At 72.5% G+C, this 114867-nt stretch carries 103 protein-coding genes, 1 tRNA gene and 2 pseudogenes (1 of these 106 running past the window's edge); 46 read left to right on the forward strand and 60 right to left on the reverse strand.

The features are described 5' to 3' along the window. Window positions 1–68: 68 nt before the first annotated feature. Entirely contained in the window at window positions 69–1478 is a 1410-nt protein-coding gene (gene lpdA, locus RM590_RS03995; protein ID WP_311702950.1) for a dihydrolipoyl dehydrogenase, read from the forward strand. A gap of 66 nt (window positions 1479–1544) precedes the next feature. On the opposite strand, the gene RM590_RS04000 is transcribed toward lpdA, so the two are convergent. The 6 genes from RM590_RS04000 to RM590_RS04025 form a co-directional block, all read right to left on the reverse strand. Next, window positions 1545–2357, reverse strand: coding sequence for a tyrosine-type recombinase/integrase (locus tag RM590_RS04000; protein WP_311702951.1), 813 nt, complete (start codon window positions 2355–2357; stop codon window positions 1545–1547). Window positions 2358–2793: 436 nt separating this feature from the next. Continuing rightward, window positions 2794–3279 carry an MSMEG_6728 family protein gene (locus RM590_RS04005; RefSeq protein WP_311702952.1) on the reverse strand — a complete coding sequence of 162 codons (486 nt, stop codon included), beginning with the start codon at window positions 3277–3279 and terminating at the stop codon, window positions 2794–2796. A 76-nt stretch (window positions 3280–3355) separates the two neighbouring features. Next, on the reverse strand, window positions 3356–3802 hold the full coding sequence (locus tag RM590_RS04010; protein ID WP_311702953.1) for a DUF4383 domain-containing protein: 447 nt from the start codon (window positions 3800–3802) through the stop codon (window positions 3356–3358). 34 nt (window positions 3803–3836) lie between these two features. Continuing rightward, the gene (locus tag RM590_RS04015) at window positions 3837–4034 is read right to left on the reverse strand and encodes a hypothetical protein (RefSeq protein ID WP_311703400.1); all 198 of its coding nucleotides are present in this window, start codon (window positions 4032–4034) and stop codon (window positions 3837–3839) included. A 417-nt stretch (window positions 4035–4451) separates the two neighbouring features. Continuing rightward, entirely contained in the window at window positions 4452–5009 is a 558-nt protein-coding gene (locus tag RM590_RS04020) for a hypothetical protein (protein ID WP_311702954.1), read from the reverse strand. Continuing rightward, complete coding sequence (locus RM590_RS04025; protein ID WP_311702955.1) at window positions 4928–5263, reverse strand: hypothetical protein; 336 nt, start codon at window positions 5261–5263, stop codon at window positions 4928–4930. Before RM590_RS04025 ends, RM590_RS04020 begins: the two co-directional genes overlap by 82 nt. A 536-nt stretch (window positions 5264–5799) precedes the next feature. Here RM590_RS04025 and RM590_RS04030 point away from each other — a divergent pair. The 5 genes from RM590_RS04030 to RM590_RS04050 all read left to right on the forward strand — a co-directional run bounded on the left by RM590_RS04030 (window position 5800) and on the right by RM590_RS04050 (window position 11710). Then, window positions 5800–7032, forward strand: a complete 1233-nt coding sequence (locus RM590_RS04030) for a Tat pathway signal protein (RefSeq protein ID WP_311702956.1) — start codon at window positions 5800–5802, stop codon at window positions 7030–7032. A gap of 38 nt (window positions 7033–7070) precedes the next feature. After that, a complete protein-coding gene (locus RM590_RS04035; RefSeq protein WP_311702957.1) occupies window positions 7071–7550 on the forward strand; it encodes an SAM-dependent methyltransferase in 480 nt (159 codons plus the stop codon). A gap of 389 nt (window positions 7551–7939) precedes the next feature. Then, window positions 7940–9883 carry a serine/threonine-protein kinase gene (locus RM590_RS04040; protein WP_311702958.1) on the forward strand — a complete coding sequence of 648 codons (1944 nt, stop codon included), beginning with the start codon at window positions 7940–7942 and terminating at the stop codon, window positions 9881–9883. 64 nt (window positions 9884–9947) lie between these two features. Then, on the forward strand, window positions 9948–11039 hold the full coding sequence (locus RM590_RS04045; RefSeq protein ID WP_311702959.1) for a sensor histidine kinase: 1092 nt from the start codon (window positions 9948–9950) through the stop codon (window positions 11037–11039). After that, window positions 11036–11710: a response regulator transcription factor gene (locus RM590_RS04050; RefSeq protein ID WP_311702960.1), complete on the forward strand. Its 675-nt coding sequence runs from the start codon at window positions 11036–11038 to the stop codon at window positions 11708–11710. Before RM590_RS04045 ends, RM590_RS04050 begins: the two co-directional genes overlap by 4 nt. Before the next feature lie 6 nt (window positions 11711–11716). Here RM590_RS04050 and RM590_RS04055 read toward each other — a convergent pair whose 3' ends face one another. Further along, a complete protein-coding gene (locus tag RM590_RS04055) occupies window positions 11717–12088 on the reverse strand; it encodes a hypothetical protein (protein WP_311702961.1) in 372 nt (123 codons plus the stop codon). A 62-nt stretch (window positions 12089–12150) separates the two neighbouring features. Here RM590_RS04055 and RM590_RS04060 point away from each other — a divergent pair, with 62 nt between their 5' ends. The 3 genes from RM590_RS04060 to RM590_RS04070 all read left to right on the forward strand — a co-directional run bounded on the left by RM590_RS04060 (window position 12151) and on the right by RM590_RS04070 (window position 14245). Further along, the gene (locus RM590_RS04060; RefSeq protein WP_311702962.1) at window positions 12151–12501 is read left to right on the forward strand and encodes an alpha/beta fold hydrolase; all 351 of its coding nucleotides are present in this window, start codon (window positions 12151–12153) and stop codon (window positions 12499–12501) included. A gap of 86 nt (window positions 12502–12587) precedes the next feature. Continuing rightward, entirely contained in the window at window positions 12588–13502 is a 915-nt protein-coding gene (locus RM590_RS04065; protein WP_311702963.1) for an ATP-binding cassette domain-containing protein, read from the forward strand. Further along, a complete protein-coding gene (locus RM590_RS04070) occupies window positions 13499–14245 on the forward strand; it encodes an ABC transporter permease subunit (protein ID WP_311702964.1) in 747 nt (248 codons plus the stop codon). The genes RM590_RS04065 and RM590_RS04070 overlap by 4 nt, the downstream gene beginning before the upstream one ends. Before the next feature lie 16 nt (window positions 14246–14261). Here the strand turns inward: RM590_RS04070 and RM590_RS04075 are convergent, their stop codons facing one another. After that, window positions 14262–16460: a bifunctional serine/threonine-protein kinase/ABC transporter substrate-binding protein gene (locus tag RM590_RS04075; protein WP_311702965.1), complete on the reverse strand. Its 2199-nt coding sequence runs from the start codon at window positions 16458–16460 to the stop codon at window positions 14262–14264. Window positions 16461–16600: 140 nt separating this feature from the next. Between RM590_RS04075 and RM590_RS04080 the strand changes: the two genes are divergently transcribed. The 3 genes from RM590_RS04080 to RM590_RS04090 all read left to right on the forward strand — a co-directional run bounded on the left by RM590_RS04080 (window position 16601) and on the right by RM590_RS04090 (window position 18152). Next, complete coding sequence (locus tag RM590_RS04080; protein WP_311702966.1) at window positions 16601–17086, forward strand: RrF2 family transcriptional regulator; 486 nt, start codon at window positions 16601–16603, stop codon at window positions 17084–17086. A gap of 82 nt (window positions 17087–17168) precedes the next feature. Next, window positions 17169–17624 (forward strand): carboxymuconolactone decarboxylase family protein, encoded by a 456-nt coding sequence (locus tag RM590_RS04085; protein ID WP_311702967.1) that lies wholly within the window; start codon window positions 17169–17171, stop codon window positions 17622–17624. Between the two features lie 21 nt (window positions 17625–17645). Further along, on the forward strand, window positions 17646–18152 hold the full coding sequence (locus tag RM590_RS04090) for a cupin domain-containing protein (protein ID WP_311702968.1): 507 nt from the start codon (window positions 17646–17648) through the stop codon (window positions 18150–18152). On the opposite strand, the gene RM590_RS04095 is transcribed toward RM590_RS04090, so the two are convergent. Then, window positions 18124–18723: a DUF4232 domain-containing protein gene (locus tag RM590_RS04095; RefSeq protein ID WP_311702969.1), complete on the reverse strand. Its 600-nt coding sequence runs from the start codon at window positions 18721–18723 to the stop codon at window positions 18124–18126. The two genes, RM590_RS04090 and RM590_RS04095, sit on opposite strands and share 29 nt — an antisense overlap. 198 nt (window positions 18724–18921) lie before the next feature. On the opposite strand from RM590_RS04095, the gene RM590_RS04100 reads away from it, so the two are divergent. Together RM590_RS04100 and RM590_RS04105 are read left to right on the forward strand one after the other, a co-directional pair. Next, a complete protein-coding gene (locus RM590_RS04100; RefSeq protein ID WP_311702970.1) occupies window positions 18922–19341 on the forward strand; it encodes a DoxX family protein in 420 nt (139 codons plus the stop codon). 81 nt (window positions 19342–19422) lie between these two features. After that, on the forward strand, window positions 19423–20565 hold the full coding sequence (locus RM590_RS04105; protein ID WP_311702971.1) for a MarP family serine protease: 1143 nt from the start codon (window positions 19423–19425) through the stop codon (window positions 20563–20565). Between the two features lie 5 nt (window positions 20566–20570). Here RM590_RS04105 and RM590_RS04110 read toward each other — a convergent pair whose 3' ends face one another. Next, entirely contained in the window at window positions 20571–20915 is a 345-nt protein-coding gene (locus RM590_RS04110; RefSeq protein ID WP_311702972.1) for a hypothetical protein, read from the reverse strand. Window positions 20916–21144: 229 nt separating this feature from the next. Here RM590_RS04110 and RM590_RS04115 point away from each other — a divergent pair, with 229 nt between their 5' ends. Then, window positions 21145–22011, forward strand: a complete 867-nt coding sequence (locus RM590_RS04115; RefSeq protein ID WP_311702973.1) for a phosphatidylinositol-specific phospholipase C/glycerophosphodiester phosphodiesterase family protein — start codon at window positions 21145–21147, stop codon at window positions 22009–22011. Window positions 22012–22023: 12 nt separating this feature from the next. Here RM590_RS04115 and RM590_RS04120 read toward each other — a convergent pair whose 3' ends face one another. The 3 genes from RM590_RS04120 to RM590_RS04130 all read right to left on the reverse strand — a co-directional run bounded on the left by RM590_RS04120 (window position 22024) and on the right by RM590_RS04130 (window position 24087). Continuing rightward, window positions 22024–22224, reverse strand: coding sequence for a hypothetical protein (locus RM590_RS04120; protein ID WP_311702974.1), 201 nt, complete (start codon window positions 22222–22224; stop codon window positions 22024–22026). A gap of 111 nt (window positions 22225–22335) precedes the next feature. Next, complete coding sequence (locus tag RM590_RS04125; RefSeq protein WP_311702975.1) at window positions 22336–23190, reverse strand: fumarylacetoacetate hydrolase family protein; 855 nt, start codon at window positions 23188–23190, stop codon at window positions 22336–22338. A 105-nt stretch (window positions 23191–23295) separates the two neighbouring features. Then, a complete protein-coding gene (locus RM590_RS04130) occupies window positions 23296–24087 on the reverse strand; it encodes a VOC family protein (RefSeq protein WP_311702976.1) in 792 nt (263 codons plus the stop codon). A 68-nt stretch (window positions 24088–24155) separates the two neighbouring features. On the opposite strand from RM590_RS04130, the gene RM590_RS04135 reads away from it, so the two are divergent. Continuing rightward, on the forward strand, window positions 24156–24692 hold the full coding sequence (locus RM590_RS04135; RefSeq protein ID WP_311702977.1) for a hypothetical protein: 537 nt from the start codon (window positions 24156–24158) through the stop codon (window positions 24690–24692). On the opposite strand, the gene RM590_RS04140 is transcribed toward RM590_RS04135, so the two are convergent. Beyond that, a complete protein-coding gene (locus tag RM590_RS04140) occupies window positions 24686–25690 on the reverse strand; it encodes an arabinan endo-1,5-alpha-L-arabinosidase (protein WP_394813780.1) in 1005 nt (334 codons plus the stop codon). The two genes, RM590_RS04135 and RM590_RS04140, sit on opposite strands and share 7 nt — an antisense overlap. Before the next feature lie 170 nt (window positions 25691–25860). Between RM590_RS04140 and RM590_RS04145 the strand changes: the two genes are divergently transcribed. Both RM590_RS04145 and RM590_RS04150 read left to right on the forward strand, forming a co-directional pair. Next, window positions 25861–27402 carry an alkaline phosphatase D family protein gene (locus tag RM590_RS04145; protein ID WP_311702978.1) on the forward strand — a complete coding sequence of 514 codons (1542 nt, stop codon included), beginning with the start codon at window positions 25861–25863 and terminating at the stop codon, window positions 27400–27402. A gap of 2 nt (window positions 27403–27404) precedes the next feature. Beyond that, the gene (locus tag RM590_RS04150) at window positions 27405–28232 is read left to right on the forward strand and encodes a polysaccharide lyase family protein (RefSeq protein ID WP_311702979.1); all 828 of its coding nucleotides are present in this window, start codon (window positions 27405–27407) and stop codon (window positions 28230–28232) included. A 17-nt stretch (window positions 28233–28249) separates the two neighbouring features. Here the strand turns inward: RM590_RS04150 and RM590_RS04155 are convergent, their stop codons facing one another. The 4 genes from RM590_RS04155 to RM590_RS04170 form a co-directional block, all read right to left on the reverse strand. Continuing rightward, window positions 28250–28576, reverse strand: coding sequence for a hypothetical protein (locus tag RM590_RS04155; RefSeq protein WP_311702980.1), 327 nt, complete (start codon window positions 28574–28576; stop codon window positions 28250–28252). Window positions 28577–28683: 107 nt separating this feature from the next. After that, window positions 28684–29202 carry a hypothetical protein gene (locus tag RM590_RS04160; protein WP_311702981.1) on the reverse strand — a complete coding sequence of 173 codons (519 nt, stop codon included), beginning with the start codon at window positions 29200–29202 and terminating at the stop codon, window positions 28684–28686. Window positions 29203–29249: 47 nt separating this feature from the next. Continuing rightward, window positions 29250–30293 (reverse strand): LacI family DNA-binding transcriptional regulator, encoded by a 1044-nt coding sequence (locus RM590_RS04165; RefSeq protein WP_311702982.1) that lies wholly within the window; start codon window positions 30291–30293, stop codon window positions 29250–29252. Window positions 30294–30338: 45 nt separating this feature from the next. After that, window positions 30339–31184, reverse strand: a complete 846-nt coding sequence (locus tag RM590_RS04170; RefSeq protein ID WP_311702983.1) for an NAD(P)H-binding protein — start codon at window positions 31182–31184, stop codon at window positions 30339–30341. 108 nt (window positions 31185–31292) lie between these two features. Here RM590_RS04170 and RM590_RS04175 point away from each other — a divergent pair, with 108 nt between their 5' ends. Together RM590_RS04175 and RM590_RS04180 are read left to right on the forward strand one after the other, a co-directional pair. Continuing rightward, window positions 31293–31664 carry a winged helix-turn-helix transcriptional regulator gene (locus tag RM590_RS04175; RefSeq protein WP_311702984.1) on the forward strand — a complete coding sequence of 124 codons (372 nt, stop codon included), beginning with the start codon at window positions 31293–31295 and terminating at the stop codon, window positions 31662–31664. A gap of 85 nt (window positions 31665–31749) precedes the next feature. Then, entirely contained in the window at window positions 31750–32691 is a 942-nt protein-coding gene (locus tag RM590_RS04180) for a DUF5996 family protein (protein ID WP_311702985.1), read from the forward strand. 29 nt (window positions 32692–32720) lie between these two features. Here the strand turns inward: RM590_RS04180 and RM590_RS04185 are convergent, their stop codons facing one another. Further along, window positions 32721–34196 (reverse strand): MFS transporter, encoded by a 1476-nt coding sequence (locus RM590_RS04185; RefSeq protein WP_311702986.1) that lies wholly within the window; start codon window positions 34194–34196, stop codon window positions 32721–32723. Between the two features lie 63 nt (window positions 34197–34259). Between RM590_RS04185 and RM590_RS04190 the strand changes: the two genes are divergently transcribed. Further along, on the forward strand, window positions 34260–35222 hold the full coding sequence (locus tag RM590_RS04190) for a helix-turn-helix transcriptional regulator (protein WP_311702987.1): 963 nt from the start codon (window positions 34260–34262) through the stop codon (window positions 35220–35222). Between the two features lie 97 nt (window positions 35223–35319). Next, window positions 35320–37674, forward strand: a complete 2355-nt coding sequence (locus RM590_RS04195) for a serine/threonine-protein kinase (RefSeq protein WP_311702988.1) — start codon at window positions 35320–35322, stop codon at window positions 37672–37674. On the opposite strand, the gene RM590_RS04200 is transcribed toward RM590_RS04195, so the two are convergent. Together RM590_RS04200 and RM590_RS04205 are read right to left on the reverse strand one after the other, a co-directional pair. Then, window positions 37635–38339: a hypothetical protein gene (locus RM590_RS04200; RefSeq protein ID WP_311702989.1), complete on the reverse strand. Its 705-nt coding sequence runs from the start codon at window positions 38337–38339 to the stop codon at window positions 37635–37637. The genes RM590_RS04195 and RM590_RS04200 overlap by 40 nt on opposite strands. 31 nt (window positions 38340–38370) lie before the next feature. Beyond that, a complete protein-coding gene (locus tag RM590_RS04205) occupies window positions 38371–39252 on the reverse strand; it encodes an alpha/beta fold hydrolase (RefSeq protein ID WP_311702990.1) in 882 nt (293 codons plus the stop codon). Window positions 39253–39449: 197 nt separating this feature from the next. Here RM590_RS04205 and RM590_RS04210 point away from each other — a divergent pair, with 197 nt between their 5' ends. Then, entirely contained in the window at window positions 39450–39710 is a 261-nt protein-coding gene (locus RM590_RS04210; protein WP_311702991.1) for a plasmid stabilization protein, read from the forward strand. Window positions 39711–39767: 57 nt separating this feature from the next. Here RM590_RS04210 and RM590_RS04215 read toward each other — a convergent pair whose 3' ends face one another. After that, complete coding sequence (locus tag RM590_RS04215) at window positions 39768–40427, reverse strand: flavin reductase family protein (RefSeq protein WP_311702992.1); 660 nt, start codon at window positions 40425–40427, stop codon at window positions 39768–39770. Between the two features lie 58 nt (window positions 40428–40485). Here RM590_RS04215 and RM590_RS04220 point away from each other — a divergent pair, with 58 nt between their 5' ends. Beyond that, window positions 40486–41232: an ArsR/SmtB family transcription factor gene (locus RM590_RS04220; RefSeq protein WP_394813781.1), complete on the forward strand. Its 747-nt coding sequence runs from the start codon at window positions 40486–40488 to the stop codon at window positions 41230–41232. A gap of 15 nt (window positions 41233–41247) precedes the next feature. On the opposite strand, the gene RM590_RS04225 is transcribed toward RM590_RS04220, so the two are convergent. Beyond that, window positions 41248–42390 carry a substrate-binding domain-containing protein gene (locus tag RM590_RS04225; protein ID WP_311702994.1) on the reverse strand — a complete coding sequence of 381 codons (1143 nt, stop codon included), beginning with the start codon at window positions 42388–42390 and terminating at the stop codon, window positions 41248–41250. A 277-nt stretch (window positions 42391–42667) separates the two neighbouring features. Between RM590_RS04225 and RM590_RS04230 the strand changes: the two genes are divergently transcribed. The 6 genes from RM590_RS04230 (at window position 42668) to RM590_RS04255 (ending at window position 48170) form a co-directional block, all read left to right on the forward strand. Then, on the forward strand, window positions 42668–45022 hold the full coding sequence (locus RM590_RS04230; RefSeq protein WP_394813782.1) for a sensor histidine kinase: 2355 nt from the start codon (window positions 42668–42670) through the stop codon (window positions 45020–45022). Continuing rightward, entirely contained in the window at window positions 45003–45479 is a 477-nt protein-coding gene (locus RM590_RS04235; RefSeq protein ID WP_311702995.1) for a roadblock/LC7 domain-containing protein, read from the forward strand. The genes RM590_RS04230 and RM590_RS04235 overlap by 20 nt, the downstream gene beginning before the upstream one ends. Then, window positions 45479–45859, forward strand: coding sequence for a DUF742 domain-containing protein (locus RM590_RS04240; protein ID WP_311702996.1), 381 nt, complete (start codon window positions 45479–45481; stop codon window positions 45857–45859). The genes RM590_RS04235 and RM590_RS04240 overlap by 1 nt, the downstream gene beginning before the upstream one ends. Next, complete coding sequence (locus tag RM590_RS04245; protein WP_311702997.1) at window positions 45822–46421, forward strand: GTP-binding protein; 600 nt, start codon at window positions 45822–45824, stop codon at window positions 46419–46421. Before RM590_RS04240 ends, RM590_RS04245 begins: the two co-directional genes overlap by 38 nt. 58 nt (window positions 46422–46479) lie before the next feature. Then, window positions 46480–47730 (forward strand): GNAT family N-acetyltransferase, encoded by a 1251-nt coding sequence (locus tag RM590_RS04250; protein WP_311702998.1) that lies wholly within the window; start codon window positions 46480–46482, stop codon window positions 47728–47730. Window positions 47731–47804: 74 nt separating this feature from the next. Further along, window positions 47805–48170 (forward strand): type I restriction enzyme endonuclease domain-containing protein, encoded by a 366-nt coding sequence (locus tag RM590_RS04255; RefSeq protein WP_311703403.1) that lies wholly within the window; start codon window positions 47805–47807, stop codon window positions 48168–48170. A gap of 28 nt (window positions 48171–48198) precedes the next feature. Here the strand turns inward: RM590_RS04255 and RM590_RS04260 are convergent, their stop codons facing one another. The 4 genes from RM590_RS04260 to RM590_RS04275 are packed head-to-tail and all read right to left on the reverse strand — an operon-like array spanning window position 48199 to window position 56399. After that, the gene (locus RM590_RS04260) at window positions 48199–49482 is read right to left on the reverse strand and encodes a TIGR02679 family protein (RefSeq protein ID WP_311702999.1); all 1284 of its coding nucleotides are present in this window, start codon (window positions 49480–49482) and stop codon (window positions 48199–48201) included. 4 nt (window positions 49483–49486) lie between these two features. After that, window positions 49487–53599, reverse strand: a complete 4113-nt coding sequence (locus RM590_RS04265; RefSeq protein WP_311703000.1) for a TIGR02680 family protein — start codon at window positions 53597–53599, stop codon at window positions 49487–49489. A 5-nt stretch (window positions 53600–53604) separates the two neighbouring features. Further along, on the reverse strand, window positions 53605–54795 hold the full coding sequence (locus tag RM590_RS04270) for a TIGR02678 family protein (protein ID WP_311703001.1): 1191 nt from the start codon (window positions 54793–54795) through the stop codon (window positions 53605–53607). Continuing rightward, a complete protein-coding gene (locus RM590_RS04275; RefSeq protein WP_311703002.1) occupies window positions 54795–56399 on the reverse strand; it encodes a TIGR02677 family protein in 1605 nt (534 codons plus the stop codon). The genes RM590_RS04270 and RM590_RS04275 overlap by 1 nt, the downstream gene beginning before the upstream one ends. Window positions 56400–56699: 300 nt before the next feature. Between RM590_RS04275 and RM590_RS04280 the strand changes: the two genes are divergently transcribed. The 5 genes from RM590_RS04280 (at window position 56700) to RM590_RS04300 (ending at window position 63309) form a co-directional block, all read left to right on the forward strand. Next, a complete protein-coding gene (locus RM590_RS04280) occupies window positions 56700–56924 on the forward strand; it encodes a hypothetical protein (RefSeq protein ID WP_311703003.1) in 225 nt (74 codons plus the stop codon). A 95-nt stretch (window positions 56925–57019) separates the two neighbouring features. Continuing rightward, complete coding sequence (locus RM590_RS04285; protein ID WP_311703004.1) at window positions 57020–58552, forward strand: AAA family ATPase; 1533 nt, start codon at window positions 57020–57022, stop codon at window positions 58550–58552. 735 nt (window positions 58553–59287) lie between these two features. Continuing rightward, on the forward strand, window positions 59288–60931 hold the full coding sequence (locus RM590_RS04290) for a plasmid pRiA4b ORF-3 family protein (protein WP_311703005.1): 1644 nt from the start codon (window positions 59288–59290) through the stop codon (window positions 60929–60931). Between the two features lie 579 nt (window positions 60932–61510). Next, entirely contained in the window at window positions 61511–62746 is a 1236-nt protein-coding gene (locus tag RM590_RS04295; RefSeq protein ID WP_311703006.1) for a helix-turn-helix domain-containing protein, read from the forward strand. Next, complete coding sequence (locus RM590_RS04300; protein ID WP_311703007.1) at window positions 62743–63309, forward strand: flavoprotein; 567 nt, start codon at window positions 62743–62745, stop codon at window positions 63307–63309. The genes RM590_RS04295 and RM590_RS04300 overlap by 4 nt, the downstream gene beginning before the upstream one ends. Window positions 63310–63503: 194 nt before the next feature. Here the strand turns inward: RM590_RS04300 and RM590_RS04305 are convergent, their stop codons facing one another. From RM590_RS04305 to RM590_RS04365, 13 genes are all read right to left on the reverse strand, one after another. Next, window positions 63504–63692, reverse strand: a complete 189-nt coding sequence (locus RM590_RS04305) for a hypothetical protein (RefSeq protein ID WP_311703008.1) — start codon at window positions 63690–63692, stop codon at window positions 63504–63506. A 219-nt stretch (window positions 63693–63911) separates the two neighbouring features. After that, window positions 63912–63985 (reverse strand) — tRNA-Thr (locus RM590_RS04310). A 265-nt stretch (window positions 63986–64250) separates the two neighbouring features. Beyond that, a complete protein-coding gene (locus tag RM590_RS04315; RefSeq protein WP_311703009.1) occupies window positions 64251–65840 on the reverse strand; it encodes an alpha/beta hydrolase in 1590 nt (529 codons plus the stop codon). Between the two features lie 48 nt (window positions 65841–65888). Then, window positions 65889–67091, reverse strand: a complete 1203-nt coding sequence (locus RM590_RS04320) for a DNA polymerase III subunit delta' (RefSeq protein ID WP_311703010.1) — start codon at window positions 67089–67091, stop codon at window positions 65889–65891. Between the two features lie 190 nt (window positions 67092–67281). Then, entirely contained in the window at window positions 67282–70191 is a 2910-nt protein-coding gene (gene tmk, locus RM590_RS04325) for a dTMP kinase (RefSeq protein WP_311703011.1), read from the reverse strand. Window positions 70192–70275: 84 nt separating this feature from the next. Then, window positions 70276–73203, reverse strand: a complete 2928-nt coding sequence (gene topA / locus RM590_RS04330; protein ID WP_311703012.1) for a type I DNA topoisomerase — start codon at window positions 73201–73203, stop codon at window positions 70276–70278. Between the two features lie 209 nt (window positions 73204–73412). Next, on the reverse strand, window positions 73413–74957 hold the full coding sequence (locus RM590_RS04335) for a DUF7059 domain-containing protein (protein ID WP_311703013.1): 1545 nt from the start codon (window positions 74955–74957) through the stop codon (window positions 73413–73415). Between the two features lie 13 nt (window positions 74958–74970). Next, window positions 74971–75549 carry a small secreted protein gene (locus RM590_RS04340; protein WP_311703014.1) on the reverse strand — a complete coding sequence of 193 codons (579 nt, stop codon included), beginning with the start codon at window positions 75547–75549 and terminating at the stop codon, window positions 74971–74973. 46 nt (window positions 75550–75595) lie between these two features. After that, the gene (locus tag RM590_RS04345; RefSeq protein ID WP_311703015.1) at window positions 75596–76282 is read right to left on the reverse strand and encodes an HAD family hydrolase; all 687 of its coding nucleotides are present in this window, start codon (window positions 76280–76282) and stop codon (window positions 75596–75598) included. Window positions 76283–76301: 19 nt separating this feature from the next. Then, the gene (locus tag RM590_RS04350) at window positions 76302–77231 is read right to left on the reverse strand and encodes a phosphorothioated DNA-binding restriction endonuclease (protein ID WP_394813798.1); all 930 of its coding nucleotides are present in this window, start codon (window positions 77229–77231) and stop codon (window positions 76302–76304) included. Window positions 77232–77302: 71 nt separating this feature from the next. Next, window positions 77303–79651 carry a sodium-translocating pyrophosphatase gene (locus tag RM590_RS04355; RefSeq protein ID WP_311703017.1) on the reverse strand — a complete coding sequence of 783 codons (2349 nt, stop codon included), beginning with the start codon at window positions 79649–79651 and terminating at the stop codon, window positions 77303–77305. Window positions 79652–79818: 167 nt separating this feature from the next. Then, window positions 79819–80238 (reverse strand): ATP-binding protein, encoded by a 420-nt coding sequence (locus tag RM590_RS04360; RefSeq protein ID WP_311703404.1) that lies wholly within the window; start codon window positions 80236–80238, stop codon window positions 79819–79821. 132 nt (window positions 80239–80370) lie between these two features. Continuing rightward, entirely contained in the window at window positions 80371–80712 is a 342-nt protein-coding gene (locus tag RM590_RS04365) for an STAS domain-containing protein (RefSeq protein WP_049577173.1), read from the reverse strand. 136 nt (window positions 80713–80848) lie between these two features. On the opposite strand from RM590_RS04365, the gene RM590_RS04370 reads away from it, so the two are divergent. Continuing rightward, the gene (locus tag RM590_RS04370; protein ID WP_394813783.1) at window positions 80849–83224 is read left to right on the forward strand and encodes a DEAD/DEAH box helicase; all 2376 of its coding nucleotides are present in this window, start codon (window positions 80849–80851) and stop codon (window positions 83222–83224) included. Here RM590_RS04370 and RM590_RS04375 read toward each other — a convergent pair. From RM590_RS04375 to ssd, 7 genes are all read right to left on the reverse strand, one after another. Continuing rightward, window positions 83202–83558 carry an Rv3654c family TadE-like protein gene (locus tag RM590_RS04375; RefSeq protein WP_311703019.1) on the reverse strand — a complete coding sequence of 119 codons (357 nt, stop codon included), beginning with the start codon at window positions 83556–83558 and terminating at the stop codon, window positions 83202–83204. The genes RM590_RS04370 and RM590_RS04375 overlap by 23 nt on opposite strands. Further along, window positions 83542–83928, reverse strand: a complete 387-nt coding sequence (locus tag RM590_RS04380; protein ID WP_311703020.1) for a TadE family type IV pilus minor pilin — start codon at window positions 83926–83928, stop codon at window positions 83542–83544. Before RM590_RS04380 ends, RM590_RS04375 begins: the two co-directional genes overlap by 17 nt. Further along, window positions 83882–84076 (reverse strand): DUF4244 domain-containing protein, encoded by a 195-nt coding sequence (locus tag RM590_RS04385; protein ID WP_311703021.1) that lies wholly within the window; start codon window positions 84074–84076, stop codon window positions 83882–83884. Before RM590_RS04385 ends, RM590_RS04380 begins: the two co-directional genes overlap by 47 nt. A 131-nt stretch (window positions 84077–84207) precedes the next feature. Further along, window positions 84208–84822, reverse strand: coding sequence for a type II secretion system F family protein (locus tag RM590_RS04390; RefSeq protein WP_311703022.1), 615 nt, complete (start codon window positions 84820–84822; stop codon window positions 84208–84210). Then, window positions 84819–85661 (reverse strand): type II secretion system F family protein, encoded by an 843-nt coding sequence (locus tag RM590_RS04395; RefSeq protein ID WP_394813799.1) that lies wholly within the window; start codon window positions 85659–85661, stop codon window positions 84819–84821. The genes RM590_RS04390 and RM590_RS04395 overlap by 4 nt, the downstream gene beginning before the upstream one ends. An 11-nt stretch (window positions 85662–85672) precedes the next feature. Next, window positions 85673–86881 carry a TadA family conjugal transfer-associated ATPase gene (locus tag RM590_RS04400; RefSeq protein ID WP_311703024.1) on the reverse strand — a complete coding sequence of 403 codons (1209 nt, stop codon included), beginning with the start codon at window positions 86879–86881 and terminating at the stop codon, window positions 85673–85675. Then, window positions 86878–87951 carry a septum site-determining protein Ssd gene (gene ssd / locus RM590_RS04405; protein WP_311703025.1) on the reverse strand — a complete coding sequence of 358 codons (1074 nt, stop codon included), beginning with the start codon at window positions 87949–87951 and terminating at the stop codon, window positions 86878–86880. Before ssd ends, RM590_RS04400 begins: the two co-directional genes overlap by 4 nt. A gap of 476 nt (window positions 87952–88427) precedes the next feature. On the opposite strand from ssd, the gene RM590_RS04410 reads away from it, so the two are divergent. Then, entirely contained in the window at window positions 88428–89270 is an 843-nt protein-coding gene (locus tag RM590_RS04410; protein ID WP_394813784.1) for an HAD family hydrolase, read from the forward strand. 280 nt (window positions 89271–89550) lie between these two features. Here RM590_RS04410 and RM590_RS04415 read toward each other — a convergent pair whose 3' ends face one another. Next, a complete protein-coding gene (locus RM590_RS04415) occupies window positions 89551–90387 on the reverse strand; it encodes a Fic family protein (RefSeq protein ID WP_311703027.1) in 837 nt (278 codons plus the stop codon). A 128-nt stretch (window positions 90388–90515) separates the two neighbouring features. Here RM590_RS04415 and RM590_RS04420 point away from each other — a divergent pair, with 128 nt between their 5' ends. After that, window positions 90516–91502, forward strand: a complete 987-nt coding sequence (locus RM590_RS04420; RefSeq protein ID WP_311703028.1) for an ATP-binding protein — start codon at window positions 90516–90518, stop codon at window positions 91500–91502. 39 nt (window positions 91503–91541) lie between these two features. Here RM590_RS04420 and RM590_RS04425 read toward each other — a convergent pair whose 3' ends face one another. Then, complete coding sequence (locus RM590_RS04425; RefSeq protein WP_311703029.1) at window positions 91542–92756, reverse strand: polysaccharide deacetylase family protein; 1215 nt, start codon at window positions 92754–92756, stop codon at window positions 91542–91544. Window positions 92757–92990: 234 nt separating this feature from the next. Between RM590_RS04425 and RM590_RS04430 the strand changes: the two genes are divergently transcribed. From RM590_RS04430 to RM590_RS04445, 4 genes are all read left to right on the forward strand, one after another. Further along, window positions 92991–95255: a SulP family inorganic anion transporter gene (locus RM590_RS04430; protein WP_311703030.1), complete on the forward strand. Its 2265-nt coding sequence runs from the start codon at window positions 92991–92993 to the stop codon at window positions 95253–95255. A gap of 165 nt (window positions 95256–95420) precedes the next feature. Beyond that, window positions 95421–97382, forward strand: a complete 1962-nt coding sequence (acs, locus tag RM590_RS04435; protein ID WP_311703031.1) for an acetate--CoA ligase — start codon at window positions 95421–95423, stop codon at window positions 97380–97382. Window positions 97383–97560: 178 nt separating this feature from the next. After that, entirely contained in the window at window positions 97561–97998 is a 438-nt protein-coding gene (locus tag RM590_RS04440; RefSeq protein WP_311703032.1) for a phage holin family protein, read from the forward strand. Further along, complete coding sequence (locus RM590_RS04445) at window positions 97995–98930, forward strand: alpha/beta fold hydrolase (protein ID WP_311703033.1); 936 nt, start codon at window positions 97995–97997, stop codon at window positions 98928–98930. The genes RM590_RS04440 and RM590_RS04445 overlap by 4 nt, the downstream gene beginning before the upstream one ends. 305 nt (window positions 98931–99235) lie before the next feature. Here the strand turns inward: RM590_RS04445 and RM590_RS04450 are convergent, their stop codons facing one another. From RM590_RS04450 to nth, 3 genes are read right to left on the reverse strand one after another with little or no spacing between them, the layout of a single operon-like run. After that, a complete protein-coding gene (locus RM590_RS04450; protein WP_311703034.1) occupies window positions 99236–100435 on the reverse strand; it encodes a MarP family serine protease in 1200 nt (399 codons plus the stop codon). 13 nt (window positions 100436–100448) lie between these two features. Further along, entirely contained in the window at window positions 100449–101135 is a 687-nt protein-coding gene (locus RM590_RS04455) for an NUDIX hydrolase (RefSeq protein ID WP_311703035.1), read from the reverse strand. Next, on the reverse strand, window positions 101132–102034 hold the full coding sequence (nth, locus tag RM590_RS04460) for an endonuclease III (protein ID WP_311703036.1): 903 nt from the start codon (window positions 102032–102034) through the stop codon (window positions 101132–101134). Before nth ends, RM590_RS04455 begins: the two co-directional genes overlap by 4 nt. A gap of 250 nt (window positions 102035–102284) precedes the next feature. Here nth and RM590_RS04465 point away from each other — a divergent pair, with 250 nt between their 5' ends. Next, a complete protein-coding gene (locus RM590_RS04465; protein WP_077060348.1) occupies window positions 102285–102959 on the forward strand; it encodes a Crp/Fnr family transcriptional regulator in 675 nt (224 codons plus the stop codon). 80 nt (window positions 102960–103039) lie between these two features. Here RM590_RS04465 and RM590_RS04470 read toward each other — a convergent pair whose 3' ends face one another. From RM590_RS04470 to RM590_RS04490, 6 genes are all read right to left on the reverse strand, one after another. Further along, the gene (locus RM590_RS04470) at window positions 103040–103870 is read right to left on the reverse strand and encodes an MBL fold metallo-hydrolase (RefSeq protein ID WP_311703037.1); all 831 of its coding nucleotides are present in this window, start codon (window positions 103868–103870) and stop codon (window positions 103040–103042) included. Beyond that, window positions 103867–104679 carry an NUDIX hydrolase gene (locus RM590_RS04475; RefSeq protein ID WP_311703038.1) on the reverse strand — a complete coding sequence of 271 codons (813 nt, stop codon included), beginning with the start codon at window positions 104677–104679 and terminating at the stop codon, window positions 103867–103869. The genes RM590_RS04470 and RM590_RS04475 overlap by 4 nt, the downstream gene beginning before the upstream one ends. A gap of 221 nt (window positions 104680–104900) precedes the next feature. After that, the gene (locus RM590_RS04480) at window positions 104901–105995 is read right to left on the reverse strand and encodes a DNA polymerase III subunit beta family protein (RefSeq protein WP_311703039.1); all 1095 of its coding nucleotides are present in this window, start codon (window positions 105993–105995) and stop codon (window positions 104901–104903) included. A 70-nt stretch (window positions 105996–106065) separates the two neighbouring features. Next, the gene (locus tag RM590_RS04485) at window positions 106066–106581 is read right to left on the reverse strand and encodes a DUF4396 domain-containing protein (protein WP_311703040.1); all 516 of its coding nucleotides are present in this window, start codon (window positions 106579–106581) and stop codon (window positions 106066–106068) included. Between the two features lie 31 nt (window positions 106582–106612). Next, window positions 106613–107020: a DUF742 domain-containing protein gene (locus tag RM590_RS35955; RefSeq protein ID WP_394813785.1), complete on the reverse strand. Its 408-nt coding sequence runs from the start codon at window positions 107018–107020 to the stop codon at window positions 106613–106615. A gap of 108 nt (window positions 107021–107128) precedes the next feature. Next, window positions 107129–110287 (reverse strand): amidohydrolase family protein, encoded by a 3159-nt coding sequence (locus RM590_RS04490; RefSeq protein ID WP_311703041.1) that lies wholly within the window; start codon window positions 110285–110287, stop codon window positions 107129–107131. A gap of 156 nt (window positions 110288–110443) precedes the next feature. Between RM590_RS04490 and RM590_RS04495 the strand changes: the two are divergent. From RM590_RS04495 to RM590_RS36200, 3 genes and pseudogenes are all read left to right on the forward strand, one after another. After that, window positions 110444–110702: pseudogene (locus RM590_RS04495) on the forward strand (LacI family transcriptional regulator); the annotation flags it as partial. 635 nt (window positions 110703–111337) lie between these two features. Next, window positions 111338–112825 (forward strand): hypothetical protein, encoded by a 1488-nt coding sequence (locus tag RM590_RS04500; RefSeq protein ID WP_311703042.1) that lies wholly within the window; start codon window positions 111338–111340, stop codon window positions 112823–112825. 24 nt (window positions 112826–112849) lie between these two features. Beyond that, window positions 112850–113159: pseudogene (locus tag RM590_RS36200) on the forward strand (tyrosine-type recombinase/integrase); the annotation flags it as partial. A 151-nt stretch (window positions 113160–113310) separates the two neighbouring features. Here RM590_RS36200 and RM590_RS04505 read toward each other — a convergent pair. Beyond that, complete coding sequence (locus tag RM590_RS04505; RefSeq protein WP_311703043.1) at window positions 113311–114390, reverse strand: HNH endonuclease; 1080 nt, start codon at window positions 114388–114390, stop codon at window positions 113311–113313. A gap of 424 nt (window positions 114391–114814) precedes the next feature. Further along, window positions 114815–114867: the 3' portion of a DUF3644 domain-containing protein gene (locus RM590_RS04510; protein WP_311703044.1), read on the reverse strand. The gene runs 940 nt beyond the window's last position; 53 of the gene's 993 nt are visible here — the last part of the coding sequence; the start codon falls outside the window, past its right edge — the gene reads right to left on this strand; its stop codon occupies window positions 114815–114817.

Raw genomic sequence — 114867 nt, forward strand, 5'->3', positions numbered from 1 at the left:
TGTCATGGGGCGGGCAGGGAAGAATGTCACCGACCACCGTGAGAGCGCGAAAGAAGGCGTGAGGGTTCATGAGCACGCACTACGACGTCGTCGTCCTGGGCGCGGGCCCGGGGGGCTACACCGCGGCGGTCCGCGCCAGCCAGTTGGGGCTGCGGACCGCGGTCGTCGAGGAGAAGTACTGGGGCGGTGTCTGCCTGAACGTCGGCTGCATCCCCTCCAAGGCACTGCTGCGCAACGCCGAGCTGGCACACCTGTTCACCCAGGAGGCGGCGGCCTTCGGGATCCAGGTGTCGGGCGAGGTCACCGTCGACTACGGCGCCGCGTTCCAGCGCAGCCGCAAGGTGGCCGAGGGCCGGGTCAACGGCGTGCACTACCTGATGAAGAAGAACAACATCACGGAGTACGACGGGCGCGGCTCGTTCACCGACGACCACACCCTTCAGGTCGCGCTCACCGCGGGCGGCACCGAGACGGTGACGTTCGACCACTGCATCATCGCGGCGGGCGCCACCACCCGGCTGCTGCCCGGGACTTCGCTCAGCGACCGGGTGGTCACCTATGAGGAGCAGATCCTCACCGAGTCGCTGCCGGGCAGCATCGTCATCGCGGGGGCCGGCGCCATCGGCGTCGAGTTCGCGTACATTCTGCACAACTACGGCGTCAAGGTGACCATCGTCGAGTTCCTGGACCGGATGGTGCCGCTGGAGGACGCCGAGGTCTCCAAGGAGCTGGCCCGCCAGTACCGCAAGCTCGGCATCCAGGTCCTCACCTCCACCCGCGTGGACGCGATCGACGACTCCAACCCGAACGCGCCGGTCCGGGTGATGGTGACGAACGGCAAGGGCGAGCAGCAGGTGCTGGAGGCCGACAAGGTCCTCCAGGCCATCGGCTTCGCGCCGCGGGTGACGGGCTACGGCCTGGAGAACACGGGCGTGGCGCTCACCGAGCGGAACGCGATCGCCGTGGACGGCCGCTGCCGCACCAACGTTCCGCACATCTTCGCCATCGGCGACGTGACGGCCAAGCTGATGCTGGCGCACGCGGCCGAGTCCATGGGCATCGTGGCGGCCGAGACGATCGGCGGCGCGGAGACCATGGAGCTGGACTACACGATGATCCCGCGCGCCACCTACTGCCAGCCGCAGATCGCCAGCTTCGGCTTCACCGAGGAGCAGGCCAAGCAGCGCGGCTTCGACGTGAAGACGGTCAAGTTCCCCTACACGGCCAACGGCAAGGCGCACGGCCTCGGCCAGCCCTCGGGCTTCGTCAAGATCATCAGCGACGGCAAGTACGGCGAGCTGCTGGGCGCGCACCTGATCGGCCCCGAGGTGACCGAGCTGCTGCCGGAGCTGACCCTGGCCCAGCAGTGGGACCTCACCGTGCACGAGGTCGCGCGGAACGTCCACGCGCACCCGACGCTGGGCGAGGCGGTCAAGGAGGCGATCCACGGCCTGGCCGGGCACATGATCAACATGTGATGCCGTACCGCCTCTGACCTGGTCAGATGGGCTGGCGAGTCGGGGCGAGGGCACTCGGCTTGGCGATCATGGACGTGATGGCCGGGCCGAGGGCCGCATCCACTGCGTTCCGTGTCCGGCCGAGGGAGCGCGGGAGCATGTGCGTGTAGGTCCGCAGGGTGAACGCCGGGTCCTGGTGGCCGAGTGTTCGGACAGGGCCCGGATGCTCTCCCCCGCGTCGAGGAGAACGCTCGCGTAGTGGTGCCGTAGGGCGTGGCATCCGTCATCCTCGGCCGCCGCGTACTTCTCTCCCTTGCCCGGCATCGGGATGATGCCCGCCCGCGCGATGGCCGGCTTCCAATGCGTCGAGTTGAACCGGTCGCGTATCAGGACCGTGCCCGTGTCCCTGGTGAACACCAGCCGGTGTGTCCGTAACGAGCCGTCCAGCGATTCCCAGGGCAGCGTGACCTCGCGGGCGGGGAAGGCTCGGACGTGCGCGCGTAGTGCCTCGGCCACCTGATCGGGCAGGGGAACCTCGCGCGTCTTCTCGTGCTTCGGCAGGGCGAAGAACGGCCGCGAGTTCTTGAGCTTGACCTGCCGGTCAACGCGCACGATCCCCGCCTCGTAATCGATGTCCTCCTCGGCCACGCCGAACAGCTCACCCTGTCGCAGGCTGCACCCGGTGCCAAGGACGACCAGCCCCTTGAACCGGTCCGCCATCGCGTCGAGTACGGCGGCGACCTGGTCCGAGTCCCACGCCTTGACTTTCCGCTGCGTCCGCCTCGGCACTCTGACGGACTGCGAGCGCATCGGGTTGCGGGGAATCCGCCCGTCGTCGACGGCGGCGTTCAGGATGGCCGACAGGGTGTCGCAGATCTGCCCGGCGTAGGTGTCTCCCACCCGGCCGCGCAGCTCCTGTATCCAGGCGCGAAGCGTTGACGGCAGGATCGCCCGCAGCTCCCGCCCGCCGAGGATGGGAACGATGTGCAGCCGTACGTGCCGCTCGAAGAGGGCGACCGACGTCTCACCGGCTCCGATGCCCCGCTAGGGACTTAGGGCCGGTATCGAGTTCCCGGTCGGATCAGCCCGCGGCGTCAGACGCGGTGCATCGCAAGGCACCGGATCGCAGCTCATACCCGGCCGTATTCGCGCGATTCGGCTGGGGGCACCTCCCAGACGGAGTCTGGGGGAGCGGCGAGGTGCCGTGACTGGCGTCGCGGGCCCGGGCGGGAACTCGATACAGGCCCTAAGGTGGGCGGAGCGGCGCAGCTTGCGGTTCGTTAGCTTGGCGAACCCGCGCTCGACGGGTTGAGCCAGAAGGCCGAGGTGGGCCGCCTCACCCGGGGGCCGTGGCGCCGCCGGTCCGGTCAGAGGTCGGCCAGACATAGGGCAGGTCGTCCCGCACACCGGGGAACACCTGTGAATAGTGCTCCGCATCCTTGCGGAGCAAGGCCGATTGATGACTTCGGTGGAAGGCCGAGTCGCCGAGCCAGGGCGGCAGTTCACCGGCCACGGCGAGCTCCGGCTGCGAGCGCGGCCCGGCGATGCCGGTGCCCGTCCGGAGTTCGCGGCGCAACAGGGACCGGCAGGTGTCCGAGTGGCCGGCCGCGCACCACACTTCGCAGATGTCAAGTCCGTACCGCGTCAGCGCTTCCTCGTACCCCGCCCACATGCGGGCCGCGGGGTGCTGGCGCCAGCCGTATCCGGGAACGGTGAGGGCCCTCAGTACTTGAAGCGCCTCCACCCGCTGCTTGCCCAGCCGTCGCGTGTCCAGCGCCCGCGCGGTCGCTGTGAAGTCGGGGAACGGGAGGAACGTCTGCATACCGCCTGTCCCGGCCGGGCCTCCGGTGTGTGTGTCGGTCCCCCGCCGCCGGGCGCGGTGGGCGCTGGTCGTGGCGTTACCGCCTGGATCGGTCGCGGTGGAGGAGGAGCCCAAGAGCGATCATGCCCACTCCCAAGCAGAGGTGAAGCCAGTCATCGGCGTGATTGAGCGGAACGAAGTTGGCATCTTCGTCGTTGTCCACGATCAGGCCGTACAGCCACAGGACGAGGTACACCGCGCCGCCTGCGATGAGGTAGAAGCGGGCCAGTGCCGAGGTCGTGGCCATGAGAACACCGAGCACGCCGAAGGCGAGATGGACGAGGTTGTGGAGGACCGACACCTGGAAGAGGCCCAGCAGTTGGGCCTCGGAGTCGTGTCCCGCAAACTCCAGCTCGTCGAAATCCGTGGTGATGCCCGGGATAAACCCGAGGACTCCCACGACGAGAAAGAGGACTCCCACGATCAGCGCGGCTGTCCTGATAGGACTGCGCTTGGCAATATCTGTGCCGTCGGTTCTGCTCATGGTTGCAACCCCGCGGGAATGTCGGGCAGGGACGTCAGTCCTTTTCGTACTGTGACAGAGCGATGCCGAGCCCGAAGAAGGTCGGGGCCCACTCTCCGATGAAGATCCCCCAGCGGTCAGCCCGGTCCAATCCCTGCCCCGGCTCCTTTGTCAGTGAGCCCAGCCAGACGGAGAACGACAGGCCGACGGATCCGACGGCAGCGAAGTAGGCGTGCTCACTGCGCAAACCCATTTCGTGGAGTTTCTTGACTATCACGGCAGCCTCCTGAACTCTTCGTCATCGTGTCTCGCAGTATCCAGAACCACTTTTCCGAGATTAAGCATGGATCGGTGCGCCCGCCATTCCAATCCGGTTGCGACCGGCGCGGCCCTCGTACGCCCCGTAAAGTAGCTTGGTTGTCTCCCGCCGTGCGATGATCCGGGCACGCCGCCGCAGGAGGCTTCAGGTTGAGTCAGGGAGCGGAGGTGGGGGTGACGTGCGATGAAACCGAGGGTGACGCAGCAGCCACTGGAGTTGCCCACCGACAACGGGCAGGCGTGCACGACGCCGTTACCGCGTGCCAGGAAAACGCGACGCTGCCCCGTCCCAGCAACGTCGGGGCGGGGCAACGCAGTTCCTTCTGGACGGGGTCAGCCGGGCTCGGCTGTGTCAGCCCGTGACCTTGCTCAGTAGCTCGGCGTTGGCGGGCACATCGTGCCCGAGTAGCACGCCGTGGCGGGGGAGGCGGTTGAGGCGCTCGGCAACGGTGGCGCGCACCTCGCTCGGCCCGCCGGGGTTCACACCGCCCGTCAGGCCGAAGATGTCGGGGTAGCGGTCTTCCGTCTTCCCGGCCATGAAGTCCGCTTCGGCCAGCGTCCGGGGTGCCTCGGTGAGCTGCGGCGCGCCGTCGGCGGTCACCTGCGGAAACAGCAGCGCGGCGGCCTGGCCGTGGGGGGCGAGTTCCGAGCCGAACCAGGTAGCGAACTGGACGGGCCAGACCTGCGCTTTCAGCTCCCGGGCACCGCCCCACAGCGGTTCGCGCCGCCCGGCCAGCAGTGCGTCCGTCACACGCTGGTCCTGCGTGGGGTGCAGCGACTCCCCCGTGCGCAGGCGCGCCTGCGCGATGTCGTACCAGCCCAGCGCGTTCAGCAGCCCGAGCCCGACGGCGGCGGCGGCTGGCCACGGCAGCACCTCGACGCCGCCGGCCACGTCGGGGCGGACGAACACCCGATCGTTGGCCAGCAGCCGCAGGCGCCCGAGTGCCGCCCGAGTGCCGCCCGAGTGAGCGCCGTGGTCGTCTTGCCGACGCCCTTGCCGCCGAAGGTGAGGACGGTTCGCCCGTCCTCGGCGGCGACCGCCGAGGCGTGCAGCACCGCCCACCCGTCGCCCAGGGGGAGGCTGCGCATCATCTCCCGCGCCAGCCGCGCGGCGGCGACCGCGACCGGGAGCGTGGCGGCGCCCACGATCTCCAGGCGCGCCACGGAAGGGGTACCGATAGGCCAGATGCTCGCCCGGCGTCACGGTTCAGCACCCACAGGGCGCCGCCGATGTCGTCGGGGTTGAGAGGGGGTGCGGCGCCATGGGGCACGACGGCGGCCACGGCCGAGGCGGAGACGGCGAATCATCGGCCGCCCTCCTCGGCGTAGGCGACCCCGGCGTTCTCCGGGCACGGCCGCACGTCGTCAATGGCGCACTGCCATTCGAGGCCGCCGCCCAGTGGCCGGAGGTAGACCACAGTCGGCGGTTCGTTCTGGACGTAGGGGTGAACCGATGCCGGACACGGTGCCGACCTCACCGCACACCGTGTCGAGTACGCGCGTCCGCAGCGTCAGCCACTCGCGCCAAGGGAGCACGATGAACGAGCCGCGAGCAGAACGCCGGCCACCCAACGCCGAGCTGCGCGCCCTGATCAAGGCCACAGGGGTGACGTACGAAGCCTTAGCCCGGTCAGTGCGCTCTGTCGCCGCCGAGGCGGGCGCCACGCTGCGCACGAAACCGCTCCGCCATCGCTCACTGGGTGGCCGGCGCCGGGCCGGCCGACGACACGGCGCCCTACCTCGCCGAGGCGTTGACGCGCCACCTCGGCCGGCCGGTCAGCCTGACGGAGATCGGCCTGGCAGAGCCCTTCCCCGTCCCCGCGCCGGACTGGCGTGCGGATACGCTGGCGGCGCTGGCCGACTTGGGGAGAGGTGACCTGGACGTGGAGCGCAGGCGTGCCCTGTCCCCCGCCGCCTACTCCGCCGCCGCGCTGGCCGTGCCAGGCTCGGAGTGGTGGACACAGCGGGCCGAACAGTCCGCGATACGGCCGGCGACCGGCCGCCGCAGGGTCGGCCGTGGCGACCTCGACGCCGTGCGCGACATGGTGGCCATGTTCTCCCGCATCGACCAGCGCCACGGCGGCGGCCACGCGCGAGCCGCCGTCGTGCAGTACCTCACCACCGACGTCAGCACCTATCTCGGTGGCCGCTTCACCGACGACCAGGTGCGCCGAGAGATGTTCGCCGCCGCCAGCGAACTGGCCTACCTCTCCGGGGGGATGGCCTTCGACAACGCCGAGCACGCCATCGCTCAGCGGTACTTCACGCTCTCGGTCAGCCTGGCCGCCGAGGCCGACGACGCGCCCATGGCCGGTCACGTACTGCGCGCCATGGCCCATCAGGCCGCCGACCTCGGCCACGGCCGCCAGGCCGTGAACCTCGCGAACGCCTCGATGGACGGCCCGCGCTACGCCTCGGCCGCGCCCCGGGAGCGAGCTCTCCTCGGCGTCGTACGCGCCCGCGCGTTGGCCGCCAACGGACAGCCCAAGGCCGCCGCCGCTGCGCTGCTCCGTGCGGGGGACGACCTGGCCGCCGCCACCCCGGGCCACGACGAACCCGGGCGCGTCTTCTTCTTCGGCGAGGCCAGCCTCGCCCATGAAACGGCCTGCACGCTCCGGGACACGGGAGACCTCGGCGGCGCCCTGCGGGAGTTCCGGCACAGCGTCCGCACCCGCAAGGCGGCCACCTTCACCCGCACGCACGCCGTGACCCTCGGCTACCTCGGCTCGGTCCAGGCACGGCAGGGCGCCATAGAGGAAGCCTGCGCCACGTGGTCGCGTGCCCTGGACGCCATGGACGGCATCCACTCCGCTCGCGCCCGCCGCACCACCGCCGACATGCGCCGCGCCCTCTCCCCCGTGCGCGGGCGCGGCATCCCCGCCGTGGCCGAGCTGGACGCGCGGGCCGCCGCGTACCTGACCGAGTCCGCCTGACCACCCGCAGACCACGATCCCGAGGAGAGCAGCGCCCCATGGCAGAAGAGTTCACCGTCGTGCCCGTGGCCCACGTCGTCGGCGGGCGCGCCGAACCGACAGACGACTACTGGGGCGGCACCCGCTCCATCGTCCGCATCACCCCCGACTTCCCGACCGACTCCACCGAGAGGCTGGCCGAGTTCTCCCACCTGGAGATCGTCTTTCGCTTCCATCTGACCGACCCCACCGACCTCCACCCCGGCGCGCGCCGCCCACGCGACACCCCAGCATGGCCGCCCGTGGGCATCTTCGGCCGCCGGAACATGCGGCGCCAGAACTGGCTCGGCGTCTCCCGATGCCGCCTGATCAAGGTCGACGGCCTTGACCTCCACGTGGAAGACCTCGACGCCGTAGACGGCACGCCCGTACTCGACATCAAACCGTGGTTCGCCGAGATGGGCCCGCGCGGCAGCATCCGGCAACCGGCGTGGCCTACCGAGATGCTGGCGGACTACTACGCTCCCTCGAAGGACTGACCGCCGCGAGGTGCAACGCCCGGGCGTGGGGGTCCACGGCTTGCGGCGTTGCACCTCGCTCCGGCTCGTTCGGCTGTGCCCCGAGGGCACACGCAGGGCACACGGCACCTAAAAACGACCCGAAACAACGGGAAACACTGAGAGTAGTTTTCCCAGGTCAGGCGCCACATTTCGGCGTTCCCGCAGGTCACCGAACCGGGGTCGGCTAAGGATCAACATGTGACCGTCGGCTCCGGCGACATCGAACAGCCCGTCCGGCGCGCGTGTGCCGGACGGGCCGTTCGATGTTCCGGCCTGCCGGGACCCCTCCCGGGCGAACATGGTGCAATGAGACCGCGGTTGTGCTCGTGACCGCTCAAATGACACTCGACGCGGGGGAGTCGGCACGCATGGAAGCGCTGACACCACAGGATCCACCCCGGATCGGCCCCTACCGGCTGATCGGCAGGCTCGGCGAGGGCGGGATGGGCGTGGTGTACCTGGCCCGTTCCGACCGGGGCCGGATGGTCGCGGTGAAGACGATCATCGGCGAGCTGGCCCGGGAGCCGGACTTCCGGCGGCGTTTCGACCGGGAGATCACGGCGGCCCGGCGGGTCGGCGGCCAGTGGACCGCGCCCGTGTTCGACGCCGACCCCGAGGCCGAGCCGCCGTGGGTCGCCACCCGTTACATACCGGGCTTCTCGCTGTTCGAGCTGGTCAACCGGTACGGCCCGCTGCCCGAGCGCAGCCTGCTGCTGCTCGCCGGCGGCATGGCGCAGGCGCTGAAGGCCATTCACGAGGCGGGCGTGCTGCACCGGGACCTCAAGCCGTCCAACGTGCTGGTCACCTTCGACGGCCCGCGCGTCATCGACTTCGGCATCGCCCGCGCGCTGGACCCGGCGCCCGGCGAGGGCATCACCCGGACCGGCACCACCATCGGCTCGCCGGGCTTCATGTCGCCCGAGCAGGTGCGCGGGGAGCGGCTGACCCCGGCCAGCGACGTGTTCGGGCTCGGCTCGCTGCTCGCCTACGCCGCCACCGGCCGCACCCCGTTCGGCGCCGTGGACTCCGCGCCGCACCTCCTGACGTACCGCATCGTGGAGGAGCCGCCCGACCTCGACGGCGTGCCCGAGAAGCTGCGCACGCTCATATCCGGCTGCCTGGCCAAGGACCCGGCCCGGCGGACGCCGGTGGCCGAGCTGCTGAACCACCCGGCGCCGGGCGACGCCGGGGTGGGGGACGGCGGGCCCTGGCTGCCCGCCGCGATCGTGGAACGGCTGGGGCGCGTCGCCGCCACGCTGCTGGAGTCGGAGAACCCCCGGACGCTGGTGGGCGAGCCGGAGACGGTGCGGATGGAGGAGCCGCCGATCCCGGCGCCCGCTCCCGCACCCGCGCCCTACGCGCCGCCGGCCCCCGCCGCGCCGGCTCCCGCCCCGGCCCCGGCGTCGTTCGGCCCCCCGGCGTACGGCGGTTCGCCGCCACACGCTCCCCAGCCGGCGCCGGCGGCCCCGCGGCGCGGGCTGTTCCTCGGGCTGGCGGGCGTCGCCGTCGCGGCGGTGCTGGGCATCGTCGCGGTGGTGGCGCTGACCGGAGGCGACGGCGACGGTGACGACCCCGGCGGTGGCGGGACCACCCCGCCCCCGGACCTCCAGCCCGTTGCCGAGGGCCATCTCGGCGCCTGGCAGGGCGAGTTCGGCACGGAGGGCGAGCCGGGCTGGCGCGGCCTGTGGTTCGAGATCCGGGAGGGCACGGAGGGCGAGAGCGTGGGCACCGCCTTCACCACCTACATGGGCTCGATGTGCGTGTACGACATGCGGCTGGAGTCGTTCCAGGACAACCGGCTCAGCTACACCGAGGTGGCCGAGCGCAGCGTTCCGGAGGGCGAGATCCACGAGAACTGCCGGGCCGACGGCACCGTCAAGACGCTGGAGTTGCAGGACAACGGCGACATGCGGTGGACCGACGGGGACCGGCAGACGACGCTGGAGGCCGCCACCGCCGACGGCGGGAACGCCGTGCCCGCGTCGCTGGTGGGCTCCTGGCGCGACGAGTACCGCACCGGCGAGGGTGAGGAGGGCCTGGACGAGGTCACGGTCGAGCAGGGCGCGGTCGGCGACACCGTGGTGCGCTGGTCATGGACCCTGGACGGCGAGACCTGCGTCTGGGACTACCAGTTGGCGGGGGTGAGCGGCGACCGGGTGCTGCTCTCGCCCGAGATCCTGATCGCCGAGCGGAGCGACGACACCTGCGACGAGGACGACAGCTCCTGGGCGTGGGCCGGCGCCGACGGCACCCTCTACTTCCGCTGGACCAGCCGCCCCGACGACTCGCCCTACGCCGTCTACACGGAGTGATCCCAGGGACCGGCTACTCCCGTCGGCGTACGTGGCCGCCGCCCGCCGCGCCTACCGTGGTCGCATGGGCGTGGAACTGCTGCTCACCGTTGCCATCGGCGGGGTCACCGCCGCCGATCTGGCCTCCAACGTGCCCGGCTCGCGCGAGGACGACTGGCTGAGCTGGGCCGTGCTGGCCGTCTCGGCCGCCGGGCTCCTCGCGCACCGCCGGGCGCCCCTGGTCTCGGCGGCGGTGACCGGGGCTGGCTGTCTGACGTGGACGCTGATGGGCCACATCGGCGAGCTGCTGAACCTGCCCGCGATGGTCTCGCTCTACTGGGTCGCGGTGCGCGGCGACCGCCGCCGCACGCTCCGGATCGCCGTCCTGGCCTCGCTGTTGGCCGGCGCCGCCGCGGTGATCTCCGGACAGGAGGAGGGCCGCCCGGTGCCCTCCCCCGTGCTGGAGATGGCGATCCCGCTGGTCCCGCTGCTGCTGGGCGAGGTGGTCCGCGGCCGGCAGGAGCTCGCCCGCCGCGCCGAGCGCGAGCACCGGCGGGAGACCGCGCGCCGGGTCCGGGAGGAACGAGTGCGCATCGCCCGGGAGTTGCACGACATCGTGGCGCACACCGTGTCCGCGATGACCGTGCAGGCGGGCGTGGCCCTGGACGCCCTGGACAAGCGCCCCGACCTGGCGCGGACGGCGCTGCGGCAGGTCCGCGCGTCGGGCCGGGAGGCGGTGCGCGAGCTGCGCACGACGGTCACCATCCTCCGCGAGGACGGCACGGACGCGCCGGTCGCCCCGGCACCGCGCCTCGACCAGCTCCCCGAACTGATCGACCGCACGCCGCTGGCCGTCACGCTGCACCACACCTCCGAGGGCCCGGTGCCGCCCGTGGTCGAACTGGCCGCGTACCGCATCGTCCAGGAGGCCCTGACCAACGTGGTCAAGCACTCCGTGTCCCGGCACGCCGCCGTGTCGGTGCGCCCCGGCGCGGGCCGGCTGCTGGTGGAGGTGACCAACGACGGACCCGCCCGGCCGCGGCCCGGCACCGGCTTCGGCCTGCTCGGGATGCGCGAACGGGCGGCGGCCGTCGGCGGCACCCTGGAGTACGGCACGCTGCCCGCCGGCGGCTTCCGGGTCACCGCCTCGCTGCCCACGGCCGGAGCGGACGCGTGAGGCCGGTCCGCGTCGTGCTCGCCGACGACCAGACGGTGGTGCGGGCCGGGTTCCGCGCGCTGCTCGACCTGACCGACGACCTGGTGGTCGTCGCCGAGGCGGCGGATGGCGCCCAGGCGGTGGAGGCGGTCACCACCACCCGCCCGGACGTGGTGCTGATGGACATCCGGATGCCGCGGGTGGACGGGCTGGAGGCCACCCGCCGGATCGCCGCCGACCCGGCGCTGAACGCGGTGCGGGTCCTGATCCTGACGACGTTCGGGGCCGACGCCTATGTCTTCGAGGCGCTGCGGGCAGGCGCGGCGGGCTTCCTGCTGAAGGACGTCGAGCCCGACGACCTGCGCGACGCGATCCGCACGGTGGCCACCGGCCAGGGCCTGCTGTCCCCCACCGTCACCCGCCGGGTGATCGAGGAATTCGCCCGGCTCCAGACCCCGTTGGCCAACGCGGCCACCCGCCTCGTCCCCCTCACGGCCCGCGAACGCGAGGTCCTGGCGCTGGTCGCCACGGGCCTGTCGAACGAGGAGATCGGCCGCCGCCTCATGATGTCGCCCCTGACCGCCAAGACCCATGTCAGCCGCGCCATGACCAAACTCGGCGCCCGCGACCGCGCCCAACTGGTCGTCCTGGCCTACGAAACGGGCCTGGTCCGCCCGGGCGAGCAGCGGTAGGCGGCGTCAGGCCGCGCCGTCGACCAGGGCCGTCGCCGTCCGCGCCAGCGTTTCCCGGGCGGGGAGGCCGCCGTCGAGGTAGTCGCCGACCATCGCGCCGTCGCGCAGCAGGACGAGGGCGTCGGCGGTGGACTCCGGGGCGGGGTGGCCGAGTTCGCGCAGGAGGCCGGAGACGGCGGCGCGGAACCAGGCGCGGTGCTCGGTGACCACGCGGCGCACCGGGTGGCCGGGGTCCGGGAACTCGGCCGCGGCGATGAGGCGGTCGACGAGCCGCTCGACCACGACCGGGCACCGGCGGACCTCTGTGTCGCCGAACTCGTCGGCCACTACGAGGCGTTCGTCCGCGCCCTGCCCGAGCCGCCGGTCGTCATCGGGCACTCCTTCGGCGGCCTCGTCACGCAGATCCTGCTGGACCAGGGCTCGGCCGGGCCGGTGTCGCGGTGCACCCGGCGCCACCGCGGGGCGTGCTGCGCCTGCCGCTGTCCGCGCCGCGGTCGGCCTGGCCGGTCCTGCGGAATCCGGCGGACCGGCGCCGGGCCGCCACCCTCGTCGACTTCCGCAACAGCGACCGGGCACCGCTGCTGCTTGTCGCGGGCGACGCCGACCACGGCATCCCGGCCGCGGTGGTCCGGGAGAACCACCGGCGCTACCGCCGGTCCACGGCGATCACCGAGTACAAGGAGTACCCCGGGCGCGACCACCTCACCGCCCTCCACGAGGGCTGGGAGGACGTCGCCGACTACGCCCTGGCCGGGGCCAGCACGGCCGCGCCGGCGCCGCTCGCCCCCTGACGGCGCGCCGGCGTACTCCCGGCGGCGTAGGCGGCGACTCCCCGCGGCAGATGTCCGGTCACCGGCGCGCACCTAGCGTCGCGGACATGATCGATGTGCATGAGCTCACCAAACGGTATGGGCCGAAAACGGCCGTGGACGGGCTCTCGTTCACCGTGCGGCCGGGGCGGGTCACCGGCTTCCTCGGCCCGAACGGGGCGGGCAAGTCCACCACCATGCGGCTGATCCTCGGCCTGGACAGCCCCACCTCCGGCAGCGTGCTGATCGGCGGCCGGACGTACCGGGAGCTGGCCGCGCCGCTGCGCGTGGTCGGATCGCTGCTGGACGCGAAGGGGGTGCACGGCGGCCGGTCCGCGTATCACCACGTGGCCGGACTGGCCGCCGGGAACGGCATTCCGCGCCGCCGGGTGGACGAGGTGCTGGCCCTCGTCGGGCTCGATCCCGGCACCGCGCGGAAGCGGACCCGGGGCTTCTCGCTGGGCATGGGCCAGCGGCTGGGGATCGCCGCCGCGCTGCTGGGCGACCCGGCGGTGCTGATCCTCGACGAGCCGGTCAACGGCCTGGACACCGAGGGCATCCGCTGGATCCGGGAGCTGATGAAGTCGCTGGCGGCGCAGGGGCGGACGGTGTTCCTCTCCAGCCACCTGATGAGCGAGATGGAGCTGACCGCCGATCATCTGATCGTGGTCGGACGTGGCAGGCTGCTGGCGGACGCGCCGATGCGGGAGTTCATCGAGTCGCACTCCGGGGGCCGGACGCTGGTGCGCGCGGCGGACGCCGCGCGGCTGCGGGAGCCGCTGGAACGCGCCGGGGCCCGGGTCACGCCGGATACGGGCGGCGGCTGGCTGGTGGACGGCCTCGACGCCGGGGCGATAGGCGAGCTGGCCCGCGCGCACGACGTGGCGCTGCGCGAACTGACGCCGCTGCGCTCCTCGTTGGAGGAGGTCTACACGGCCATGGCGGGGGCGTCGGCCGAGTACCGGGCGGAGGCGGTCCGATGACACCGCGGTTCCGGCAGGCGCTGGCGTTCGAGTGGATCAAGTTCCGCAGCGTCCGTTCCACGGTGTGGACCACGGCGGTGATGGCCGTCCTGCCCGTGCCGGGCGCGGTGTTCGTGGCGGCGACCGAGAGCCTTCAGCCCGACGACACGGTGCTGGGCGGCAGCCTGACCATCGCCGTGCCCGCGCTGATGCTGGCCGCCGTGGTCGGCGCGCTGGTGATGTGCGGGGAGTACGGCAGCGGCACGATCCGCACCACGTTCGCGGCGGTGCCGCGCCGGGGCACCGTGCTGGCGGCGAAGGCGGTGCTGGTCGCCGTGCTGCTCTCGGCCCTGGCGCTGCCGTCGGTGACGGCCGCCTATCTGGTGGGCGACGCGCTGCTGGACGACTCCTACGCGCAGGGCGATCCGATGCCGGCGCTGCTGGGGGTGGCGGGCGCGTTCGCGGTCGCCGGGCTGCTGGGGCTGGCCCTGGGCACGCTGATCCGGCACGCGGCGGGCGCGGTGACGGCCGTGGTCGCGGGGCTGGTGCTGCCGTCGATGCTCGGGCCGCTGTTCGGCGATGCCGAGAGGTGGGTGGCCGGGATCTCGCCGACGGCCGCGCTGGAGAAGCTCGTGCAGAGCTCGGACGCGACGGCGGAGGCGGTCGGCTCGCTCGGTGCCTGGCCCTCGTTGCTGCTGGTAACGGGCTACACGGCGCTGGCGCTGCTGGCCGCGGCCGCCCTGCTGCGCCGCCGCGACGTCTGACTGGTGGCCCGTGTCGTCAGCCCTCGTAGTCCTCGGCCGGTCCCAGGGGCGTGAACCTGCCGTCCTCGACCCGGAAGAGATGCGGGCCGGTGCCGGCGAACTCGCCGTCGCCGCCGAAGCTGACGACGCCGGTCACGCCCTCGTGGGTGGCGCCCGTCAACTGGTCGAAGACCCGGCCGCGCTCGGCCTCCGCGCCGAGCCCGCGCACGGCCTCGATGATCATCCGGGTCACGTCGTACGCCTGGGCGGCGAACCTGCCCGGTTCCTGGGCGAATTCCGCCCGATAGCGTTCGGCGAAGGCCGTGCGCTCCTGGGTCAGGGACAGATCCCGGGCGGGGGTGACCACGTACCAGCCCTCGGCCTCGGCCGCGAACTCCTCGTCCATGACGCCGTGGGAGGCGACCCGGACGCCGTCGAAGCCCGCGTGGTCGAGGTCCCGGGACAGGCCCAGGCCGCCCTGGGAGAAGCCGGCGAACACCACGGCGTCCCGCTCCAGCGCCTGGGCCGCGACCTCGGACCAGTCGACGTCGCCGGCGACGACGCCCCAGCCCCCGCCCGGCACCTCGATGCCCCGGTCACCCATGGCCTGCTCCGCGCTGGAGGCGATGTGGTCGCCGTGGGAGGAGTCGATCTTGGCCAGCGTCACCGTCTCCACCGGCATCCCGTCCAGGAAGGCGGCCATCGCCACGCCCGTCTGCCGGTCGTTGGGGATGCCGCGCAGGAGGGTGCCGAAGCTCGGCACGTCGAGCGCCATGTCGCTGACCGAGGGGGTGACCGCCGTGAGCCCGCCGGACTCGTAGACGCCGGCGGCGCGGTCCGCGCCGTCGGCGGCCACGGGGCCGACCACGGCGAGGACGTCCGGCTCGTCGACGGCGAGACGGGCCGCCGACTCCACGGAGCCCGAACTGTCGGGGTGCGCCTCGAAGACCTCGAAGGAAACGGCGCTCTCCCCGGAGTCGTTGGCCTCGCGGACGGCCAGCAGCACCGCGTTCAGCAGGCTGGCCCGGCCGGTCGTCGGACCCTGATAGGCGATCTTCACGGTCCGGGGCGGCGCATCCGACGTGCCGTCGCCGGAGCCGTTGGAGCCGTTGGAACCGTCGGAGTCGCCCGAGTCGCCGGACCCGACGAGGTTCCAGCCGAGCCAGCCGACGGCGGCCACGCCCGCCGCGCCGCCAGCGCCCGCGAGCAGGCGGCGCCGCGACGGGCCGCGGGCGGGCGGCGGCTGCGTGGTGCCCATGGTCGGCGGAAGCGGCGGCTGGGGCGGCGTGGCTCCCACGGTGGGCGAAAGCGGCGCCGGGGGCCCCGGCCGGGGGAGGCTCATGTCGGTGCGCTCCCGCACCGTGCGGGCGACCGACGCGGGCAGCCAGTCGGCGGCGGCGAGAAGCTGCTCCCCGAGCGGCCCGTTCCCCCTCGCCCGCTCCAGCCAGTCCACCAGCACGGCCAGGGTGGGGCGGGCCTGAGGGGCCTTGGCCAGGCACTGTTCGACCAGCCCGCGCAGCCCGGGGGCCAGCGCGTCGAGCGTCGGATCCTCGTACACCGCGCGGAAGTTGAGGATGTGCGGCGAACCGGAACCGAACGGCCCGACGCCGGTGGCGGCGTAGGTGAGCACCGCGCCCAGGGCGAAGACGTCGCTGGGCGGGCCCACCGTCCCGCCCGTGAGCTGCTCGGGCGACATGAAGCCGGGGGTGCCCGCCATCATCATGGTCTGGGTCAGCGCGGTGCCCTCGGCCGCGATGGAGATCCCGAAGTCGATCACGCGCGGCCCGTCCGGCGCCAGCAGCACATTGGACGGCTTCAGGTCGCGGTGCACCACCCCGGCGGCGTGGATCGCCTCCAGCGCCTCGACCAGGCCGGCGCCCAGCGAGCGCACGGAGCCCTCGGACCACGGCCCGTGCTCGGTCATGGCCTCCGCCAGCGACATGCCGGGGACATACGCCGTGGCCAGCCAGGGCGGAGTCCCGTCGGGATCGGCGTCGATCAGGCCCGCGGTGAAGAAGCCGTTGACCCGGCGGGCGGCGGCCACCTCCCGGGCGAAACGCCGCGCGAACCCGGCGTCGCCCGCGAGATCCGGCCGGATCACCTTCACCGCCACCGGCCGCCCGCCGGGCGACCAGCCCAGGTAGACCCGGCCCATGCCGCCCGAACCCAGCCGGGCCGCGATCCGGTACCGGCCAATGCGCGCCGGATCCCCCGCCTCCAGTGCCTGAAACGCCATCGCTCCCCCACCCCTCCTCCGCGTCCGGGCCCCACCGCACCGACGCACACACCAGCCGGGTTGCGCCCCAAGTAGCCTACTGGTGGCCAGGATTGGCGCGGGGGTTGCGCCAATAATTCAGGACGTCTAATATCCAGATTATGCGAATGAGCGAGGGCGTCGAGTGGGCTCTGCACAGTTGCCTCAACCTCACCTGGACCGAGTCCGGCGAGGCGATGACGGCGGCCCGGCTGGCCGCGTTCTACGACCTGCCCGCCGCCTACCTGAACAAGCAGCTTCAAGCACTCGCCCGGGCCGGCATCCTCACCTCCACCCCCGGGCCGCGCGGCGGCTTCCGGCTGGCGCGCCCGCCGGAGCGGATCAGCCTGCTGGACGTGGTCACCGCCATCGAGGGCGGGGTCGAGGCGTTCCGCTGCGACGAGGTACTGCGGAAGGGGCCCGGCGGCCGCGAGGACGTGGACTACCGGACGCTGTGCGTGATTTCGCAGTCCATGCGGCGGGCCGAGCTGGCCTGGCGCCGGGAGCTGGCCGGCACGACGCTGGCCGACATCAGGGCCACGGTCGAGGAGCGCCACCCGGGCACCCCCGAGTCCACGCGGAGCTGGTTCGCCTCCCGGCGGCCGTGAGGCGGCGGCGCGCTCCCCGACGCCTCTCGCTGCGCTCTCGATTCTGGACACTATCTATCCAAGAAAGATGGAAAGGCTCACCATGACTCAGCACGCGCCCCGCGTCAGCATCCGCCGGCACGCCGCCGACGGCTATCGGGCCCTGCTCGCCCTGGAGACCTCGCTGGCCGCCGGGCCGGTGCCCAAGAGCACGCTGGAGCTGATCCGGCTGCGCGTCAGCCAGATCAACGGCTGCGGCTTCTGCGTGGACATGCACGCCCGGGACGCCAGGCGGGACGGCGAGACGGACGAACGGCTCGCCACCGTGGCGGCCTGGCGCGAGACGCCCTACTTCACCGACGCCGAGCGCGCCGCGCTCGCCCTCGCCGAGGCGGCCACCCGCATAGCGGACCGCGCGGAGGGCGTGCCGCAGGACGTGTGGGACGAGGCCGCCCGCCACTACGATGAGCCGGCTCTGGCCACGCTCGTCATGGCCATCGCCGCGATCAACGCCTGGAACCGCATCAACGTCACCGTCCGCAACCTGGCCGGCTCCTGATCCGAGAGAGGGAGAACTCCCATGAACCGCAGCCTTCTTGTCCGCGCCGCCACGGCCGAGACACTGACCGACGGCCCGGCCAGCCTGATCACCCTGCTCGCCGACTCCGGCACCACCGGGGGCGCGCTGACGGCCAACCGCGCCACGCTGCGCGCCGATTCACCCGGCGCACCGCCGCACTACCACTCCGGCGCGACGGAGATGTTCTTCGTGCTGGACGGGCAACTCCAGGCGCTGGACGGGGACTCGGTGGTGACGCTGGACACGGGCGACCTGCTGGTCGTCCCGCCCGGGCGGCCGCACGCGTTCGCGCCGGCGCCCGGTGCCGCGGCCGACGTGCTCATTGCGTTCAGCCCGGGCATGAACCGGTTCGACTACTACCGGCTGCTGGAGCGGGTGCACCTGGGCACGGCGGACATCGCCGAAGTGCGCGCCTCCTCGGAGCGTTTCGACAACCACTACGTCGACAGCCCCGCCTGGCGCGCGGCCCGAGCTGCCGCTACTGCGCCGAAGGACCCCACGCGCTGACACCCAGCATGCCCGTGGTCCCCAGATCGATGGCGCCGTCCAGCGCCACGGTCCGGGTGGGCTCGCCCTCCGCCACGGCGATGTCCAGGAACGGGGCGTTGACCGGCGGCTCCCAGCCCGTCACCGTGTTGCGCCAGACCAGGCCAGCCGACGCCTGCTCACCCGGCTGAAGGGTCAGCGGCACCGGCCCGTCGTCGAAGCCCTCGATCATCGCGATGGGCTCCGAGCCGTGCACAATCTCGATGTCCAGCGGCTGCCGCTCCTCGTCGAGGAGCGTGAGGACGGGGTAGCCGTTCACCTCCACCGGAGCGGTGCCGCAGTTGGTCAGCGACAGACTGAGGACGCGCAGCCCCATGGCCGCCTCCCGGGCAGTCTCCGTGATCCGCACGCCCGACTCCGGACAGGCCGGCCCGGGCACCGGGGCGGGCACGGCGACGCCCTTGCCCTGGGCCGCGGGACCGGAGCTTTCCGCGGCGGCCGACTCGGTGCCGCAGGAGGCGGCCAGCATCCCGAGGGCGGCGAGCGCCAGCGGGGGCGCGAGGTGGCGGGCACGTGTGCGCGAGCTGGTCATCACGCAGTGATCGTCGCACGGCGCGCGCGGCCGGGGAACGGGGCCTCCGGTTGCCGGACCCACCGCGGCCCAGCACAGTGAAGGAAACGACCGCGTGCGCGGCGGGGCGTTGCGCCAGGTGGCGACTGGCCGGCTTCCGGTGGGGGTACAAACCGCATACTTCCCGAGAATCCCCATCCGCCGCCTCTGGAGGCGTCCATGGACATTCTGGTACTCATCGGGCGGATCCTCTTCATCCCCCTCTTCCTGAACTCCGCGATCGGCCATCTCACCCAGACCAAGATGATGGCCGGCTACGCCGGTTCCAAAGGCCTCCCCGCGCCTCAGGCATCGGTCCTCGGCTCCGGTGTCGTCATGCTCCTCGGCGCGCTGAGCGTGCTGCTCGGCGTGTGGGCCGACCTCGGCGCGCTGCTGCTGGCGATCTTCCTGATCCCGACGGCCGTGCTGATGCACCCGTTCTGGAAGGAGAGCGACGCGACCGCCCGGCAGAATGAAATGATCCAGTTCTTCAAGGACATCTCGCTGGCCGGGGCGTCCCTCATGTTGTTCGCGCTGTTCTCGTTCGCCGACGACGACCTCGGACTCACTCTCACCGGGCCGCTCTTCGGCATCGACTGACACCGGCGGGCCCCGGGCGGGAACCCCGCGGCCGGCCGCCGCGTTCCAATTGCGAACGAACCGGCCCAAGGGGGACCCCGGGTGAATCTGCTGGATGTGCTGCTGCTGATCGCCGTGGTCCTCGCGGCCGTCTCCGGGTTCCAGCGCGGCCTGATCGCCGGTGTCGTCTCGCTGATCGGCTTTGTCGGCGGGGCGGCGCTGGGCGTCTGGCTGCTGCCGTTCGCCGTGGACCGCCTGACGCCCGGTTCGGCCGAGGCGATGGTGGTCGCGCTGCTGGTGGTGCTGGTCCCCGCCGCCATCGGGCAGGCCGTGGCCTGGCCGACGGCGGTGCGGCTGCGGGACGCGGTGCGGCACGCCCCCACCCGATGGCTGGACGGCGTCGGCGGCGCCGTCTTCAACGGCGTGGCCGTGCTGATCGTCGCCTGGATGGCCGCCAGCGCGCTGACCCCCACGCCCTCCCCGGGGCTCAACCGCGCCGTTCAGGACTCCTCGGTGCTGGGCGCCGTCCAGGACCGGATGCCGGCCCAGGCGCCCACCTGGTTCAACCGGGCCACCGACGTGCTCAACGACGCCGGCTTCCCCCAGGTGTTCAACCCCTTCGAGAACGACCCCACCGCCCAGGTCCCCGAGCCCTCCGGGGACAGCGTGACCGAGGCCGCGGTCGCCGCCGCGCAGAGCAGCACCGTCAAGGTCACCGCCACCGCGGGCTTCTCCGGACAGGAGGGCAGCGGCTTCGTCTACGCCGACGAGCGCGTCATGACCAACGCCCATGTGGTGGACGGCGCCGACGTCACCGCGGTGCAGGTCGGCGGCGTCGGGCGGCGGCTGGAGGCCACCGTGATCCTGCTCGACCCGGACGTGGACGTGGCGGTGCTCGCCGTGCCGGGGCTCGACGCGCCCGCGCTGTCGTTCGCCGACGACGCGAGCCGGGGCGACCCGGCGGTGGTCGCGGGCTACCCGGAGGACGGGCCCCTCGACCTGCGGGCGGCCACGGTCGCGGGCCGCACCTCCGCCCAGGGCCAGGACATCCACGGCGACAGCCTGGTCACCCGCGACATCTACTCGGTGCGCTCCCTGGTCCGCCCGGGGAACTCCGGCGGTCCCCTGCTCACCACGGACGGCCAGGTCTACGGCATGGTCTTCGCCCGTTCCGTGACCGACTCCGAGACCGGATACGTGCTGACGGCGGACCAAATACGAGGCCACGCCGAGCAGGCCGGGTAGCGGCCTCAGCCGGTCTCCACCAGGCGGAGCAGTTCGCCGGTCGCGCGCTCCGCCCGCGCCGGCTCCCCGGGCCCGGGCCGCAGCACCAGCCCCGGGCGCTCGCCCCACTTGGGGGAGACGTTGTAGCGCGTGCCGTTGATCGTCATGGTGAGCGTCTTGCCTCCGGAGAAGCGGACCCGGGCGGCCCGCACATCGGCCAGGGGCGCGCTGTCGATCACGTGCCGGTCCGAGCCCAGGAGGCGCAGCACCCCGTCCGCGACGGTCACGAATCCGTGCCGGGCGACCGGCCGGATCCCCTTGCCGATGTGCACCTCGTCGAAGACGCGCTCGGGCTCTCCGTTGGGAACCATGTCTGCCTCCGTTTGCTTGCGGCATACGGAAGTTGACGGGTACCCGGCTCGCCCGCCCCAAACCGGGCCGACCCCCTCAATGCGCATTTGCCGCATATGCCGCGATATCGCATGTGCATGGGGGAACGCGTCGATGACCGGTCGGAGAACTCTTCGATCACGTCTGCCAATTGCCGCGCCCTCCCCGGATACTCACTCGCGTCCGGCCACACCGTCCCGGGGAGGAATCGTGGCGTACCTCAGTCGTCGTCGTGCCATCGGGGGAGCCGCCGCGCTCTCCGCCGCCCTCGCCGGGGGTCTGGCCGGAACGGCCACCGCCGCCGGCCGCGGATCCGGCCGGGGCACCGTGCCGCTGCGCCAGGCGCACGCCCACAACGACTACGAGCACGACCGGCCGCTGCACGACGCCCTGGCACACGGGTTCACCAGTGTGGAGGCCGACATCTGGCTGGTGGACGGGCAGTTGCTCGTCGCCCACGACGCGGTGGACCTCGACCCGGCGCGCACCCTGGAGTCGCTGTACCTCGACCCGCTGGCCGACCGGGTCCGCGCGAACGGCGGCCGGGTCCACCGCGGGCACCAGGTGTCGCTCCAGCTCCTGATCGACATCAAGAACACCGGCGAGGCCACCTACCTGGAGCTGTCCCGCCGGCTGCGCGAGTACGACCGGATCTTCTCCTCGGCCCGCGGCGGCCGCGTGCGCACCAGGGCGGTCACCGCCGTCATATCCGGGGACCGCGCCGCCCGGGCGCCCATGGAGCGGGAGGGCCTGCGGTACGCGTTCTACGACGGCCGGCTGGACGACCTCGGCACGGCCGCGCCCGCCTCGTTCATCCCGCTGATCAGCAGCAACTGGAACAGCAGCTTCCGCTGGCTGGGCGAGGGCCCCATGCCCGCCGCCGAGCGCGAGCTGCTGCACCGCATCACGGGCGCGGCGCACGCGGCCGGGCAGCGGGTGCGCTTCTGGGCGACGCCGGACGTTCCCGGCGCGGCCCGCGAGGCGGTGTGGCGGGAGCTGCTGGCCGCCGGGGTCGATCACCTCAACACCGACGACCTGGCCGGTCTTGAGGCGTTCCTCCGGGCGGCGGGCCGGTAGCTCCTCGCCCGCCTACGCGCGGGCCAGGGGGTCGTCGATCCAGGCGTACCGCGTGCCGCGCCCCTCGGTACACCGCAGTTCGTACAGTCCTCCGGACTGCCGGGCCGCCAGCATCAGCGGCAGCGGCACGCGGTCGGTGATGACGACGTCCACGGCCCGGCCGTCGCGTGGGCCGCCGTCGAATCTGACGCGGATCACATGGTGCTCAGCCATGGCGCCAACCTATCCGGGCGGCGCGGCGCGGCGCGCCGCCCGGAAGAGTGGCTCGGCGAACGCGAGTTGGAGCCGGAGTTTCGCCGGCCGGGGCGTGCGCCGGCGCACCGGTCAGGGCGCGTCGCGGCACACCGAGCGCTGCCGGCCCAGCCCGCTGATCTCCAGCTCCACCACGTCCCCGGCCTTCAGATAGGGGAAGCGGCCGGAGAGCGCGACGCCCTGCGGGGTGCCGGTGTTGATGATGTCGCCCGGTTCCAGCACGAGGTACTGGGACAGGTGGTGCACCAGCTCGGCCACGCCGAAGATCATGTCGGCGGTGCTGGAGTCCTGCCGGGGCTCGCCGTTGACCCAGGACCGCAGGCGAAGCGCCTGCGGGTCGCCGACCTCGTCGGCGGTGACCAGCACCGGGCCCAGCGGGTTGAACGTCTCGCAGCTCTTGCCCTTGGACCACTGGCCGCCCGACTCGTCGAGCTGATAGGTGCGTTCGGAGACGTCGTCGCTGACGGCGTACCCGGCGACGTGCGCGAGCGCGTCGGCGGGCGAGTCCAGGTAGCGGGCGCGGCGGCCGATGACGACGGCCAGTTCGACCTCCCAGTCGGTCTTGACCGAGCCGCGCGGGATGAGCACGTCGTCGGCCGGGCCGACCACGGTGTTGGGCGACTTGTAGAAGAGGATCGGCCGCTCGGGCGGCTCGGCGCCGGACTCGGCGGCGTGCGCGGCGTAGTTCTGGCCTATGCACAGCACGGCGGAGGGGCGGGCGACGGGCGCGCCGACGCGTTCCCCCGCGATGTCGGTCTCCGGCAGCCGCACCGGGTCGGGCACCAGCCCGGGGTCCTCGGCGAGCGCCGCCAGGAACGCGCCGTCGATGTCGGCGGTGACCGGCCGCAGATCGTAGTGGCGTTCGCCGTCGCCGGAGGCGAGCACGGGCCGCTCCCGGCCCGCCTCGCCGATGCGCATGAGACGCATGTGGGGTGACTCCTCGTGTTCCGTTCCGCCGTTCGGGCGCGTGATCGCGCTGAGCGCACTCTCTCCCAACAGGCCCGGGGACTCAACGCCCGGCGGCGAAACAATTCACGACAAGGAGGGCACCTCACCGCGTGTGTGCGAGGTGTCGATCACGGAGAACCGCACCCCCTGCGGGTCGGCCACCGCGGCGAACCGGCCGAAGGGGCTGTCGGTGGGCCCGTCGACCACCAGCCCGCCCAGCCGCATTACATCCGCCACCACCGTGTCGCAGTCCCGGACGGCGAAGTAGATCTCGGAGTGCGGCGGCGTCTGCTCCGGCGCGTCGCCCGGCATCCGCATCCGCCCGATCACCGGCGAGCCGCCGATGCTCCACACGTGGTAGTCGGCCTCGGGCGGGCCCGCCATCTTCTTGACGTCGAACGGGAAGACCGCCGGGAAGAACGCGTCGGCCGCGGCCGGGTCGCGCGTGACGATCTCGGCCCAGCAGAACGAGCCCGGGTCCATGGTCCGCTCGAACCCGTGGTGCCGCCCGGCCTCCCACACCCCGAACAGCACCCCGCCCGGGTCGGCGGCCAGCAGCATCCGGCCGAACTCGCCGATCTCCATGGGCTCCAGCAGCACCCGCCCGCCGTGCTCCCGCACCTTGTCGGCGGTGGCCGCGACGTTCGGCGAGGCGAAGTACAGCGTCCAGGCGGGCGGCGCCTCCTGCCCGGCCATCTGCGGCGCCAGCGCGGCCACGGCCTTGCCGTCGACCGACGCCTGCGCGTAGCCGCCGAACTCCGGCGAGCCCTCCTCGAAGGACCAGCCCAGCAGCTCGGCGTAGAAGCGCTTCGCGGCCGGGAGATCCAGCACGGTGGCATCGGCCCAGCAGGGCGCGCCCTCAGAAAAGTCACCCACGGGAACCGTCCCTTCCGCGGTCGAAACCAGGTGGTTCCACGCTAGCCAGCCCACCGATAATCGGCACGGTGAGCGATACCCCCACCCCACCCGGGGCCCGCGCCTGGCCGCGGGTCCCGCGTCTGGACCCCGCCCGAACGGCCGACGCCCTGCACGCGGCGACCGGCATCCGGCTCACCGTGGAGGGCCCCTGCCCCGGCGGGCAGGTGGGCACCGCGTATGTGCGCCGGCCGGACGGCCACCGTTCGGTCCTGAAGTGGCGCGCCGAGGCCGCGCTGGAGGAGCTGCGCGCGGGCCCGGTCACCGTCACCGACACGCTGCGCGCCGCCGGCTACCCCGTGCCCGCCACCGAGCTGTCCGTCCAGTTGGGGCCGGCCGTCGTGCTCGTTCAGGAGCTGCTGCCGGGCAGCGCGCCGCGGCGGCTGGACGCGGCCGGGCTGGACCGGGTGCTGGCGCTGAACGCTCCGCTGGCAATGCGGTCAGAGGGCTGGAGCTGCCGTCAAGAACGCGCGGGCCGTCCGTGGCCGATCGCGCCCACGCGGCGGAGCCGCCCGAGGTCACAGCCCCGCGCCCCTTACGGGGCGCGTCTCCGGCCCGGTCAGTAGGCGACCGGCCAGCCGCTGCTCCAGTCCAGCAGGTTGACGCCGAGCTTGGGCGCCCCGTTGTCCTCGCCGTCGTAGTAGTGGTAGACGAGCAGGTCGCCGTCCGTGTCGGACAGCACGGACTGCCCGCCGGGGCCGATGAAGCGGCCGTGCGACTCCAGGACGAACGTGCCGCCGCCCGCCAGCAGGCTCCGGCCGTCGGCGTCCGCATAGGGGCCGGTCGGGCTCGTCGAGCGGCCCACCTTGATGTGGTAGGTGCTGTCCGTGCCCGCGCAGCAGGTGCCGTAGGAGTTGAACAGGTAGTAGTGGTCGCCGTGCTTGATCAGCGCCGGGCCCTCGATGCCGCCCTCGGCCGAGGCCAGGCTGTGCACCTCGGTGTGGTCCGGGTGCTGCTTGCCGGTCGCCGGGTCGAGCTGGATCATCTTGATCCCCGACCACCAGGAGCCGAAGGCCAGCCACCAGGTGCCGTCGTCGTCGACCAGGAGGCTGGGGTCGATGGCGTTGTAGTCGGAGTCCGACGAGGTGCTGTGCACGATGCCCTGATCGGTGAAGCTGCCGGGCAGTCCGGTGTCGCTGGTGGCCAGGCCGATGGCCGAGGTGTTCGAACCGAAGCTGGAGACGGCGTAGTACATCCAGTACGTCCCGTTGTGGTACGAGATGTCCGGCGCCCAGGGGCTCTGCTCCGGCGAGTACCGCGACCACCAGGACTGCGGTCCGGTGAACGCCGACCCCGCGTTGCTGAACGCGGTGCGGTCCGGTGACGTGCGCGCGTCCAGCAGGTTGTTCGAGCCGTAGAGGGCGTAACCGCTGTCGGTCCTGATCATCGACGGGTCGTGGATGCCGATGTCGCCGGTCACCAGGCCCGGGTTGGGGTAGGCGGCGGTCGCGCCGGGCGGCCACAGCAGCAGCGCCAGCGCGGCGGCGGCGCCCGCCAGCCCGGCACGCCGGGCGAACTTCGGCCAGCGCGGCCGGAGTTGGCCGTTGACGGTGGTACGACTCACGGTGGATCTCCTTGTGGGGGGACGCTCTTGGTTCACTCAGAGGTGGTCGCCGGACCCCGAAAGGTTGCCCGGAGTCATCCCGCGCGCCGCCCGCCCGTCACCCCCCTGCGCCAGCGTGCTTGCCGACCGGCGCCGAACAGGGCGCTCGAGCAGGGACATTCACCGCGCACATGGACGCACACATACCGGAATCCGGCCCCCATCCCCGCCGCCGCTCCCTCCTCCAGTTCGCCGGCGTCGGCTCGGCGGCCCTGCTGTCCGGCATCGGCGTGCCGGGCACCGCCGAGGCCGCCTGGTCCGGGGAGCGCATCCCCGACGACCCGTTCCGGCTCGGCGTCGCCTCCGGCGACCCGGCCGACGACGGCTTCCTCCTGTGGACCCGGCTGGCCCCCGAGCCGCTGGCCCTCGACGGGCACGGCGGGATGCCGCGCGCCTCGTTCGACGTGCGGTGGGAGGTGGCGGAGGACGAGCGGTTCCGGCGGGTCGCGCGCGACGGCCTGGCCCGGGCGACGCCCGACCTGGCGCACTCGGTGCATCCGCGGGTGCGCGGCCTGCGGCCCGGACGGCAGTACTTCTACCGCTTCCACGCCGGGCGCTGGACCAGCCCGGTGGGCCGGGTGCGGACCATGCCGCGGCGCGGCACCATGCCCGCCTCGTTCACCTTCGCCTCGGCGTCCTGTCAGGCGTGGTACCACGGGTGGTTCACCGCGCACCGGCACCTGGCCGCCGACGACCCGGACCTGGTGTTCTTCCTCGGCGACTACATCTACGAGTACGCCATCACCGCGGCCAACCTGTGGCGGCGGGGCGTCACGCTCGGCGAGGGCCACGACCACGAGACCGTGACGCTGGAGGACTACCGGCTGCGGTACGCGCTCACCAAGAGCGACCCGGACCTCCAGGCCGCGCACGCCGCCGCCGCGTTCGTCATCACGCCGGACGACCACGAGGTGCAGAACAACTACGCCGACGAGACGTCCCAGTACGGCATCTCGCCGGCCGACTTCCGGCTGCGCCGCGCCGTGGCCTACCGGGCGCTGTACGAGAACGCGCCGCTCGCGCTGGAGGCGCTGCCGGACGGGCCGGACGCGCGGCTGCACCGGCGGCTGACCGTGGGCGACCTGGCGACGGTCAACGTCCTGGACACCCGGCAGTACCGCTCCCCCGCCGAGGGCTCGATCCTGGGCGCCGCGCAGGAACGGTGGCTGCTGGACGGGCTGCGCCGCTCGGACGCCACCTGGAACGTGCTCGCGCAGCAGGTCGCGGTCATGCACGTCACGGACGACCGCGTCGACCAGTGGGACGGGTTCCCGGCGGAACGCCGGCGGCTGCTGGACACGTTCGCCCTGCCGTCCGTCGCCAACCCGCTGGTGCTGACCGGCGACACCCACCGCGCCACGGCCGGCGACCTGCTCGGGGACTTCGCCGACCCCGACTCGCCGGTCGTCGGCACCGAGCTGATCACCACGTCCATCGCCTCCGACGGCGACGGCGCGGACCACGACCAGTACGAGCAGGACTGGATCCAGCACCCCTGGGTCAAGTTCTACAGCGGGCGCCGCGGTTACACGCTCGGCCGGCTGACGCCGAGCGAGCTGACCGTCGACTTCCGCGCCGTTCCCTATGTCCAGGGCGACGCCGCCGCGCCCGTGTCCACCCTCGCCCGTTTCGTCACCGAGGCCGGACGCCCGGGCCTGGAGAAGGTGAACTGACCATGGCACAGCACACGATCAGGGGCCTCACCGCCACCGGCCGGGTCGCGGCCGTCGACCTCGCCTGGGAGCCGCTGCCCTGGGAGCCGCTGGTGGACCACTACGCGGTGTACGCGGCGCGCGGCCGGGCCCCCGAGCCGGGCCCGCGCACGCTGCTGGCGAAGACGCTGTACCCGCACTTCACCCACGCGGTGCTCGGTCCCGAGGCGGTGACCTGGCACTACAAGGTGGTCGCCGTGGTGGCCTCCGGCGAACGGGGCCGCCCGGCGGCGGCGTCGGCGACGACCGAGCCGTCGTACGCGATCGGCGAACCGCTCGTGGCGGTCGGCTCGTTCGACCACCAGGGGCTGGAGTTCGCGCTGTCCCCGAACGGCAGCTCCCGCTACCTGGCGACGTTCCCGGCCGGCGTCGACTACCGGTACGGCACCAGCCGCCCGGAGAACGACTGGCCGTATCTGCACCCGGGCCCCGCCGACTCCTGGGCGGGCCGCCGCGCGCACACGTTCACTCTGCGCTTCGCCCTGGACGCGCCCCCCACGGCCGACCCTGGATTCGCGCTGTGGCTGACCGACTCGCACGCGACCATCCCCGGGAAGGCACGGCTGGCGGTCAACGGCACGGAGATCACGGTGATCGAGTTCGCGAGGGGCGCCACGAAGGGCTCCCTGGAGGGCGACGCCACCCGCCCGGGCACGCCGCTGAAGCCCTCCTTCGTCGAACTCCCCCTGCCCGCCGGGGCGTTCACGGCCGGGGAGAACACGCTGACGCTGGCGAAGACGGAGGGCTCCTGGCACGCCTACGACGCGATCGGGGTGTTCGCGGCCCGGTAGGTGTCCTGGCCCGCTCACTAGGCTGGACGCGTGATCCCGTTCCGCGGAACGTCCGGGTCCGTCGCGGCGGTGGGGGCCGCCGTCGGGGCCGTGTGCGTGACCGTGTTCAGCCCCTGGTGGGGCCTGCCCACCGTCGTTGTCGCGTTCTTCTGCGGGCTGCGGCGGGGGACGGAGCGGGTGGGGTCGTTCCTGCTGGTCGCCCTGCTGGCCCTGGGGGCCGGGGCCGCGCCCGGGTCGCCGAGCCCGCCCGGCCACAGGGCCGTGAGAAGCGCCCCGCCGGCGGCCAGCAGCGCGGCGGCCCCGGCCAACCGCCGGGACCAGCCGTTGTGTTGTCGCAGATCCATTGCCATGGGCACCGGACCCTAGGCAGGCACGCGGCCCCGGTCCCGGGCCGAAAGACAGCCCCCACCCCCGACTTTCGTCGGGGTTGACGAGGGCGGGGCCGCCCGTTTCAGTGGCCGCCGGCCGGCTCCCGGCAGCCGCCCTCCATATAGACGCCGTGCGCCTCGACCGTCACCGCGGCCGGACCGACGATGCCCTCCAGGCAGACCGGGGAGAGCGAGACGGCGAAGGTCACCTGGTCGCCGAAGGCCGCGGTGAAGACGGCGTCCGCCTGGTAACCAAGGCCGGTCAGGGCGCCGTTGACCTCCTCCGGCCCGAACTCGCCGCCGGTGCGCAGCGTTTCCAGCGCCTGCCGCGCCCGCTCGGCCTCCTCCTCGCCGCGCCGCTGCTCGGCGGGGTCGAGGTCGAGGGTGTCGCGGAAGGCGTGGTTCTCGGAGTACCGCTCCCCGAACTCGCTCTCCCCGCCCGAGACTTCATCGCCCGCGCCTTCACCGGTCGGAGCTTCGGATGCCGGCGCCTCGGACGGCGGCGCGGCGGCGTCGTCGGCCGCCTCCTCCCCACAGCCGGCGAGCAGCAGGACGGCGAGCGCCGCGAGAAGGGCGCCCGGGATTCCTCTCAGCAGAGTCATGGCCTCAGCGTGACAGCGGGTCGGCCGGGTGACATGAGTAGCCGTACTCATCCTCCGCCGGCCGCCGGGGCCGCCGTGGAGCGGCGGGGGATCAGCTCGGGGCGGAACGACAGCTCCGTGTGCTGGTGGCCCGCCTCGCCCTCGCCCAGCAGCAGCGCGGCGGCGGCGTGGCCGAGCTGGTACGCGGGCTGGCGCACGGTCGTCAGCGCCGGGGACAGCTCCGCGGCGAAGTCCACGTCGTCGTAGCCCACCACCGAGATGTCGTCCGGCACGGCGATCCCCCGCTGCCGCAGCCCCCGGTACACGCCCAGCGCCGCCGCGTCGTTGCAGCAGATCACGGCGGTGGGCCGGGGGTCGAGGTCCAGCAGCCGGGCCACGGCCGCCTCGGCGATCGCGGCCACCGACGTCTCCCGCACGGCGATCTCCACGACCCGCCGCGCCCCGCCCAACGCCCGGCGCGCGCCCGCCAGTCTGTCCCCGACCGTGCGCAGCGGCGGCCCGGCGCTGACGAACGCGATGTCGCGGTGGCCGAGGTCCAGCAGGTGGCGGGCGGCGAGTTCGCCGCCCGCGACGTTGTCCACGGTGACCGCGCACAGCTCCGTGGCGCCGTCCCTGGGGTGGTCCAGCAGCACCACCGGGGTGCCGCGCCGCCCGAGCCGGACGAACTCCTCGAAGTCCGCCGCCACCGGGCTGATGAGCACGCCGCGCACGCCCTGCTCCTGGAGCAGCCGCAGATAGCCGGCCTGCCGCTCCTGGCGCATGTCGGTGCTGCACTGCACCAGCACGCAGCCGGCCTCCGCGAGCCGGTCCTCCACGCCGCGGGCGACCGTCGCGAAGTAGGCGTTGGCGGTGTCGAGCAGGACGCAGCCAACGACCGTGCTCGGCGCGCCGCGCAGTTGCCGGGCGGCGCCGTTGCGGACGTAGCCGACGTGATCCATCGCCTCCTCGACCCGGCGCCGGGTCGCCTCGGCCACCAGATCGGGGTTGTTGAGCACGTTGCTGACGGTGGACATGGACACTCCGGCGGCCTCGGCGACGTGCCGGATGCCGGCCCGTTCCCCACCGCCGCGCGCGACGTTTCCGGGAGTCACGGCCGCAGCCTAACGTTGCCCGGACGGCGGTCGGCCGGGGGCGGGTCAGGCGAACGCGGGGGCGTTGCGCGCCGCCCAGTCGGCGAACGAGCGCGGCGGGCGGCCCAGGACCCGTTCCACGTCGGGGCTCACCCGCCGCTCGGCGGGCAGCGGCCGGCCGAGGATGGCGAGGGTGCCGTCCGCCACCGGCGCGGGCATGAACCGCAGCATTTCCTCCCGCGCCTCGGCCGGGGTCTGCTCGGTGAACCGCACCGGGGCGCCCAGCGCCTCGCCGATCGCCCGGGCCCGCTCGCGCGGCGACACCGGTGCGGGGCCGGTGAGTTCGTAGACGCGGCCCGTGTGCCCGTCCTCGCGCAGCACGGCGGCGGCGACCTCGGCGATGTCGGCCGGGTCGACGAACGGCAGCCCGACGCCGGCGAACGGCGCGGCGGCCGTGCGCGCCGTTCTGATGGACTCCGCCCACTGGTAGGCGTTGGTGTGGAAGCCGCCGGGCCGCAGGATGGTCCAGTCGGGACCGGCCGCCCGGACGGCCTCCTCGAACGCGGCCAGCCGGGAGTGGGACGGCACGTCCGCCCGCGTTCCGGCGCCCTGCGAGGACAGCAGGACGATGCGGCCGACTCCCCCGGCGCCCGCGGCGGCGAGCACCTCGGCCGGGTCGTCGCCCGGGCCGAGCAGGTCGCCGGCGAGCAGCAGGAACAGCGCGTCGGCGCCGTCGAGCGCGGCCTTCAGGGTGGTGGGCTCGGCGAGGTCGGCGGGGACGGCGCGCACGCCCGGCGGCACCTCGGCCGCGGTGACGCGCCGGGCGACGGCGGTCACGTCCTCGCCCGCGGCGGCCAGCGCCCGGACGAGCGGGCGTCCGATGTTCCCGGTGGCTCCGGTCACGACGATCATGGGTCAACTTCCCTTCGAGGGGGCGGTGAACGACTGCTCCGGGACGCTAACACCCTGCGTATAGTAGGTTCCTAGAGGAAAGTGACTCACCCGAAGGGAGGCACGCCGATGAGTGGCACAGCCGCCCGGTCGGCCGGGCCCGCGCAGGCGTGTCCGATCAGCCCCGTGGTCGACCTCGTGTTCAGCCGCTGGACCACGCCGATCCTCTGGACGCTCCACGCGTACGGCCGCCAGCGTTTCGTCGAGCTGGAGCGGCGCCTGGGCACGATCACGCCCAAGGTGCTCACCCAGCGGCTGCGGCAGTTGGAGCGCGACGGGCTGGTGACGCGCACCTACCACCCGGAGGTCCCGCCGCGCGTGGAGTACGAGATCAGCGAACTGGGCCGCAGCCTCGCCCCGTTGTTCGCCTCCCTCGCCGAGTGGTCCGACGCCCATCTCGACCAGGTGGAGCAGGCCCGGCGGGCCTACGACGCCGGCTGACCGGCCGCCCGCCCCCGGACGGGCCACCCCGGTTGCCGGGAGCCGGACGCCCCCCGAGGGTGGTGGCCGGAGGTGAGGCCGCGTGGTGAAGCACCCGGCAGACGAGTTCCCGGAATTCCCGCTCGCCGCGTGGCGGCCGACCAAGGAGACGGTCCACCGGTTCCTTCAGATCGTCGGGAAGATCCGGCTGGCCGCCGCGCCCCGGCGCAACCACTGGTGGCACGTGCCCTTCCACGTCACCGGCAACGGCATTACCACCCGGCCGATGCGCGACCCGTCGACGCGGCGGATGTTCACCATCGACTTCGACTTCGTCGGGCACCGGCTGGAGATCCGCACCCTGTCCGGCGCGTCGGCCGGCTTCCCGCTCGGTGACCGCTCGGTCGCCGACTTCTACCGCGCGACGTGCGCCGCGCTGGAGCACCTGGGCATCGAGGTGCGGCCCCGGATCCGCCGCCCGTTCGATCTCCCGGACACCGGGCGGCCGTTCGCGGAGGACACCGAGCACCGGGCGTACGACCGGGACGCGGTCACCGCCTACTGGCGGATCCTCAGCCGGGTGGCGATGGAACTGGAGGTGGCGGCCGGGGACTTCGCGGGCAAGATCAGCCCGGTGCACCACTTCTGGCACACCTTCGACATCGCGGTCACCCGCTTCTCGGACCGCAAGGTGGAGAGCGGCCCGGCGACCGATCCGGTGACGCGGGAGGCGTACTCGCGGGAGGTCATCAGCTCCGGCTTCTGGTTCGGCGACGACGACAACCCGGAGCCGGCGTTCTACTCCTACACCGCGCCCGAACCGGAAGGGCTGGCCGGCCGCCACCTCGAACCGGCCGCCGCCCACTGGGTGAAGCGGAACGACTCGCACATGGCGCTGCTGCCCTACGAGGCCGTCCGCGCCACGCAGGACCCGGGCGCCGGGATCCAGGCGTTCTACCACAGCGCCTACCGCGCCGGCGCGGACCTGGCCGGCTGGCCCGCCGAGCGCGAGTGCGAGCACGGCATGACCGACCCCGTGCTGGCCTGAGCCCAGCACGGGGTCGGCCGGAAACGGGATTACACCAGGGCCGGCTGCCGCTCCGGCTCCCCGGCGGCCGGGGCGGGCTCGCCGTGCCCCGTCGCCCGCGCCCGGCGCGGCAGCAGGAAGCCCAGCAGGAACGCGGTCACCGTCAGACCGAGCGCCAGCAGCGTGACGTCCTGGGCCGCGCCGACGAAGTCGGCCCCCGTCGGCCGACCGCCGGCGCCCGAGAAGAAGACCGTGCCCAGCACCGCGACGCCCAGGCTCGCGCCGACCTGCTGGAACGACTCCAGCAGGCCCGAGGCCGAGCCCACCTCGTGGTCGGTGACCTCGCCCATGATGATGTCGAACAGCGGCACGAAGATCATGCCCATCCCGAACCCGTAGACCACCAGCGGCAGCGCCAGATCCCAGCCGTCCACCCCGGCCCCGGCCCGCCCGAGGACCACGTGGGCGGCGGCCAGGCCCACGGTCATCAGCCCCAGCCCGAGGTGCAGGATGCGGCGGCCCAGCTTGCCCATCATCGTGGCGCCGAACCCGGAGCCGAGGAAGGCGCCCACCGCCCAGCTCGCCATGGCGAGGCTGGCGCGCACCGGGCTGAAGCCGAGGCCGAGCTGGAGGAAGAGCCCGATGGCCAGGGAGAAGCCCACGACCGAGCCGAAGAAGACGATGACGAACCCGACGCCGGAGGTGTACGACCGCCGGGCCAGCACGCTGAACTCCACCAGCGGCGTCTCCCCGTTCCGCTTGCGCCGAAGCTGCTGCGCGACGAACACCGCCAGGGCCGCCACCCCGCCGGCGGCGACGGCCAGCAGCCAGGCGGGCCAGCCCAGTTCACGGCCCTGCACCAGCGGATAGATCAGCAGGAAGATCGCGAGGGAGGCCAGCAGCGCGCCGCCCGCGTCCAGTCGGATCGCCCGGTCCCCGTTCCGCACCGGCAGCGCCCGGGCCCCGGCGAGCAGCGAGAACGCGCCGATCGGCAGGTTGATGAGGAAGACCATGCGCCAGCCGGTGCCCGCCACGTCCGCGTCCACCAGCGCCCCGGCGACGACCGGCCCGAGGATCGTGGACAGGCCGATGACCGGGCCGAGCGCGCCGAACGCCTTGCCGATCTCGTGCGGCGGGAACAGGTCCCGGATCAGCCCGAACGCCTGCGGGATCATCACCGCGCCGAACAGCCCCTGGACCACCCGGGCCCCGATCAGCGTCCCCGGCGACCAGGCCACCGCGCAGAGCATCGAGGCGATGAGGAACCCGGCCACGCCGATGAGCAGCACCCGCCGGCGGCCGAACATGTCGCCCAGCCGCCCGCCGGTCAGCAGGCCCACCGCCAGCGCCAGCGTGTAGGAGGCGGCGATCCACTGGAGGCTCGTCTCGGAGCCGCCGAGGTCACCCCGGATCGAGGGGGCGGCGACGTTGACCACCGTGGAGTCGAGCAAGTTCATGATCATCGCGGCGAGGATCGCGAAGAGACCGAGCCAGCGCCGGTCCCGGGTTCCAGTCGTGTTGTCCATGGGAAGCACGATGTCAGCCATAGAGGAACGTTTTGTTCCTCATTGGCGGGCAGAGTTACCTCCATGCTTGAGACCTCAGCCCGGCTTCTGCGCCTCCTCTCCCTCCTCCAGACCCCCCGCGAGTGGACCGGCCCCGAGCTCGCCGAACGCCTGGAGGTGACCTCCCGGACCGTCCGCAACGACGTGGAACGCCTGCGCCGTCTCGGCTATCCGGTGCACGCCACCCGGGGCTCGACAGGCGGCTACCGCCTGGGCGCGGGCAGTTCGCTGCCGCCGCTGCTCCTCGACGACGAGGAGGCCGTCGCGGTCGCCGTCGGCCTGCGCACCGCGACCGGCGGCTCGGTCACCGGACTGGAGGAGTCCTCGCTGCGCGCCCTGACCAAGCTGGAGCAGGTGCTGCCGCCCAAGCTGCGCCGCCGCGTCAACGCGCTCGGCACCCACGCGGTCGCCGTCCCGCCGGCCCGGACCGGTCCCGGCGTCGCGCCCGACGTGCTCGCGACCCTGGCCGCCGCCTGCCGCGACGGTGAGCGGCTGCGGTTCGACTACGCGGCCCACGACGCGAGCGCCGGCCGCCGCGACGTCGAGCCGTACCGCCTGGTCAACTGGGGGCGCCGCTGGTACCTGGTCGCCTGGGACACCGGCCGCGCCGACTGGCGCACCTTCCGCGTCGACCGCGTCCGGCCCGTCGTGCCCACCGGCCCGCGCTTCGCGCCCCGGCCGCTGCCCGACGAGGACATCGCCGCCTATGTCTCGCGCGGCGTCGCCACCGCGCCCTGGCACTACCGCGCCCGGGTCACCGTCCACGCCCCCGCCGAGGTGATCGCCGAACGGCTGCCGGCCACCGCCGGCACGGTCGAGCCGATCGACGAGCGCACCTGCGCCATCACCACCGGCTCGGACAGCCCCGAGACGCTGGCCCGCTGGCTGGTCCTGCTGGACGCCGACTTCGACGCCTCCGGCGCGCCCGAACTCGCCACCGCGCTCGCCGCGCTGGCCGGCCGCCTCCAACGGGCCGCCGGAAGCTGACGTTTGAGGCATCGCGCAACGGGCGGCACCGCCGAGCGGCACTCCGTAGGATCAACGGGTACCGGCCAGGCCGGTGGTGCGGAATGGGGGATGCGCGGTGCTTCCGGACGAGGTGCTCGACGACCGTTACAAGCTGATCGGCCTGCTCGGCCGGGGCGGTTTCGGCGTGGTCTGGAGAGCGTACGACCTGCGCGTCCGGCGGCAGGTCGCCGTGAAGGTGCTGCTCACCGCGGGCGGCGACCCCGGGTCCAACCGGGACCGGTTCGCGCGGGAGGCGTCCACCGCGGGGAACCTCAACCACCCGCACATCGTGACCGTTTACGACTTCGGCGAGACCGAGCACAACGGCCGGCCGCTGGTGTACCTGGTGATGGAGCTGCTCGGCGGCGAACCGCTGAGCGACGTGCTGAGCCGCGGCGTGCCGTCGCTGGAGCGGGCGCTGGCCTGGGCGGGGCAGATCTGCGACGCGCTGGGCGCGGCGCACGACGCGGGCGTGGTGCACCGGGACGTCAAGCCGGACAACATCATGATCTCGGCGGCGGACACCGTGAAGGTGGTGGACTTCGGCATCGCCAAGGCCGCCGAGGGCAACACCCTCACCACCACCCACGGGGTCATCGGCACGCCCGCCTATATGGCCCCCGAGCGGTTCGACGGCAACGCCGACGCCCGTTCCGACCTGTACGCGCTGGGCTGCGTGCTCACCGAGATGTGCACCGGGCGGCGGCCGTTCGAGGGCGGCATCTGGGAGCTGTTCCGGCAGCACGCCGAGGAGCCCCCGCCCCCGCCCAGCCGGCTCCGCCCCGGGCTGCCCGAGGCGCTGGACCGCCTCGTTGGCGATCTGCTGGCCAAGGACCCGGCCCGGCGTCCGCAGACGGCCGGCGAGGTGCGGTCCCGGCTCGCCGCGATCGCGCCCGCCCCGGCGGCGGCGCAGGGGGACGACGCCGCCCGCACGCCCACCGCCGTCGCCGATCCGCCGGGCACCGAGGAGGAGTTGCGCGCCCGGCTGCGCGCGGTGGTCCGCCCGTCGACGCCGACGCCCGAGCAGGCCCGGGAGGCGGTGGCGGCACTCGGCTCCCTGGTCCCCGTCCTGACGCGGGCGCTGGGCGGGGACGATCTGGACGTCCTGGACGCCCGCCAGGACCTGGCGTTCTACACCGGGCGGGCGCGCGACCACGCCAGCGCGGTGCCCCGCTACGAGGAGGTGCTGCCCGACCTGGTGCGCCTGCGGGGCACGGACCATCGCAACTCCCTGAACGCCCGGCAGGACCTCGCCTGGAACACCGGGCAGGCGGGCGACAACGCCAAGGCCGTCCTGCGCTACCGCGCGGTGATCCCCGACCTGATCCGGGTGCTGGGCCCCGACCACCCCAACACTCTGCACGCGCGCCGCCTGCTGGCCTGGAACTCCGGCCGCGCCGACGAGAACAAGAACGCCGTCGAGCTCTACCGGGAGGTCGTCCCCGATCTCATCCGGGTCCTGGGCGCCCGGCACGGCGACACCCTCAACGCCCTCCAGGACCTCGCCTGGAACACCGGCATCATCCGGGACAACGAGGACGCCGCCCGCCAGTACCAGAAGGTCATCCCGGAACTGACCGAGGTGATCGGCGCGGACCACGAGGACACGCTCAACGCCCGCCAGAACCTCGCCTGGAACACCGGCGAATCCGGCGACCACGCCGCCGCCGTCTCCCGCTACCACGACGTCATCCCCGACCTGATCCGGGTGCTGGGCGCCGACCACCCCAACACCCTGCACGCCCGCCGCCTGCTGGCCTGGAACACCGGCCGCACCGACGACCACGCGGCCGCCCTGTCCCGGTACCGGGACGTGCTCCCCGGCCTCATCCGGGTCCTGGGCGCCCGGCACGGCGACACCCTCAACGCCCTTCAGGACATGGCCTGGAACACCGGGCGGTCGGGCGACCACACGTCCGCGATCGACCAGTACCAGAAGGTGATCCCGGATCTGACGCGTGTGATCGGCGCGGACCACGAGGACACCATCAACGCCCGCCAGAACCTCGCCTGGAACACCGGCGAATCCGGCGACCACGCCGCCGCCGTCTCCCGCTACCACGACGTCATCCCCGACCTCGTCCGCGTCATGGGCCCGGACCACCCGAACACCCTGCACGGCCGCCGCGTGCTCGCCTGCTACACCGGCCGCATGGGCGACCACATGAACGCCGTTGCCCAGTACCGGAACGTGATCCCCGACCTGACGCGGGTCCTGGGGCCGAGCGACACCGACACCCTCAACGCCCGCCAGGACATGGCCTGGAACACGGGCCGATCCGGCAACGCCGCCGAGGCCACGCGCCTCTACCAGGAGGTCCTCCCCGACCTGACCCGCATCCTGGGCGCCCGCCACCCGGACACGGTGAACGCCCAGGAGAACCTGGCCCACTACACGACGGAGGCCCGGAGCCGCCGCCGCTGGTGGTGAAAGGCAGTCAGCCGACCGGCCCGACCGTGCCCTCCAGCGCGTGGGCATACGCCCGCAGCGACGCCTTCGCGTCCTCGGGCACCGGGGAGTCCGGGCGCAGCAACGGCGGCTGGGGGCACCTCCCAGGCCCCCAGGGCCTGGGGGAGGGCCACGCGCCACATGCGGAAGGTGTCGACGACCGCACGCTCCGCCTCCCGCCCGAGCAGCGCCGCGGCATCCCGCACCACCCCGACGATCAGCGGAACGCTCCGCGCCGGACCGGGCCCCCGCACCCGGGCGGCGCCCACGAGCGCGTTCAGCAGGGCGGTCAGCTGAAGGTCGCCACCCATCGCGACCATGCGACGGACCACCACGGGGTCGGCCACATCGGGCGGAAAGCTCTCGATGGCCCCCGACCACAACATCAGGTATCCGCCGATGACTTCGGGCGTCCGCTGCTCCTCCCAGCCGGCCTCCTCGAAGATGTCCATGGTGCCGGACTGGAAGTCGCCCACCTCCCGGACCAGCCCGAGCAGCCGGTCCACCGCCGCACGCCGCGCGGCCACGAAGCGGGCGAGCGAGACCTCCGCCAGGGGCCGCCCCCCGGCGGCGGCCACGGCGCCGAGCTCCACGATGCCCCACAGAGGGCCGAAGACATCGCGAGCGAGGGTGGTTTCCGAGATCAACGCGTTCCGCTCCCCACGTGTCGGTTCCACCTCACCGCGCGGCGAGGAACGCGGTCAGCCCGTCGGCCAGTGCGGCCGGGTTCTCCTCGGGGATCCAGTGGCCGGTGCCCGGAACGCGCAGGCCGGTGACGTTCTCGGCCACCTCGCGCATCATCTCCTCGATCAGCGGGCCGGTGGTGCTGATGGCGCCGCCCACGGCCAGGACCGGCACGGTCAGCTTTCCGTTGGCGGTGAGCGCCGCGCGGTTGTCCTCGGCGTCCTGGTCGAACGTCCGGTAGACCTCGAATCCGGCGCGCATCGCGCCGGGGGCGGAGTAGGCCGTCACATACGTGTCGAGGTCGGCGGCACCGATCGCCGAGGGGTCGGCGACGCGCGCGTCGAAGAAGGCTTGCAGGTAGGGGCGTTCGCGGCCGGCGACCAGGAGTTCCGCCACGTCGCGGGCCGCGTGGAAGGCGAAGTGCCACACCCGGGGATCGCCGCGCAGCCGGTCGAAGACCGTCGTTCCGGGCAGCGGCGCGTCCACCACGGCGAGGTGGGTGACCTCGTCCCGGTACGCCTGCGCGTACGCGTACGCGACCATCAGCCCGATGTCGTGCCCGACCAGCGCGACCGGCCCCCGGACGCCGAGGTGGCCGGTGAGCAGCCGGTGCACGTCCGCCGCCATCGTGCGCTTGTCGTAGCCCGCCGCCGGACGCCACGAGTGGCCGGCGCCCCGGTAGTCGGGCGCGACCACCCGGTAGCCGGCCGCGGCCAACACCGGGATGAGGTGGCGCCACTCCCACCACGTCTGCGGAAATCCGTGCAGCAGCACCACGGTCGCCGGCCCCTCGCCCGCCGTCGCGTAGTGCAGCCGCAGCCCGGGCTCCGTTTCCGCCATGCCGTGCGTGACGCCGGCCAGTCCTTCGTCGGTCACCACCGGGGGCTCCTCTCCTTCGTCGGCGTGTCCCGTCTCTGGCACGATGCCGCAGGCGATCCGGCAGGACCAGCGAAAGATTCCACAGGAACCGTTAAGCGTTCCTGCACGAAGCGGTGGCAACAGGTGCCCCGCCGGAGGTGTGACCGGGCGGGCCGGCGGTTACCCGGGCCACCCGCGAGGAAAGGAGCACGACCATGCCGCGAGGCGCGAGCCCCAAGCAGGAGCGGCAGTACGCGCACATCAAGGAGAGCGCCAAGAAGCGCGGCGCCTCGACGAAACGGGCCGAGGAGCTGGCGGCGCGCACGGTGAACAAGCAGCGCGCCACGTCCGCCCGGAGCGCCAGGAGCGCGCAGGGCGCCACGCGCGAACAGCTCTACGCCGAGGCCAGGAAACGCGGCATCGAGGGCCGCTCGTCCATGACCAAGGAGCAGCTCGCCAAGGCCCTCCGCCGCTGACCGGCCCGGCCGCAACACGCCGTGGTCCCGCGTTCAGGAGGCGGCCGTCTCGGTGCATCACCCCGCCCGGTGACCTGCAGCGGCCCCGTCCGCCGTCTCCGAGCGGAAGTTGTGGCCCAGCTCCGGCGCCAGGCCGTGGTAGTGGCGGAAGTTGTAGATCAGCGGGCTCCACGCCCCCGGGTCGATGTGCTGGGTGCCGGGGACCACGATGGAGGCGGCGGCGTGGACGTGGACGACCTCGCACTCGATGACCCGGAAGTGGCCGTCCGCCCCGCCCGGGGTCAACGACCGGGCCACCGCCTCCAGTTGGAGCGGGCACTCGGCGACGCACGGCGGGGCCACCACCGCCGACTCCAGCGGGCTCAGCCCGGCCGCGCCGAACTTGTCCCCCTCGTGGCGGTACAGCGCCTTCTTCGCGTCCGGCACCGGATCGGCCCCGGTGAGCGGGGCCAGGGCCTCCACGGCCGGCCAGAGGTCGGGCGAGGGGAGGTTGATCACCAGCTCGGGGCGGGCTTGGAGGTTGCGGGCGGTGTGGCTGTCCCGGCCGAGGCCCAGGACGACGCTCCGGCCAAGGGCCCAGGCCGAGGACATCGGGGCGAGGTTCGGCGTGCCGTCGTCGTTCAGCGTGGTCAGCAGCGCCACGGGCGTTCCGAAGTAGAGGATGCTCGGGGAGATGTCCAGGTGCCGCGCGGCGGCCCCGACTGTCGCGGTGTTCATGGCCTGGAACGCTACGGCGCCGAAACTTCGGTGCGCGCCGAAGCGAACGGCGCCCAGAATGTCAGGTGTGACCAGCACCTCCCCGCCGTCCGTCGACAGCCCGGACCTCGCCGCCCTCGCCGGGCTGCTCGCCGACCGCACCCGCGCCGCGATGTGCCTCGCGCTGCTCGACGGCCGCGCCTGGACGGCCACCGAGCTCGCCCGGCACACGGGCGTGGCCCCCTCGACCGCGACCGGGCACCTCCACCGGCTGGTCGCGGGCGGGCTGCTCGCCGAGGAGCGCCAGGGACGGCACCGGTACGTCCGGCTCGCCGGCCCCGCCACCGCCGAGATGATCGAGAGCCTGGCCTCGCACGCGCCGCTGCGCGCGACACCGGTCCGTTCCCTCCGGGACGCGCACCGCCGCCGCGCCCTGGCCCACGCCCGTTCCTGCTACGACCACCTCGCGGGCACCGTCGCCGTCGCCATCACCGACGCCATGACCGAACGCGCCCTGCTGGCCTGGGACTACGGCCCCGGCCTCACCCCGGCCGGCCGCGCGTGGCTGCGCGCCCTGGGCATCGCCGACGACCATTCGGGCACCGGCCGCGCCCACGTCCGAAGCTGTCTGGACTGGACCGAGCGCCGCCACCATCTGGCGGGCGCGGTGGGCGCCGCGCTGCTGACCCACGCCCTGGACTCCGGCTGGGCGGCCCGCCGGGGCACCACCCGCGTCATCGACCTCAGTGACCGCGGACGAGTCGCGCTGCGCGAGCACCTGGGGCTGCCGGACGAGGTGCTGCTGCCCCCTGAGGACGGCGGCTGAGCCGGGCGGCCCGCCTCACCGGCCCCAGATCTGGCGGTACGCCTCCCGGTAGCCGTCGGAGTCCCAGAACGCCGCGCCGCCGCTGTTCTCGCTGGTGGTGATGTGCACAGGAGCCACGTATCCGCTGGCGGGCTCGCCGGCGAACGCGCGGTTGAACTCGTCGATGATCTGCCAGCCCTGCTCGGACAGCGGCTCCGGCACGGTCGCGGCCTGGAACTCCCGCCCGTTGATGCGCTCGAAGGCCGACGGGTCACCGTCCCCGGCCCCGATGTTGAACGGGGCGCCGTCGCCCTCGGCACCGGCCGCGCGCAGGGCGGGCGCCGCGTGGTCGAAGTACAGGTCGTTGATGGCGACGGAGTGCGTCCAACTGCTGCCGAAGCGGGACATCAGGGTCGAGGTCCGACCGACGGTGTGGGTGCTGGCCTCGGAGATGGCGATGTCCTCCTCGCTCAGCAGCGTGACGCCGGGGCAGGTCTCCAGCGCCTCCCTGATGAGATCGGACTTGTTCTTGGCGAACGGCAGCGACGCGTCGGTGAACAGGACCACGCCCGCGTTGCCGTTGGAGTGCGCGATGATCCAGTCCGCGCTGATCCTCGCGACGTCCTCCACCCGGGTCGTGACATTCGTGAACAACTCCGGGTCCTCGCTGGGACCCGGCTCCGGGACGGCGTGCCAGCCGATGACCGGGATGCCCGCGTCGTTGGCCCGCTCGACCTGCTCGGCGGTGGACGCGGGGTCGAAGCTGCCGAGGACGATGCCGTCGGGGTCGAGGCCGATGGCCTCGTCGAAGGCGGACTGGATGCCCTCGGGCGTGCCCCGGCCGTCGAGGGTCCGGACGCGCCAGCCGATGACCTCCCCGGCTTCCTGAACGCCCCCGGCCACACCGGCGACACCGGGGTTGGTCATGGTCTGGGCGATGTAGACGATGGTCTTGCCGGTGGCGGCCTCCGGCCCGGTCGTGGGCCCTGACCAGGGCGCGCCGACGTCCTGGGCCTCCTCGACGGCCTCCCTGGCCGAGCCGACGACATCGGGGCAGCCGGACTCGGCGGACTCGAAGTCGGGGGGCGGCTCGGTGGCGGAACCGCTCTCGCACCCGGCGGCGGTGGCCACGGCCAGGAGCACGGCGGCGGCCACGGGCGCCTTGCGTATGGGGTGCACGGGGTTCTCCTCACAGGACACGCGGGGGCCGCGTTCGGTGCTCCGCGCGGCGGCCCGGGGCTTGTAGGGCAGGGAGGGTAGCAGGGGCCGGTGACAAGCCCGAGCCTCCCGGCGAAGAAAACACGATGTGAGGACTTTTGACGAACACTTTGCAAACAAACGCTGATCACATATACCCCCGAACGGATCACACCGGTAATGTCCCGCACCCCGGCCTTCGGGGTCCCTCATCAGCGACCTCGGCCACCGCTCATCAGCACAACGAAGGAGAGACCCGGTGTCTGCGAACCCGGCGGACCCGTCGCTCGACCCCCATCAGCCCGAGCGCGTGGCCCCAACACCGCGCCTGTCCGGGCGCGTTGGCGCTGTCCTCGACCGGTGGCCGTTCCGGCGGAAGCTCAACGTCCTGGTCATCGCGCCCGTCGCGGTCGTCGGCACCCTGCTCGGCGTCGGCGTCGCGGCCCAGATCGAGGAGGCCCGGCAGGCCAGCCGGGTCGCGGACCTCGTCCGCGACAGCGAGCAAGTGGCGCGGCTCATCAACGAGGTACAGGCCGAGCACCGCGAAGCACTGGTGCTGACCGTCGAGTACGAGTCGGCCGCCCCCGGTGCCGCGCTGCCGTCGATCAGTGACTACCGCGAGGCGCAGCGGGGGACCGACGCGCGCGCCGAGGACGTGCGGTCCGCGTTCGGCTCGGACCTGCCGGACGACGAGGCCCAGGCGCTCGACTACCTCGAAGGGCTCTCCGTCCTGCGCGAGCGCCTGGAACGCGGCCACGTCCCCAGCGCCAACATCGACCCCGCGTACTCGTCCGCCGTCGACTACCTGATCGACGGGCTCGGCCTGGACCAGTTCTCCGACGGCTCGTCGTCCACGGTCGCGCTGCTCGACACGGTGCTCCGCGCGGACGCCGCCCACGCGGCCTTCGAGAGCGCTGTGTTCTCCGCGCAGACCCGCGACGCCAACGCCCTCGTCGAGTACAGCCGCGCGGTCGGCGCCCACGAGTTGTTCGACCGCCAGGCGGAGCGGTTCGACCGGATCGCCAGCCGGGACCAGATCCTGACGTTCAGCGGCATCGAGCGCGGCGCCGAAGAGAACGGGATCGAGGCGCGGTTCGCGGAACTCCAGGTCGACCCCAGCTCCCTCCAGGCCCAGACGGCGGAGGAGTTGCGCGGAACGATCGCCGCCGGGGCGGAACAGGCCGACAGCCGCCTGGAGATCACCCGGACCCTGACCGAGGACATCGCCGCCCGGGCCGACGACGCCTCCGCGACCGCCCTGCGCCAGGCGCTGCTGCTGATCGCGCTGACCCTGCTCCTCTTCGCCGCCTGGCTCACGTTCACCGTCCTCGCCCGCCGCTCGGTCGTCCGCCCCTTGGCCGCCCTGACCGACGCCGCCCAGCAGGTCGTCGACGTGGCCGGTGAGGAACTGGCCCGCGTCGCGGACGACGACTCCGACGACACCACGCCGCTGCGGCCCCGGCCGATCCCCGTCCCGGTCCGCGACGACATCGGCAGGCTGGCCGAGGCGTTCAACCAGGTGCAGGTGACCGCCGCCGCGCTGCTGGAACGCCAGGTGACGAGCCGCCGCAACGTCGCCGAGATGTTCGGCAACGTCGGGCACCGCGTCAGCAACCTGGTGACCCGCCAGCTCACGCTTATCGACGCCGTCGAACGCGAGGAGACCGACGCCGACGTCCTGGAACGGCTCTACCGCATCGACCACATCGCCGTCCGCCTCCAGCGCAACGCCGACAGTCTGATGCTGCTCGCCGGAACGCGCGAGACCGGCGTCGAGGCCCGGCCGACCACCCTGGCCAACGTCATCCGCGCGGCCCTCAGCCAGATCGAGGGCTACCAGCGGGTGTCCCTGCGGTCCGAGACGGAGATCACCGTCGCGCCGGACATCATCGGCGACCTGACGCTGATGCTCGCCGAACTCCTGGAGAACGCCGCCTCGTTCTCACCGTCCAACACGCCCGTCGAGGTGGTCGTGCGGCCGGGCACCGACGTCACCGCGGACGGCGGCGCCCTGGTCGAGGTCATCGACCACGGCCTCGGCATGACCGGTGAACGCCTCGCCGAGGAGAACGCCCGGCTGGTCCGCCGCGAACGGCTCGACCTCGTGCCGACCAAGGTGCTCGGCCTGTTCGTGGTCGGCACCCTTGCCCGGCGCTGGGGCGTGCGGGTCACGCTCGGCCGCACGCCGGGCGGCGGCGTCACCGGCACCGTCTGGATCCCGGCCGGACTCCTGCTGGACGAGGGGGCCGGGGACCCCGCGCCGGCTCCGGCCCCGGCCCTGGCCGCCGCCGCGTCCGCGCCGCGGCCCACCCCGGCGCTCGCGCCCGCCCCCCGGCCGGCCGCCGCCCCCGGCCGGCCGTCGGCGCCCGAGGGCCCCCGACCCCTGAAGCGGCGGGTGCGGGGCGCGACGCTCGCCAAGACCTCCGTACCGGCCGACCGGGCAACGCCGCCCGTGCGCCCCGCCGTTGACGCCGACGCGGTCCGCCACGAACTCGACGAGTTCGAATCCGCCGTACGCAGGGCGGAGCAGGACAGCGCCCTCCCCCTGCCGGAGGACGCGCCATCACCACCCCTGGAACAAAAGGAGTCGGGCAGTGACCACTTCAACGGGTGACAATTCTCCCGAGCTTGCGGAGCCGACCGATCTGCGAGCGGCCGCGGCCGATTTCACCTGGTTGCTCGACCGGTTCGCGACCGAGACCGCAGGGGTGGTCGACGCGATCGCCGTCTCGTCCGACGGCCTGCTGATCGCCGTTTCCCAGCCGCGCGACAAGGGCGAGTCCGAACGGCTCGCCGCGATCGTGTCCGGCCTCACCAGTCTCGCCGCGGGCGCCTCGGGCAACTACGGCCTGGGCAGCCTCAACAAGGTCATCATCGACCTGGAGGGCGGCCACATCCTGGTGTCGGCCATCGGCTGCGGCGCCGTCCTGGGCGTGGTGGCCACCAAGGAGGCGAAGCTGGGCAACATCGCCTACGAGATGACCCTCTTCGCCAACCGCGCCGGGGCCGCGCTCACGCCCCAGCTCGTGCTCGAGCTGAAGAAGAGCGTCGGCGCGACGCCGGCCGGCTGATGGCCGAGGAACCGGCCGGCCGCGCCCCGGCGATCCGGCCGTTCCTGCTGACCGCCGGCCGGGTGTCCGGCGGGAACACCGGGCCACCGCTCCCGCTGGAGACCCAGGTCGTATCGACATCGGCCGGGCTCGCCGTCCTGCACTCGCTCACGTTCGAACAGCACGACATCGTCGCCGCCTGCCGCCGGCCGCAGTCGGTGGCCGAACTGGCCGCCGGGCTGCGGCTGCACCTGAACGTGGTGCGCGTCCTCGCCGAGGACCTGTGCGCCGCCGGCCACCTGGCGGTCCACCGGCCCGACGCCGGAACAGTCCAAGACATCTCCGTACTGCGAAGGGTTATCGATGGTCTCCGCGCCGTCTCCGACTCAGGGGGCACCTGAACAGCCGCCGCTGCCGGTCAAGATGGTCATCGCCGGCGGCTTCGGAGTCGGCAAGACCACGGCCGTGGGCTCGATCTCCGAGATCCGCCCGCTCACGACGGAAGCCGCGATCACCGAGGTCGCGGCGGGCGTGGACGACCTCACCCACACGCCCGGCAAGGCCACCACCACGGTCGCCATGGACTTCGGCTGCATCACGATCGACCCGACGCTGAAGCTGTACCTGTTCGGCACCCCGGGCCAGGACCGCTTCGGCTTCATGTGGGACGACATCGTCGAGGGCGCCATCGGCGGCCTGGTGATCGTGGACACCCGCCGCCTGGACGACTGCTACGCGGCGGTGGACTACTTCGAGCACAGGGAAGTCCCCTTCGCGGTGGCGGTCAACGCGTTCGACGGCCAGGTGGCACACGACCTGGACGAGGTCCGCTGGGCCCTGGACATCGCCGAGCACACCCCCCTGGTCGTCTTCGACGCCCGGAAGACCAGCTCGGTCCGCGACGCGCTCCTGGTGGTCCTGGACGTGGCCCTGTCCCGCGCGGAGACGGCGAAGGCGACCTGACGCACAAGTGTTGTCGCATATTAATTTGCAAACAACACCAGTGAAGCAGGAGCAGTACGTGCGAGACGACGGCGCGACCGCCTACACCATCCGCCCGGGACGCCCGGCCGACGCCGACCGGTGCGCGGCGCTCAACGACGCCGTTCACCCCCACACCGGCATCGGGCCCTGGACGCGCGACCTCTTCGACAACCATCCCTCCGTGCGCCCCGCCGACTTCCTCGTCGCCGAACACACCGGCGGAGACGGCATCGTGGCCACCCTGGTCGCGATCCGCCAGGAATGGACCTTCGGCGGCGTCCGACTGCCCGTGTCACAGGTCGAGCTGGTGGGCACCGATCCCGCCCACCGCGGCCGGCAGTTGGCCGGCCGTCTGCTCCACGCCCTGCACACCCGCTGCTCGGCCGACGGGACGGCGTTGCAGGTGATCGAGGGAATCCCGTACTTCTACCGCCGCTTCGGCTACGAGTACGCGCTGCACGTCGGCGGCGCGCCGGACGTTCCCCTGGCCGGGATCCGCGAACTCCCGGAGGCTCCGGGCCCGTTGATCCGCCCCGCCACACCTGCGGACGCCCCCGCGCTCGCACGCGTCGACCGCGTGCGGGCCGGCCGGGACGCCCTGACCTGCCCCCGCGACGAACGCGCCTGGCTCCACGAGATATCCGGACACCGCCCCGACTCCCTGGCCCGCCGCACGGTCAAGGCACTCGTCGACCCCTCGGGAGAGGTGAACGGCTACGTCGTCCACGGCCGGCGGCCCTCGTCCGACGGCACACTGCCCGTCCTCGCCGCCGCGTACGCGGATCCCGACGCCTGGCCGCGCATCGCACCCGCCCTCCTGCGCCACCTCGCGGAAGCGAACGCCCCACTGTGGCTGCTGCTCCCCGCCTCCCACCCCCTCGCCCGCCACGCACCCCCCGGCACCCCCCGGCGCCCCCGCGCCTGGTACGCCAGAACCGAGTCCCCCGCCACCCTGCTCAACCACGTGCTCCCGGCCCTCGCCCGCCGCTGGCGCGACCTCGGCCTGCGCTGTCCCGGCGACACGATGACGATCGACACCTACCACGAGGTCATCCGCCTGCACTTCACCGCGGGCGCCCCGGCCACGGCCCAGTCGGAGCCACGCGGCACGGCGCAGACGGACGCCAGGATCCCGCCCGGAGCGCTCCTCCAGATGCTCCTCGGCCACCGGACCCCCAAGGAACTGACCGACATCTGGCCGGACATGACGATCCCCGACCCGGCCACGGCGGCATTCCTGGAGGCAGCGTTCCCGGTCACCGCCCCCGAGATCTGGGCAGTGGCCTGACGGGCGAAGCCACCCCTCGGCCGGACGGATCCCCGCCTGTCAAGGCCGTGACGCTGCGGTGGACCTGATGTCGGCTGACCGCGGCGGAGTTCATGAAGTTCCTGGTGGCACTGGCGAAAGAGGTATCCGCGGACCGGGGCCGGGCAAGAGACCTCGGCATCACGGAGGACGAACTCGCCTTCTACGATGCCTTGGCCGCCGACCCGTCGGCCGTCGAGCACATGGAGGACACTCTTCTGGCGAAGATCGCACACGAGCTGTACGAGCAGATCCGCAACGACGTCACGGTCGACTGGGAGATCAAGGAACAGGCGCGTGACCGGATCATGGCCCGAGTGCTCAGACTGCTGCGCGAATACGGCTATCCGCCGGACAGGCAGCCTTCGGCGATCGAGCGTGTGCTGAAGCAGGCGGAAGACGTGGCGGACATGCTGGCCTGAACACCGCCACGCCCAGCAGGCCCGCGGGTCACCCGCGCCGAAGGTCGGCGAGGAGATCTTCCAGCAGGTGCTCCTCCTCAACACGGACGCCGTGCTCGGCCATGGCAGCGGCAAGTGGCGGGTCCCAGGGGGTAGGAGCCGGGCTGCCGGTGTCGAGGCGGCTGCCGAGGCCGCTTTCCACGGCGGATTCGTAGGAGGGCGCGTCGTAGCGCCACGGTGCGGCGCGAGGGAGGCGCAGTACGTGGGTGGCGATCCGGATGCCGCCCCAGTCGAAGTCGCCATGGTAGGCGATCGGACAGCCCCGGTCGGCGAGTCGGGAGAGCAGGGCCCGGGCGGCGAGGGACAGGTTGCCCTCGACGCATACCAGGGGCGGGCAGTCGGGGCCCAGGTCGTCGGCGGCGGCAGCCAGCACAGCCGGGTTCTCGCAAACCCTGATCCGCCGTCCGTCCGCCCCGAGTTCCGGTGGCTCCCTGATGAGCTGACGGAGCGTCAGCAGCAAGGGCTCGCCGCCTTCCCGGGCCGCGGCGAGGATGCGGCCGGTCGTGCCGCGGGTGGAACCGGGCAGGCCCAGGACCAGGACACGCGAGGACAGCTCGTCAAGCGCCACCCCGACGGACGCCCACGCCGCGCGGCGGCCTTCCGCGCCGGACGGCGTGTCGTCGGGCAACGCGGCGAGGACCCGGACGGCGGAGTGGACGAGCGTGGCCAGCGGGCGGCCCTCGTCGAGCGCGTGGGCGTCGCCCAGCGTGCGGGCCGCGAGGACCGGGAGGGTGAGGCCGGAGGCCGGGAGCCGGGAGATCACCCGTACCGCGTCGGTGGCCAGCTGCCGGGCCGCGACCGGGTCGCCTCCGGAGAGACGTTTGAGGAGTCCGGTAGCCCGCAGTCCGGCCCGCCAAGGGGCGAGTTCGGCCCGTCCGGTGACGGCTGGAACGTCGAATTCGGCCAGCGCGCGTTGCCAGGCGGCCTCGGCAGCGGCGGTCCGGGCGCGCCGGTCGGTCACCGGGCCGGTCAGTATCACCACTGCCGCCGCGAGGCCGTCCGGACAGGCCAGCGACTCGCGCAGCACGCGGTCGACCTCGGTCAGTGACACCGTGAGCGATGCGCCCGAGCGCAGCCGTCGGCCGAGCAACAACTCGACCGCGCGGCGCTGTTCGGCGGTGGCGGCCTTGAGCGTCGCAGTGGTGTCCAGGGCCCGGCCGGAGGCCAGCCGGTCGCGGACCCGCGCCAGCAGCCAGGCGGTCTCCGGTCCACCGAGCAGGCGGCGCAACCGGGGAACGTCGGCCGTCTCCGTCTCCGTCTCCGTCTCCGGCACCGGCTTACTCGGCGTCCGCGAGACTCGGCTGCGCCGGGACAGCGGCGGCCGCCTGCGCGGGAACGTACGGGAGGGGGCGCTGCTCCCTGGTGCGGGTGCTGCCGTCCCAGCGCCAGGGCGTGACGAGCACGGCGTCGATTCCCTCGCGCCGGCTCAACTGGGCGATGCCGACCCCCGGTACGGTCGGATAGCACGCCCACTCCCGCTCGCTGGTCATCACGACATCGAGGTCGAACGCGGCCAGCAAGCCGAGGCACTTGGCCCGGGAGTCGTCGTCGACGCCGGCGAACGCCTCATCGAGCGCGATCAGCCGCGGGGCGTGCGGGCTGCCGGACGAGTAGTGCGAGGACGCCGCCGCGAACAGGGGAACGGAGGCGGCGAGCACTCGTTCACCGCCGGATGCGGGACCGGTGGCCGGCTTCCACTGGCCGTCCTGCCGGCGCTGGATCGTGAAGGCGTGCCAGGTGCGGTAGTCCAGAGCACGGGTCAGCTGGTCGGCCCAGGAGTCACCGGGGTGCTCTTCCCGTTCCTGGGCGATCCTGGCCTGGAGAAACTCCCCGACCTGCGCGCGGTCGGCGGGCCGCCAGGCGTCCGAGGACTGCCGCAGCAACCTGGTCCGGACCGCCTCCAGACCGGGCGGCGACTCCTTGGCGGGCACCCATCGCAGGCGCAGGGTCATACCGGTCGAGGTGGGCCGGGCGGCCAGGTCCCGGTTCATCGCCGCCACCTGCTCCTCGGCTCCGGCGATGAGTTCCTGGAGCGCCCCGGCCACCTCGCCGACCAGATGGTTCTCCAGCAGCTCGCGTTCCTTCGCGGAGAGCAGCCGGCCGCGCTGTTCGACCTCCTCGCGCAGCGAGTCGGCGAGAGCCGGCACGTCGTGGGTCCGGCCCTGGAAGACCACGTCGACGATCATGATGCCGTCGTGCAGAGTCATGCCGACCGAGTGCCCGTGGCGGCCGAGGGCATCGGTGAGCACCTTGTGCTCGGCGGAGATGCGCTGCTGGATCAGCTCCCAGCGGCGGTCCGAGTCGTCGGTGTCGTCGAGCTCCTGATTCACGGTACGGGCTAGGGCCACGGCCGGCGTCGGTGCCCAGGGCTCGTCCGGCGGCGGCACGGTCAGCCCCGGCAGCGCGGCGGTGAGCAGGCCGGTGGCCGCGAACGAACGCAGGGCGGTCACCGCGCGGTCGCGTTCGGCGACCGCCTCCGCGATCCGGACCCGGATCTCATGGCGACGTCCCTCGGCCTCGCCGCGGGCGGTCATCGCGGCGTCGCGGGCCCGCCTCGTCGACTTCTCCGCCGCATCGCGCTCCGCCATCGCGGCGTCGGTCTCGGCCAGCCGCCGGAAGAGCTCCTCAACGCTCGCCCCGACGGTCTCCACCAGCACCCGGTGATGCTCGGCCTGCGCGTCGGCGGTCCGGCGGGCTTCGCCGGCGGCGTCCTCGGCCTCGGCGAGCGCCGAGGCGGCCGTTTGAGCCTCGGCGTCGGCTTCGGCCGCGAGGGCTGCCGACCGTGCCCGGGCGGCGGCGGCCGGAAGGAGCGCGGCGAGGGCGGTGGCGTAGCCGGAGATCGCGTCGCGGATCTGGTCCAGCTGATCAGGGCGGGTTGGCAGGCCGGTGTCGGAGGCGTACTCCTGGGCCTCCTGCTGGGCCTTCTCGAAGTCCTGCCGCCGGTCGGCGGCGTCCCGCTCCGCCTCGGCTCGGCGGTCGCCGAGGCGGCGGGTCGTCTCGGCCTCGTGGCTCAGGCGGGCGTGGGCCTCGCGCAGTGCTCCGTCGGAGGGTTCGGCGCGCTGTTCGGCGGTCAGCGCCGCCGCTCGTTCCCGGACAGCGTCGAGCTCGCGATTCAACTGGCCGAGCACGCTGAGGAGTTCATCGCGCTGGGCGGCCAGTGCGGCGAGCCGAGCGCGCCGCGCGGCCTCTCGGGCGCCCTCGCCGATGAAGTGGGCGGCCGGCTTGCCCCAGCGTCCGGTCAGGGCGCCGATCCGGTAACGGCCGTCGGTGGCCACCCAGGTGTGGTGCGGGCTCTCGCCGAGACCGATCGCGGCCAGAACGGTCCGGACGGCCTCGTCGCCCAGCGCGGCGGCCCGGGGATTCGCCCGGTCCACGGCCGGGCGCAGCGCGGCGGCCAGCCCCGGCCCGGGGGCCGCGGCGCCGGGCAGCAGCACCGCGTCGTAGGTGGTGGCGTCGAGCAGTGTGCCGTCCGGGGTGAGCCAGGCGTCGAGCAGTCCGGCGGCTTCGAGTGCCGCCTCGATGCCGGCGCGGTCCGAGGCCGGTACGGCGTCGTGGAAGTCCACTGCCCGCCACAGCGGTACGCCGGCGCGTTTGGCCCGGGCGTGAGGATCACGTGTGTGCGGCGGCGGTGGGGCGTCGTGGCCGCCGGACTCCAGCCGGTCGATCTCCTCTTTCACGGCGGTGAGTTCGCTCCGGGCGGCGGCGGCCTCGGCGTCGAGCCCGGTCTCCCGGCGAGTCAGCGCCTCCGCCGCGGCGCGGTACCCGGCGGCGACGGCTTCGGTGGCGGGGTTGGGGCCGGCCAGGGTGTCGGTCCAGGCTTCGAGGGCCGCGAGGGCCTGGTCGGGGTCGGACAGGCGCAGCTCGACCGTGGCGGCCGCCCAGGCGCGCCAGGCCGCGACCAGTTCCCCGCCCCGCGCGGCGACCGCCTGTCCGGCCTCGGCGGAGCGCTCCAGCGCCGCCTCCAGGTCGGAGGCCCGCCGGGCGGCCTCGGCCTGCGCGGAACGGGCCCGCACCTGCGCCTGCTCGGCCGCGCCGAGCAGTGCGCCCAGACCGCTGACTGCCTGGCGGCGGAGGCCGGCGGCCCGCTCGCCGACGCGGCGCGTTTCCTGGAACGGGGGCTGGTCGCGCTCCAGCGTCGCGGCCACCGGGGCGTGGTCCAGGCCGGCCGTGCCGGCGGCCTGCCGGGCCGCCTGGTCCGCCTCGGCGAACCCGGTCCGGTCGGCTTCCGTCTGGGCGTGCGCGGTGCTGGCTCGGCGCTGCCAGTCGTCGGCCAGGCGCCGGGCGGTCCGGACCGCGACGGCACGGTCGTCCGCGATCGCGCGCAGCGCCTCGGCGGTCCGGCCGGCCTGTTCCAGCCCTCGGGCCGCGTCCATCTCGGGGCTGCGGTTCAGCGCCTCCCGGGTGGCGCTCAGTGTTCTCCGGGCGCTTTCCAGCTCTTCCAGGCGCACCTCGGCCCGTGCCAGCCGCTCTTCGGCGGCGGCGTGTTCGTTCTCGGCTTCGCCGAGGTCACGGCCCAGGTGCTCATACCGGCTGTGCGCCAGGCGCAGGACGCCGGCCTGCCGTTTGGCCGCGATCCGGGCGTAGCGGCGGTAGTGGGCGAGGAAGCCGGCAGCGGCGCCGGACGCCTCGGCCAGCGCTTCGAGGGCGTGTCGCTCCTCGTCAAGGCCGCGGAACGCCTCGGCGACTTCGCCGATCAGGCTCGGGTCGAGCGGCGGCAGCGACTCGGTCAGCGCTTTCGACAGCAGTCTCTCGTCGGGCTTCTTCGACAGCTGCGGCTGACGCAGCTGGATCAGCAGGTTGACCAGCGCCTCGTAACGTTCCCGGCCAAGTCCGAAAAGCTGCTCGTCCACGGCCCTGCGGTACTCGGAGGCGGTGTCGTGGACCAGGCCATGGCCCTCCAGCGCGTCGCGCAGCCGTTCCCGGGTGTACGGGACGCGGGTGGCCGAGAGCAGTGGCAGGTCGGGGCCGACGCGCAGGCTGGTGGTGAAGAACCAGTGTTTGGCGATGCCCCGGCCCTTGACCGCCTTCAGGCCGCAGCCGATGGTCCGGTACTGCGGCCGGCCGTCCTCCGTGGTCCGTCCGAACTCGAGCCAGGTGTAGCCGGTGCGTTCGTCATGCGGATGCCTGCCGCCGAGCAGCAGATTCCATTCCATCCGCTTGGCACGGTCGCCATCCGGCTCGACGCGGTGGGCCGCCAGCTCGCCGTCGAGCAGGAACGGCAGGGTGAGCGCGAGTACCTTCGACTTTCCGGTGCCGTTGTTACCGCGCAGCAGTAGCCGTCCGTCGTGGAAATGGAACTCCTCGGCATCGTAGTAAAAGATGTCGACGAGTCCGGCGCGCAGCGGCTGCCAGCGGCTTCGGGTGGGCTCCGGCAGGGGTGTGGGCGGCACGGAGGTCATGCTCGGGAGCGGGCCTTTCGGATGGTCGGGGCGGCCAGGGCGTAGCGGACCAGGGCCGGTTTGGCGGTGACGGTCTCCCCGTCCCGGGTGACGAGATCGAGGGCGGCCAGCCGGTCGAGGGCCTGGGCCAGCAGCTCGGCGGCGGCGGCCGGTTCGGCGGCGGCCTTGCGCCAGTACGAGCGGTACTTCTCGGCCAACTGCCGTATCAGTACGAGGAGCTGGCCCTCTGTCCGGGGTCCGCCGACGGTCGCCAGATGGGCGGCGATCAGCAAGGTGGCATGGCCGTCGGTGCCTTGTTCGGGCATTCGGAGATCGGTCAGCTCGTCGTCCGGGTCGACCATGGCGATCCCTTCGGCGCGCGCTTCCGCCACCAGGCCCGTCAGTTCGGTGATGCGGCGCGTGATCGCATGCCGTTGGGAGATGAGGTAAACGCGTTCGTCCTCGGGCAGCTCGGCGTAGTACACCACCGGGTCGTCCAGCAGCCTGCGGGTGAGCCGGTGACGCAGTGCGCGGAGCCTGGACTCCTCGGTGTCCGGGGTGACGTCGGCGGTGAGGGCGGCGAGCAGCCGGTCCGGGGCGGCGGCCGCCACGGTGGACGGACCGCGGGTGGCCGCCAGCAGTGCGGCCAGGACGCGCCGGCGCACGTCGTAGAGCACGTCGTTGGACACCTCCGACAGGTACGCCTCCTCATCACCCGCCACCCGGTGCAGTACGCCCCACTCCAGCAGCAGGCGGACGGCGGCCACCAGGTCGGAACGTTCGTCCCGGCGGTCCATCCGGAACTCGATCCCGGCCTCGGCCAGCACCGGGTCGCCCGCCCCGGTCAGCACGCCCTCGGCGAGCCGGCCGAGGGTGATCTGCGCGTCGGCCCGCTCCAGTGTCGCCAGTGCCAGGCAGAGCAGCACATAGCGGCGGCGGGTGAACGGCACACGGGTGCGCGGGGCCCGGGCCGGCCGGGTGGCGTCGTCCAGCCGGGCGGGCGTCTTGTACAGCCGGGCCGTCTCGGCGTCGACCACCAGTCGCCAGCCGGTCTCCTGGGTGAACCAGGCGGCGAGCTCGCCCACGTGTCTGCGGACCAGCCGGAAGTCCTCGCTGCGGCTGGTCAGCAGGGGCGCGGCCAGCAGCGCGCGAGCCGCTCGGCGGCGCTCGGCCAGGATGTCCGCGGTGGCGGCGGCACCGGAGCTCATCACGCCCCCCGCGCCGCGGTCCCGGCCCTGTCTGGCGTCGACGTTTCCGCCGCCGCGACGAGGTCGATGATCTCAAGGAGGTGCTCGGGGCCGGAGAGCACACCGTCCGCGGTGGGGATCCGGATCACCGTGTCCGGGGCCACCAGCTTCAACCGGACCTCCATGGTGCCGTCTCCGGTGGTCGCCGAGGACTCGCTCTCGCCGGGCCCCCGGGCCGACAGCGCATCGCCGAGCACCGTGAGAAACAACCGGAAGGCCTGAGGGTCGAGCCCGTCGGGGCCGGCCAGTCGGGAGAGCGGAACCGGGCCGTCGGTGGCGAGGCGAGACCGGGCGGCGGCGGTCTGAACGGCCTCCAGTTCGGCCTGCTCGGCCAGCACCCGCCGCGCCGCCGAACGGTCCGCGACCCGGTTGGGCTGCCCGCGGCGCTCGTAAGAGCCTGTCTCCCGCAGCCGGGGACTGATCTCAACCGGCGGGGCCTGCGTCCAGGGCGTCGTGACCGTCAGATCCGCGTCCTGCCAGGCCGCCTCGGTGGCGGCGTCGACCGTGAGATGCCGGGCCGGGGTGAGGGCGAAGGCGGCCCGCCAAAGCCGGTGGGCGGCATCGTCGTCGGGAGCCTGCGCGAAGAACCGGGCCAGCGCCCGGAAGTCGGCCGAGCGGTCCGACCGGCCACCGCGCCGTTCGTTGAGAGCGGCAACCGTGTTGACCAGGCTGGTGATGGCGCTGACGGCCGCGCCACGCAGCAGCTTCGCCTGGGAGGGCTGTCGGCTGGACCGGCTGAGGAACCAGTCGCACAGGCCCCGCCAACGGTTCTCCCACGCTGCCCGCGCCGCGGCCGTTGCCTCCCGTTGGGCCCGCGCCGCGTCCTGCGCGTCCTGACCATCCCCGGGCACCGCGTCCCCGGCCTCGCGCTGCGCCGCGGCGGTCAGCAGCCGCTCCACACCGGCTTCGCCCACGCGGACGAGCAGGTCCGCGATCTGGGCACCACGGCTGGCCAGATCGGCGATGAAGCGCTCGATGTACTCCACCAGCCGGTCCTTGTACGCGATGAACGCCTCTTCGTCGCCGTCCTCGAAGTCGATCGTGCGCCGCAACGAGGCCATGAACGCCTGGGCGTTGTCCGCCAGGCTGCCGAACCGGTCCGCGAGGGTCAGCAGCACCAGGTGGGCCTTGGCCGGATCGGGACGGTCCTGCTGGGCGAGTACCAGCATGGAGGCCAACTGCTCGGCGATGTCCGCCAAGGCGACCGACTGCAGTTGACCGCGTTGCCCCAGGGCCTGGTCATACAGCGCGACTGCCCGCAGCGCGGCCTGGCCGTGGCGGGTGAGCTGGTACAGGTAGCGTGCCCGGTGGAAGTCCTCCACCGACGTCACCCGGCCGGTGTCGGCGTCCGCGCGGAGATTGCCCCAGTCGACGAGCTGCTCCAGCGCACTGCTGACCGCATCCGCGCCGGGGCCGGTCCGAAGGTCGGCAACGACGTCCTCGGGGCGCAGATGGACGATGAAACGCTCCCGGGCCTGCGCGAAGACGCCCAGGACCTGGGCGTAGAGCGCCGCATTCGGCGCCTGCAAGTAAGCAAACGGCTGAGGCTCGACGTTCTGGGACATGAGCCTCAGTCTCTCAGAAGACACGGCGGTCGGGTTCCGATGCGAAGAACGTTGGGGTATTCGCCAAAACCTCATGTCTCCGGCGGCCTGCTCCCCTCCCCCCGGTGTTCCCTGGCGCTGGTGAGCGGCAGGCTGACGGATCGCTCAGCGAACGCCAACCTCCCCGTCCGGATGTTCGACATCGACATGGCCGTCACCCTGACCGCCCGCGGTCGGCGCCTGCCCCCGATCCCGTAGAAGTCGGCCTCGGCCAGTGCCTCGGCCCGTCCAGAGGAGTCCGCTCACGCCACGCTCACGCCATTGGGCCGCTGCTCGGCTCCTCGCCCCGTTCACGCGGACCGGCTGATCAGCGACGCGCTGGAACTCACGGCCCGGGCAGGCAGCGGCCGCTCCGCCGTGGTGCTCCGCGTCCCGCAGTTGTCCCCGTACGTCGGCAGCCTGGCCGCGCACCTGGAGAACGAGCAGGTGATTCTCGCCGAGTGCCGGCGCCTCGCGGGCCCGTGGCCACTGGTCAGCGCGACGTAACACACCAGACCTTTTACGATGTGCAATCATGCCTAATTAGGTATGTTGGCTCGATACCTAATTAGGTTGTCAAGTGGTAATGAATACGGAGCCCCATGCAGATCCCCCCCAAACCCGAACGCCTGCTCCACCGAGACCGCGAGTGGGCCACGCTGGCCGAGTTCGCCGCCCGCACCGGCGACGCGCTCCGGATCGCCGTCGTGTCGGGGCGGCGCCGACACGGCAAGTCGTTCCTGCTGCAGGCCCTCACCGAAGCCGTGGGCGGCATGTACATCACAGCCGTCCAGGAGGACGGCACCCATGCGGCAAAGGCCCGCTTCGCCCGGGCCATCGCCGAGTACAGCCGCCTGCCCGCCGACGCATTCCGTCTCGACGACTGGGACGAGTTGCTGCGCACAGCCTTGCGCGCCGCCGACCGGCCGGGCCACACCCCCCTGGTCGTCCTCGACGAGTTCCCCTACCTGCTGCAGCACTCCCCGGAGATCCCCGGACTGCTCCAGCGCATCTACGACGGGGGGCAGTTCGGCACGGCCGACGCCCCGCGCGGCGCACTCGTCCTGTGCGGCTCCGCCCTCTCCGTCATGCACGAGTTGCTCTCCGGTCAGAAACCCCTGCGCGGCCGAGCTCTGATCGACATGCGGTTGCCGGCGTTCGACTACCGCGAGGCCCGCGCCTTCTGGGGCATCGGCGACGCCCATGCCTCCTTCCTCGTCCACGCCGTCCTCGGCGGCGCCCCCGGCTACGCCCGCCTCACCGACACCGACCCGCCCCAGAGCCCCGACGACTTCCCCGCCTGGGTCACCCGCGTCCTGCTCTCCCCCGACCGCGCCACCTACTCCCGCGTCGAAACCGAATACCTCCTGCGTGAGGACCCGCGCATCAGGCAACGCACGACCTACTACGAACTGCTCACCGCGATCGCCGACGGAGCCACCACCCCCACCGTCATCGGCGCCGCACTTGGCCGCGACCGCGCCGCCACCACCCACCCTTTGGAAGTCCTGGAATCGGCCGGCTACGTCCGCCGTGCCCAGGACCTGCTCAAGCAGCGCAACCCGATCATCACCCTGCCCGACCCGGTGATCCGCTTCAACCAGATCGTCACCCTTCCCCAGGCCCCGCTCATCGACCTCGGCCACCCCGTCCGGGCCTGGCAGGCCGCCGCACACGCCTTTCACTCGAAGGTCATCGGCCCGCACTTCGAGGACCTCGCCCGCGCCTACACAGCCTCCCACCTCCCCCTCGACCTGCCGCACCTGCCCATCGGACACACCGGCTCCACCGAGGTCCCCGACCCCGGCACTCGCACCCAGCACGAGGTCGACGTCCTCGCCCTCGCACCCGGCGAGATCCCCCGCAAACCCCGCCGCGCCATCACCCTGATCGGGGAAGCAAAGGCCACCGCCACCCCTCGCTCCCTCACCGACCTGCAACGCCTCGAACGCATCCGCCAACTGCTCACCGCCCAGGGCCACAAGGCCGACGACGCCGTCCTCGCCCTGTACTCCCTCAACGGCTTCTGGCCGGACCTCGAAGCCCAAGCCGAAGAGCGCCCCGACGTCCTCCTCGTCGACCTCGCCGCCCTGTACGGCGACGGCCCGCCTCGCGGCGGCGCCGCCCGTCCCTGAACGGCGCCGCCCTCTTCGGCAGCCGAAGCCCCAGCGAGGGTGGCCGGCACAGACCGGTCCGGCAAGGTCCCGTCACGGCACACGTCGTGGACATTCCGGCCAATGACTGTCGACTGTTTTCAGCAGGTCGTTTCGGAGCCACTCCGGCAACGGGAACGGGAGCCAGTGGCTCGGGCCAAAAGCGGCAGCTACAGGGGCGAGTGGGCAGGTCAGGCCGCACGTAGTCCTCGGGAGTACGCCAACCGGGGTGGCTCCCAAACTCGTTGCCCGAGTGGATCTCGTTGACCCTGTCGGAAACACCGCTCGCAAAGGGCGGACGCCGGAATGTGCACTCCCGCATCGACACGGCCGAGCTGCCGGTGCGTCACGTCACGCGGCGGCGGGGCCGCCCGTACACCCTGGTGCCGACCAAGACCGCCGAGTAGTTCACGCGCGCCGCGAACGCGCGGGACAAGGCCGCGGCAGACCTGGCGTGGCTGACGGCGACTCATGGCTCGGCCTGATCAGGCGGGAGCCACCCGACGCCCGCTGGGCCCGCACTTTGCGGGCCACCCGATCATGAAGATCAGACGGTCGTAGTCGATCACTTCCCGATCGGATCCGGAGCCCGGCGGCAGCTGCCCCGGTCCGGCGTTGCCGAGACCGAACACGGAGGGCTGCCGCAGCCAACATCTCAGGCGACCTGCGAAATCCCGCGAAGACGTGCGAGCTGTAGGGGGCCAGTAGCATGCCACGGTGAACGCACCGGCCCCCACATTCCCGAGACTCGCCGAAGCCGCCCGCTCCTGCCGACTGGCCACGAGCGCGCGGACACTCGCCACCTGGCTCGGCCCGGGACGGGCCGTGACCCCGGCCGGTATGCCAAAACCCTCCGACGCTCCCGCTGCCGCCGCCGCACTGGGCATACCCGCCCCACGCCGTGTGCGCCGCGTCGCCGACATTCCCGAACTCGGCGTGGCATGGCGCTTCGCCCGCGCGGCCGGGTTCGTGAGCTGCGCCGGCGGCCGCGGCAGCGGCGCGGCAGCGGAGGCGGACTGGGCGCACCTGTCGCCGGAGACCGTCCTGCGACGCTGGCTCGACGCCCTGTCGGCAGCCATCCCCTTCGGCGGGGGCACGGAACGACCGCGTGATGACGACGAGCACGCCACCTGCGTCGCCCTTCTGCTGTCCGCCCTGTCCACCGCCGACGATCCGGGGGACGCGGGCCGCGTCACCGCCCGCATCTACGAGATGGTGCGCGGCGACGAGTGGCCGTTGTCCTACCGCGGCTCCTTTCTCCGGAACCAGGGCGAACACGAGGTCGACCGGCTCCACATCTTCCTCCTCGACGCGGGAGCGGCCGATGACACCCGCGGCCTCACCCCGCTCGGCAGCTGGGCGTTGGAGCAGCTGCGCCCAGCGCGAATCTCACCGCGGATGAGCACCGCCGACCTGCTGGGAGAACTGGAGCGCCGCCCGCCCCGCGACCCCTACCTGAGAATCTGGCCATGGGTGGAGGCCCAGGGCCCCGATGCCGCACTGCGCGGGCTGCTCGCCGAAGCCGAGCGGGCGGGCACTCCGCGGCGCAGGCTCGCCCTCGAACTCGCCGCCCCACTCCCCGTCGATTCCGACGAACCCTGGCACCGGGCCGCCGCCCACCCGGTCCTCGGCCCGCCAGCCCGCCTGGTGTTGCTACAGAACGACCCCACACCAGGGGCGGCCAGCCCGCGGGACCTGCTCTGGCTGGCGGTCGACGAGTGCGCCGAGGCCTGGCTCCACGGCGACACGAGACGCCTGCTCGAACGATTCCACGACCTGCCCGGCGCCACCGGGCCCGAGCGCCTGAACGCCCTGCGCGGCAGCTCTCACCCCGACGCCGCAGCCCTCGCCGATCATCTGAAGCGCAGCGGTGCCGAACAGTCACAGCCCAGCGTGTACCAGCTCAAGATCTCCCTCACCGGCTGGGGCACGTGGCGCCGGGTCCTGGTGCGTCCCACCCTCACCCTCGGCGATCTCCACGAGGTCATCAGGACCGTCCTGGATTGGAACGACGACCACCTACATCTCTTCCGGGCGCCCGACCGTCGCACCTACGCCCCCGCCTGGTGCGACCTGGACGCCGACGACGAGGAGACCGTGCTCGTCGCCGACGCGTTCCCTCACCAGGGCAGCACCATGGACTACACCTACGACCTCGGCGACTGCTGGCGCCACGAGATCACCTTCCAGAAGATCCTTGCCGGCGGCCCCGGCACCGACTATCCGGTGTGCACGGCGGGGCAGGGCGACAGCCCGATCGAGGACTCCACACCCGAGGACGAAGGCGCGGCCTACCCCGCCACTCCGTTCCTGATCGACGACATCAACGAGCGTCTGATCCGTCACTTCTTCCCCACCTGACGTGACACCTCCGATGCTCTTCGGAACTCACCGAATCCCAGAACTGTTTCAAGGTGTGGTTCAGACTGGTTACTGAGGTTCAACTCGTGATGTCGTGGATGGTGACGTCTGTTGGTCGCCGCGGCATGCCGGTCTCATACGGTATCCCCAAGGGAGCGGCCCGACGCCACAAAGCCCCAGGTCAGATGCTATCTTCCTGGGGCTCCGCAGAGCCGCCTAAGGGAATCGAGCCCTTGACCTGCGCATTGCGAGTGCGAGGATATTCGTCCAGAAGAATCAGTCCGATCCAGCTTGCCCGCTTTTCGTCCAACTCCAGGTGCCATCACGTCCAGCAGGCGCAGCTTGAGACAGTCCTGTCCAGGGGCGTCCGCTCACGCCACGCTCACACCACTCGGCCGCTGCTCGGCTCCTCTCCCAGTTCACGCGGACCAGCTGATCAGCGACGCGCTGGAACTCACCGCCCTGGCAGGCAGCGGCCTGGCGAAGCGGCCTTCAGCAACGAGTGGTCGGCTGAGGGCAACCTCTTGACGTGCTGCGTCACTATCGTGGGTAGGCGCTTCACTGAGGGAGGCGGCACGGATGCGTGGTCTCGGAGATCATCTGACCATCGGCGAGCGGATCGCCTTCCATCGGAGGCGTCGGGGCTACACCCAGCAGGTACTCGCCGGGCTCGTTGGTCGCAGTACCGACTGGCTGGCCAAGGTGGAGACCGGTCGGCGCAAGCCGCCGCGCATCGACATGCTGACCGAGCTGGCTCGCGTGCTCCGTGTACCGCTGGGGGAGCTGATCGGGCTACCCATCCTGATGGAGAACGACCGAGAGCAGGACGATGTGCCGGCTGTGCGTGACGCGCTGATGAGTCCGCGGCGTCTCTCCCGGCTGCTGTTCGGGCCGGAGCCCGAAGCTCAGCTCCCGAGTCCCGGTCCAACAGCTCAGCTCACGGAGCAGGCGTGGAGCGACTACCAGGGCGGGCGACTCGGCAAGGTCATTGCGATGCTCCCCGCCCTGCTTCAGACCGCGATGGAGCTTGAGGACCGCGCCGCCCGGTCTGATGGCGAACGTCGTGACTGCTGGGCTGTGTCGGCCCGAGTGCACCACCTCGCCGCCACGACCCTGGCCAAGATCGGTGAGTCCGACATCTCGTGGCTTGCCGCCGAACGCGCCATGCGGGCCGCTGACGAATCCGGTGACCCGCTGGTCTTGGCGTCCGCCGCTCGCTCCGGAACACATGCCCTACTGGCGAACGGCCGATACGACGACGCGATGGAGCTGGGCGAGACGACGGCGAAGTGGATGTCGGCCCGGGTGGACGACAGCGACCCGGCTGCCCTGAGCCTGCTGGGCATGACCCACCTGCGTGCGGCTATCGCCGCGGCGCGGCACCAGGACCGGCCCACGGCAACGAGCCTGCTGAACCGAGCCGAGGCGCTCGCTGACCAGCTCGGATCCGACGAGAACTACTGGCAGACCAGCTTCGGGCCGACGAACGTCGTGTTACACCGGCTGTCCGCGGAGTTGGACCTCGACAACATCTCGTACGTCGTGGCCCGTGGACAGATCGACGTGGACCACATGCCTCCGGAGCGCGGTGTGTCCTATCGCATCGACTACGCTCGCGCTCTCTCGCTCGCCGGCCGGGGAGATGATGCCTTCGTGGAGTTGCGAGCAGCCGAGCGCACGTCGCCGCAGCTCGCGCGGAACAATCCAAGGGTGCGAGACACGCTCCGCGACGTGATCAAGCAGTCCCCGGTCACCAGCGGTGCGCGCTCATCGGAGGTGTTCATCATGGCTCAACGGTGCAGGGCGGTTCAGTGACCGGAGAGAAGCGGCGGGGAGTCCTCGGGGTCGTAGGTACGGGCGCTGGCGGGGTGGAAGCCTTGCGCACCGGACTCGTGGAACCGGCACTGGGGCGCGGATGGCAGGTTGCCGTGACCCTCACGCCGACGGCGGGGCGCTGGTTGCGAGCGATCGGCGAGGTTGACCGCCTGAAGAAGGCGACGGGCTTGCCGGTACGAGATGAGCCGCGGCTGCCGGGCGAGGCGAGACCGCATCCGCCGGTGGATTGCTATGTCGTCGCTCCCGCCAGTGCGAACACGGTGGCCAAGCTCGCCGTCGGCGTCGCGGATAACCAGGTGCTCACCCAGGTGGGAGAGGCCATCGGCACCCTCGGACTGCCCGTCGTCGTCTTTCCCCGCGTCAACGCCGCCCACGCCCGTCATCCGGCCTGGAAGCGGCACATCGCCGCTCTGCGAGAGGCCAATGTCCGGCTCGTCTACGGTCCCGGCGTCTGGCCGCTGTACGAGCCGCGCGAAGCACCCTCCGGGCGGGAGCTGCCGTGGCAGGCCGTGCTTGACGCGATCGACGACGCCGTGAAGTGACATGCGACGTCAACTCGGCTGAGGCATAAGGCCGAGACGACCCGGACAGACTGTCAGGGCTCTCGCCCTCTGACGCTCCGAAGCTGTGTCTCATGGTGGAGAACACGGCCGGGCAGCACGCCGCAGCAGCCGACGACTTCCTCTACCTCGCTGGGACCAGCACCACCGGCCCACTGCTGAGGGACAAGCCGAGCTCACCCGCCGATGTCGCCGTCGAGGTCGGAGCTCATCCAGCCGAGCAGGCAGCAGACTTCGGCGGCCAGGGTGTAGAGCCGCCGGGCAATGGCCTCGGTGTAACGGCCGTTCTCCAGCATGCCGGTGATGAGCCGGAGGTCGGTCCGGGCGGACTCCAGGAAGTCGCCCCCGCCGGCCTCCTCCTCCATGACGCGCAAGTTGGTTCCCCGCGCAGGTCGGAAGCGGGACGACAAGCCGAAGCGCCGATAGAAGAAAGGCTCGAAGGGAAGGGCAAGAAGCGGAACCGCCGAGGCTCCGCTCACGCATCGCTCACGCACGGGGACCGCACCCATCACCGCCCGAGCGGCAGAAGCTCGCGGACACAGCAAAGGTCCAGGTCATGGGCTAGATGACCTGGACCTTGTCCGAGCCGCCTAAGGGAATCGAACCCTTGACCTACGCATTACGAGTGCGTCGCTCTGGCCGACTGAGCTAAGGCGGCGAGGCGCTGGCGCCCTGTGGGGCGCAGCGCTCGTCAGTCTACACAGGTTTGGGGGGTGCCCCCGAACGCCTTATGCGGAGGAGGTCGTCCGTCGCCTGGCGCAGGGCGCGGAGGCGTTTGGACCAGCGGCGGCAGTCCGGGCAGGCGGTCAGGTGGGTGGTGAGCTCCTGCTCGGTGACCCCCGGGGGGAGGGGGTCACCTTCAGCATGCGCCGATATGGCGGTTCGGTAGCGGATGCATGGCATGCGGTCATCATCGCAGGCCACTAGCAGGTGGTGCCCGCCTCCGGGGTGATGTTTTCCAGGAGGTAGGTGTTCACCGCGGAGTCGATGCACTCGCTGTAGCCGCCATAAGCACCGTGGCCGTCGCCGTCGTAGGTGAGCAGGACGCCCGTCTCCAGTTGGTCGGCCAGGCCCTCGGCCCAGGCGTAGGGGGTGGCCGGGTCGCGGAGGGTGCCGATGACCACGATGTCCGTGGCGCCGGGGGCCGCGATGTCGATCGGGGTGCCGGTCGGCTCCACGGGCCAGGCGGCGCACAGGAGAGTGGCCCAGGCGAAGTCGCGGCCGAAGGTGGGGGACGCCTCCTCGTAGGAGGCGAGGTTCGAACGGACCGCGTCGGCGTCCTCGTTGCCCGCGGGGCTGTCCAGGCAACTGATCGCCGGGAAGGCGAACATGGAGGTGCCGTAGGCCCCGTTGGGCTCGCGCTCGTTGTACTCGTCGGCGAGGTCGAGCAGCGCCGAGCCGTCGCCGCCCCGCATCGCCACCCCGAGGGCGTTTGTGAGCCTGGGCCACAGGTCTTCGCTGTAGAGAGCGTAGGCGACGCCCGTGCTCGCGAGGGACTCCGTCAGCGGGCGGTCGGGGTCGCCGGAGGGCAGGGGCTCGGCGTCGACCTCGGCGAAGAAGTCGAGCAGGGTCTGGGAGGCGGCGTCGGGGCCGTCGGTGCCCAGGGGGCAGTTGGCGCGAGAGGTGCCGCAGTCCTCGGCGTAGGAGCGGAAAGCCGTCTCGAAGCCGCCGGCCTGCTCGCGGTCGGTCTCCAGCGTGGACAGCCGCGGGTCCACCGCGGCGTCGAGGACGAGCCGACCGGTGCGCTGCGGGAAGAGGCCCGCGTAGACGGCGCCGAGCTTGGTGCCGTAGGAGAAGCCGACGTAGTACAGCTTCTCGTCGCCGAGGGCCGCGCGCAGCACGTCCATGTCGCGGGCCGACTCAATGGTGGAGATGTGCTCCAGGAGGGTGCCGGAACGCTCCTGGCAGCCCTGGGCGAACTCGTCGAAGGCGGCGCGCAGTTCGTCCACCTCGGCGTCCGAGTCGGGGGTGCGGTCGGTGAGCGTGTAGTCGTCCATCTCGTCGCCGCTCAGGCACTCCACCGGCTCGCTCTGGCCGGTGCCGCGCGCGTCGAGCCCGACCATGTCGTACCGGGCGCGGACCTCGGGCGGGAAGATGTACTCGGCCGCGCCCTGGGCGAAGTCGACGGCGGAGGCGCCGGGGCCCCCCGGGTTCATCAGGAGGCCGCCGATGCGCTGGTCGGGGCTGGTGGCGCTGGCCCGGGTGACGGTGAGCTGGATGTCCTGAGCCGGGTCGACGTTCTCGTAGTCGAGCGGAACGGTGAGCGTCGCGCACTGGAAGCCCGACGCCTCGCAGGGCCCCCAGGTCAGCTCCTGGTCGTAGTACGGCTGGAGCTCGGCCGGGATCTCCTCGGGCAGCGGCTCCAGGGGCGGGGCGCTCGGGGCCGCCGACGGGGAGTCGCTCTCGGAATCGCCGGGCGATCGCTCGTCGGGGCGGTCGTTGGACGAACAGGCGGTCAGAAGCAGGGCCGTCGCCGTGAACGCGGCGACGGTGAGGCGACCTGTGGTGCGCATGAATCCCCCGTGCTGAGCGGTGCGTGTGGTCCTCTGGAGCGTAACCGCTCAGCGCAGCGCCATGGTCATCGCCTCCACGGCCAGCAGCGGTGCGACGTTCCGGTCGAGGGCGCGCCGGCAGTCCAGCACCGCCTCCATCCTGCGGAGCGTCTGCTCCGGTCGGGAGGCGGCGGCGACGCGCTCGACCGCCGACGCGCTCTCGCCGCCGGCGAGGGCCACGGCGGAGCCGAACTGGCGGGCCAGCACGTCCCGGTAGAAGCCGGTGAGGTCGATGAGGGCCAGGTCCAGCGCGTCGCGCTGGGTGCGGGTGGCCCGCCGCTTCTGCCGGTCCTCCAGCTCCTTCATCGCGCCCGCGGTGCCGCGCGGCAGGCGCTTGCCCTCGGCGGCGCCGAGCGCGGCGCGCAGCTCCTCGGTCTCCTTCTCGTCCCGCTCCTCGGCGAGCTGCTTGGCGTCCGCGGCGGCGGCGTCGACCAGCTCCTGGGCGGCGCGCAGGCAGCCGCCGATGTCGGTCAGCCGCTCGGGCAGCTTCAGCACGGCGGCCCGCCGCGCGCGGGCGGCCTCGTCGGTGGCCAGGCGCCGGGCGCGCCCTATGTGACCCTGGGTGGCGCGGGCGGCGGTCAGGGCGACGTCCGGCTCGATGCCGTCCCGGCGCACCAGGACGTCGGCGACGTCCGCGACGGGGGGTGTGCGCAGCGCCAGGTGGCGGCAGCGGGAGCGGATGGTCGGCAGCGCGTCCTCCGTGGACGGCGCGCACAGCAGCCAGACCGTGCGGGGGGCTGGCTCCTCGACGGCCTTCAGCAGAACGTTCCCCGCGCCCTCGGTGAGGCGGTCGGCGTCCTCCAGCACGATCACCTGCCAGCGCCCGCCGGCCGGCGAGAGCTGCGCCCTGCGCACCAGCTCGCGAGTCTCCTTGACGCCGATGGTGAGCAGGTCGGTGCGGATCACGTCGACATCGGCGTGGGTGCCGACGAACGTGGTGTGGCAGCCGTCGCAGAAGCCGCAGCCGGGCGGGCCGCCCAGGGCGAGGTCCGGGCTGACGCACTGGAGAGCGGCGGCGAACGCGCGGGCCGCGGTGGATCTGCCGGAGCCGGGCGGGCCGGTGAACAGCCAGGCGTGGGTCATCGCCGAGCCCGCCAGCTCGGGCTCGGCGCCGCTGTCCACGGCCGCGACGTAGGCGTGGGCGTCGCGCGCCGCAGCGGTGAGCTGATTGGTCACCCGGTCCTGGCCGACCAGGTCGTCCCAGACGGTCATCGCCGCTCCCTTCTCGCCCCTGACTGCGCCGTCCTGAGTGCGCTGTCTCATTCTGCGGCACGCCGCTGACAGCGAAGACGAGACAGCGCGCGGACCCGGCGGGCACGAAGGCCCACGCGCCGGGTCCGCGCGCCGAGGCGCCCGCGGCAACGCACGCGGAAAAGCCGGGGAAGCGAGGGAAACCAGGGCGTCAGCGCCGCCGGCCCCGGCCGCCGCGCCGCCCCCCGTCGTCCTCGTCGTCATCCGCCCGCGGGCCGAGCAACTCGTCGGCCAGCGTGGGGACATCGTCCAGCGGGGTCTCCTCCGCCCACTCCGGCCGGCCCCGCGAGCCGCCCGCGACGGTGCCGTCCGGGTTGAGCTGCGGGAGCTGGCGGGTGTCGTCGGTCGTCTCCGGCCCCTCGCCGCGCGGGATGATCGCGGTCTGCTCGTTGTCGGGGTTGGGCGGCAGCGGGACCTGGACCGTGTCGGTGTTGTCCTCCGCCGCCAGCCGCGCCTGCTCCGCGCGCAGCAGTGCCTCCTCGGCCTTGCGCTGCTTCTCGCGGCGCCGCTCCTCGGCCTGGGCGCGCAGCCGCGCCTCCTCCTCGGCCTCGCGCCGACGGCGTTCCTCCTCCTCGCGGCGCAGCCGCTCCTCGGCCTCGCGGCGGCGGCGCTCCTCCTCCGCGATCCGGCGGGCCTCCTCGGCGCGGCGGCGGGCCTCCTCCGCGATCCGCGCCTCCTCGGCCCGGAGGCGTTCCTCCTCCTCGCGGCGCTTGCGCTCCTCCTCCTCGGCGCGCAGCCGGGCCAGCTCCGCCTGGCGCTCGCGCTCCAGGCGCTCGGCCTCGGCCTTGCGCTCCCGCTCCAAGCGCTCTTCCTCTTCCCGGCGCTTGCGCTCCTCCTCCGCGCGTCGGCGCGCCTCCTCCTCGGCACGCCGCCGCGCCTCCTCCTGGGCGCGGATCTCGGCCTCGGACAACGGCAGCATCTGGTCGAGCCGGTGCCGGGCCGCGGTGGTGACCGACTCCGGGTCCTGGCCGGCGTCGATGACGAGGTAACGCGCCGGGTCGGCGGCGGCCAGCGCCAGAAAACCGGCGCGCACCCGCTGGTGGAACTCGCTCGGCTCGGACTCCAGCCGGTCCGGCGCCTCGGTGAAGCGCTCGCGCGCGGTCTCCGGGGAGACGTCGAGCAGCACGGTCAGATGCGGCACCAGCCCATCCGTGGCCCAGCGGGAGATGCGGGCGACCTCGGCCGGCGACAGATCGCGGCCCGCGCCCTGGTAGGCGACGGACGAGTCCGTGTAACGGTCGGAGATCACGATCGCGCCGCGCTCCAGCGCGGGCCGGATGACGGTGGCGACGTGCTCGGCGCGGTCGGCCGCGTACAGCAGCGCCTCGGCCTGGTGCGACAGGCCGTCGGAGGCGACGTCGAGCAGGATCGTCCGCAGCCGCTGGCCGACCGGCGTGGCGCCCGGCTCGTGGGTGACGACGACCTCGTGGCCCTTGCCGCGGATCCACTCCGCCAGCGCCTCGACCTGCGTGGACTTGCCCGCGCCGTCGCCGCCCTCGACGGCGATGAAGAAGCCGGTGCCGGTGGTGGCCGGGGTGGGCTCGGCGCCGCGCACCGCGTCGGCCAGGTCCCGGCGCAGCGGAACGCCGCGCCGGTCGTCGGTGCGGCCGAGCACGACGGCGGCGACCGGCAGCAGCAGCGCGCCCGCGATCATCAGGGTGAACGCGGCACCGCCGTGGTGGATGACGAAGTCGCCGCGCTCCACCCGGTGCGGGCCGATCAGCGCGGCGGCGAGCGGGGCGATGACGGCGGTGAGGGCGACGGCGACCCGGGTCACCGCGTGCAGGTGCTGGGTCAGCCGGGGCCGGCGGAACTCCTCGGTCTCCTGGTCCAGCAGCGCGTGTCCGGTGTGCGCGGCCACGCCGGCCGCGGCGCCGGTGGCCGCCGCGGTGAACAGCACGGTGGCCGGGTCGGAGATCAGGCCGGTGCCGAAGAGCCCGAGCCCGGTGAGCGCGAGGGTCAGCGCGAACAGCCGCCGCCGGGAGAACGCCGGCAGCACCGCGGGCGCCAGCCGGACGCCGGCCGCCACGCCGCCGGTCAGCGCCAGCGCCAGCAGCCCGAACGCGACCGGGCCGCCGCCGAGGTCGGCGACGTGCAGCACGCCGAGGGCCACGCCCGCGGCGATGGCCGCCGCGGCGGCGGCGCAGCCGAGGACCAGCACCGGGATGGCGCCGGTGCGCCCCTTGTCCGGGGTGGTGCCCGCGGCCGGGCGGCGCAGGCCCTCCAGCGGGGAGACGGGCCGCCGGGGCTCGCCGCCGGGCAGCCGCAGGAAGTACAGAACGGAGATGGCGGCGGCGAAGAAGCCGGCCGCCACGTAGGAGGCCATCGCCGCCTGGTGCTCGGCGAACCAGTCGAGCCGGGTCGCCAGCACGTTGCTCACGAGCGAGGCGGCGACGAGCGCGGCGGCGGCCGCCGGGATGGCGAGGTAGCCGCTGCGCAGCCAGAGCCGGCGCAGCGCGTCGCGGTGGTCGGGCAGCGGGCGCACCGCGGCGCCCTCGGGCGGCGGGGCGGGCAGCAGGGCGGGGGCGACGCCGTCGCGGGCGACGGTCCAGACGCGTTCGGCCAGGCCGGTGACGACGATGGTGAGCAGGATGTAGACGAAGGCGCTGTCGGGCACCCAGTCGATCCACAGCGGCGCGACGATGAGCAGCGCGGCGCGCAGCCCGTCGGCGCCGATCATGGTCCAGCGGCGGTCCAGCGGCCCGGACGGGCCGAGCAGGCCGGCCACGGGGCCGAGCAGCAGCACGCCGGCCAGCAGCGTGGACAGCAGCCGCGCGGTGAGCGCGACCGTGACGGCCAGGGCGACGCCGCGGTACTCGCCGCCGAAGATCGCCTCACCGCCCTCGGGCGCGTACAGCGCCGCCTGCACGGAGAGCAGGACCAGCACCAGCAGCGCGAGGGCGTCGCCGATGCCGCCCGTGAACTGCGCCTCCCACAGTCGTCGCAGCTCGGGTACCTGCAACAGTGCCCGCCTGGCACGCTCGCGGGAATCCGCGGCGAGCGCCTCGTCGGTGGCGCCGCGGGCGGGGTCGACAACCTGTGGTTGCTCTGCTCGCGTCATTCGGCCAGCGTAACCGTCGCGGGGAGGGGCGGCGCCACCCGCCCGAACATTTGCCCGGGTAACGAAGGGCGTTGCGGGACGGCGCTAGTCCCGTTCTCCCGACGGCGGCTCGCTGGCCGGTGACTTCTTCGCACTGGCCTTCGGAGGGGCAGTCTGCCCCGCCGCCGTCTTCTTTGCACCCGCCGTCTTCTTCGCGGGCGTTGCCTTCGTGGCCGACGCCGTGCCGGACGCGGTCTTCTTGGCCGCCGCCTTCTTCGCGGGGGCCTTCTTCGCCGCCGCCTTCTTGGCCGGAGCCTTCTTCGCGGCGGCCTTCTTCGCGGGTGCCTTCTTGGCCGTCTTCTTCGCCGGCCCCTTCGCCCGCTTCTCCGCGAGGAGTTCGTACCCGCGCTCGGCCGTGATGGTCTCCGGGTCGTCGTCGCGGCGCAGCGTCGCGTTCGTCTCCCCGTCCGTGACGTACGGGCCGAACCGCCCGTCCTTGACCACCACCGGACGCCCCGTCACCGGGTCCTCGCCCAGCTCCTTCAGCGGCGGCTTGGCCGCGGCCCGGCCGCGCTGCTTGGGCTGCGCGTAGATGGCCAGCGCCTGGTCCAGCGTGATCGTGAAGATCTGCTGCTCGTCGCTCAGCGAGCGGGAGTCGGTCCCCTTCTTCAGATACGGGCCGTACCGCCCGTTCTGCGCGGTGATCTCCTGCCCCGACTCCGGGTCCTCGCCGACCACGCGCGGCAGGGACAGCAGCCGCAGCGCGTCCTCCAGCCGAACGCTGTCCAGCGACATCGACTTGAACAGCGAGGCGGTGCGCGGCTTGACCGCGTTCTTCCCGGTGGTGGGCGTGCCCTCGGGCAGCACCTCGGTGACGTACGGCCCGTACCGCCCGTCGCGCGCCACGATCTGGTGCCCGGTCGCCGGGTCGGTGCCCAGCTCGAAGTCGCCGCTGGGCTTGGCCAGCAGCTCCTTCGCCAGCTCGACGGTCAGCTCGTCCGGCGGCAAGTCGTCGGGCACGTCGGCGCGCTTGGCCGGCGCGTCCGGCTCGGCGCCGGGCTCCGGTGGCGCCTCGACGTAGGGCCCGTAACGGCCGACCCGCAGCACGATGCCGTCGCCGACGGGGAACGAGGAGATCTCCCGCGCGTCGATCGCGCCCAGGTCGGTGACCAGTTCCTTCAGCCCGCCGAGGTGGTCGCCGTCGCCGTTCCCCGCCTCGGCGGCGGCGCCGACTCCGGCGCCGCCGTCCTCGCCGAAGTAGAACCGGCGCAGCCACGGCACGGCCTCGGCGTCGCCGGTGGCGATGCGGTCGAGGTCGTCCTCCATCTTCGCGGTGAAGTCATAGTCGACAAGTCGCCCGAAGTGCTGCTCCAGCAGGTTGACCACGGCGAAGGAGAGGAACGAGGGGACGAGCGCCGTCCCCTTCTTGAAGACGTAACGGCGGTCCAGGATCGTGCCGATGATCGTCGCGTAGGTCGAGGGCCGGCCGATCTCCCGTTCCTCCAGCTCCTTGACCAGCGTGGCCTCGGTGTAGCGGGCCGGCGGCTTGGTCGCGTGGCCGTCGGCGGTGATGTCGCGGGCGGCGAGCGGGTCACCCTCGGCGACCTGCGGCAGCCGCCGCTCGCGGTCGTCGAGGTCGGCGCCCGGGTCGTCCGCGCCCTCGACATACGCCTTGAGGAAGCCGTGGAACGTGATCACCTTGCCGGTCGCGCTGAACTCGCAGTCCCGGCCGTCCGAGCTGGTGCCGGCGACCCGGACGGCGACCGACTGGCCGACCGCGTCCTTCATCTGGGAGGCGACGGTCCGCTTCCAGATCAGCTCGTACAGACGGTACTGCTCGCCTGTGAGACCCGTTTCCGCCGGCGTGCGGAAGCGGTCGCCGGAGGGACGGATCGCCTCGTGCGCCTCCTGTGCGTTCTTCACCTTGCTCGCGTAGACGCGCGGCCGGTCCGGCAGGTAGTCGGCGCCGTAGAGCTGGGTGACCTGGGCGCGGGCGGCGGCCACGGCGGTCTCCGACAGAGTGGTGGAGTCGGTCCGCATATAGGTGATGAAGCCGTTCTCGTACAGGCGCTGGGCGACCTGCATGGTGGCCTTCGCACCCATCCCGAGCTTGCGGGACGCCTCCTGCTGGAGGGTGGTGGTGCGGAACGGCGCGTACGGCGAACGGCGGTAGGGCTTGGACTCGACGGAACGGACCGTGAACGCGGCGGCCGTCAGCGCGGCGGCCAGCGCGCGGGCGTTCTCCTCGCTGAGCTGCTGGACCTGCGCCGGGTTCTTCAACTGCCCGTCGGGGCCGAAGTCGCGGCCCAGGGCGACGCGGCGGCCGTCGACGGAGGTGAGCCGGGCGTCGAACGCGCCGTCGCCGGGCACGGTGGTGAACGTGCCCACCAGGTCCCAGTACTCGGCGGAACGGAACGCCATGCGCTCCCGTTCCCGCTCGACGACCAGCCGGGTGGCCACGGACTGCACTCGGCCCGCCGACAGGCGCGGCATGACCTTCTTCCACAGCACCGGGGAGACCTCGTAGCCGTAGAGCCGGTCGAGAATGCGGCGGGTCTCCTGGGCGTCGACGAGGAGCTGGTTGAGCTCGCGCGGGTTGTTGACCGCGGCCCGGATGGCGTCGCGCGTGATCTCGTGGAAGACCATGCGGCGCACGGGCACCTTGGGCTTGAGGACCTCCTTCAGGTGCCAGGCGATGGCCTCGCCCTCGCGGTCCTCATCGGTGGCGAGATAGAGCTCGTCGGAGTCGGCCAGCAGCTCCTTGAGCTTCTTGACCTGGTCCTTCTTGTCGCTGTTGACCACGTACAGCGGCTCGAAGTCCGCGTCGACGTTGACACCGAGCCGGGCCCAGGGCTGGCCCTTGTACTTCGCGGGCACCTCGGCGGCGCCGCTCGGCAGGTCGCGGATGTGCCCGACGCTGGCCTCGACCACATAACCGGGGCCGAGGTAGCCCTTGATCGTCTTCGCCTTGGCGGGCGACTCGACGATGACAAGTCGGCGTCCGCCGTTCGCGGTCTCGCTGGTCGGGGACAACTTCTGCTCTTCTCTCCAGCCCGGGGCCCAAAGTAGTGACGATGCGGAGTGTGACGGTACAGCCCTGCTGCGTGTCAAATGGGAAAACTCAGCAACGCATCTCGAACGGTAACCCGAGATCCGCCTTTCCCGCCGCCCGGCCGCGTCCGGCATGTTGTCCGTGAACAGTCACCGACCGTGTGGCCCGTACCGCGCCCGCGCCTTGCGCCTCACTCCTCCGGCAGCAGAAAGCCCTGCTCAACGAGCGGTCGCAGCCATTCGCCCGCCCGGTCACGCAGCGCGACCGCGTCCTCGTCCAGCAGGCTCGCGATCGCGTCCAGGATGGCGCCGGCGACGAGTGTTCCATCACAGCTTCCGGCGAATCCCGCGCTCACCGTGTCCATGGCCCGGGCGCGCAGCATCCCGTGCCGCTGCCGCAGCACGACGTGCTCGGGGTCCTCGGCGCCGGGGCTGCCGATCTGCTCCTGGACCACGTCCTCGGCCAGCACGTAACGGGCGCGCAGCAGGGCCCCGTCGTCGCGGCCGCGCAGGAAGTCGCGGCGGGCGAAGTGCGCCGCGACGGTGTCGCCGAGGGGCTGCTCGACGGCGTGCGGCCAGTCCTCGACGACGACGGAGGGATGGTCGGTGCGGCTCGCGCGCAGGGTGATCCAGCCGAGGCCGACCGCCTCGGTGCGGGCGGCGGCGAAGTCGGCGAGCCACGCCTCGTAGGCCGCGTCGTAGGCGGCCGGGTCGCCGCGGTGGAGGCCGGCGTCGCGCAGCCAGAGCTCGGCGTAGCGGGTGACGTCCTGGATCTCGCGCTGCACGATCCACGCGTCGCAGCCGGGCGGCACCCAGGCGGCCACCCGTTCGCGCCAGTCCTCGCCCTCGATGTGCTGCCAGTTCGCCAGGAGCTGGCAGTGGCCGCCGTCCGCGAGATGGGCGGCGGACTGCCGCACGAGTGTGCGGCACAGCTCGTCGCCGGCCAGGCCGCCGTCGCGGTAGGTGAGGCCCGCGCCGCGGTCGGAGGGCGAGATGACGAACGGGGGGTTGGAGACGATGAGGCCGAACCCCTCGTCCGCGCCCTCCCCTTCACCCTTGTCCGCCTTGTCCGCGACCGGTTCGAAGAGCGAGCCCTGGCGCAGGTCGGCGGCCGGGGCGCCGGAGAGGGCGAGGGTGAGCGCGGCCATGCGCAGCGCGCGGGCGTTGACGTCCGTCGCGGTCACCCGCGCGGCGTGGCGCGAGGCGTGCAGCGCCTGGACGCCGCAGCCGGTGCCGAGGTCCAGCGCCCGGGCCACCGGCCGGCGGACGGTCAACTGGGCGAGCGTCGTGGAGGCGCCGCCCGCGCCGAGGACGACATCCCGCGCGGGCTCGCCCGCACCGGGCAGGCCGCGGGCGTCGGAGACGATCCACCAGTCCTGGTCGGGGGCCTCTCCCGCGTAGGGGCGCACGTCAACGGTCGCGCGCACCTCGTCGCCGTCGCGCTCCAGCCAGCCCTCGCCCAGCGCCGCGTCGAGCGGCAACGCGCCCCGCGCCGCGCCGTACGCGACCGGCTGCCGGAGCAGGAACAGCCGCGCCAGCACGGCCAGCGGCCCGTCGTCCCCCCGGACGGCGCGCAGGGCGGGCACCGGCTCACCGCGCGTCAGCGCGTCGTGAGCGGGCTCGCCGAGGAGCGCGCGCAGGCCGTCGGGGGTGAACGAGGCGGCCCACAGCGCCTCGCGCAGCCGGGGGGTGCCGGGGCCGGTGACCGGGAGGGCGGGGAGGGGGGCGATGCTCACGCCCCCATTGTGGTCACTCGGTCTGTTCGTCCGTCGGCGGGGAGGGGGCCGGGCTCTGGCAGCCCTCCTGGCGGCTCAGCGCCTCGCCGAGTTCGCCGGACTCCAGCTCGTCGAGCGCCTCGTTCCCGCTCTGCCCGAGCTCCTCCAGCCGGGGCACGATCTCGCTCAGCCCCTCGGCGAACGCGGCCTGGTCGGAGGTGTCGAGGGCGTCCATGTCCTCTTTGAGGCCGGCGAACGATTCGGAGAGGCCGTGCAGCGCCGTCACCGCGTCCTCGCGCACCTGGGCGCCGTCGTCGACGGGCGGGTCACCGGCGTTGTCGACGACATCGGCCAGGGCCTCGTAGGCCTCGGAGATGTCCTGGTAGGCGGCGGAGTCGGCCTCCTGGACCTCCTCGGGAGACCTGTTCCCCTCGCTGACCTCGGCGATGGCGGCGTAGGCGGACTGGATCTTCTCGACCTGCGGCTGCAGGCCCTCGCAGACGTTGCGGGCCCACTCGTCGGCCTCTTCGTCGCCGTCACCGCCGCCGCACGCCGACAGCGTGAGGAGGAGCGCCGCGCAACCCGACAGTGCCACCGCGAGCTTCTTGTTCACCGTTCCTCGTCCCTTCGTACCGTCAGGGCGGGAACTTACACGCCGATCATCCCTCTTCCGAGTGAAGCTCAGGATCGTCGTGTCGTATTGCAGCCATTTGCACCAGCGGGGCGAGGACAGCCTCCAACTGGGCCCTGCTCCGGTAGTGATGGCCCGTCATGCCCAGGGCGCGGGCGGCGGCGACGTTTCCCTCGGTGTCGTCGACAAAGAGACATCGCGCCGGCTCGGCTCCGGCGCGTTCCGCCGCGATCCGGTAGACGCGCGGGTCCGGCTTGGCCCAGCCGACGCGCGCGGTGTTCACCACGGCGTCGAACGCGGCGGCGGGCCCGCCCGGTGACAGCCCGAGAGCGGCCAGATCGGCCTCCAGCCGGGTGGTCGCGTTGGAGACCAGGATCACCGGAACGCGCCGCCGGACCCGGGCCAGCAGCGCGGCCATCTCCCGGTCCACCCGCCCGGGCCGCGCCGTCCACGCGCCGACCAGCGCCCGGGCCTTGGCCGGCCCGCCGCAGACGGCGGCCAGGTCCCCGGCGACGGCCGCGCGCCACTCCTCGTCGGTGACCGTGCCGGTCACGGCCGCCGTCAGCCGCTCGGGGCGGAACGCCGCGCGCGCCAGCGTCCCGGCGGGCAGCCCGTGGGCGCGGTCCAGATCCGGCATCGCGGCCGGGTCCCAGATCCGCAGCACGCCGTCGAGGTCGCACAGCACGGCGTCGAAGGGCATGGCGTCGAGGGGCATGGCGGCGTTCTCCTCACGGTCACGCGGCGGACACGTCCGCCTTGAACACCTCGGCGTCGTGCCAGGCGATGAACTCCTCCGCCGGCCCCGGCCGGCCCGGCTGCGGCACCGCCAGCGGCCGGCCGGCCAGCTCACCGACCGCGCGCCCGGCCGGGCTGCCGGCGACGTAGAGCCCCGAGACGCGAACCGTGCGCGCCCCGGTCACGCCGAGCGCGCCGAGGTCGAACAGGGTGTGGTGCAGGGAGCACAGCGCCAGCGCGTTGCGCACCTCGTCCGGTCCGTCCTGGCTGTGCCACCGGATGTGCGCGGCCTCCAGGCCCACCGGGTTGCGGCCGAGCCGGCCGTCGAATCCGCACATGGCGCACGCGTAGGCGTAGGCCCGCAGCACGGTATCGGCGAAGCCGGACTGGCGCCGGCGGCGTTCGCGACGTTCCGTCAGCAGCTCATGGGTGGCTGCCTCCAGGTCCGTCAGGTCCAGGCCGGCGGCCTCGCAGACGGGGCCCTCAAGGGCGGGCGTGAAGTGCTGGTCGAGCAGCACGCGCGCGGCGGCGGCCAGGGTGCCGGTGTCTGCGAGCAGGCTCTCCACGGCGGGGCGGAGGCGGCCATGGGCGCCGAGGGCCCGCAGCCGGGGGCCGCTTTCGTCGGTCCCAGGCCCGAGGGGCTCGCCGACCGCGTCGCGCAGGTCCCACAGGGTGCGTTCGAGGTGCACGAACGGCATCGCGGCGCGCTGCCGGGCCGCTGCCCCCAAGGCGCGCACGGGCGGGCCGAAGTCGTTGATCAGCCGGCTCACCGGCTCCTCGGCCGCCGCGTAGGTCATCGCGGTGCTGCCCTGGCTGGCGAAACGTCCCAGCAGCCACAGCAGCAACAGTGGTTTGTGCGGGGCGCGCCGGCCGCGCACCCGGGCGCGGCGCAGGGTGGCCAGCGCCGTCAGCAACTCCTCCCGCGTCACGCCGTTCACCCTGCCACACCCGCGCCCATGCCCGGGCGCGGGTGCGGGAGTTGGGGTGGATGGAGACGGGGTCAGGCCGCGCCGGCCGGCGACTGCGCCGGCACCACCACCTCCTCCTCGGTGTCGTCCTCGACGGCGATGCCGCGCCGCTTGGAGGCGTAGACCGCGCCGACGATGACGACGAGGGCGACGATCGAGATCGCCGCCCGGGCCGGGGCGTTGGCGTCCTCGCCGTAGGTGAGGGTGATGACGGCGGGCGCGATGAGCAGGGCCACCAGGTTCATGACCTTCAGCAGCGGGTTGATGGCCGGGCCCGCGGTGTCCTTGAACGGGTCGCCCACCGTGTCGCCGATGACCGTCGCCGCGTGCGCCTCGCTGCCCTTGCCGCCGTGGTGCCCGTCCTCGACCAGCTTCTTGGCGTTGTCCCAGGCGCCGCCGGCGTTGGCCAGGAAGACCGCCATCAGGATGCCCGCGCCGATGGCGCCCGCCAGATACGAGCCGAGCGCGCCGATGCCCAGGCTGAAGCCGACCGCGATGGGGGCCATCACCGCCAGCAGCCCGGGCGTGGCGAGTTCGCGCAACGAGTCCTTGGTGCAGATGTCCACGACCTTGCCGTACTCCGGCTTCTCGCTGTAGTCCATGATCCCGGGGTGCTCGCGGAACTGCCGCCGCACCTCGTACACCACCGAACCGGCCGAACGCGACACCGCGTTGACCGCCAGGCCGGAGAAGAGGAACACCACGGCCGCGCCCATGATCAGGCCGACCAGGTTGTTGGGCTGCGAGATGTCCAGGCTGAGGCCCGTCTCGCCCAGCACCTCCGTGGCGCTCATCTCCACGTCGGCGAGGGAGTCGGCGATCGCGTCCCGGTAGGAGCCGAACAGCGCCGCCGCGGCGAGGACCGCGGTGGCGATGGCGATGCCCTTGGTGACGGCCTTGGTGGTGTTGCCGACGGCGTCGAGGTCGGTGAGCACCCGGGCGCCGTCGCCCTCGACGTCGCCGGACATCTCGGCGATGCCCTGCGCGTTGTCGGCGACCGGGCCGAAGGTGTCCATGGCGACGATCACGCCGACGGTGGTGAGCAGGCCGGTGCCGGCCAGGGCCACCGCGAACAGCGCCAGCATGATGGTGCCGCCGGCCAGCACGAACGCCGCGTAGACGCTGAGCGCGACCAGCAGCGCCGTGTAGACGGCCGACTCCAGGCCGAGGGAGAAGCCGGAGAGGACCACGGTGGCCGGGCCGGTCCGCGAGGTCTTGCCGATGTCCCGGACGGGCCGTCGGCTCGGCTCGGTGAAGTAGCCGGTGAGCTGCTGGATCACGGCCGCCAGCACGATGCCGATGGCGACGGCGGCGAGCGCGAACAGGCGCGGGTCGGCGTCGTGTTCGACAATCTCGGTGTCGGTGATGCCGTCGAGTTCGGCGAAGCTGCCCGGCAGGTACGCGTAGGCGGCGATGGCGACGAGCACCAGGGAGATGGCGGCCGAGATGAAGAAGCCGCGGTTGATGGCGGTCATGCTGCTGCGGTCGGTGCGCCGGGGGGCGACCAGGAAGATCCCGGCCATGGCGGTGAGCACGCCGATGGCGGGCACGAGCAGCGGGAAGGCCAGGCCGGAGTCGCCGAAGGCGACCGTGCCCAGGATGAGCGCGGCGACAAGGGTCACCGCGTAGGACTCGAACAGGTCGGCGGCCATGCCCGCGCAGTCGCCCACGTTGTCGCCGACGTTGTCCGCGATGGTGGCGGCGTTGCGCGGGTCGTCCTCGGGGATGCCCTGCTCGACCTTGCCGACGAGGTCGGCGCCGACGTCGGCGGCCTTGGTGAAGATGCCGCCGCCGACGCGCATGAACATGGCGATCAGCGCGGCGCCGAGGCCGAAGCCCTCCAGCACCTTCGGCGCGTCGGCCGCGTAGACGAGCACGACGCAGGAGGCGCCGAGCAGGCCCAGGCCAACGGTGCACATGCCGACGACACCGCCGGTACGGAAGGCGATGCGCATGGCGTGGTCGCGGCCCGCATCACGCGCCGCAGCCGCCACCCGGACATTACTGCGCACCGCCAGCCACATTCCGAGGTATCCGGTCGCGGCCGAAAAAGCGGCGCCAACCACGAAGAACAATGATCGTCCGATGCGCTGACCCCAGTCATCCGCGGGCAGCGGCAGCAGCAGAAAGACGACGAGGACCGCGAAGACGGCGACCGTCCGCAACTGGCGCGCGAGATACGCATTCGCGCCCTCCTGCACCGCGGCGGCGATCTTTTTCATGTTGTCGGTGCCCTCGCCGGCGGCGAGGACCTGTCGTACCAGCACGACGGCGAGCGCCAGGGCTGCTGCCGCCACCACGGCGATCACCAGGATGAGACCCCGGTTCCCGCCGGTGAGTTCGGCTGCCTCGGCTGCCTGTGTGACATATGGATGAGCCATTCGTCCTCCTTGACGCTCCGGCGCTGATCCGAATCAGACAGACGTGGCCGGAGTGTAGAGAGAGGCGCGGCATCAAAAAAGGGGCCGGGAATAATATTTAACCGGCGGAGGGTAATTCCCCGACAGGGGAATGATCATTGATTGAACGGGGAATCAGTCCGGAATGATCAGGACACCGCGGCAGTCGCCGTCGGCCAGCTCATCCGGATCTTTCCGCCGTGGGAATCGGAGATGACCTCCACGTCGTCGACGAGCCCGCTGATCACCGCGAGGCCGAGCTCATCGGTCTCCTCGGCCACCTCGGCGGCGGACTGGTCCCGGGGAGCGGGGATGGCGCTCGGCGCGTCGTCGCCCACCTCGATGGAGAACGACTTCTCCCCTTCGGTGAGCACGACGCTCACGGGGGAGGTCAGGCCATGGACGGCATGCAGCCCAACCGCGCGGCTGCATGCCTCGCCAACGGCGAGCCTCAGCTCGTCGAGCACCGACTCGTCCACCCCGGCGCGCCGGGCAACCGCGGCGGCGACGAGCCGGGCGGTGCGCACGTGCTCGGGCGACGCGCTGAAGCGAAGTTCGACGGTGGCCATTGCCATCCCCCTCGATCGTGCGGAATCACCGCCCCGGCCGTGGCGCCGACGACTGCGGCACCACCGACGCGCGGGGCGGCCGCGGTGATGATGTGACTTCCGCTCGGCCCGGCTCGGCGAGCGCGACGATTCTCAGTCGTTGGCCGCGATGGCCTCGTCCACGGATTCATGGATCGGGAACACCTTGGTCAGACCGGTGATCCGGAAGATCTTGAGAATGCGCTCCTGATTGCACACCAGGCGCAGCGAGCCCTCCTGGGCCCTGACGCGCTTCAGGCCGCCGACCAGCACACCGAGCCCGGTGGAGTCCAGAAAGTCGACGCGCTCCATGTCCACCACGAGGTGGTGGTTGCCGTCGTTGACCAACTCGACGAGCTGTTCGCGCAGCTTGGGCGCGGTATATACGTCAATCTCGCCGCCTACCTCAACGACCGTACGGTCGCCAACAGTCCGGGTCGACAGGGACAGGTCCACGGATCCTCCAGCACCTTGCTAACGAGCGGTCGCCCCCCATGGATCGGCAGCCGCCAGGGCATTCAACCACTTACCGACTGCCCAGGACGACGTCTTACAGCCATTGTCCGTCGGACCAGTGACAGACTCGATGCCGATGTCCCATGAGCACGCACCGCCTGGCATGGGCGGGACCGACGCCCGGCGCCCGTCACCACGGGCGGCGCTCGAACGCCTGCGCGGGCGATCGGAGCGGGCGACACGCCTCACCCATACGGAGCAGTTGCCCGCGCGCCCCGGTCGCCATGCCTCCTGGCCGGACGGGATACGTGCCGAAGTGACGGAGGCCGTGCGAGCGGCGGGAATCGAGCGTCCCTGGGCCCACCAGGCGCGGGTGATCGAGCACGCGCTGCGTGGGGATTCCGTGGTGATCTCGACGGGCACCGCATCGGGCAAGTCGCTGGCGTATCAGGTGCCCGTACTGCACGCGCTCCTCGACGGCGGGGCGGCGCCGAACGGGCGCGGCGCGACCGCGGTGTACCTGGCGCCGACCAAGGCACTGGCCGCCGACCAGCTCCGCGCGATACGCCGTCTGGCCGCGCCCCTGGGCACGGCCGTCCGGCCGGCCGCCTACGACGGGGACACCCTGCCCGAGGAGCGCTCCTGGGCCCGGGAGCACGCGAACCTCCTCCTCACCAATCCCGACATGCTCCACCGCGGGCTGCTGCCCGCCCACCGCCGCTGGTCCTCCTTCCTGCGCGCGCTGCGCTATGTGGTCATCGACGAGTGCCACGTCTACCGGGGTGTCTTCGGCTCCCATGTGGCCCAGGTGCTGCGCCGGCTCCGGCGTGTCTGCGCCCACTACGGCGCCGATCCGGTGTTCCTGCTCGCCTCGGCCACCACGGCCGAGCCGGGCACCGCGGCCGGCCGGCTCACCGGCCTGCCGGTCGCCGAGGTCACCGAGGACGCCTCGCCGCGCGGCGAGCTCGTGTTCGCCCTGTGGGAGCCGCCGCTGACCGAGGCCCGGGGCGAGCGCGGCGCGCCGGTACGGCGGACGGCGACGGCGGAGACCGCCGAACTGCTGACGGACCTCGCCGCGCAGGACGTCCGCACCCTGGCGTTCGTCCGCTCCCGGCGCGGCGCCGAGCTGATCGCGCTCATCGCCCAGGAACGGCTCGCCGAGACCGACCGCGCCCTCGCCGGGCGGGTGGCCGCCTACCGCGGCGGCTATCTGCCCGAGGAGCGCCGGGCCCTGGAGCGCGCCCTGCACCGCGGCGAACTGCTCGGGCTCGCCGCCACCACCGCCCTGGAGCTCGGCGTGGACGTCGCCGGGCTCGACGCGGTGCTGCTGGCCGGCTATCCCGGCACCCGCGCCTCGCTGTGGCAGCAGGCGGGCCGCGCCGGGCGGCAGCGGCAGGGGGCGCTGGCGGTGCTGGTCGCCCGGGACGATCCGCTGGACACATATCTGGTCCACCACCCCGAGGCGCTGTTCCAGCGGCCGGTGGAAACGACCGTGCTCGATCCGGGCAACCCGTATGTGCTCGCACCCCACCTGTGCGCGGCTGCGGCCGAACTGCCGCTGACCGACGCGGACTTCGCCCCCGGGCCCCCGGCGCTGTTCGACCCCGGGGCCGCCGCGCTGCTGCCCAAGCTGGCCGCGCGCGCCCTGCTCCGGCGCCGGGGCGACTCCTGGTACTGGACCAAGCGGGAGCGCCCGGCGGACATGGTCGACATCCGCGGCCAGGGCGGGGACCCGGTGCGGGTGGTCGAGGCGGACACCGGGCGGCTGCTGGGCACGGTGGACGCCGGGGCCGCGCACAGCACCGTGCACGAGGGCGCGGTCCACCTGCACCAGGGGCGCAGCTATGTCGTCCGGGAGCTGGACCTGGGGGACGCGGTGGCGCTGGTCGAGGAGTCGAACCCGCCGTGGTCCACCTCCGCCCGGGAGGTCACCGAGCTGTCGGTGCTGGAGACCGACATCGAGGTGCCCTGGGGCCCGGCCCGGCTCTGCTTCGGCTCGGTCGAGGTGACTCATCAGGTCGTCTCCTATCTGCGGCGCCGGCTGCTGACCGGCGAGATCCTCGGCGAAACACGGCTGGATCTGCCGCCCCGGACGCTGCGGACGCGGGCCGTGTGGTGGACGGTGACGGAGGACCAGGTGGATGCCGCCCGGATGGACCCGGAGATCCTGCCGGGCGCCCTGCACGCGGCGGAACACGCGTCCATCGGCATGCTGCCGCTGTTCGCCACGTGTGACCGCTGGGACATCGGCGGCGTCTCCACGGCGCTGCATCCGGACACCCTGCTGCCCACGGTGTTCGTCCACGACGGCCACCCGGGCGGCGCCGGCTTCGCCGAGCGCGCCTTCCACACGGCCCGCGGCTGGCTGACCGCGACCCGCGACGCGATCGCCGCCTGCGAGTGCCTGAGCGGCTGTCCCTCGTGCGTCCAGTCGCCCAAGTGCGGCAACGGCAACGACCCGCTGCACAAGGCCGGCGCCATCCGGCTGCTCACCGAACTGCTGCGTCACTAGGACCGGCCCGGGCCCTGGCCCGCACCGCGTAGAAGCCAGCCCTGGCCTCCGCGGTGAGATCCGCGATCTCGCCGCCCACGTGGCAGCGGACCAGCCGCGCGCCCTGCGCGTCGGCCACCCGGCCGGCCAGCTCGCAGGCCGCCTCCGGGCCGGACAGCGCCCGGTCGGCCGCGGCCAGCGCCGCGAGGTCCGCCGCTCCGGCCGCGCGCTGCCGGGCCCCCGTCACCTGTCCGAGGGCGAGGACGGCGGCGAAGACGAGGCACAGCAGCGTGGCGCCGAACGCGGCCCACACGGTGGCCGAGCCGCGGTCGCGGGCCTCACTCGGGCTCCGCATGGGCCACCGCCTCCCCGTGGACGGACAGGGTCAGCGGGCCGGGCCCCCAGGTGGGGGCCGACACCGATACCCGGTACAGCCCGCCGTCCCGCGCGACGCGGACGTCCGCCCCGTCCGGGGCCGCCGAGCGCGCCACGCCCAGGACGGTGGCCGACGGCTCGCCGCGCGCCGCGGCACGGGCCCCGGCCCGGGCGGCGTCCCCGCACTGGGTCCGCACGGCGATGGCGCCCAGCCCCCACAGCAGCATGCCCAGCAGCAGGACGAGCGCGGGAATCACGACGGCGGTCTCGGCGGTGACATAGCCGCGGTCCCGCGGGCGGCGGTCACATGTCGCCCTCCAGTGCCCGCTCGACCAGCCCCTGCAACGCATCGCTCACCGCCCCGGAGGAGACGACCTGGTACAACACGATCCCGAACGCGGCGGCGGCGATGGTCCCGACGGCGTACTCGGCGGTGCTCATCCCGTCATCCCGCCGCGACAGGGCTGGGAGCTTCGCGAGTTGGGTGATCAGCCACATGAGTGGTCCTCCTGTCTGAAGTGCTCGGAGTGTTCGGAATGTTCGGAAGGGTGGGACGGTCTGCGATCGGCGCCCCAACGCGGGGCGGTGGTGGGGCGGCTGGCGGAACGAGGGGTCGTTGAGGACGGGGGTCACAACAGCTCCCGGGCCATTCCGATGACGACGGGCGCGACCCCGATGAGCAGGAAGGCCGGCAGGAAGCACAGGCCGAGGGGGCCCGTCACCTGTACGGCGGCGCGTCTGGCCCGGATCTGGGCAGTCCTGCGGCGGCGGGCGCGGCACTCGGCGGCCTCTGCCGTCACCGCGGTGACGGCCGGCACGCCACTCGTCCCGGCCAGCTCCAGGCGGCGGGCCAGGCCAGCGGCGCCGGGGAGTCCGCCGAGCCTGCCCCACACGACGGCGGGCTCGCCGCCCAGCCGCAGCTCGCTGGCCGCGTGCCGCAGCCGCTCGGCCAGCGGGCCGTCGAACGACGTCCCCACCGCGTCCGCCGCCGCTCCGGGGGAGGCGCCCGCGGCGAGACAGGCGGCCAGCAGCTCGGTGGCCAGGGGCAGCCGGGGATCCTCGGCCACCCGCGCCCGCCGCCACACCCGGCGCGGGAAGGGCCGCGCGGCGACCCGCCGTTCGCCGGACAGCTCCGCGAACCTGCCGCGCAACGCGGCCCCGCGCCTGGCCCTCACGGTCGCGCCCAGCGCCGCCAGGGCCAGCAGCGCGGCCCAGGCCGAGTCACCCAGGTCACCGGCGCTCATACGGCGGCCCGCTCGGCGGCCAGGACGATGGCCCGGACCCACGCCACACCCGCCCACTCCAGCAGCGCGCCCAGGAACAGACAGCCCAGCCCGAGCGGGCTGCCCAGCAGCACTCGCAGCGGCTCGACGCCCATGGCCGCGCCGAGCACCAGCCCGAACAGCGGCAACGTGGCCAGCACCAGGGCGGTCGCCCGGGGGCCCGCCAACTGGGCGCGCAGCTCTTCCCGTTGGTCGCGCTCGGCGCGCAGCGCGTCGGCGACCCGCTCCAGGCCGGACGCGAGCGAGGCCCCGCCGTCCACCGCCACCGCCCAGCAGGCGGCCACGCCGCGCAGCCCGTCCGCGCCGGGCTGCCCCGCCGCGGTCCGCAGCGCGGCGGGCACGTCTCCGCCGTACCGGGCCGCCGCGAGGACCGCGCCACCCGCGGCGCCCAGCCCCTGCGTACCGACGGCGGCGAGCGCCTGGGCCGGCGGCCGGCCGGTGCGGACCTCGCCCGCCAGGCCGGCGCAGAAGGCGATCACGGCGTCCCGCCGCAGCTCCACCGCCCGCGCGGCCCGATGTCCGCGCCACCGGCGCACGGCCAGCGGCGCCAGCAGCGCGGCGGCCACCAGGGGCAGCACGGATCGTCCCCACAGCGCCAGCAGGACTCCGGCGGCCAGGCAGCACAGCACCACGCGCACCGCTTCCCGGTCGGGCGGCCGCGGCACCAGGCGCCGGCCCGGCGGCGCGGCGCCCGCCGGGGGACCGCCCGAGGGCAGCAGCCGCACCCGGCGCCGCCCCGGCGATCCGTCGACCAGCAGCCAGGCACCGGCTCCCGCGCACAGCGTGGCAGTGAACGACATCAGTCCCCCGGTCACAGCTCTCCTCCCCCGACCTGGGCGCAGAGCTGCGCGAGCCGTGCCCACCCGGAACCGCGCTCGAATCCGCCGGGTGCCCAGCGGGCCGCCGGGAGGGTGTACACGAGGCCGGTCTCGTCGTCCTGGCGCAGCACATGGATCTCGGCGAGCCGGCGCTGCCCGGAGGCGCGGTCCCGGACCAGGTGCAGCACCAGGGACAGCGCAGCCGCCACCTGGCTGTGCAGCGCCGCCCGGGGCAGGCCAGCGGTGCTCCCGAGCGCCTCCAGGCGCGCGGGCACATCGGCCGCCGCGTTGGCGTGCAAAGTGCCGCAGCCGCCGTCGTGGCCGGTGTTCAACGCGCTGAGCAGCTCCGTCACTTCGCCGCCTCGGACCTCGCCGACGACGAGCCGGTCCGGCCGCATGCGCAGGGCCTGGCGCACCAGGTCGTGCAGCGTGACGCGGCCCGCTCCCTCCTGGTTGGCCGGGCGTGTCTCCAGCCGCACCACATGTGGATGGCTGGGCCGGAGCTCGGCCGAGTCCTCGACGAGCACGATCCGTTCGTCCGGGGCGACCAGCCCGAGCAGCGTGGCCAGGAGGGTGCTCTTGCCGGAGCCGGTGCCGCCGGTGACCAGGAAGGACAGCCGGGCGGCGAGCACCGCCCGCAGCAGCCGCTCCCCGCCGGGCGGCAGGGTGCCCGCCTCGGTCAGCTCGGCCGTCGAGAACGCCCGGGGGCGCACCACGCGCAGCGACAGGCACGGTGAACCGACGACCACCGGGGGTAGCACGGCATGCATGCGCGTGCCGTCCGCCAGCCGGGCGTCGGCCCAGGGCCGGGCGTCGTCGAGGCGCCGCCCCGCGGCGGCGGCGAGCCGCTGGGCGAGCCTGCGGATGGCCGCCGCGTCCGCGAACCGCACATCGGCCCGCTCCAGGCCGCGTCCGCGGTCCACCCACACCTCGGCCGGCCCATTGACCAGGACATCGGTGACGTCGGGCTCGGCGAGCAGGGGCTGCAAGGGTCCGGCGCCGACCAGCTCGGAGCGCAGGGCACGGACCACGGACAACACCGCGCTGTCCCCCAGCAGTCGGCCCCGGGCGCGCAGCGCCGCCGCCACCCGGCCGGGGGTCGGCTCGGCGCCCTCCTCGGCGAGCCGCAGCCGCACCGCCTCCAGCAGCTCCGGGAGATCGGCCGGCTCGACGGCCTCGGCCGACCCGCTCAGCGCGCTCATACGGCGGCTCCCGCGGCGGGCAGGGCACGTGCCAGCAACTCACCGCAGAACTTGGCGAGCACACCCCTGGCATTGCCGCCCGGCGGCTCGCCGAGGTCGGCCGCGGCCGACAGGCCCGGCTCATCGGGCAGTTCACCCGCGAGCGGGAGGCCCAGCAGCCGGGCGAGCTCGGAGCCCGCCAGACCGCCGGCGGCGAGGGGCCGGGCCACGACGCGCAGATCGCGCACCAGGGCCCCGGACGTCGCGATCACGCGCTGGGCGCCGGCCACCGCGCGCAGCTCGCCCGGCACCACCAACAGCCCCATGTCCAACTGCGCCAGGGCCTCGGCCGCCGCCTCGTCGGCGGCCCGCGGCAGGTCGACCACGACCACTCCGCCGCCGCGCCGGGCTGCGGTCAGCACCGTGCACATCGCCTCGGCGGGCAGCCGGGCGCCGTCCGCCCGGTCCCAACTGAGCAGGCCGACGCCGCGCGGCCGGGGCAGCGATTCGTCCAGCGCGGTCCCGGACAGCCGTCCGCGCGCCGAGACGAACGCCGGCCAGCGCGGCCCGGGCGTCCGTTCCGCGCCGAGCAGCACGTCCAGCCCGCCACCGAGCGGATCAGCGTCGATGAGCGTGGTGCGCAGCCCCTGCGCCGCGGCGGTCACCGCCAGGGCACAGGCCAGGGAGGAGGCTCCCGCGCCGCCCCGGCCGCCGAGCACGCCCAGCGTCAGCGCGGGCGGCCCGGGTCGTTCGACGGCGTCCGCGATCCGGTCCGCCAACCACGGCTCGTCTCCCGGCAGATGAAGCACTTGCTCGGCGCCCAGTCCCACGCCGCGCGCCCAGACCGTGTGATCGTCGAGATCTCGTCCGACCAGCAGCACGCCGGGACGCCGCCCCGGCCACCGTCCCGTCTCGGACAGCGCGGCGGCACGGTCGTCGCCGACCATGACCAGCGGGGCCCGTTCCCATTGGCCCGGTGCCACCGGGGCACCGTGCACGACCTCGGCCTCCGCCCCCGCCGCGGCGCACAGCCGCAGCAGGTCGTCGAGCAGGTCCTCGTCCTCCGTGAGAATCAGAATGGATTCAGGCACGCCAATCCCCCTTCGCAGAGCGCATCCGGTCAGTCGCCGAACGCATCGACAGCCACGCCATTCACGGTGCCGTCATCCGTCGCTTTTCAGGGGCCTCAATAAGAATCTGTGGATAACTCCGCGCTTGTGGAAAACTCATTCACTCTTCTCGGGCACAGGCCGCACGGCAGACTGCGGAGCAGTTACCCTTGGCTACGCACAGTCATCGCCAGGCAAGGAGTGGAGCTCATGACCAGCTCTGTGGATTCGCGTCCCGCGCGGCGCCAGCTCGGCGCGAGAGCACCCCGGACATGCGACGACCCCCGCCGGGGGGGAGAGCGGGGGTCGTCTTCCTCGGCCGACTCGGGGGGGGAGGAGTCGGACCGGGTTAGCACGGTCGCGAACGATCCGTGACTTCCATGGTGTACCCGAGAGCTCTCTGAGGCAAACCACCGCGCCCGAGCGTACGCCGAATGGCGGGCCTTTATGCTCGGGGCGTGAAAATACTCGCCCAGCCGCGGACCGCCGCCTTCTTCGACCTGGACAAGACGGTGATCGCGAAGTCGAGCACCCTCACCTTCAGCCGCTCCTTCTACCAGGGCGGGCTCATCAACCGGCGCGCCGTGCTGCGCTCCGCCTACGCCCAGTTCGTCTATCTGCTCGGCGGAGCGGACCACGACCAGACCGAGCGGATGCGGGAGTACCTGTCGGCCCTGTGCCGGGGCTGGAACGTGCGGCAGGTCAAGGAGATCGTGGCGGAGACCCTCCACCAGGTGATCGATCCGATCATCTACGACGAGGCCGCGTCTCTGATCGAGCAGCACCACACCGCCGGCCGCGACGTGGTGATCGTCAGTTCCTCGGGCGCCGAAGTCGTCGAGCCCATCGGCGAGTTGCTCGGTGCCGATCGCGTCGTGGCCACGCGCATGGTCGTCGAGGACGGCTGCTTCACCGGGGAGGTCGAGTACTACGCCTACGGCCCGGCCAAGGCGGAGGCGATAGCCGAGCTGGCCATCTCGGAGGGGTACGACCTGGACCGCTGCTACGCCTACAGCGACTCCATCACGGACATCCCCATGCTGGAGGCCGTCGGCCACCCCCACGCGGTCAACCCGGACCGCGCCCTGCGCCGGGAGGCGGCGGCCCGCGACTGGCCGGTGCTCACGTTCGAGCGCCCGGTGCGGCTCCGGCAGCGCCTGCCGTCCCTGGCGATGCCGCCCCGGCCCGCCCTGGCGGCGGGGGCCGCGGTCGCCGCGGCGGCCTGCGCGGCCGGGCTGGTCTGGTACGCCAGCCGACGCCGGACAGCACGCGCCACAGCCGCCCGTTTCACTGCTATTTGACGCCAAAAGTAAAATCTCGCCCCGGAGGTTTCGCTTTTCTCCCGATCGGAGTACAAAGGAGATATCGGCCCCTCTGGACCGGACACATGGACACCGGGCACCCACGCGCAGCCGACCCGCCAATCGGGCCAGCCGCATCAGGAGACGGGCGGTAGTCCCGACCTGATCGGCCCAGCACGGTGCACGCACTGATAACCCGGTGGACACGTCCGGCGGCGGCGTCGCACGTGACGGGCGACGCCGCCGCTTCTTCGTCCGCCGGGCCCCTCCCCCGCCAGGCTCAGGCCGCGCCGCGTTGCAGCGCCTCGCAGACCGCCACCGACTCGCGGGCCCCCAGTTCCACGGCGCGCCCGCAGTGCGCGATCCAGGCGGCCACGCCCTCCGCGGTACCCGAGACGTAGCCCCGGAGCGCCGCCAGATACGCGTCCCGGCCCTGCTCGGCGTGCCCCACCTCCGCCGGGGTCACGCTCTTCGGGTCGAGGCCGGCGCCGACCAGCACGATCCGTTCCACCACACGGGCCACCAGACCGTTGTGCGTGCCGAACGGCCGCAGCGCCAGCAGTTCGCCGTGCACGACGGCCGCCACCACCAGGGCCGGCGCGGCCGAGCCCGCCACCACCAGCCGGCCGAGGCCGTCCAGCCGGGCCGCGACCTCTTCGGCACCGGGCTCGGGCACGGCCGGATCGGCCAGGCCCGGCTCGTTCACCGGCTCGCCCGCCAGCCGGGGCCGGCCCACCGTGTCCTCGGGCGCGGCGCCGCCCGCGGCGACCAGGTGCAGCCGGGCCAGCACCCGCGACGGCGACTCGCGCCACACGGTGAGCAACTGCCCGGCCTCCGCGGTCAGCCGCAGCGCCGCGCCCACGCTCCTCGCGTCGTCGGAGGCGCCGAAGTCGCTGCGTCTGCGCACCTCTTCGAGCGCCCAGTCGGCGCCGTCCAGGGCGGCCGAGCCGCGCGCGCCGCGCAGGGCGCTCTCCGCGGCGACCTCGGGGCTCCGGCGGCGCATCACCCGGTGCCCGTAGACGCCGTCCACGGCCGTGCGCACGGCGGCCACGGCCGCCTCGACGCCGGGGAGCGCGGCGAGGCGGGCCAGCGGGTCGGCGGCGGTACCGGCGCTCATCGCGCCTCGTTCATCGAAGCCATAGCACCGAGCCTAGGCTCGGTCCAGGACGCCTCGTCGACACGTTCGAGTGGACTTCTTCACTCCCGGTGTCCGAACTTCCCCCGCACGCGGCTACGCTATTGAACATGAAGATCGCTTTCGTGGGCAAGGGGGGCAGCGGCAAGACGACGCTGTCCTCGCTGTTCATCCGGCACCTGGCCGCCCGGCGAGTCCCGGTGACCGCGGTGGACGCCGATATCAACCAGCATCTGGGCGTCGCCTTGGGCCTGCCCGAGGAGCGGGCGGCCGCGGTGCCCCCTCTGGGCGGCCAACTCCCGCTGATCAAAGACTACTTGCGCGGTGACAATCCGCGGATCGCCTCCGCCGAGACCATGATCAAGACGACCCCGCCCGGAGCGGGTTCGCGACTGCTGCGGCTGGACGAGGACAATCCCGTCTTCGACGCCTGCGCCCACACGGTCCCGCTGGACGACGAGGCGACCGCGCGGCTGCTGGTGACCGGGCCGTTCACGGAGGACGACCTCGGCGTCGCCTGCTACCACTCCAAGACCGGCGCGGTGGAGCTCTTCCTCAACCACCTCGTCGACGGGCGCGACGAGTACGTCGTGGTCGACATGACGGCGGGCAGCGACTCGTTCGCGTCCGGCATGTTCACCCGCTTCGACATGACCTTCGTGGTGGCCGAGCCGACCCGCAAGGGCGTTTCCGTCTACCGGCAGTACCGGGACTACGCACGGGACTTCGGGGTGCCGCTGCGCGTCATCGGGAACAAGGTGCAGGGTCCCGACGACATCGAGTTCCTGCGGGCACAGGTGGGCGAGGATCTGCTGGTCACCTTGGGCCACTCCGACTGGGTGCGGGCGCTGGAGCGCGGCGAGCACCGGCCGTTCACCGGCCTGGAGCCGGCCAATCTGCGGGCCCTGGAGACGCTTCACGAGGCGGCCGACGCCGCGTACGCGCGCCGCGACTGGGAGCGGTACACGCGGCAGATGGTGCACTTCCACCTGAAGAACGCGGCCAGTTGGGGCAACGAGCGGACCGGGGCCGACCTGGCCGCGCAGGTCGACCCGGACTTCGTGCTGAGCGAGGCGCCGAGCCCCCAGCCCGCCTGAGCCGGCCGGAGGCGGGCCGCCGGTCCGCCCGGGCCGCTCTCAAGTGCCGCTCAGGAACGCCACCCAGCCCTCGCGCGGCATCTCTCCGACGCCCAGGGTCCGCAGCCGGTCGAGCATCGCGGGGTCCTGGGCGTCCAGCCAGTCGACGAGCTGGCGGAACGACACGCAGTGCACGTCGTCGCGCGGGCACAGTTCCTTGATGACGTCCTTCACGGCGTTCATGTACGCGCCGCCGTTCCAGTCGTTGAAGTGATTGCCGATGATGAGCGGCGCGCGGTTCCCCTTGTACGCCCGGTCGAACGCGGCGAGCAGCCCTTCGCGCATCTCGGCCTCGCCGGCGTCGTTGACCATGAAGTTGTAGTCCATGGACAGCGTTTCGAAGGCGCGGCCGGGCACGGGGACGGATTGCAGCGGAATGTCCCAGAGACCCTCCCGCTTGTCCGGCCACACCTGGAGGCCGTTGCCGCTGGAGTCGTAGCGGAAGCCCAGGTCCGCGGCGGCGCGGAGCAGGTTCTCCTGGCCCTCCAGACAGGGCGCCCGGCCGCCGACGAGTTCCTCGTCGTAGTCGAACGGCAGCGGTTCGAGGTCGCCGAAACCCGTCGTGGTCCGCCAGTTGCGCACCATCCACTTCGCCTGCTCGATCTCGCTGCGCCAGTCGTCCGCCGACCAGGAGGCGACGCCGGTCGGGCCGCAGAAGTGGCCGTTGAAGTGGGTGCCGATCTCGCTGCCGTCGAGCCAGGCGGCGCGCAACTGCTCCAGCGTGGCGGCGATGTTCTCGTCGCGGAGATAGCCGATGTCCGAGGCGCCGGGAGACCGGCCGGGCGGGTGGTAGCGCATGCGTTGGCTCTCCGGGAGCAGATAGAGACCGGAGAGGAAGTACGTCATGTGCGCGTCGTATTCCTTGCCCAGTTCGCGGAATCGGGAGAAAAGTTCATTGCCGTCCTCGCCCGCGCCGTCCCAGGAGAAGACGACGAATTGCGGCGGCTCCCGGCCGGGCGTCAGCGGGTCGATGTCGGGCTGATTCGGCTGCGGGCCGGTGAGCGCGGTGGAGCCGTCGCCGATCAGCTTGGCCTTGCCCCGGCCGGGGGCTCGCCCGGGCGCCTCCCCGGCCGCGCGTGGCGCATCTCCTGGCGGTTTGCCGCCCTTTCCCTCGGTCGCCGAATCGTCGCCGTCGTCCGCGCAGCCGCCAAGTCCCAGCACCAGCACGGTGATCGCCGCCCAGGCCGCGCCTCGGCCGCCAGGTCCAGTCGCCATCGGTCCTCCCGCCGTCCCCGAGGTGGTTTTCCGGTTCACGTATCGCCAGACAAACCTCCCTCGCCGGTCAGGAAAGATGATGGAATGACAAGCGTTTCAAATGATTAATTCCCCCGATGGGCGTAATTCCTGGGCCAAAAGAGAAGCAGGACTAGTGGCAGGCTTTACGTGGCATTACTCTCCATTTACCAATGCTTGAGAGTCGCCATACCGGCCCTACGGACGGAGACGGAAATGTCCGCCTACCACCGCGCCGACCTGTCCGCCTCGATCTCGGTGTTCCTGATCGCGCTGCCCCTCTCCCTCGGCATCGCCCTCGCCACCGGCGCCCCGTTGCAGGCGGGCCTGGTCGCGGCCGCCGTCGGCGGGATCGTGGCGGGCTGCCTCGGTGGCGCACCGCTCCAGGTCAGCGGCCCCGCCGCCGGCCTGACGGTGATCACCGCAGAGCTCATCCACCAGTACGGCTGGCGCACCACCTGCGCCATCACCGCGCTGGCCGGGCTCACCCAGCTCGGGCTCTCCGCGCTGCGCGTCGCCCGCACCGCGCTCGTCGTGAGCCCCGCGATCGTGCACGGCATGCTCGCTGGCATCGGGGTCACGATCGCCCTGGCCCAGTTGCACATCGTGCTCGGCGGCACGGCCGAGAGTTCGGCCATCGACAACGTCGCGCAGCTTCCCGGGCAGTTGGCCGATCTCCACTCGACGGCCATCGCCGTCAGCGCGCTCACCATCGCGGTCCTGCTGATCTGGCCGCGCGTGCCGGGGCGGGCGGGGGTGACCATGCGCCGGGTAGCTCCCGCGGCGCTCGCGGCCGTCACGCTCGCCACGGCGGTTTCCTGGACCGGTGACCTGCGGCTGCCGCGCGTCGACCTGCCCTCCTGGAGCAGCCACGCGCTGCCGCAGATGCCCGAGGGCCCGGTGCTCGGACTCCTGGCCGCCGTGCTCACGATCACGCTGGTGGCCAGTGTCGAGTCGCTGCTCTCCGCGGTGGCGGTCGACAAGCTGGCGGCCGTCCGGCAGCGCGCCGGGGGCCCCCGGGTGGCCAAGGCGAATCTGGACCGCGAGCTGCGCGGCCAGGGCGCGGCCAACGTCGTCTCGGGTCTGCTCGGCGGACTGCCGGTCACGGGCGTCGCGGTGCGCAGCTCGGCCAACGTGGCGGCGGGCGCGGTCAGCCGCGCGTCCACGATCATGCACGGCTGCTGGGTGCTGCTGGCCACAGGACTGCTCGTGGGGCTGCTCGAGCTCATTCCGCTGGCCGCCCTCGCCGCGCTGGTGATGGTCGTGGGCATCCAGATGGTGAGCCTGACCCATATCCGCAGCGTCACCAAGCACCGGGAGGTGCTGGTGTACGGAGTGACAGCGGCGGGCGTCACCCTGCTCGGGGTGCTGGAGGGCGTGGCGATCGGCGTCGCCGTGGCGGTGGGTGTCGCGCTGCACCGCCTGACGCACACGCGCGTCAGCCACGACGTGCTCCCGGACGGGACGCATCGGGTCCGGGTGCGTGGGCAGTTGACGTTCCTCGCGGTGCCCAGGCTGAGCAGGGTGCTCGCGCAGATCCCCGACAAGGCGCCGGCGGTCGTGGAGCTGGACGGCACGTTCATGGACCACGCCGCCTACGAGACGCTGCACGACTGGCGGGCGGCGCACACCGCGCAGGGCGGCGAGGTCGAGATCACCGGGCGGGCCGGGCAGCGGATCGGCGAGCCGGCGGCGGCGCACCACTGCTGGCCGTGGCAGCCCTGGCAGAACCATCAGTGCACCGGGCCCGAGCCCGCCGCCGGCGAGTCGGCCGGGAAGGAGACGGGCCGGCACGACCAACTCCTCGGCGGCGTGCGGAACTTCCAGCGGGCCACCGCGCCGCTGGTCCGGCGGGAGCTGGCCCGGCTGGCGCAGGAGGGGCAGCGCCCGGGGCAGCTCTTCCTCACCTGCGCGGACTCCCGCCTGGTCACGAGCATGATCACCTCCAGTGGGCCCGGCGACCTGTTCACCGTGCGGAACATGGGCAATCTCGTGCCGCTCCCGGGCGCCGAATCCACCGACGACTCCGTGGCCGCGGCGATCGAGTACGCCGTGACCGTGCTGCGGGTCGGTTCCATCACCGTCTGCGGGCATTCGGGCTGCGGGGCGATGCAGGCCGTCGGTGTCGTCACCGATGGGGAGAGAGAGGGACAGGAGGGCTCGATGGGCCGCTGGCTGCGGCACGCGCGCCCCAGCGTGGACCGGCTCGAGCGGCTGGGCGACGCGGTGCCCCGCATCGAGGGGCGGTCCGGCTCCGACCCGCTGGAGTCGCTGTGCCTGACCAATGTGGTGCAGCAGCTCGACCATCTGACACAGCACGCGTGCGTCGCCGAGCGGATCTCCGAGGGCGGGCTGACACTGCGCGGCATGTACTTCCATGTCGGCGAGGCGCAGGCCTATGTGCTGGACGCGGACAGCGGGCCGACACCGGTCTTCATCCCGGTGCGACCGGGCGTCAGGTCGGAGATCCTGGCGGGCTGATTTCGCGGCTGACCGGCCGTTCGGCGCGCCTCGAAGACCGTTCGACGCGGCACGTCGCCGCTCACCGCAACAGGTCTAAACCAGCCGCCCGGTTGCCCTTGTCAAAGGGGCGACGAGACTGATGAGGTGTGCCGTGGGACACAGCCGACGCCGCAGGGAGATGCCGTGAGTAATGAGAGCCTGGCCAATCTCATGACGGAGACGCGGAAGTTCGCGCCCCCGGCCGAGGTTGCCGCCGATGCCAATGTCACCGCCGCGGCCTACGAGGCCGCGGCAGCCGACCGGCTGGGGTTCTGGGCCGAGCAGGCGCGCCGGCTCAGTTGGGAGACCCCGCCGACCGAGACCCTGGACTGGTCCAACCCGCCCTTCGCGAAATGGTTCGCCGACGGCCGGTTGAACGTCGCCTACAACTGCGTCGACCGGCACGTCGAGGCGGGGCTCGGGGACCGGGTCGCCATTCACTTCGAGGGCGAGCCCGGCGACTCCCGGGCGATCACCTACGCCGAACTCCAGCGCGAGGTGTCCAAGGCCGCGCACGCGCTCACCGAGCTCGGGGTCGTCGCCGGGGACCGGGTCGCCATCTATATGCCCATGCTTCCCGAGACCGTGATCGCGATGCTCGCCTGCGCGCGCATCGGCGCCCCGCACTCGGTGGTCTTCGGCGCGTTCTCGGCCGACGCGCTGGCCACCCGCATCGAGGACGCCGACGCCCGGGTCGTCATCACCTCCGACGGCGGGTACCGGCGCGGCGCCCCCTCCGCGCTCAAGCCCGCCGTGGACGAGGCGCTCACCCGTCCCGGCACGGCGAATGTGCGCAGCGTGGTCGTCGTGCGCCGCACCGGTCAGGACATTCCCTGGACGCCCGACCGCGACTTGTGGTGGCACGAGCTGACGGCGCGCCAGCCCGAGGAGCACACGCCGGAGGCGTTCGACGCGGAGCACCCGCTGTTCATCCTCTACACCTCGGGCACCACCGGGAAGCCCAAGGGCATCCTGCACACCTCCGGTGGATATCTGACGCAGGTCGCCTTCACCCACCACGCCGTCTTCGACCTCAAGCCGGAGACGGACGTCTACTGGTGCACGGCCGACGTCGGCTGGGTGACCGGCCACTCCTACATCGTGTACGGCCCCCTGGCCAACGGCGCCACCGAGGTGCTCTACGAGGGCACGCCCAACACGCCGCACACCGGCCGCTGGTGGGAGATCGTGCAGAAGTACGGCGTGACGATCCTCTACACCGCGCCCACCGCGATCCGCACCTGCATGAAGTGGGGCGACGACGTTCCGGCCAAGTTCAATCTGAGCAGCCTCCGCATCCTGGGTTCGGTGGGCGAGCCGATCAACCCCGAGGCGTGGATCTGGTACCGCAAGCACATCGGCGGCGACCGCACCCCGGTGGTGGACACCTGGTGGCAGACCGAGACGGGCGGCATCATGATCAGCCCGCTGCCGGGCGTCACCGCCGCCAAGCCGGGGGCCGCGCAGGTGCCGTTGCCCGGCATCAGCGCGACCGTTGTCGACGACGACGGCGCCGAGGTGGCCAACGGCTCCGGCGGTTACCTGACGCTGACCGAGCCGTGGCCGTCCATGCTGCGCACGATCTGGGGCGACGACCAGCGGTACCTGGACACGTACTGGTCCCGGTTCGCGGGGAAGTACTTCGCCGGCGACGGCGCCAAGAAGGACGACGACGGGGACATCTGGCTGCTCGGCCGGGTCGACGACGTGATGCTGGTCTCCGGGCACAATATCTCGACCACCGAGGTGGAGTCGGCGCTGGTCTCGCACCCGCGGATCGCCGAGGCCGCCGTCGTCGGCGCGACGGACCCGCAGACCACGCAGGCGATCTGCGCGTTCGTCATTCTGCGTGGCGGCGGCCAGGAGGACGAGGGCCTGGTGGAGGAGTTGCGGGCGCACGTCGCCAAGGAGCTGGGCCCGATCGCCAAGCCCAAGCGCATCCTGCCGGTGGACGAGCTGCCCAAGACCCGTTCGGGCAAGATCATGCGCCGCCTCCTGCGGGACGTCGCGGAGAACCGCGAGCTGGGTGACGTCACGACGCTCACCGACTCCTCGGTGATGGACCTCATCCAGCGCAAGCTGCCCAGCGCCGCCAGCGAGGACTGACCGCAGGCGATCGGCACAGGGGCGTCCGGCACGGGGCCGGGCGCCCCTATACCATTTGCGACATCACTCCCCAGAGCGACGGTGAAAGTGTCAACAACTGACGCGCCACCACCACAGCACTACTGTCACGTGGGACCCAACAGCATCCGCCTCCGGGAGAGGAAAGAGGGAGAACGCGATGAGCGCAGCCGAAGAGGGCCGTAGCCTCGGGGAGCTGGTCGCCTCGGCCACCGCTGAGCTGTCCGGACTGATGCACGACGAGATCGCGCTGGCCAAGGCGGAGATCCGGGAGGACGTCAGAAGGGCCCTGTTCGGCAGCGTCGCGGGAATGGTCGGCGCGTTCCTCGCCCTCTTCGCCGTGCCGCTGTTCAGCTTCGGCCTGGCGTTCTGGCTGCGGAACTGGTGGGACATCCCGCTGGCCCTCGCGTGCACCATCGTGGGTGCCCTGTACATCGTGCTGGCCGTGGTGCTGTTCCTGCTGGCGAGGCGCAAGTTCGGCCGTATCTCCAAGCCGGAGCGGTCCATCCAGTCCGCCAAGGAGTCGGCCGCCGTACTCTCCAGCGTCAAGCCCCATCCTCGTCCCGTCCCCGTGGACAAGGCAGGCTCGGCCACATGACCGCTGCCGATCAAGCGGGGATGCGGTCCTCGGTCATCCTGCGGGACGGCCCCTGGACGCATCGCGACGTCGCCGCCAACGGCGCCCGTTTCCACATCGCCGAGCTGGGCGAGGGACCGCTGGTGCTGTTGCTGCACGGGTTTCCGCAGTTCTGGTGGACGTGGCGCCATCAACTGACCGCCCTGGCCGAGGCCGGGTACCGGGCGGTCGCCATGGATCTGCGCGGGGTGGGCGGCAGCGACCGGACCCCGCGCGGTTACGACCCGGCCAACCTCGCCCTGGACGTGACCGGGGTGATCCGTTCCCTCGGCGAGCCCGACGCCGCGCTGGTCGGCCACGACCTCGGCGGCTACCTCGCCTGGACCGCCTCCGTGATGCGGCCCAAGCTCGTGCGGCGCCTCGCCGTCGCGTCCATGCCGCACCCGCGGAGCTGGCGGGCCTCGCTGCTGCGCGACCCCCGGCAGACGGCCGCGAGTTCCTACATCTGGGGTTTCCAGCGGCCCTGGCTGCCCGAGCGGCACCTCGTCGCCGACGACGCCGCGGCGGTCGAGCGGCTGCTGCGCGCCTGGACCGGTCCGCGCCAGCCCGAGGCCGAGGACATCGCCGTCTACCGCCAGGCGATGGCGATCCCCTCGACCGCGCACTGCGCGATCGAGCCGTACCGGTGGATGGTCCGTTCGATCGCGCGCCCCGACGGCATCCAGTTCAACCGGCGGATGAAGCGCCCCGTGCTGGTGCCGACGCTGCATCTGCACGGCTCTCTCGACCCGGTGATGCGCACCCGGAGTTCGGCCGGCTCGGGCGAGTACGTCGAGGCTCCCTACCGCTGGCGGCTCTTCGACGGCCTCGGGCATTACCCGCACGAGGAGGACCCCGTGGCGTTCAGCACCGAGCTCATCGACTGGCTGCGCGACCCCGAGCCCGACCGCTGAAACCCCGTCCGGGATGTGCCGGACGCATAGGCCCATCGACTTCGCTTCCGGGAGGTTACTGACCTTGCCACCCGGGCAGGGACGAAAGTATGGGCTGGACGCACGACTACCGTGACGTGGCACGTGATCGAAGCGGCAATGGAGCCGCCGCCCGGGCGCAGAGCGCCGTGCGGCGGCTCCAGGGCGGCCCCATGGCGGATCCGCCTATCGGTTTTCCGGATATTCTGCGCCGCCGCGCCCGCTGGGTGGGCGCGCGGCTGCGACACCCGCGGGGTTAAGGCCCGGACCGCCGGCGCCTCCTCGATTCACATCGCACATGCCTGGCTGTCGACCGGCTCGTCGGCGGCACGGCCACGTGTGACCGTTTCGCGCACCTCGTCGGCGGTGAGGGCGTATCCCGTGCGGTCGTCGTCGAGCGACTTGGCGAAGATCACGCCGAACACCTCGCCGTCCGGCGTGAGCAGCGGGCCACCGGAGTTGCCCGGGCGGACCGTGGCGTAGAGGGAGTAGACGTCGCGGCTCACCGTGCCGCGCCGGTAGATGTCGGGGCCGTCGGCCTGGAACCGTTCGCGGACCCGGGCCGCCCGCGCGTCGTACGGGCCGCTCTCCGGGAAACCGGCGATGATCGCGCCGTCCCCGGAGATCGCGTCCCCCTCGCTGAACCTGAGCGGCGGGGCGTCGAGGCGTGGCACGTCGAGCACGGCGATGTCCCGTTCCCAGTCGTAGAGAACGACGCGCGCCGCGTAGAGCCGTCCCTCGCCGCCGATCTGAACGGTGGGTTCGCCGACGCCGCCGACGACGTGCGCGTTGGTCATCACGCGGTGATCGGCGAAGACGAACCCGGTGCCTTCCAGCACCTTGCCGCAGCCCGGCGCGGTGCCGACGACCCTGACGACGGACTGCCGCGCCCGGGCGACGACCGGGCTGTTGGCCAGTTCCGGGTCGGGGGCCGGCACCTCGGTCATCGGCTCCCTGGTGAACGGCGCGAACACCTGGGGGAAGCCGTTCTGCGCCAGCACCGAACTGAAGTCGGAGAACCAGGTGTTGGCCCGGTCGGGGACCACACGCGACACGCCGAGCAGCACCCGCGAGTCGCGCACCTCGCGGCCCACGGTGCCCAGCGTGGTCATCGCCAGCGCCGAGCCGATGAGCCAGGCGACGACCAGCATGGCCAGCACGTTGACCAGCGCGCCGCCGGTGGCGTCCAGCGCGCGGGCGGGCGACCAGGTGATGCGCTGGCGCAGCCGGTTGCCCATGACCGTGGTGAGCGCCTGCCCGACCGAGGCGCAGACGATCACCACCACGACCGCGGCGATCACCCCGGCCTCGCCGGGCTCCGCGCCGGCGCTCACCTCGCGCCACACCACGGGCAGCAGGTAGATCGCGGCCAGTCCCCCGCTGATGAAACCGGAGACGGAGAGCACCCCGACCACGAAGCCCTGCCGGTACCCCACGAGCGCGAACCACACGGCGGCGAGCAACAGCAGGACGTCGAGCGCGTTCATGCTCGCTACGGTCTCACGCCCTGTGGTCGAGCGATATCTCCCGGTCGTGATCCCACGGCTGCTCCCAGCCGGCGAAGTGCAGTATGCGGTCGATCACCCCGGCGGTGAAGCCCCACACCAGCGTCCCGGCGACCTCGAAGCAGGGCCCGCGATACCCGCTCGGATGCACGGCCATGCCGCGCGACCGCCGGTCGGCCAGCTCGGCCACCGGAACGGTGAACACCCGCGCGGTCTCGGCGGGATCCACCGGCGCCACCGGGGACGGCTCCCGCCACCACGCCAGCACCGGCGACACCACGAAGTCGCTGACCGGGATGTAGAGCCGGGGCAGCGTGGCGAAGATCCGCACGCCCGCCGGGTCCAGCCCGGTCTCCTCCTGTCCCTCGCGCAACGCGGCCCGCAGCGGCCCGTCGCCCTCCGGATCGCCGTCCTCGGGATCGAGCCCGCCACCTGGGAACGACGGCTGCCCGGCGTGCTCCCGCAGGCTGGAGGCGCGCTCCAGCAGGAGTAGCTCGGGTCCATCGGCCCCCTCGCCGAACAACACCAGGACCGCGGACGGCCGCCCGCCCGAGGGCGGCGGCAGGAACGGGCTCAACTGGCGCGGGGTGATGGTGAGCGCCGCCTTGGCCAGTGGCTGCAGCCAGTCGGGGAGCCCGTCCGGCCCGGTGAGGCCGACCTCGGGCCCCCGCACCCCGGTCACGCGGCTCCCAGCGGCGGCGCGGCCTTGCCCGGGAAGTCGGCAGGCGGTTTCAGCCGCTGTCCCGGATAGCCGCCCATCTCGTACTTGAGCAGCTTCTTGGCCTTCTCCGGATCGGTCTCGCCCTCGCCGTAGGACGGGCACAAGTGCGCGATGGGGCAGGCGCCGCACGCGGGCTTACGGCTGTGACAGATGCGACGCCCGTGAAAGATGACGCGGTGCGAGAGCATCGTCCATTCCTTCTTGGGGAAGATCTCGGCGACCTCGGCCTCGATCTTCTCCGGGTCTTTCTGCTCCGTCCACCGCCAGCGCCGCACCAGCCGCTGGAAGTGCGTGTCCACGGTGATGCCGGGCCTGCCGAACGCGTTCCCCAACACGACGTGGGCGGTCTTGCGGCCGACGCCCGGCAGCGACACCAGGTCCTCCAGCCGCCCCGGGACCTCCCCGCCGAACCGGTCGCGCAGCGCCACCGAGATCCCCAGCAGCGCCTTCGCCTTGCTCCGGAAGAACCCGGTGGGCCGGATGATCTCCTCCAGCTTCGCGGGATCCGCCGTCGCCATGTCCTCCGGCGTCGGGTAGGCGGCGAAGAGCCGGGGGGTGGTCTGGTTCACCCGGAGGTCGGTGGTCTGGGCGGAGAGAACGGTGGCGACGAGAAGCTCAAACGGGTTCTCGAAGTCGAGCTCGGGGTGGGCGTAGTAGTAGACGTCGGCCAGCGCGCGGTTGATCTTCCGGGCGCGGCGGACCATCCCGAGCCGGCTTTCCGCCCGCGCGCCCCCGGCGCCGCCCGCGGCGGTCGCCGGGCCGTCCGCGCCCGTGGCGGCGCGCCCCGCCCGCTTGGCCGAGCCGCGTTCGCTCTCAGCGGAATTCCCGGTTGCGCTCACCCGTTCGGCCCTCTCTCTCATGTGCCGGGCGCGCCCTGCCTCCTGCGCGCCATGGGCTCGTTGACCACCCGGCCAGCCTAAACGGCACAACCGACATTCGCCCGATCCCCGCCGGAATCTCGGCGCGAACGGGCCCCTGGCGTGGGCCTGGCTGTCCCAGTACGTCAAACTTGTGACTGATAGCACTGCCGAGACGTCCGGCATCATGAGGGGCGTCCCGGCGGACCCCGGCGGACCCCGGCTGATTCCTGGCCGACAAGGAGAGGAACTCGTGGACGACGTTCTGCGGCGCGCCCCGCTCTTCGCGGCGCTCGACGACGAGCAGGCCGCTGAGCTGCGCGCTTCCATGGCCGAGGTGACCCTCGCCCGCGGCGACACCCTCTTCCACGAGGGCGATCCCGGCGACCGGCTCTACGTCGTCACCGACGGCAAGGTCAAGCTGCACCGCACCTCCCCCGACGGCCGGGAGAACATGCTGGCCGTGCTCGGCCCCGGCGAGCTGATCGGCGAGCTGTCCCTCTTCGACCCGGGACCGCGCACCGCCACCGCCACCGCCGTCACCGAGGTGAGGCTCCTCGGCCTGGGCCACAGCGACCTCCAGCCGTGGCTCAGCGCCCGCCCCGAGGTCGCCGCCGCGCTGCTGCGCGCCGTGGCCCGCCGGCTGCGCCGGACCAACGACCAGATGTCCGACCTGGTCTTCTCCGACGTGCCCGGTCGCGTGGCGCGCGCCCTGCTCGACCTCTCGCGCCGTTTCGGCGTGCAGTCGGACGAGGGCATCCACGTGGTGCACGACCTCACCCAGGAGGAGCTGGCCCAGCTCGTGGGCGCCTCCCGGGAGACGGTCAACAAGGCGCTGGCCGACTTCGCGGCCCGCGGCTGGCTGCGGCTGGAGGCCCGCGCGGTCATCCTGCTCGACATCGAACGCCTGGCCCGCCGCTCGCGCTGACGCGGACCAGCCCACGCGCTGAGGTGGCGCGTTGAGGTGGCGCGCGCCCGCTCGCGCAACCCCGAGCACGCGCCCGGCGGTTACACCAACCCGTGCTCCCGCAGGTAGTCGAGCTGTGCCCGCACCGACAGCTCGGCCGCCGGCCACACCGCGCGGTCCACGTCCGCGTACACATGCGCCACGATCTCCGTCGGCGTGCGGTAGCCGTTCTCCACGGCGGTCTCCACCTGGGCCAGCCGGTTCGCCCGGTGCACCAGGTAGTAGTCCACCGCGCCCTGCGCGTCCCGCAGCACCGGCCCGTGCCCCGGCAGCACCGTGTGCACGCCGTCGTCCACCGTCAGCGACCGCAGCCTGCGCAACGAGTCCAGGTAGTCGCCCAGCCGCCCGTCCGGGTGCGCGACCACCGTGGTCCCGCGCCCCAGCACGGTGTCCCCCGTCAGCACCGCGGCGTCGGCCACGATCTGGAACGACAGCGAGTCCGCCGTGTGCCCCGGCGTCGGCACCACCCGCAGCTCCAGCCCGCCCGTGGTGATCACATCGCCCGCGCCCAGCCCCTCGTCCCCCAGCCGCAACGCGGGGTCGAGCGCCCGCACCGGCGTGCCGGTCAGCTCCGCGAAACGCGCCGCGCCCCCGGCGTGATCCGCGTGGCCGTGCGTCAGCAGCGTCAGCGCGACACGCCGGCCGGCCCGTTCCACCGTCTCGACGACGCGCCGCAGGTGCGCCTCGTCGACCGGGCCCGGATCGACGACCACGGCGAGCTCGGCGTCCGGCTCGGCGAGGATCCAGGTGTTCGTTCCCTCCAGCGTCATCAGCGACGGGTTCGGCGCCAGCACGCAGGTGGCCCGTTCCGTCGCGGGCCCGTCCACCGCCCGGGGCATGGGCCGCCCCGGCAGCGCCGACGTCTCGCTCATCGTTTCCGCTCCTCGCCGCCGTCCTCCGCTGTCACGCGCTTCTCGAATTCCTCATACCCGGGCCAGCTCAGCACCACCTCCTCGCCCACCAGCCGGGCGCGCGCCAGCACCGGGGTCAAGTCGCGCCCCGCGGACGCGGCCAGCACCTCGGTGGCCGTGGTGAACGGCAGCAGGCTGCGCAACGTCGCGATGGTCGGCGGCATCATCAGCAGCTCACCGCGGTCGTAACCGGCGACGGCCTCGGCCGGCCGCAGCCAGGCGGTGCGGTCGGCCTCGGTCGAGGCGTTCCGCGTCCGCTGCCCGGCGGGCAGCGCCGCGATGTAGAAGAACGTGTCGTACCGCCGCGCCTCGAACTCCGGGGTGATCCAGCGCGCCCAGCCGCCCAGCAGATCGGCGCGCACGACCAGCCCGCGGCGCGCGAGGAAGTCGGCGAACGACACCTCCCGGGCGACGAGCGCGGCCCGGTCCGTCTCCCAGTCGGCGCCCGTGACGTCCGCGATCAGCTCTCCCGGCGCCGGCCCGGCGAGCAGCACCCCGGCCTCCTCGAACGTCTCGCGCACCGCGGCGCGCAGCACGTCCTGGTCACCGGGGTCGACGGCGCCGCCGGGATACGCGTACGCCCCGGCGGCGAACGCCATGGACGCGCGCCGGCGCAACAGGAACACCTCAAGCCCGCCGCCCGCGCCGTCGCGCACCAGCATGACGGTCGCGGCCCGGCGCGGCGCCACGGGCGTCAACTCGCCCCGGGCGAGCGCGCGGATGCGGTCGGGCCACTCCGGCGGGAACCACTGACCTCCGATTGCTGCCATGACCGGATGCTACGGCTGCTTTCACCGTTGAGGCCGAGTTCCGGTCGTTCGGGCGGCGGCCGATGAACGGTGCCGGTCCCGCGCCGCTGGACGCGCTGGTGCGCCGGGGCGAACGGGCGCGCGCCCGGCGTCGCGCGACGGGTGTGGCCACGGCGGCGGTGATCGCCGCGCGGGCCGCTGCCCCCGGCCGGGGTCCGGACGCCCGCGTGGCGGAGCCCCGGTCAGGCCGTCAGCCGCACCGGCATCAGCATCGAGAAGGTGTCCTCGGCGCCGGAGGGCCGGATGGTCAGTGGCGCGGCAGGGCCGCCGAAGTCCAGGACCAATCGGCCACCGCCCGCGGCGGCGAGGGCCTGGGTGAAGAAGTCCCGGTTCACGACGGTCAGTTCGCTGTCGTCGTCGTTCCCTTCCGCATCCCCGGTCACGGCGATCGTGCCGTCGGCCCGCAGGGCGAGCACGCTGACGGCGCAGGAGACGCCGTCCTGCTCGCGCACATCGGTCCGGACCGGGCCGGTCGCCATGGCGGCCGTCAGGTCCGCCGCGTCGACGACGACCCGCCGCCCGGCCGGCAGCCGGGTGAGGCGTCGGTAATCGGGGAATTCATGGTCGAGTCCCGAGCCGGAAACGCGCCGACCCGCGGCTTCAAGGGCCACCAGGCCGTCGCCCACGGTGAGATCGGCGGTCGCCTCCCCCTCGGTCAGCAACGCCCGCATCGCGTCCACCAGCGGGGTGGGCACGATCACCCGCGCCTCGTCGGGGCCGTTCCCGGTTGCCTCGGCGTGGGCGACGGCCAGCCGGTAGCGGTCGGTCGCGACGACATGAATCGTGTCGTTCATGATGTCGAACAGCACCCCGTGCAGCGTCGGCAGCTCCGGATCGGAGCTCACGGCGAACCGCACCGCGTCGAGCGCGGCTGCCAGTTCGCCGGCCGGCACGATCAGCCGGGCGATGGGAACGGTACGGGCCGAAATCATCTGGTTCTCCCTGCCTTCAAGAATGGCTCGGATCGCGGAGAACTCCTTGCGCGCGTCGGCCAGCCCGGCTTCAAGTCGGCGCAGGTGCGCCTCCAGCAGCCGCAGGACCAGGGTGGCGTCCGTTCCGGACCAGCCCGCCAGCACCAGCCGGACGTCGGCCAGCGGCATCCGGACCTTCCGGAGCCGGGCCAGCAGCCGCGCCTCCGCCAGTTGCCCGTCCGCGTACCAGCGGTAGCCGCTTCCGGGATCCACCCAGGCCGGCACCAGCACCCCCGCGCGGTCGTAGAACCGCAGGGCGGTCACGCTCAGGCCGCTGTCCCGGGCCAGCTCCGCGATACTGCGCATCTCGCTCTCCACCCGGTCACTCTGAGCCGTCCACCAGGTCAAGGGTCAACTCCCCGCCGCCGCCCGCCGGTCAGTGGTGGTACCGGTGCACGACCGCGTGGCCCTTGCCCCGGCCGATCAGCCACTTGTTCACGGGCGTGGTCACCACGAACGCCACCGCGAAGGCGAAGGCCAGCGCGCCCCAGAACAGCCCGTCCGACAGATGCGCCTCCATCGCTCCCGGCACCACCAGCAGGACCCCGTTGTCCACGATTTCCATCACCGTGATGGACAGGGTGTCGGCGGCCAGGGCGACACCGATGGCCGCCCCGAGCGCGACACCGGCCCGGACCACGGCGTACAGGGTGAGCGAGTAGCCGAAGAAGAAGGCCAGCGCGATGGCCAGCGCCATCGTCGGGACAGTGCCCCAGCCCAGCGCGGTGCCTATGACCATGCCGAGCACCTCGCCGATGGCGCAGCCGGTGAGGCAGTGCAGCGTCGCCTTGGCGGCCATCCCCCAGCCGACCGGCGCGGACTGGTGGTGGTGCCCATGCCCGTGCTGGTGGTGCTCGTGGTGTGCGTGGGCGGCGTGCGCGTCGTGCTTCATGTCGTTCCCCAAGGTTCATGATTCATCCGGTTCAAGCCCCGACCGTATACCCCCGGGGGTATCCGCCAAGTGCAATGGGAAACAAGCGTTCCGACCGGTTCCGGTGAGCCCCTCTCACCGCCGGGCTCCCGGACTCGGCGAGACCGGCGACCAGGGTCGCGGCGACCTCTGGGGGAATTGGCGAGCGGCGCGGAAACCGTGGCGATCGACGTGGCTCATGGCACAGCTGGCAGATCCGCTGGTGCTCGGGAAGCCGACCAGACATCTGAGCGGGGCTGGCAGTGGGGCTCACTAGGGCTTCGATGGCCAACTGACACCGCGCGGTCGGTGACCACCGCCAGGACTGGCGTGCGCCCGTACGAGTGGCTGCGCGTATCGGGCTGCACAGCGGCGGCTTCGGCCAGGCTGCCCAGCACGTACTGATGAACAGCGGCGGCATCGCTGGTGCCCCAGCTCGCCCCGAGCTCACGACGGTGCTGACGCGGCGTCCGCGAAGACCGGCCAGGTCCCACTTCCCGACGCGGCTGGCGCTGGGGCAGCGCCAAGGTCAGCAGCAGGAGCGCGACTCGGGCTCCTCGCGGTGCCACCAGAAGCGTTCACGAGCGGGCGCCTGGGGAACGTCGGGGAGCGACGCGTTGCGCACCGCGGCGGGGGCCGCGCTGCGGGCCTCGGCCGCCTCGGCGACGAGGTCGTCCACCCGGTGCACGGTGCCGCCGGTGACGACCTGCCGGACCGCGGCCGCCGCCGCGATGTCCGCCAGCGGGTCGCCCTCGACCAGCGTCAGGTCCGCGAGCTTGCCCGGCTCCACGGTGCCGAGATCGCCGCTGACTCCGAGGGTCCGCGCGCCCCCGGCGGTGGCGGCGCGCAGCGTGTCGCGCGCGCTCACGCCGTACCGCACCATGGCCTGGAGGTTCAGGTGGTAGTAGACGGCTGGCGGGACGAGGGGGCTGTCCGTGCCGATGGCGAGGTGGGCGCCGCCGTCGATCAGGCGGCCGATAGTCTCCGCGTGGCGCCGGACAAAGGCGATCTCCGACGCGGGCTCCTCGGCGAGCGCGGCCTCGACGCCCTCGGCGAACGTTTCGTACTCGGCCGGGGACAGCAGCCCTGTCAGGCGGGGATCGCCCACCGCCCACTCGGCGTACCGGTACAGCGCGGCCCGCACAGCGGGCAGGCCGAGCCCGGAAAGGCCGAGGGTGGGGGTGAGGGACATGCCCGAGGCCGCCAGCGGGCCGGTCACGTCCTGGTAGGTGTGGCCGAGGTGGGTCTCCTTCTGGCGGCGTCCGTAGCGGCTGGTGCCGCCGAGGTGCTCCACGCCGTCCGCGCCGAGGGCAAGCGGGCCGAACAGGTAGTGCGAGGTGGCGGGCAGGCCGAGGCGGTGGGCGCCCTCGATGGCCTGGCGCTGCAACGCGTACGGCAGCCGGACGTACGTCTTGACCAGGTCGTGGCCGAGCGCCGCCGTCTTGGCGAGTTCGCGGCGCAGCTCGTCCTCGTCGGTCACCGGCCGGTTGGCTGGGTAGTAGATCCTCGATCCGTCGATGATGTCGCCCGCCGCGAACAGCCGGGGGCCGGTGCGGCGCCCGGAGTCGACGGCCTCCTTGGCCTCGACCGCGCGATAGTGCGCCGTGCCCGGGGAGCGTAGGGCGGTGACGCCGAAGGACAGCCACAGGCGGCTGGTGGTGTTGCGCTCCCAGGGCCCGTGTTCGTGGAGGGCGATCAGGCCGGGGATGGCGGTGAGGTGGCGGGCGTCCACGATCCGGTCGCCGGGGCGGGTGCGGCTGGTGCCGCGCGGGGATACGTCGGCGATGCGGTTGCCCTCAATGGTGATGTCCACGTCGCGCCGAAGCGCGGCACCGGTGCCGTCGGTGCCGTCCCACAGGGCGCCGACCTGGATCACGGTGCGGCCGGACGGCTTGGCCGGACGCCACGTCAGATGCACCGGGACGGCGCGGGCCCGGCCGCTGTCGGTGGCGTCGGCGAGACGCAGCCGGCCGTCGGAGAGGTAGAGCAGCGAGCGGGAGTCACCGCTCCAGCTCGGGGCGTCCGCCGTCTCCCCGTTGACCTCGCGCGCCTCGCCGGTCGGCAGGCCGGCGTCGTCCACGGCGCTGACCCGCAGGGTGCCGCCGACGACGTACGCCATCCGTCGGCCGTCGGGCGCGTAGACAGGGCCGGCGTCGACGCGGTTGCTGAGCGATACCCCGGGCACCGGCTCGCTGTACTCAGCGCTGCCGGATTCCAGGTCGATGGTGAGGATCTGGTTGCGGCCCTCGCGGTAGCGCGGGGTCACCGGCACCAGGACGGCGGCTGCCAGGTGTCTGCCATCCCCCGAGAAACTGGGGGTTCCCGGGGAGTTGAGGGGACCGGCGACCTTGCGGACATCGCCGCTGACGACATCAACGGTGTGGAGGGTGGCGGAGTCGGCGACGAACGCGACCGTCGAGCCATCCGGGCTGAACGCCGGGGAGGCGGCGCTGCCACCCAGAGCCGTGAGCTGCCGCCGGGTGCCGGTGGCGGTCTCGTACAGCCACAGCTCCACGGCGTCACCGGTGCGGTCGCTGGCGTACACCAAGGTGGCGCCGTCCGGGGACCAGGCGGGCGAGGTGTTGTAGTGCCCGTCGGAGACCACGGCTCGGGGCGCGGTGCCCCGGCGCATGACCCACAAATCGCCGAGGGCGGCGAAGGCGACCTGAGTGCCGTCGGGCGAGAGCGCCGGGCCGACGATGCCCTTGACCTGCCGGGGCGCGGTGCTGTCGAAGTCCCGGGCGGCGGGCCGCTCTTCGAGGCGGGGCACGGTGAGCGTGGCGGTGAACGCGATGTCTTCCGCCGTGCCACCGATCACGCGACGGCGTGGCTTTCCGTCGGCGGCGTACAGCAGCTCATCGCCGGAGATCCAGCGGGCGGGGAGGGGGAAGACATCCTCGCCCTCATCGGTGACGGTCTCGCCGTCGACCACGAGGGCGGTTCCGGTAGAGGTGAGGTGCACGTAGGCCAGGCGCAGGTCCGGCGAGAGGGACGGCCCGGCCAGGAAGCCCTCGGAGGCGGTGGCCAGGGTGCTTCGCCGCCCGGAGGCGTCCACCAGGTCGATGGCCCGGAGGGCGCTGCCAAAGCCCGAGGTGAAGGCGATCGCGGAGCCGTCCGGGGTCCAGACCGGCTGGCCTTCCTGGGCCGTTGACTCGGTCCATATCTCGCTCTCGCCGCCGTCCGGGGACAGCACGTGTATGGCGTAGCGGCCATCGGTCTCCACGGCACAGGCGATCCGGCTGCCGTCCGGGGAGAACCGGGGTTCGCGGTGGTCGGCCGTCCCGGTGCTGAGCTGGCGCAGGCCGGTCCCGTCCATGTTGATGAGCCAGAGGTGGAAGGTGCCGTCGGTGTAGGAGACGAAGACGATCCGACGGCCGTCGGGAGAGAAGTCCGGCTCGGTCGCCTCCTGTTCGATGCCGGTAAGACGGGTGGCCTCGCCGCCGGAGAGGGGGACGGTCCACAGGAGGTTGAGCATGTCGAACGCGATGGTCCTGCCGTCCGGGGAGAGCGCGACCGAGGCGTTGGTCATCTCGGTGACGGTGACCTGCTCCCCTGCGGCCTGGCCGCGCCCGTCGCGGGTGGCCGCCCATGCCCGCGATTCCAGCGCCGTCGCACCGCTGGCCAGCCATACGGCCCCGGCCGCGACCTGCCCTCCGCGCCTTGTGAAGGTACGACGTGTGATGTCCATGCTCCGGCCCCTCAAGGACATTATTATCGGGAGACCGTACGGCGCCGTAGGGGGTGCGGGTACCCGTACGTGACCAACATCACATGAACGTGATCGAGTGGACTCGTGCTTCAGTCGGAGACGCCGGAGTAAACGATGACCATGGGGATGCGAGGCATGGGCTTCGCCGAGAAGCGCGGCAGTTACTGGCGCGGTAGATACAGGTCAGTGAAGGCAAGTACGGTACCGTCGTCAACCTGACAGGTGCGGTGCTCAAGTTCGCCACCAAGCGGGAGGCCAAGGTCCGGCACGGCACCTGGGCGATCCGGCGGCCGGACAGGAAACCTTCGGCGAATACGCCAGCCGCTGGTACGACGCCCAGAACCTGGCTGCGTCCACCATGCAGAACTACCGCCGCCACATCGAGGAGCACCTCACTTTGAGGGGGCTCAAGCCACTCTGGAATCCGGATCGCAAAGTCGGCTCCCAAACGGCTCCCAGGAAGGGGCAAGAAACCACTCAGGGGCCCGACCCGCCATGCGGATCAGGCCCCTGAGCTGGTGTTTCTCTGTCGGGGTGGCGGGATTTGAACCCACGACCTCTTCGTCCCGAACTACGGGCACGGAGGTTGCTGGGGTCTGCCAGGCTGGTCGAACGGTCATCCGTGGGCAGCGAAGGTTGCTGGCGGCCGGGGAGGTTGCTGTACTCGACTGCTGTACAGCAAACGGCTCCGGAGGCCCCTTGAGCCTCAAACGTTTGAGCAGGTCAGGAAGCTAGCTGAGCCCCTGATTGTCTCGCTGGTCCACGAATAGACCGCAGGCATCGGAGATCTGCAGCCGCTCCCAGGGGCTGTACCGGGCCCGTCCTCACCCGTGTAACGATGCGTCAAATGCTGTCATATCGGGCTGGGTTTCCTCCCGGTCTACCTGGCTCGCTGCGATCAACCTCGCCGACCGGGCCGCCCTGTGCGCCTCACAAGGCGCAGGCAGGTCGAGGCGAGCGGGTTACACCGCGTTGACTATTGGGTATCGAGTGGCGTGTGCCGGGGGTGCCGTCGCTTGAGGGGGGAAAATGAGGGTTTCAGAGTATTACAACCTTGGCCGAAGCCAAGGCACTCTGGACTTCGTAGACGTTGACACCGTTAACGATGTCCGGGTCTATATTGATCCGAGCACAATTCGCCACCTCGCTGACGACTGGGGGCGGGAGTGCATCATCATGCTTACCACATTCTTCGACAGTGTCCTTGATTCGGTAAAGGTAGGCGATAAATCCCGCACCACCTATCTCCTCGGGAACCTTGGCGAGCCAAATGAGACTCACCTTGGAATTTCACGTGGGAAGAGCGCCGGTCGCGGCTTTGGGAAGCAAATGAGCGTTGAGTTCGCCGCAAAGCTCGCACAAAGCAAGGCGGCGCAAACTGGACTCATCGAGGATCTAGAGGATACGGCCTTCTTCCTCGATCGAGTCGACAAGGACATCATCTCGGACATTACAACGAACATCATTCGAGGTCCGCTCATCACCTACACCCAGCAGATGGCGGGAGTCCACGGAATCCGCCTGTTCGACGGAATCTCAAGCGGTCCGGTATGGAATCCGCGATCGCTCGAATGGGAGCAGGGGTACACGCAGCTCCCGGTTGCCGACGGCGAAAAACTGCTTCTCGTTCCCAAAGTGATCGTGCGACGTGACATGCACCTCTCCAGGAACGACTACTACAGAAACTATCTTGCCCCGACGCTGCAGGCCGAAGAGGAATCAAACCTAGAGAGTAAGTTGGTTCGCATCCTTAAGGATGGGCGCCGCAAGGTGACCAAGGAAGACATCAGGAAGGAGTATGGAAGCTCAAAGCCGGCCGTAACGAGGGAAACACTGAAGCGCCCTTCGGTTTATGCCCACTATCGCGATACAAAGAAAAGCATAGCCCCAACTCCCATCAGCCACCGAGAGCTGAGCGAAGTGGGAAACACTCCGCTTCCCGACTATGAAGCCCTGCTGCAAGCCGTCTTGGAGACTCCGCCGGGAAAGGCGGACGCAGGGAAGTACCATTCCAATGTCGAAGCTCTTATGACTGCCCTCTTCTATCCCTCCCTCTCCATGCCCGAGATGGAAGAAGAGATCCACGAAGGCCGCAAGCGCATCGACATCTCGTACACAAATAACGCGGTCGACGGCTTCTTTCGGTTCTTGACGCGTCACAAAATCCCGTCAAAGTACGTTTTCATTGAGTGCAAAAACTATGGACACGATGTAACGAATCCGGAGCTAGACCAGTTGTCCTCGCGTTTTTCTCCTCTGCGAGGTCAATTCGGAATTTTGGCTTGCCGGTCCTTCGCGGACAAGTCACGTTTCCTGACTCGATGCCGCGACACTGCACTTGACTACCGGGGCTATGTCATTGCGCTGGATGACGGCGATCTCACTCAAATCGTCGCGGATGTCATGGGTGCGATTAACTGGAAGCCGTCGGACCCGCCGCCGTCCGAGCCTGAGATTCCGCCGCGAATCCACGACTACCCGTTGCTTCATGCCCGGCTAAAGGCGCTGGTCAGCTAATCGAAAGGTTGGCGGAGCGACTTTATAGCACCTCTTCGGTGGCAACGTCTCAAGCAGGCTGCGAAGCGCGAGCGGGCAAGGGAGAACCGGACGGACACCGGCTACGTCCCGCGTCGCGAAGGGCACCGGCCTCCGCGTCGACCCGCCTTCACGACGCCCGACACGGTTCGGCGACGCTCCTCACCGCGTCGGCGTCCGCCCCGCGGTCGTGATGAAGATCCTTGGGCACAGCCTGATCGCCGTGACGATGAACGTGTACACCCACGTGGTCCAGTTCCAGGACACGCAGGGGGAGGCTGTGAGTCGCATGGATCAAAGGCCCCAGACCTTATAGGTCCGGGGCCTCGGCGTCGGTGGACGCGGACAGTTTCGAACCGCCGACATCTGCTTTGTAAGTCCGTCCTAGGGGCTGAGCACCCTGGCGGCCCCGGCGACGGCTTCCGCCCGCAGCCCTCCGGGACCGCCTCTGTGCGCCGACGTTGATGTCAGCGGTGGATGTCAGATCCCGGCTTCGGCATCTGCTCGTCAGCAGCCCTGCGCGGTCGTGCAATGGCTTCCGCGGCACGCCTGTCAGCTGCATGTTTCCGCTCGATGGAGGCCCGCAGCTCCGCAGGGGTCGGCCATGGCGCACGCCGGTGGATCATGCGGTGACAGTTGGCACATATGAGGGCAAGATCGCTGAGCTTGGTCTTCCCCTCTCCCGCTTCGTGCAGCGGCACGACGTGATGGCACTCGATGTACCCGGCACCGCGGTCGCCGTAGACCTGCTCGAAGTCGAACCCGCACGCCTCGCACGCCAGCCGCCCGCCGCGCTGAGTCACAGAAGCGATCTTCTTCTTGCGCAGGTTCTTGTTCCGCTCGCGGGCCTGGTGCCGGCGCATGAGGAGCCGTCCCTCAGGAGCGCTGTAGTCGTCGAACTCCTCGTCGTCGGTCGGCGCAAGGCCCTGCAGCTCGCCGGCCACGATGCCCTGCCGAATGAGCCGCGCGACCTCGGTCATCTCGTCGGGCCGGGCAAGGAACTCCATCAGTACCGCAACGTCCAGGGCGCCCCCGTTGGTGGGCTTGCCCTGGTACTCCGGGTGTCGCGTGGCGATGTCGAACGTCTTCCGCGCCACTCCGTTCGGGTTGCGGAACTTCTCGTTGCGCTCCGCCTCGGCGTGGATGGGAAGCAGCTGGAGCAGACCCGACAGCTCGACCACCCTGGCGTCCTGAGCGTCGAGCCCCTTCCAGCCGTTCTCCATCACGAGCTGACAGGCGAGGATGATCTCGTCCCGGGCCCAGTCAGGATTCTTGACGGCCTTGACCTGGAAACCTGCCCGCTTCAGCCACGCCGCGGCGTGCTCCTTGCCCCCGCTGAACTCGTCGGGCCTGAGGGCCCGCCCCTGATCCCACTGGTGCGCCACGCCGGCTATGGCTTTGGAGTCGTACTCCCGCCCGTCGTGCACCACAACGTACGAGCGGGCCTCTCCAAAGCCGTACCTTGCCAGGAACTCATCCCGACCCAACTCGTCATACTCCGCGATGGCCTTGAGTACGGACCCCTGTGTGATCGCTCCTCTACGCATAACGGCAGCGTATGGCCCGTCACTGACGGCCTCCTACCGCGTGACGCGCCAATGCTGGGCACTGTGCCCCTGGTCATGCGCCGGACGCCCTCTTGCACAGCTCACGCCCGGGCTGCACGGTTTCGTTGATTACTGCTCGCACTGAGGTGCTACAAGGGGGAAGAGCGGTAGTCCATGGCGGGTCTACCTTCGTAGCCGACCTGTTGCCGTTGGCCGCCGTCGGTCACCCCTGAGCTCCCCTCGCTCGACCCACAGACGGCCCAGCCAACGTCGGCCTACATGTCGCGATCCGGGCAACGCCGGCTTCTCGGCCTCTTTCTCCTGGACCGAGGTGAGAGCCCTACTGCTCTTGGAGCGTCATCGGGAGCGCCGTCCCCGATGCCGACTCCTCCCGCAACTCCGAGTGAAGTCAGGTGCTGGAGCTCTACTTACGAAAGCTGGCAGAATATTCTTCTTTGGCCTTCCCGATCTGAGCTT

The sequence above is a fragment of the Streptomyces litchfieldiae genome, from assembly GCF_031845365.1.
Taxonomy (GTDB): Bacteria; Actinomycetota; Actinomycetes; order Streptomycetales; family Streptomycetaceae; genus Streptomyces; species Streptomyces litchfieldiae.

Coding starts and splice junctions, on each gene's coding strand:
- lpdA (WP_311702950.1), top strand. CDS start 69: ATGAGCACGCACTACGACGTCGTCGTCCTGGGCGCGGGCCCGGGGGGC.
- RM590_RS04005 (WP_311702952.1), bottom strand. CDS start 3,279: ATGCAGACGTTCCTCCCGTTCCCCGACTTCACAGCGACCGCGCGGGCG.
- RM590_RS04010 (WP_311702953.1), bottom strand. CDS start 3,802: ATGAGCAGAACCGACGGCACAGATATTGCCAAGCGCAGTCCTATCAGG.
- RM590_RS04015 (WP_311703400.1), bottom strand. CDS start 4,034: ATGGGTTTGCGCAGTGAGCACGCCTACTTCGCTGCCGTCGGATCCGTC.
- RM590_RS04035 (WP_311702957.1), top strand. CDS start 7,071: ATGGCAGAAGAGTTCACCGTCGTGCCCGTGGCCCACGTCGTCGGCGGG.
- RM590_RS04040 (WP_311702958.1), top strand. CDS start 7,940: ATGGAAGCGCTGACACCACAGGATCCACCCCGGATCGGCCCCTACCGG.
- RM590_RS04045 (WP_311702959.1), top strand. CDS start 9,948: ATGGGCGTGGAACTGCTGCTCACCGTTGCCATCGGCGGGGTCACCGCC.
- RM590_RS04065 (WP_311702963.1), top strand. CDS start 12,588: ATGATCGATGTGCATGAGCTCACCAAACGGTATGGGCCGAAAACGGCC.
- RM590_RS04070 (WP_311702964.1), top strand. CDS start 13,499: ATGACACCGCGGTTCCGGCAGGCGCTGGCGTTCGAGTGGATCAAGTTC.
- RM590_RS04075 (WP_311702965.1), bottom strand. CDS start 16,460: ATGGCGTTTCAGGCACTGGAGGCGGGGGATCCGGCGCGCATTGGCCGG.
- RM590_RS04080 (WP_311702966.1), top strand. CDS start 16,601: ATGCGAATGAGCGAGGGCGTCGAGTGGGCTCTGCACAGTTGCCTCAAC.
- RM590_RS04085 (WP_311702967.1), top strand. CDS start 17,169: ATGACTCAGCACGCGCCCCGCGTCAGCATCCGCCGGCACGCCGCCGAC.
- RM590_RS04090 (WP_311702968.1), top strand. CDS start 17,646: ATGAACCGCAGCCTTCTTGTCCGCGCCGCCACGGCCGAGACACTGACC.
- RM590_RS04095 (WP_311702969.1), bottom strand. CDS start 18,723: ATGACCAGCTCGCGCACACGTGCCCGCCACCTCGCGCCCCCGCTGGCG.
- RM590_RS04100 (WP_311702970.1), top strand. CDS start 18,922: ATGGACATTCTGGTACTCATCGGGCGGATCCTCTTCATCCCCCTCTTC.
- RM590_RS04110 (WP_311702972.1), bottom strand. CDS start 20,915: ATGGTTCCCAACGGAGAGCCCGAGCGCGTCTTCGACGAGGTGCACATC.
- RM590_RS04120 (WP_311702974.1), bottom strand. CDS start 22,224: ATGGCTGAGCACCATGTGATCCGCGTCAGATTCGACGGCGGCCCACGC.
- RM590_RS04125 (WP_311702975.1), bottom strand. CDS start 23,190: ATGCGTCTCATGCGCATCGGCGAGGCGGGCCGGGAGCGGCCCGTGCTC.
- RM590_RS04145 (WP_311702978.1), top strand. CDS start 25,861: ATGGACGCACACATACCGGAATCCGGCCCCCATCCCCGCCGCCGCTCC.
- RM590_RS04150 (WP_311702979.1), top strand. CDS start 27,405: ATGGCACAGCACACGATCAGGGGCCTCACCGCCACCGGCCGGGTCGCG.
- RM590_RS04155 (WP_311702980.1), bottom strand. CDS start 28,576: ATGGATCTGCGACAACACAACGGCTGGTCCCGGCGGTTGGCCGGGGCC.
- RM590_RS04160 (WP_311702981.1), bottom strand. CDS start 29,202: ATGACTCTGCTGAGAGGAATCCCGGGCGCCCTTCTCGCGGCGCTCGCC.
- RM590_RS04170 (WP_311702983.1), bottom strand. CDS start 31,184: ATGATCGTCGTGACCGGAGCCACCGGGAACATCGGACGCCCGCTCGTC.
- RM590_RS04175 (WP_311702984.1), top strand. CDS start 31,293: ATGAGTGGCACAGCCGCCCGGTCGGCCGGGCCCGCGCAGGCGTGTCCG.
- RM590_RS04185 (WP_311702986.1), bottom strand. CDS start 34,196: ATGGACAACACGACTGGAACCCGGGACCGGCGCTGGCTCGGTCTCTTC.
- RM590_RS04190 (WP_311702987.1), top strand. CDS start 34,260: ATGCTTGAGACCTCAGCCCGGCTTCTGCGCCTCCTCTCCCTCCTCCAG.
- RM590_RS04210 (WP_311702991.1), top strand. CDS start 39,450: ATGCCGCGAGGCGCGAGCCCCAAGCAGGAGCGGCAGTACGCGCACATC.
- RM590_RS04215 (WP_311702992.1), bottom strand. CDS start 40,427: ATGAACACCGCGACAGTCGGGGCCGCCGCGCGGCACCTGGACATCTCC.
- RM590_RS04220 (WP_394813781.1), top strand. CDS start 40,486: ATGTCAGGTGTGACCAGCACCTCCCCGCCGTCCGTCGACAGCCCGGAC.
- RM590_RS04240 (WP_311702996.1), top strand. CDS start 45,479: ATGGCCGAGGAACCGGCCGGCCGCGCCCCGGCGATCCGGCCGTTCCTG.
- RM590_RS04245 (WP_311702997.1), top strand. CDS start 45,822: ATGGTCTCCGCGCCGTCTCCGACTCAGGGGGCACCTGAACAGCCGCCG.
- RM590_RS04270 (WP_311703001.1), bottom strand. CDS start 54,795: ATGAGCTCCGGTGCCGCCGCCACCGCGGACATCCTGGCCGAGCGCCGC.
- RM590_RS04275 (WP_311703002.1), bottom strand. CDS start 56,399: ATGTCCCAGAACGTCGAGCCTCAGCCGTTTGCTTACTTGCAGGCGCCG.
- RM590_RS04285 (WP_311703004.1), top strand. CDS start 57,020: ATGCAGATCCCCCCCAAACCCGAACGCCTGCTCCACCGAGACCGCGAG.
- RM590_RS04295 (WP_311703006.1), top strand. CDS start 61,511: ATGCGTGGTCTCGGAGATCATCTGACCATCGGCGAGCGGATCGCCTTC.
- RM590_RS04305 (WP_311703008.1), bottom strand. CDS start 63,692: ATGGAGGAGGAGGCCGGCGGGGGCGACTTCCTGGAGTCCGCCCGGACC.
- RM590_RS04315 (WP_311703009.1), bottom strand. CDS start 65,840: ATGCGCACCACAGGTCGCCTCACCGTCGCCGCGTTCACGGCGACGGCC.
- RM590_RS04320 (WP_311703010.1), bottom strand. CDS start 67,091: ATGACCGTCTGGGACGACCTGGTCGGCCAGGACCGGGTGACCAATCAG.
- tmk (WP_311703011.1), bottom strand. CDS start 70,191: ATGACGCGAGCAGAGCAACCACAGGTTGTCGACCCCGCCCGCGGCGCC.
- RM590_RS04345 (WP_311703015.1), bottom strand. CDS start 76,282: ATGCCCCTCGACGCCATGCCCTTCGACGCCGTGCTGTGCGACCTCGAC.
- RM590_RS04355 (WP_311703017.1), bottom strand. CDS start 79,651: ATGGCTCATCCATATGTCACACAGGCAGCCGAGGCAGCCGAACTCACC.
- RM590_RS04360 (WP_311703404.1), bottom strand. CDS start 80,238: ATGGCCACCGTCGAACTTCGCTTCAGCGCGTCGCCCGAGCACGTGCGC.
- RM590_RS04370 (WP_394813783.1), top strand. CDS start 80,849: ATGTCCCATGAGCACGCACCGCCTGGCATGGGCGGGACCGACGCCCGG.
- RM590_RS04375 (WP_311703019.1), bottom strand. CDS start 83,558: ATGCGGAGCCCGAGTGAGGCCCGCGACCGCGGCTCGGCCACCGTGTGG.
- RM590_RS04380 (WP_311703020.1), bottom strand. CDS start 83,928: ATGCGTTGCAGGGGCTGGTCGAGCGGGCACTGGAGGGCGACATGTGAC.
- RM590_RS04385 (WP_311703021.1), bottom strand. CDS start 84,076: ATGTGGCTGATCACCCAACTCGCGAAGCTCCCAGCCCTGTCGCGGCGG.
- RM590_RS04390 (WP_311703022.1), bottom strand. CDS start 84,822: ATGAGCGCCGGTGACCTGGGTGACTCGGCCTGGGCCGCGCTGCTGGCC.
- RM590_RS04395 (WP_394813799.1), bottom strand. CDS start 85,661: ATGTCGTTCACTGCCACGCTGTGCGCGGGAGCCGGTGCCTGGCTGCTG.
- RM590_RS04400 (WP_311703024.1), bottom strand. CDS start 86,881: ATGAGCGCGCTGAGCGGGTCGGCCGAGGCCGTCGAGCCGGCCGATCTC.
- RM590_RS04415 (WP_311703027.1), bottom strand. CDS start 90,387: ATGAGCGCCGGTACCGCCGCCGACCCGCTGGCCCGCCTCGCCGCGCTC.
- RM590_RS04420 (WP_311703028.1), top strand. CDS start 90,516: ATGAAGATCGCTTTCGTGGGCAAGGGGGGCAGCGGCAAGACGACGCTG.
- RM590_RS04425 (WP_311703029.1), bottom strand. CDS start 92,756: ATGGCGACTGGACCTGGCGGCCGAGGCGCGGCCTGGGCGGCGATCACC.
- RM590_RS04430 (WP_311703030.1), top strand. CDS start 92,991: ATGTCCGCCTACCACCGCGCCGACCTGTCCGCCTCGATCTCGGTGTTC.
- RM590_RS04440 (WP_311703032.1), top strand. CDS start 97,561: ATGAGCGCAGCCGAAGAGGGCCGTAGCCTCGGGGAGCTGGTCGCCTCG.
- RM590_RS04445 (WP_311703033.1), top strand. CDS start 97,995: ATGACCGCTGCCGATCAAGCGGGGATGCGGTCCTCGGTCATCCTGCGG.
- RM590_RS04450 (WP_311703034.1), bottom strand. CDS start 100,435: ATGAACGCGCTCGACGTCCTGCTGTTGCTCGCCGCCGTGTGGTTCGCG.
- nth (WP_311703036.1), bottom strand. CDS start 102,034: ATGAGAGAGAGGGCCGAACGGGTGAGCGCAACCGGGAATTCCGCTGAG.
- RM590_RS04470 (WP_311703037.1), bottom strand. CDS start 103,870: ATGAGCGAGACGTCGGCGCTGCCGGGGCGGCCCATGCCCCGGGCGGTG.
- RM590_RS04475 (WP_311703038.1), bottom strand. CDS start 104,679: ATGGCAGCAATCGGAGGTCAGTGGTTCCCGCCGGAGTGGCCCGACCGC.
- RM590_RS04480 (WP_311703039.1), bottom strand. CDS start 105,995: ATGCGCAGTATCGCGGAGCTGGCCCGGGACAGCGGCCTGAGCGTGACC.
- RM590_RS04485 (WP_311703040.1), bottom strand. CDS start 106,581: ATGAAGCACGACGCGCACGCCGCCCACGCACACCACGAGCACCACCAG.
- RM590_RS35955 (WP_394813785.1), bottom strand. CDS start 107,020: ATGCCGCCGCTGTTCATCAGTACGTGCTGGGCAGCCTGGCCGAAGCCG.
- RM590_RS04490 (WP_311703041.1), bottom strand. CDS start 110,287: ATGGACATCACACGTCGTACCTTCACAAGGCGCGGAGGGCAGGTCGCG.
- RM590_RS04500 (WP_311703042.1), top strand. CDS start 111,338: ATGAGGGTTTCAGAGTATTACAACCTTGGCCGAAGCCAAGGCACTCTG.
- RM590_RS04505 (WP_311703043.1), bottom strand. CDS start 114,390: ATGCGTAGAGGAGCGATCACACAGGGGTCCGTACTCAAGGCCATCGCG.